This window comes from Oceanobacillus neutriphilus, assembly GCF_014645515.1.
GTDB lineage: Bacteria > Bacillota > Bacilli > Bacillales > Amphibacillaceae > Oceanobacillus > Oceanobacillus neutriphilus.
Window position 1 is genome coordinate 173,014 of sequence record NZ_BMLW01000008.1, and the last position, 107,501, is coordinate 280,514.

Sequence of the window (107,501 nt, forward strand, 5' to 3'; positions counted from 1 at the left end):
AAGCTTTTTGCTTATGAAGAAGAGGCTAAAGGAGCAGAAAAAAAATCTTCTCTTTTTGCGTCTGTATTGGATAATATATCTGAGAATGACCGAATTCTGCTTGTGATAGGTCCTGAGGGCGGGATTTCTACGGAAGAAGTGAATCATCTTAAAGAGTCCGGTTTCCAGGCAATCAGGCTCGGTAAGCGTATTTTGCGTACAGAAACAGCAGCTTTATATGCGCTGGCCAGTATTTCTTATCATGTGGAAGAATTAAGATATAAATTGTAGAGGTAAAATAGCCGGATAAAGGTTGTTTTGCCTTTTTTTAAGAATAAAAAAGCCTGTCAAAATGCTGAAATATAGCCGCTCCACTGGTTTTCTTAAAAGTTATTAAGCGAGGGATGTAAAATGAAAAGAACATTAGCTTCAATAATAATTTTAATAATCACCGCAATACTTTTTTCAGGTTGTAATGATGATGCTAAACAAAGCAGTGATAGTGAGGACAGAGCTGTGGAACAAAAGGAAAATTCTGAAGAAAACAGATCCACAAATAAAACAGGTGATGACTCTGGAAACACCTCAGAAGAAGCAGATTCTACAGAAAAGCCGTCCAAAGAAGAAGGAAGCAAAGACGATAATGCATTGGCAGGATACCCTGCTGATGAAATTGAATTCGCCCGTGTCTGGCTGCAAATTATAGGAAATCAGGATATAGAGGAATTAAACGTTTACCATACTTCTGCCGGGGAACTAGTAAATCCCTATGATGAAACTAGTGTTGATTATCCAGAAGACGTTATCAGCTTAGGAGGAGGAATTATGGCAGATGGTATCGTGACTTACAGCGGTAATGGGGATGGTACAATTAATTTGTATGATGTGCCTTCACACTGGCCAAGTGAGGAACAAATAGATATTTCAATGGAGGAATATACGGAGAATATCATTAAAAATACGGAACAGATTTATATTGAAACAGGCAACGATGAGGAAGTAATCGCATTAATTGAAAAGCTAAATATTGAGAATTAAAAGCAAGACACGCGGAATTAAATTCGCATGTAACAATCAAGGCATGGCCCGGCCTTTTATTTTGAAACGGGATCTTTAGGAACAGTTAGGAGTTGGACATTAAATTCTCCTGCTGGAAAAAGCGGTATGCTGATAGTATTTTAATTTACCGCAGCTGGTAACAGCAGGTTTTATCCAGGTCTGTAGGAAGAAGTTGCAAAGAAACTGTGGCAACTCTTCCTTTTTCCACGTTATGTCCGCTGATAAATCAAGACTAATCTCCAAATAATTATCCTTCATCATTTTCAAATTCAGAGTGCTATCAAGTTCATTATTGGCTGTGTCATCAGGTATTATTGTGATTTTCGTGCTGTTTGCATCCTGATAACACTGTACATTTTCAGTTAATTATTAGCAGTCTGGAATAGTACCCAAATCCAAATCTATCGCCAATAAGTTCTCTTTTGCCTTCTGAATCCGAATTCTTCTGGGAAATTTACTTTGTAATGAAATACTTTAAGGTGATTTTATTTTAGCTGTAAGTTCTTATTTCTCCGCCTTCCATGTTTCTAATATTGATTTTACCAGAATATTGATCTTGCTTGTGCTCCAATATGCTGGTTCTGAAGTCGAACTGTTCAAATCATTTTTATACTGTATGGTGCAGCTATATTAAAAAGTTCATATTGAGTTCATAATTATATTATATACTGTTCTATGTTATCCAAAAGAGTAACAGACTGCTTATTGATTTCAAATTCGGCTATGCTTTTGTATTTATTGTATGCTGATAGTATCCATATTGAAAAAAGGACTGAGTAACTTGGCAAAAATCTTAATCGTTGATGATGATACACATATTCGGGAATTAGTAGGGCTGCTTCTTCGTAATGAGGGATTTCAAGTTTATGAAGCATCAGATGGCATCAAAGCTTTAAAAAAATTAGAATCCGTTCAAGTCGATATGGTAATCCTTGATATTATGATGCCAAATATGGATGGATGGGAACTGTGTCAGGAACTTCGGGAATTTTACGATTTTCCTGTGCTTATGCTGACTGCCAAGAGAGAAACTTCTCAAAAGTTAAAAGGGTTTGATATGGGGACTGATGATTATCTTGTGAAGCCATTTGAGCCGCTTGAACTTGCAGCTCGTGTAAAGGCGTTGTTGAAACGGTCCCAGATTTCAACTTCACAAACCATACAGATAGGAAATCTGCATCTCAACAAAAAAACGTATGAAGTCAAATTTCAGGCTGAAGAATTTATTCTGCCATTAAAGGAATTTGAATTACTGTTTCTTATGGCAAGCTATCCAGGAAAAACATTTACACGTGAACAATTAATCGAAGAAATTTGGGGCTATGATTATGAAGGTGATGAGCGGACCGTGGATGTTCATATTAAACGGCTTCGCAGCAGATTTTCAACTAAAGATAACGATTTTGAAATAAAAACGGTGCGCGGGCTGGGCTATCGATTGGAGATGCAATCATGAATAGAACACGTTTGAAAATGCTCGCAGGTTTCTTGACTGCGATTGTATCATTAAGCCTCTGTTGGATGGCAGCTTTTTATATAACGGACTTTATTTACAGTTATCTCGATATCAGTTTCCGGCCATTTCTTACTCAGTTAATTAATTCGTTACTTGGATTCTTTATTTTTAGCGGTGTTATGTTTGTAATTGCACGCTTTTCAGTTCGGCAAAGAAATAACCATATAGAATTTTTCCAATCCATTACGGATGCTATGAAGCAGATTGCTACAGGGGATTATAATGTTAATTTAAATAAAATTTCCGGTCATGATAATCCAGGGGACCCTTTTGGAGAAATCGTTGATAACATCAACTATATGGCAAAGGAGCTAGGTGAAATGGAGCAAATGCGGCAGGAATTCGTCTCCAATGTCTCCCATGAGATCCAATCACCGCTTACATCTATCAGCGGTTTTGCGCGGGCACTGCAAAGCGATAAGCTCAATCAGGATGAACGACAGCATTACCTTTCGATTATTGAAACGGAAAGTCAGCGTTTATCCAAGATAAGCGATAATTTACTCAAATTAACCTATTTGGAATCAGAGCATCATTTGTTTGAAGTAAAACAATATCGGCTGGATAAACAGATAAGAAACAGTGTCCTGTCATGTGAGCCGCAATGGACAGCCAAAAATATAGAAATGAATCTTTCATTGGAGAAAACGGACATTGTTGCCGATAAAGAATTGCTGGATCAGGTTTGGATGAATCTGCTGAACAATGCCATTAAATTTACTCCGGATGAAGGAAACATTCATTTATCTCTGTATCATCAGCAGAATCAACTTATTTTCGAAATTACTGATACAGGAATAGGCATAACAGAAGAAGAACAGCTTCATCTGTTTGAAAGATTCTATAAAGCCGATAAAGCACGAATCCGTAATGCCGGTGGAAGCGGTCTGGGGCTGTCCATTGTAAAGAAAATTATCGATATGCATGAAGGGACAATACTTGTAAAAAGTAAACCAAAAGAAGGAACAACTTTTAAAATTTCATTTGGGGACTATCCCCATCATAATAAATGATCACAAGAACAGGAGTAACAGGTTATGAAAAATAAACAAAGTGGCATTAAGCCATTCATTTCTCTTATTTTATCTACAAACATTCCAAAACTGGCATTAACGTTTGGTCTGATTGCAAGTGTGTTTACAACAATTGCGGGGCTTGTCGTTCCGCTATTAACTAAGAATTTAGTAGATGGTTTCTCGGTATCATCTTTAAGCGTTACCCTGGTCGTCGCAATAATTGCAGCGTTTGTGCTCCAGGCAGTAATCAGTGGAGTTTCTACTTATCTGCTCACCGCCGTTGGACAGAAAATCGTAGCTAAACTGCGTGAAAATATGTGGATTAAACTGATTCGTCTGCCAGTCAGTTATTTCGATAAAACTTCCAGCGGTGAAACAGTAAGCCGGGTAGTCAATGATACCAATATTGTAAAGGATTTAATTTCAGAGCACTTTCCACAGTTTATTACAGGCATTATTTCCATTATTGGTGCAATAACGATTTTGCTGATTATGGACTGGAAAATGACGCTAATCATGATGCTCGCTGTACCGATTACAGTAGCAATTATGCTTCCTCTTGGCCGCAGGATGTCCAAAATATCTCGCGGTTTACAGGATGAAACTGCAGTGTTTACCGGAAACATTCAACAAACACTCAGTGAAAGCCGTTTAATGAAATCATCTAATGCAGAAGAAAGTGAGGAAGGAAAAGGATTATCCGGAATTGGAAACTTACTTGGTTTTGGACTTAAAGAAGCAAAGATTTTTGCGCTAATCGCTCCATTGATGCAATTTGTGGTCATGCTTGTTATCGTCATAATTATTGCTTATGGCGGTCTGCGTGTTGCAAATGGAACCATGTCAACCGGTTCACTGGTTGCTTTCTTGCTATACCTTTTCCAAATTATCATGCCAATTACGTCATTTGCTATGTTTTTCACACAATTGCAAAAAGCAAAAGGGGCGACAGAACGGATTATCGAGATATTAGATATTCCATTGGAGGAAGGTCAGAATGGACTGAGTATGGATGTTGCTGACAAACCTGTCCGCGTTAATCATGTTTCGTTTGCCTACGATGAAGATGATTCTGTTTTAGAAGACGTTTCTTTTGTAGCGCAGCCTGGTGAAATGATAGCATTCGCTGGCCCGAGCGGCGGCGGTAAAACAACAATGTTTGGTTTATTGGAACGTTTTTATGAACCGACATCTGGTGAAATAGAGATTGGTGATACCCCAATCAGGGACTTATCAATGAAATCGTGGCGCAGTCAAATTGGTTATGTATCACAAGAAAGTGCCATGATGGCAGGAACGATACGGGAAAACCTGTGTTATGGATTACAAAACTGGGAAGAGATACCTGATGAACGGCTATGGGAAGTTGCTAAAATGGCCTACGCCGATCAATTTATTAAATCTTTTCCTCATGGATTAGATACCGAAGTTGGTGAACGAGGTGTGAAACTTTCGGGTGGTCAAAGACAACGAATTGCGATTGCGCGTGCTTTCCTGCGGGATCCTAAGATTCTTATGATGGATGAGGCAACCGCAAGTCTTGACAGCCAATCAGAAAGTGTCGTTCAGCAAGCATTGACCCGTTTAATGGAAGGACGAACAACCTTTGTCATTGCACACCGTCTATCAACCATCGTTCATGCAGACAATATTATTTTCATTGAAAAAGGACGTATTACAGGAAGCGGAACACACCAGGAGTTAAGTCAATCACATGAATTGTATCGGCAATTCGCCAAGCAGCAATTGGCTTAAGTGAAAATATTCACTTTAATACTCTATTACAGAACTTGTTTGTATTTAATATAGTTCTAAATAAGTGCTGACTACAAATTATTAAGATGATTGATATAACGATAGAAAATAAAATCTTTAATTTAGAAAAAGCTAATAATAATCGGTAAAAGCCAATAGTCATTCTTTCAAAGCTGGTTTTTGGGACGGGCATTCTATCATTGGAGCTTCTCTTTTTCATAAGCTTAAGTAACTATCTTTTTAAAATCATTTTCGCTTTATAAAGAAATCACGTATAATAAATGTAAGGTATAAGCATTGCAGAAATTCTGCAATGCTCTATTTTATCCACAGAAATAAGGAGATAAAGGGAAAAGTATTCCCCTTTATCTAAACATATTTCTAAGGTTAAGAAGTGAAAATGTTTATTTTAGTATCACAAAATATCTTGATCATCGAAACCTGTCGCAATGATGGTCACTATAATTTTATCGTTTAAATTTTCATTAATGACTGAACCAAAAATCATATTTAAATCGTAATCTGAGATAGAACTAATAATATTTGCTGCTTCTTGTATTTCATATAGATTTAAATTTGTACCACTTGTGAATTTCAAAAGAACGTCTTTTGCGCCATGGATGGACGTATCAAGTAACGGGCTGGATAAAGCTCTCTGTACAGCTTCGGCTGCACGATCTTGACCTGTTGCGCTGCCAATTCCTATTAAAGCAGAACCTTTATCAGACATGATTGCTTTCACGTCAGCAAAATCAACATTGATTAAACCCGGCATTAAAATTAAATCCGTAATACCTTGGATACTTTGTCGCAGGATGTTATCCGCTTCACGGAATGTTTCAAGGATAGGTGTATTTTTATGTATAATCTTCAATAGGCGATCGTTTGGAATGACAATTAATGTATCTACTATTTTTTTCATCGCGTTGATTCCAATTAATGCTTGTGTTGAACGCTTACTCCCTTCAAACGTAAAGGGATGAGTTACAACACCAACAGTCAGTATATCAAACTTACGAGCAATTTGAGCAATAGCTGGAGCTGCCCCCGTTCCTGTACCACCACCCATCCCAGCTGTAACGATTATCATGTCTGCCCCTTTTAGTGCCGCTTGAAGCTGCTCTTTGCTTTCTTCAACTGCCTTTTCGCCTAAATTTGGATTTGCTCCTGTTCCCAGTCCTTTTGTCAATGTTGTACCGATTTGTATCTTGTTCTCCGCTTCGGATAAATTCAGCGTTTGTGTATCTGTATTAACTGCTATAAATTCTACATTTTGAACTCCATGCTCTATCATACGATTTATAGTATTATTTCCTCCGCCACCGACACCAATCACCTTTATAGTGGCTGCATTTGTATTAAAATCCATATTATAATCCCCCTCGACTATAAAAATTGCTTTGCCTTCATTTATTTAAATTTAACTAAAGAAAAAGGCATTATTAAGCATTCCTTTAAGAAATTTGCTTAACAATGCCTTTCATTGAATCTCCATGCAAAATAAGGTAGGATTCAACACCCCAAAAAGGGAGCCCTTTTTAAATCATATTAATGTAATTCAATTTGTAAATCAATATATTCAGCCTAATATTTTATTTTAGAAAAAAATTCTGATGCAAAAATTAAAAAGGGGTATGAACTGTTTCTCTTTTAACGACGGCTTGTCAATCAGTTTTGGACAATCATATCCTGGGTGTAGAAGGATATGGGAAAGCTGTAGGAGTTGCCGATGATACAGCAGCTCTTTATCATGGAGATTCATTAAAACAGTTGAATCGTATTTCAGATGAAGATATTCTCTCCAGGGGGTACCTATACTTGATTGCAAATCAGTATTTCCTATGATTCTTTCCAAATATCTTTTATCGTCTGTTTTGTTTTTAATCAATATAGCTATTATTCTACGCATAATTTACCCCCCTTCATAATTAGATACAGACTAATATAGTTAAACAATTACTTTTATGTTGTCTAAACTTTTCGATTGTTAAATTCCCAGATATGATTCCAAATTATCCATAAGCATTAGTAGTGACCTAAACCGTTATCTTTAAAGGAATATTGGTTTATATATGCCATTTGTTAAAGACAGTAATTTTTATAAATAATAATTCATTATTTATAAAAGCGTTTGCATAAAACTTAGAATCATGTTACGTTATTAAAAACAAACACCTGTTTAATAAACAAACTTTTGTTTAAATGGAGTCATAACAATATAGAAATGAGAAGGTGAAGGCATGGAGAAAGAAATCTTAAAGTATATTAGACAAAATCCATTTATTTCCCAGCAAGAATTAGCTGAAAAAGTTGGTTTATCAAGATCTGCTACAGCCGGATATATATCAAATTTAAGTAAAAAAGGAGAAATAAAGGGTAGAGCATATATTTTAAAAGAAAAAGATTCCATTACTTGTATTGGCACAATGAATTATGATAGTAAAGTTCATGCAAAAGAAGAATTGCAAATTGGAACAGCCAACCCTGTAAAAAAATCAGAGTCGTGCGGTGGAGTAGCAAGGAATATATCAGAGAACTTAGCTCGTCTAGGAGTCTCTGTATCATTAGTTTCTTGTGTTGGTAATGATAAAGAAGGAATGTGGGTAATGGAAGAGACGAAACTAAGTGGAGTGGATACAAGCTTGGTAAAAGTATTACCAGATGTTAGAACGGGCGCGTACACAGCTGTTTTAGACACGGAAGGAGATATGTATATTGCGTTAGCTGATCTTGACATTAATAACTATATTACACCTAAAATGATTGAGGAAAATTGGTCTCATATCATAGCAACGGAATCTGTTTTTATAGACACAAATATATCTAGAGAGAGTTTATCTTTTATTATTGAAAGATGCCGTAATGAAAAAATTAAATTGTATTTAGATCCAGTTTCACTGTCAGATGCAGAAAAGTTACCAAATGATTTATCAGGAATTGATACGATTTTTCCGAATTGTAAAGAAGCTGAGTTTCTATCAGGAATAACCAATATAAGAAGTGTAGAAGATTGCAAGCGAGCTGCTGAATTAATCAAGGAAAAAGGTGTTACCAATGTGATTATTACATTAGGTGGTAAAGGAGTGTTTTATTCCGTTACAGGAGAAGAACAAATGATGTCCGGCAGCAAATTAAAGGTTGTAGATACTACAGGCGCCGGTGACGCGTTTGCCGCTGGTTATATTTATGGGGTTATTCAAGGTTTTCCCCCTAAAAAAGCATGTGAATTGGGAATGAAATCTTCCCAATTAACTTTACAAACCACTAAGTCTGTTTATCCAAATTTACGAACTGAATTATTAGAAAACTAGAGGTGATCATTGTGGAACAATTATTAGAAATATCGCAAGAAGTACAAGAAAGCATACAGAATAATTTACCGGTTGTTGCATTAGAAACAACATTAATATCCTTCGGTTTGCCTTATCCGGAAAATTATCAAACTGGGCTGGAGATGGAACGTATCATCAGAGAAAGTGGTGCTATTCCTGCGACAATCGGAGTGGTTGATGGAAAAGTTAAAGTTGGGTTGTCCTGTGATGAAATTAAACGGTTTGCAACAGATTCGGCAGTGACCAAAGTAAGTGTCCGTGACATGCCTTACGCCTTATCACAAAATTTATTAGGAGCAACTACCATTGCTAGTACGATGATGATCGCTGAGAAAGTGAATATCAAAGTATTTGCAACAGGAGGATTAGGAGGGGTGCACCGTAAAGTAGAGGAGACCTGGGATATTTCCGCAGATTTAATAGAAATATCCAACCGGTCTGTCACTGTAGTCAGCTCAGGCGCTAAATCAATTTTAGATTTGCCTAAGACAATCGAATATCTTGAAACGTTAAGTGTTCCTGTAATTGGTTACCAAACGGATAAGTTTGCTTCTTTTTATTCTAGAGAAAGCGGCGTACTTGCTAATTACCGATTAGATTCTGTAAACGAGATTGCCGCATTAATGAAAACAAAATGGGAATTAGCACTTCATGGCGGTTTGCTTATTGCTAATCCTGTACCAGCTGATCAGGAGATTCCTTACGATGTAATTAATTTTTATATTGAAGAGGCGGTTCAATCGGCTCACGAAGAAGGAGTTAAAGGAAAAGATATAACACCGTATTTATTAAAAAAAATAAATGAACTTACAAAAGGAGAAAGTTTGCAAACAAATATGGCTTTAGTAAAGAGCAATGCCAAAGTTGGAGCAGAAATCGCAATCGCATATCAGCAATTAATCAATAAAGACAGCTAAATGAACAGTGATTCGGAAGAGAGTTAGTGGCATGTAGTGGTACACCTTCTTATTGTAAACATTTAAAAGGTAAAAAATTGTGTATTCGATTTTACAAATGGAGGAGAATGAATGATGAATATCTTATGGGGAATAGGCGGAATAGTAGTCGTCTTGGGACTTGCATTGCTAGTTTCGGTAAATCGAAAAGCAATCAAAATACGAACCATTAGCATCGCATTAGCATTACAGGTTTTCTTTGGATTTATTGTTTTAAAATGGGAAGCGGGAAAAAATGTACTCGAGGGGATTGCTAATGTGTTTGGGAAAATGATTGATTCGTCAGCTGCCGGTATAGACTTTTTATTTGGTGGGGTTTTCGAAGGGGAAAATATCGGATTTGTTTTTGCCTTTCAAGTATTACCAACTATTATCTTTGTTGCTTCCTTTATTTCTATTCTATATTATTTAGGCATCATGCAATTTATTGTCAAACATCTTGGTGGTGCACTCTCAAGGTTATTAAAAACAAGTAAGGCAGAATCTATTTCGGCCGCAGCAAATATATTTATGGGACATACAGAGGCCCCTTTAACAGTTAAACCATATATTAGCCGTATGACGCAATCAGAGATTTTCACCATTATGGCTGGAGGTTTAGCAACGGTTTCTGGAGCGAATTTAGCTGGCTATTACATTTTAGGGATACCATTGGAATACTTATTGGCTGCAAGCTTTATGGCTGCCCCTGCTGGTTTACTAATGGCAAAAATGATTGTTCCTGAAACTGAAATCAGTGAAACAGCCAATAAAATTAATCTTGAAATTGATGATTCAGATAAGCCGACTAATGTGATTGACGCAGCAGCAAAAGGAGCAGGCGATGGATTAAAAATAGCATTGAATGTTGGAGCAATGCTGGCAGCATTTATCTCATTGATTGCATTAGTTAATCTACTTGTGGGAGGGGTAGGGAGTCTCTTTGGTTACGATAAGCTGTCTATTGAATTAATCTTCGGATATATTTTTTCACCACTCGCATTTATTATGGGTATTCCAATGAATGAAGCATTAGTTGCTGGTTCATTACTAGGTCAGAAGGTAATTATTAATGAAATGGTTGCCTATGTAGCGTTCATTCCTGAAATGGCAAGTCTTTCAGATAAAACAAATATGATCGTTAGCTTTGCATTATGTGGATTCGCCAATATTGGTTCAACTGCAATTCTAATCGGAACAATTGGAGGTATGGCACCAAATAAACGGTCTACTGTAGCAAAATTTGCAATTCGAGCTGTAATCGCAGGAACATTAGCCAATTTATTAAGCGCTTCCATAGCTGGTATGTTTTTTTAGATTAGATAAGCTCTACTTTGCTATATATACAACAAAGTAGGGCTTTGGTTTCTTGCCTGGGCAGCTTTATTCATTAGTGTATCTGCTTATCTTATCGGTCTGTTTAACGCAGGAATGGAATTGATCTATATAATGCCGACAGAAACGTTTTAAGTGAAAAAGGATTCTATGGTATGGCATTTGTACTTAGTTTATTTTCAGCAGTAGCGGTGCAGAAAAATATTAAAGATACAGAGCAGGCCAGAGAAAGAGATTAAAAATGGAATAGGTTAACCGAATATGAAGAGCTTAATTTCTTTAATAGGATAAAGATATTAGGCTTTTTAATAGTCCTGATAGTGACATCGATTGCCAATCGGTATTTGAAAGATTTGACAGTTGGGCGAATAAATTTTAAAATTTTCTCTGTCTAATAGTATCTGCAATAAAGCTGTCAGGAGTGAGAATGATTGAAATTTGAAAGAGAAGTAACGATACAACATAACCCGACGGGATCAACCCGGTTGGGATTAGCATTGCTTCTCGGATTGCTGGCTTTTTTAGGGCCGCTTAATATTGATATGTATCTGCCCAGTTTTCCCGAGATTGCTCAAGATTTAGATACAAGTGCAACACTTGTTCAGGCGAGTTTAACAGCGTGTTTGCTGGGACTTGCGATCGGGCAATTATTTGCCGGCCCCATAAGTGATGCTCAGGGAAGAAGAAAGCCGTTACTGATTGCTACGCTCCTATTTGCTTTGGCTTCGGTTCTATGTGCTTTAGCTCCTAATATTGTGTTATTGATTGCCATGCGTTTTTTACAAGGGTTAACTGCCTCTGCAGGGGTTGTTCTTTCACGGGCAGTTGTACGGGATGTATTCAGTGGAAAGGCACTTACGAAGTTTTTTTCGTTATTGATGGTTATTAATGCGATCGCCCCAATGATTGCTCCGATGATTGGCGGTTTTATTCTATCGTTTAATTCAACCAGCTGGAAAAGTATCTTTTTCTTTTTAAGCATCGTCGGGCTGCTTATCGTTGTCATTGTAGCTATAAAGCTTAAAGAGACCTTGCCGCCGCATAAGCGTATCCCCAGTTCAGCAGGAGCTTCGGTAAAAACGATGGGAAGTTTACTGAAAGACCGCTCCTTTATCGGCTATGCCTTAGTCGTTGGTTTTATTCATGGAGGCAGCTTTGCTTACGTATCCGGGACGCCATTTATATATCAAGATATCTATGGTGTGTCTCCACAGATGTTTAGTATTTTATTTGGTATTAATGGGCTGGCGATTATTACCGGAAGCTTTGTTATTGGGCGCTTCAGCGGCATCATTCCAGAAAAAAAGCTGCTTCATACTGCTGTTGTAACTGCACTTGCAGCTACAACTTTATTACTTGCCATGACGATTATTGAAGGACCTTTAGCGCTGATCGTTATATTGATTTTTATTTATATGATTACAATGGGTATGATATTGACAAGTACTTTTACATTGGGAATGGCCAAACAGGGTCACCGGGCAGGAAGTGCGAGTGCTGTTTTAGGCATGCTTCCATTATTGCTTGGTTCCATTTTTTCACCGCTGGCGGGTATTACCGAGGCATCAGCGGTACCGATGGGAATTATTTTATTTTCAACAACGTTCATTGGATTTATCGTTTTCTTTACGCTTGTTAAAAAAGACGAGGTAAAGACATGAATGAAGACCCCGTAAGAAGTGGTCTTCTTCTGAGGAGGCTGAGGCGTTGCCCGCGGAAAGCGACTTCCCGCAGCGGACATCTCCTAGGCCAGAACACCAGTATTTTAAAGACCAAGTGATTTTCTTGGTTTTTTTAATACCTATTTACAAATATATATCACTCACCTAAGCTGATAAATATAAGAACAATTATTAACGAGGCACTTCTTCCATGATGCATGTCACAGAATCCTGACTTCAAACGTCTTGAGTATAGAAAAGAAGGAGGATTTCAAATGAAAAAGTTTGATGTTGTTATTATAGGCGGGGGAATATCAGGGTTAACTGCTGCGAATTATTTGGCTAAGGAAAGTAAGCGTGTCGCTCTACTTGAGAAATCAAATCAATTCGGAGGTCGTGCCATTACCAATCACGTCAATGGAATGTTGTTTAACATCGGTGGTCATGCACTGTTTACTGACGGAGAGGCCATGGATGCATTTAATGAGCTCGGCATCAGTATCCATGGCGGGAATGCCTTTGTTCAGGCTCACGGTATATGGAAAAATCAAGTGTACCCATTGGCGATGGGAGTTGGTTCACTTCTTAAATCTCCGCTGCTTTCATGGAATGAAAAAGTACAATTTGCACAACTAATGATTCGGATTTGGAAAATGAATGCAGGAAAAATGCCTGTCATGAGTTTAAGTGAATGGGCAGAACGAGAAATCAAGAGTCCGATGGTTAGGCACCATTTTTATACGTTGAGCCGAACGACAACCTATGCGTATGCCCCGGATTTTCAACTGATTGGTCCCGTATTAAAGCAACTTCAAAGATCTATGAGGAAGGAAGTTATTTATGTAGATGGCGGATGGGAAACGATCATCGCAGAACTAAAGAAAGCTGCAGAAAGTATGGGTGTAAAAATGTTCTACAGAAGCAGAGTGATGGAGATTGAACATAATCTCTATGTTCAAAAGGTGCATTGTTCTAACGGTGAATCGTTTGAGGCTGAAAATGTAATCATTGCTGCCCCGCCTGAAGAAGCCTGCCGCCTAATAAAAGGAGTAGAAGACACCTCTTTATTCAAATGGAAAGAGCAGGCCGTGCCTGTCACAGCAACTTGTCTGGATCTGGGCTTAAACCATTTACCGGATCCGGCTCATCAGTTTGTATTGGGGCTTGACCAGCCGATTTATTTTACTAATGAATCAAGAGCCGCAACATTAAGTAGCGGAAATGGAGTTGTTGTCCATTTGGTAAAATACCACCTTCCAGGTGATCACAGATATGATTCTCAAGCCAATAAAGAACAATTGGAACAAATGATGGATCTCCTTCAACCCGGTTGGCGAAAGGAACGGATTACGGAGCAATTTTTGCCGAGGATGACAGTTGTTCACGATTTTCCCCGTACGGATAGGAGGAGGGCGCCGGGGCCAGACGTGCCTGAAATCAAAGGTCTTTACGTAGCAGGAGATTGGGCGGGAGATGAAGAATTATTAACAGATGCATCAGTTGCGAGCGGAAAACGGGCAGCCAAGCATATTCTAAGAAACCATATTGTTGTATAAGAAAGGGGGGATTTCCGTGGAGACGGAACAATTGTACCGGACGTATAAATCGTTATTGTTTTCTTTAGCTTATCGCATGTTGGGAAATGTCATGGATGCTGAGGATATTGTTCATGAGGCTTTTCTGTTGTTGGAAAAAATAGATCATCCAGAAGAAATTCGAAATACAAAAGCCTATTTATGTAAAATCGTGACTAATCGCAGCATAGACAAATTGCGTTCTGCGGCGAAAAAACGTGAAGTGTATGTTGGCACCTGGCTTCCCGATCCACTTGTTGAGGAGTACTCAGCCGATCCCTCCAGTTTCTATATGACGAAGGAATCTGTATCCACTGCTTATCTTTTGCTGCTGCAACAATTGACGGAAGTGGAGAGAGCAGTATTCCTATTACGTGAAATGTTTCAATACGACTATGATGACATTGCTTCCATTGTCGGCAAAAGCAACGCCAATTGCCGGCAGATTTTTCATCGGGCAAAAAAGGGGATAATGCATAATCCAGATTCAATGAAGCAGGATTTCGGTCAATTAAGTGGATACGTGGAAGAATTTGCTCAAGCTGTGCAAGATGGAAATATGAGTGAAATCCTGGCGTTATTAAAAAAAGATGCCGTCTATTATTCGGATGGTGGTGGGAAAATTATTGCTGCTACCCGTCCAGTATACGGAGCTGAATACATTGCACGCTTTTTCCTGGGTGTCATAAACAAACTTCCCGAAGGCTTCTCAATCAAGTTTGCTAAGGTGAATGGGGGGCCTGGAATTGTCATCATTGTGAGTGGAAATGTTAAGTACGTCCTTTCTGTTGAAGTAAAGGACGAAAAAATCAGGTCGATTTATATGGTTGCTAATCCCGATAAATTAAGCCATTTAAAGGCGTTTTGACAAACTGAGGAGCAAAAACTGGCATTTGTATTTAGTAACATAAAATATTATCATTATAGGTAGTCAAGGTAAAATGATTAAAAGAAAAAAATCATCCAGTAAGCCGTCCTTTGTTGGATAAATGAGACGATTCTCCTGCAGGAAATTCCTATTGTTTGAGGGGTTTAATGAATTTTCTATTTTTTTCGTTCAATCATAACCAGTAATTTGAAGTTATCTCTAAATGGTAGAGGTGGTGATGGAAATGGCAGGCAAGATAAGAATGACAGATACCCGAAGTGCCCCATGCGAAGTCGATTACTGGAGGGCGAATCTTTGTATGGGGTGATTTATAAAAATCGCCTTGGTTTGACTTTCTAATACATTGGCTTTGCACCTTATTTCGTTAAAAAAAAATAAGGAGCTGGCAAAATGACGTATATTAAAGCAACCACAATTTTACCTGAAAAGCTGATATCAGAAATTCAAAAGTATGTTCAAGGAGAAACAATATATATTCCTAAACTTAAAACCTCTCATCAAAAATGGGGTACGTGTTCTGGAACAAGAAAGTGGATCGATGATCGAAATGCTGTTATTAAAAAAGCATTTCAAAACGACAGGACGATTGAGCAATTAGCCGATGAATATCATCTTTCTGTAGAAACGATTAAAAAAATTGTTTACTCAAAATGAAGAACACTAAAACACTGATCGACATCATGATCAGTGTTTTTCAATATGGCGAGTTTGCTTCTCAGTTATTATCTGCATTTTATATTTTCTATTGATAGTGTAAATTAAAAGCAAATAATAGAAGAAAGGATGAATTTCTAATGACCGTAATAAAAAATGGAACATTACAAGTTCCCGGAGCAAACATCTACTATGAGATACGTGGCTCGGGTCCGATGCTATTTTTGATCCATGGTGGGGGTGGTGATGCGGATAAATTTCAACATATTTCACTAAGTATGAGATTCCGGGAATTCTTAACTATACATTAAATATCGATAGAATAAAAACAGCGTTAGAATCTACATCGACTCAGATTCTTCCAGCTGGCGGAATTGATTCTCGGGATTTTTTTCCTTATCGCTGTGCAGTCGCCTTAACAGAGCAGTTAGGAAGGGAGGTTATTGAATTTCCTGGAGGTCATGGGGGTTACAACTCAATATTGCATAAAGAATTTGCTAACAAATTGAATAACGTTTTAGTGAATTGTTAGAGGAAATCTAAATTCTCATAATATACAAGAAAAGTTGCAGAAGATCAAAGGTAGCAAATAATTAATTTTTTACAAATTTCTTATCGATCTTGAAAGGAAAAGTAGCTTAATTCAATATAGAAATCACAATATTTTTGAGACACATTTTTTCCTGATTTGATCACGTTTAAGGCGTTTTTATTCAAAAAATTTGTTGTTGACTTTTTTTAGGGCCAGCGTATTATATAGATAATTCACTAATACATGTATAAAAAAGGTTGGTGCTTATAATGTATCAAGAGGAATCACCGTGTCATTATCGGCGTGCTCTTGAAGTCGTATCCAGTAAATGGACAGTGCTTGTATTCTATGAACTAGAGCAAGAAACATTACGTTACAGTAATCTACTCCAACGAATTGAGGGGATAACCAAGAAGATGCTGACCCAGACTTTGCGTCAGCTTGAGAGAGACGGCCTTGTCCACCGCCATGAATATGAAACTGTCCCTCCCGCTGTAGATTATTCTTTGACGTCACTGGGATTGACCTTAATTGAACCGATGAGAGTTCTGCACCGATGGACGGATGCACATTACGATTCAGTTCTCGAATCAAGAAGAAAATTCGATAGCGCACAAGAACATCAAAATAATCCGAAAAAGAACTAACATGTAGACAGCTGATCGCGAATGACATCGTAAACATCATTGCCATCATTGAAGACATCTGTCATGGCATAAAACAAGTGAATCATTCCATGGTATCTTCTCATGGTCACCCTCACACCATTTTCGATCAGCATTTGTCCGTACTTTTCCCCTTCGTCCCGTAATGGATCAAGCTCAGCTGTGATGATCAAAGCCGGAACGACATCCTTGACATCTCCATACATAGGAGAAGCGAGTGGATTTTCTTGATCATCCGGTGAATTTAAATAATGTAATGCACAGTAATCCAAAAGGGCTGTGGTAAGAAAGTACCCATCTCCATACTTTTTCTTTGAATCGTTGTCCCCCTTCCAATCCGTTAAAGGACATAACAGTACTTGATATTGAACAGCTATAGAATTCTTCGTACGCGCTTGCTGCGCTACAACCGCAGCCAGTGTCGCACCAACACTTTCCCCGGCAACTGCAATGCGTTCAGCGTCTAATCCGTATTGTTTCGCATGCGAGGACAGCCATTCTGCAGCGTAAATCGCTTCATCGACTGGCACTGGGAATTTATACTCTGGTGCAAGCCGGTAATCTACCGACACAATTACTCTTCCTGTTGAAGCAGCCATTTTGTGGCACATCGGGTCATAGTCGTTCATTCGATTAAATACAAAACCACCTCCATGAAAAAACAGGATAACAGGCAGATCAGAATCTCCTGACGGCCGATAAAGACGAACAGTTAACTCTCCGTGCGGCCCCTGTAATACAACATCCTCAACAGCAGAAATGGGAATATCTCCGGTGATGGCTGTGGCCACGGCAGCCTTACGAATTTCTTCCGGCGTCATAAGATGCATTGGCGGGAACGATGCTATCTGGTCCAAAAATTGTTTTGTTTCCTTAGGTATTGACATTGGTATTTTCCTCTCTTTTGATTTTTTTATTGCATGTTGCAATTTCACTATACACAATGTGCAATGCCTTGATAAGAGGGCACTTTAAAGTGCCCTCTTATCAAAATTTGATCCATGCTTTAGGGTAAAGGTATGACAAGTAACAAACTCAATGAAGAGAATTAGGCAAAACACAAAGAAAATGACAGAAGAGTTTAGTCATTTTCTTTTGTTACTATGCACGATTTCAAAAGCAGGTCAAATAGGATAGACAGGGAGTGTGATTGATATTATAAATCATAAAAATTTACCTCAATGGGCCAAGGATTATTTACGTTATATTCAAATTCCAGTCAGAGAACCTTCACTGCCATATTTAACTGAAGTATGTACAGCGCATTTAAAGCGAATTCCCTTTGAAAATATTAGTACGCTATTGCAATTTGATGAATATCATCAAAAAGGCAGATTAATTCAAGATGAAAAAAAGTTTGTTAGACAGTTATATCAATATCAAATGGGGGGGACATGTTATATGATTAACAGCAGTCTTCATCAATTGTTAAAGCAACTTGGCTTCCAGTGCCGTTATACTTTTTTGGGCGGTGGGCATGTTGCTCTGCTCGTTCAGCTTCCGAATGAAAATGAAGAAATGTATGTTGATCCCGGGAATGGAGCTCCTTTTTTTGAACCAGTTAAATTAGAATCGGATCCCATGAATCGTTCGCAATTTGGTGGAATTGAAGTACAACTTCGTCCAATGGATGAACCTGGAACGTATAAATATTATCGTTATGTCGATGGGAAATTACTTAATCATATGATTTGGTCTTTTGACACTCGGAAAAACTATCAATTTGATGATTTTCAGCCAGCAATCCAAAAATATTTCCAGCCCAATGGTTTTTTTACATCTGATTTACGTTGTCAAATTTGGCAACTGGAGCAAAATCGTTCACTTTCCCTAGTCAATAATATGCTAAGCATTCGATATAGCAATGGGGAGGTTGAAAAACGTGAATTAGCCGATCTTTACGATATTCGAAGTGTTGTCAATAATGAATTTGGTCTTCCCAAATTGCCTGTTGAGGATGCAATAGAAGCTTTGGAAAAACGGGGAGTAAATATTTTTAAAAACAATAACAACTAATTTCTTATCAGTTTCAAAGTCCGCTCATAATATATTTTCATTTAGAGAGCCAATCCCGTAGTATTTTGAACTTTCGAATGAGAGAAAGGCCGCTAGTATACTGGAGGCGTTGCAGTCAGAGCACCTCCTGCTATGCGAAGATGAAATCCTGCTGATGGATAAAAAAGTACAGTTGTCGTTCAATCCAGTGGATCAATATTCACTATTAATAATTATTATACAGGTGGAGTGCTCACTTGTTCCATTTGATTGGAATGGAAGATTTTGAAACCATTTGAGTCCAGGGAACAGCTGTTTTGGGCGGGAGTGAAGTATTACAAAAAGGGTATAAAGAAGTACTGGTTATTATGTAGCTATTGCAATAGTGACTGCATTAGGTTGATTTGGAAAATTAAATAAGAAGTAGGCTGTTTTACAAAATAAAAATTCAGCAATCAGGTGAGCGCGACAAATTCCGTTATAAATATAGATTTGAAATAAAGGGCGATAATTTATAATAAAGTTTGATACAATTACATTAAAAAGCTAAATTACAATATTTCCGCAATCGGTCTATATTGTTAACAATGGGAAGGCTGTAAAGAATTGGGTTTCTTTATTAAATATATCGTTGTTCAATTCCTCCGTAATGTAGTTGCCGACCATGAGATCAAGTAACAGATTATAAAGAACAGCAATCTGGACTGGACGATTGACCGTGCTCCCAGTTTAACAAATGGCACCCAGGCAGGAGGGTACAGAAGCGGGGAACCATTGAACAGCATTCCTGTATTCCAACGAGCTCACGTGCGGATCTTGCTGATTTCATGCTTATGCAACTGCATGTCACGAGTAATATAGGAAAGGCGCCGCGAGTCATAATATTGATATTGCCTTTTCTTATCGGTGATCTCTCAAATTTACCTTTTGCAATAATAGTAACTGCTGAATATGATTTACTCCAATAAGAAGAGACATATGTTAATCGGTTAATTTTAAAAATATAAGGTTAATCTGCATGAGACTGTTACTAAAAATGTGTAAAAAAGTTTGATCAAAAAGTTCACCAATTGGGCCAACTAATGGAATAAGCGGTAAAAAGATTTTGAGGTTTAGTTAAAAATTGAGCAGCTATTTAAGTAGAAAATACAGGAACGGGAGCGTGTTGCATTTGTCAGAAGTTGTTGTTTCAAAAGCAGCATTAAGAGGGACGGCTACAGGTGTTTTACTAATGACGTTTTTTGGTACGGCGTGGGCAGGAATTGGGATTGGGGGGCTTCGGGGATGGGGAAATCCTTGGTTGCCAGTTTTTGTCATAGTCATTGGTATTGTTCTGTTTGTTTGTGGGTACACGTTGATCAGGTCATCTCAAAAGCTGCCAGGTTATTCACGCAAATCAGGTATTCAGCGTTCGAAGCGAATAGGCATGTGGTTTAACATTATCTTTGGACTTGAATTTATATTGGTCGCTGCTGCTGGTGTAATCTGCGGCTCCATCAATCATTTTGAGTATTTCTTTCCTGTGATGACGCTTATTGTCGGAGCACATTTTCTTCCATTGGCTTATCTTTTCAAAGTCAATGTCTATTATATTACTGGTGCACTTTTGTGCTTTCTTTCGATCATAACAATACTCTTTGTACCCGTAAATTTAAATCTTTGGAATCATGAGATTATTGCGTGGTGGTCATTTACTGGCTTTGGGTCATCGTTAATATTATGGGGAACTAGCATCATTATTTGGCTTATTGGCAGAAAAATGCTCAGATTAGCTAAGAATACTTGATAAAGTTGTTATAAATGTTCTCCGTGTAGGTAATTACTTCAATCTGGCGCTTTAACGGAATAAAGGTTATGTTTCAATGCTAAACTGAGGGAGAGAAGGAAGTATATACACCAACCATAAAAATACATAATGGATGAATAATTAACCATAATTTAGCCCAGAGAGGATGTCGTCTCCCGATGAAAGTGATGAGTAAAAACCTGTTAATAGCAGAAACTGTAGAGCGCCAAACAATGTAACTCTGAGGGGAGAGAGAAAATGAACGTAAATTTCTGGAATAGTGCAGCTATTGCATTAGGTGATTTAGAAATGCAAATAATAAATAGTGTTTTTTACAAAATAAGAATTTTGCAATCAGGTTCGCGCGAAAAATTTTGTTATAGGTATAGCTTTGAAATAAAATTTGGCAATTTGGAATAAAGATTGATACAATTATATGGTTAAGCCAAATTATAATATTTCCGCAATCGGACAATAGTGAATAATTCATAGGTAAGCGAAGGATATGTTAAAGTTGGATTAGTTCCAGGAGATGGCGGGGCGTACTTTTTACCACTTATAGCAGGTGAAGCAAAAGCATTTGAAATGATATGGACAAGTAAATTTATTTCTTCGGAGGATGCATTAAATATAGGATTAACTAATCATATTTATTCTAAAGAAGAATTTATGGAACAGACATTGAAATTGGCAAGACAGATTGCTGAAGGACCACAAGTTGCAATTAGAATGACTAAAAGAGCCGTCCGCTATGCCGGAACGATGGAATTAGAATCAGCTTTAGATTTGATATCTTCTCACTATTCGATAATTAAAGAGACAGAAGATCATAAAGAAGGAATATCAGCATTTAAAAAGAAAAGAAAACCTATATTCCTAAAAATTAAGGAAGTATTATTAAAATTATATAGAATGATTTATTAGAATAGGCAGGGAAGAATATGAATATTATAAAAGCAATATTTCAAAATTACTGGAATCCATATGTCGCACTTGTTCTGGCCGGAATTTTCAGCGCCATTTATTTCGGTATTACTGGCACCGTTTGGGCAGTAACAGGCGAGTTCACCCGCTTAGGAGGTCACGTCCTGCAGTTCTTTGGTGTAGACATTTCAGACTGGGCATATTTTGACCTGGTACATATGCAAGGCTCTTCGTTTTCAAGATCTGATGGCTGGATTGTTTGGGGAATGTTTATCGGCGCTTTAATGATGGTGCTTTTTAGTAACAATTTTAAGATTCGTATCCCAAAGCAAAAACGGCGCCTGGTACAGGGATTAGTTGGCGGGGTCATTGCCGGATTTGGTGCACGTCTCGCGATGGGCTGTAATTTGGCAGCTTTTTTTACTGGCGTTCCTCAATTTTCCTTCCATTCGTGGATATTTATCGTTGCCACAGGGATTGGGACCTATCTAGGAGCAAAAATTACAAAAACAAAATGGTGGAAAGGCAAACCTTCTTTAACAAAAGGAAGCAAAAATCCATCTGCTGAAAAAAATAGAAAGATTCAGCCTTACGTTGGCGGGATTATCGTACTGATGTATATAGGGCTCATTTTATTTTTCTTTATAACAGGTAAATCATTGCTCGGTATTGCGGCAATTTTTGGTGCGATTTTTGGTATATTAATAGAAAGAGGGCAAATTTGTTTCACCTCTGCATTCCGTGATTTATGGCTGACAGGTAGAGGCGTGATGGCAAAAGCAATCATTATTGCCATGGCAGTAAGCTCTGTCATTACTCTGTTTGTTATTGTCTACTATGGCATGGAACCAATTACACAAATTGCTTCTATGGGTACCTTTATTGGTGGTTTACTATTTGGTCTTGGCATTGTTCTGGCAAGCAGCTGTGAAACAGGCATGATGTACAGACTAATGGAGGGCCAAATCCTCTATCTGGTTGTATTCGTAGGGAACATTATTGGAGTTACAGCACTTGCTTATGCTTGGGATCATCTTGGTGCTTATAATATACTTGTTGCGGGTGGATCCAGAATTAATTTAACTGCTGCCATCGGCCCTGTTGGAGCTATTATAGCAACTCTCTTAATGCTTCTAATTGCTTATATTATTATCGTTATATGTGAAAAAAGGTATTATAAAACATATAAATTAAAAAATAGAAAGGAAGATTATATTGGAACAGATAAAAGCGCAGGTTGATTATACATTAGATTTAAGAGGTGAATCGTGTCCATACCCAGTAATTTATTCACTTGATGCACTAAAGGATATGAACAAAGGGGAGCTTCTACAAATTATAACTGATTGTCCATCCTCTTTTAGAAATATTCCTGAAGAGGTAGTCAAGCATGGATATGAATTGGCTGCTAATCCGGTTAAAAATGGACAAGAATATTTATTTTATATTTGGTCTTAAAAAAGGAAATGTTGAAGGGGGGTTCAAAAAGCATCTGCTTAAATAATAGTTTAGTATAATAATGACAGTTTATAATTCTAAATGAAAATTGAATGGTAGCAAATTTTTATTTTAATGAAGTTGGTGATTAAGTTGGCACCACCATTCGATATTACAGATTACATCCTTAATCGTATTATTGATTAAAACTTACAGGAGAATTAAAATTTGAGTATGAGTGAAATCTTTATTTGAAAAGATTTCACTCTATCCAGTCAACTTTGGCAATTGAGAATAATATTACGTTTTTTTCATTTTTTTGCTCCCATGATTTTGGGATTAACAGTATATTAAATCTAAATCCAATAAAATGATTAGCAGTAGTAAATAAAAGATTATATAAACTTCATAGCGAAGTAGTGAGTAGGGATAACTAATGCACTACTTCACCAAATGTTGACGCAGGAACCCCGTTGGCTGTCATGGCCGCGGGGGTCTGTTCTCTGCTGTCCGGTCTGGATGACGGAGCCATGCGATATGAGTCGCGATGAGATTGATTCCCACCCAGAACAGCAGCACAACGACAGCCGCTGCACCGTCGTTCACGGTGTGGGCAAGGGCGTCAAATGGCAGCCGCTCCGCTTGTGACAGGTATGTCAAAATCACAATGCCAATGATAAACGTGATGACTGCTGCGATGAATGTCGTCCAGGGTCTAATCCCACGAGCACGTACTAGCCACAGCACCGCAATCAGAAACATGAGCAGTGGTACGATCAGCCCGCTCCAGCCAATTCTGGACTCTACTTCATCACTGGTGATCAGAAACCGGAGGACCAGGCAGCCAGGCAGGGCGGTAATGCCGCCGATCATCGCACCAGCAGGCCATGAGAATCTTCCTCGAACAACGACCATTGCGATAAGCACGCTTGTTAGACTCATTGCAGGGGCAGCCCACTGTATGTCGGGAAAATTCACTTCAGGCAGGCAATCCATCGCTGCATATTGCTCTTGCGTCCTCGCACACTTCCGCACCGCGTCGGCACCCGCATCAATGAAGGAAGCATGAGCTGACTTGAGTCTCCAGACCATCCAGACATATACGCTGAACGACAAGACACCTGCACCAGCAGCACTGTATGCGAAGACTCGCTGTGCGGCTGGTGCACGGCGCAAAGTGCTTGCCGTATCAGCCAGAATCACTGCAACCGCCGTCAAGATGACCCAGAAAATTATCAGCTCTCGAGAGGGGAAGACGACAATACCTTCCAGTTCGCCGGGATCGCCATCGAGCAGAGCTGGAAGCGATACAAGGAGCATCCCCAACGCAGAGGCAGTGAGAAGCCACACGGAAAAATACCACCCAAGAGACCTCGTCGGCTCAGTCCGGTCGCTGGTCATCACGTTGTCTTGATCATTGGTCATTGTCATTGCCTCCTATCCACAGGCCATTGTATGACTGATTAATAGTTTCTCCAGCCTTTATTTCTCCAGACAGTAAGTAACCTTGAATTATTTGTTGAACTGCATTAGGGTGCATGTTGCCTCCTCCTTTGTGGTGTACTGTCTTGATTAGAAAATGCTTATAAAGCATTCGCAAATGAAGTTAAGCTGTACATTCCTTAGTGACACACAAATAGAGTCCTTCTGTAATCCGACTGTTTCCATGTAAACCTGTAAATAATAAAAGCAATTCTTTACATTGCTATATTATTCTTTATAATAGGATTTGGAAAAATTTTTGTAATATTTTTTCTATTAATAAATTGAATTTTTTTATTCGATTATAACATAAACATAACTTGTAATTTTATAAACAGTTATCAATTAATCGTATCAATGGCTTTTGCTCTTGATATTTACTTTTTAAGACCAAATTCAGTTATGAAGATGTTCAGTAGAGGTCTTATATAAAACTTCTCTGTCTAGTGAAAGTCTTGTTTAACCATAATTTCTTTTGTTAATATAGAGACAATCCACAAAAATGAACGGAGTGTTTAAGAAGGAGAAGGTTCTATAATTTTGCTAAAGAAGAACTAGCAAAAGAAAAACATGAAAATTATGGCATGATGAGCTTGAGTGGGAGAAATGAGAGCTTGAAAATTTAAATTATCAAGAAATGAAAAATTGCTTCAAAGCAGATAATTTTAAATTATCTATACGATAAAGATGAAACTGCAATGCCACCTGAAAATATTGAATTTTTAGCTCGAGAAATACGGGTAAAGAAATAACTATGTATAGTGAGCATGGGGAATCTCTTCTTTTTAATGATGGTGCCGTGGGGGGAGCTGTTGTTTTTCCATCAGGATTAAGAAATGGCTGCTATGAAGTTTGTGGAACATACGAAAACTTGAAGCAATGGTGAGAAAAAGTTACAAAGGTTGAAATTCAACTAGTTGATGACGACGAAGAAAGATTATAATGTAATTTATAAGAACCATTCACCTTTTGATGTGAAGATAGAAAGGTTCTTTAGTATTCTATTTCTAATCTTTTGTGATAATATAAGATACGATGAAGTTTTTATAAAAATTTTAATGAAACGATGATAAATAAATGGCTGAAAAGCTGCCGAAAACCGTCAGTTTTCATACTTTCGGTTGCCCTCTAGTAAACTCACTTAGGATTGCTACAGAATTTAGTAGTGTCAAGGCATAGAAGGGTTGTGGAAATTACCTCAAAAATTCCTTCTTATTGGTTTTTTTCTTTGAATAATACCGAATAGCTGCCACATTATTTTTCAGAAACATACCTAAAAGCACTTAAGAATAAACGTCTATTTCCTAAACTATCTGGAGAAACGCCTCAAACGAAACTATTTGCAAAATCAATCGTATTTCATACTGTGAACAAATCGTACATTACTTATTCTAAGAGGAGGATTTGTATGTTTCAATTATATAATAGAATGAAAACCAATGTCATTTCAGAATTGAATACAATGACTGATAAGGCAGAAGATCCGGTCAAAATGTTAGAACAATACCCGATAGATATGGGGAAGGATATTCAAAATAATGAAGAATTATCAAAAAAAGCACTGAAAGATAGAAGATACCGGGAAAAATCGTATGAATCTTTACAGGCTTCATGGGAGCATACAGATGAAGTTGCCTGATATCGGGCCGGATCCACTGCCTCCTTCCATGTGGGCGCGGAGTGTGTCTCGGTATGAGCCACACGGCCTCGATGTGTTGGAAGCCCACGTGGTCGCGCATCGAATGAATGCGTCTAAGTGGACGAAGAGTTCGGCTCTGCAGAAAATCTGGGCGTTTCTCGTCGGATTTGTTCCTTGGCTGGCGTCGATTGGCGGGTTTGCTGCGCTGTTGGGCGATGATCGTGCAATCCGTCTTGGGCGTATGACCCCTAGGGACGCGGGAGACATTCCTTTCGCTTCTGTCTGCTACGCAATTGCAGCGCTCGGCGTGGTTGTGCTGCTTGTGGACTGGGTGCGGGAAGGGCGCAAGCGGACGCCTGGCCTACGTCTGACCATGACGATTGTCTTCGTGTTCGGCGCACTCGGGATTCCCGTGGCGTACACGCTGGCGGCTCGCGAGGGTGTGGACATGGGCCTCATGATGTTGCCGGCCTACGTGATGATGGGCCTTGCCATCTTGCTGTTCATTCTCGTCCAGATGTCGCCTCTCCCGGAGATGAAGGTGCAGGAGATTGCTCTTGAGGATCTTGACGAGAAGACTGTCAAGCGTCTGCTGATGCTACGCAGCCGGGCTATCGACACCCTCGTGCAACGAGGCCTGATTAATAGCGATGCCGTTGACATCAAGGCGCTAAAGGCGCGCCCGCTCGGTCGTTTGCACATCGAGGACGACACATGAATATCAGAAGTTTAGCCTTACCTCATTAACAGAGCCTTCTCATAGAAACAGAGGCGTATGGGCAATCGCCCTCGCCTTTGAGATAGAAGAGTGGGGGAAATCACCCCCAAATCCCTTTTTTATTGTTTCCTTTTTTAAAAGTAATACCGAATAGCCACTGAGATACCGCGTCTATCAATTAAACCCTTTTAAATTAATTCATTTAATAATTCAGTAGTTGCAACCCGATTTAGATTTGTAAGGTTTTGAAGGTCTATCCTTTTTGCAGATCCATGTTCTTTTAAATATTGTGGAATTGTATCCTCAAAATTTTTGTAGTATAACCTTTGTTTGCTTCTATTTTTTTGCTTTTCAATTATATGACTATCTAAAGCAGCAAACAGTATTTTACCACATTTGCCACAATACAATTTCTTACTAAATATATGATCATGTTTATTTTCCCGTTGAATGTGGAGATTTCCTCTGTAATTACCATCTAATATTTTTCCAACACGAATAAACTCTTCCTTGGAAATAATACTTTCATGATTATTTTCTTTAACAACCCATTCCTTTTTGTCTTTCTTCCTAGTGTCTTTTCTAAGGAACAATATATCAGAACTTTCAAAGTGGCAAGTTAAATGAACAATTGAATGAGTGTTCAAATGAGATGGCGGAATTAATAGAAGAGTCCTCTTTGAAGAATAAAGTGGAATTAATTGTTTAAATAAAAAATCATTCATCATATTTAAGATAGAAAGGTTCTTTAGTATTCTATTTCTAATCTTTTATGATAATATAAGATACGATGAAGTTATAATAAAGATTTTGATGAAAGGATGATATATAAATGGCTGAAAAATTGCCAAAAACCGTAAGTTTCCATACACTCGGTTGCAAGGTAAATCACTACGAAACTGAAGGCATTTGGAGAATGTTTAAAGAACAGGGTTATGAACGTGTAGACTTTGATCATGATGCGGATGTTTATGTTATCAATACATGCACAGTTACCAATACAGGCGATAAAAAGAGCAGGCAGACAATCCGCCGTGCAATCAGAAATAATCCTGATGCGGTAGTCTGTGTAACTGGATGTTATGCGCAAACCTCTCCTGGAGAGATTATGGAGATACCTGGTGTTGATGTCGTTGTTGGTACGCAGGAGCGTAAAAACATCTTTACTTACATTAAAGAGCATGAAAAAACAAAAGCTCCTGTAAACGGAGTATCAAACATCATGAAAAATCGTGTGTTTGAAGAAATGGATGTTCCTGTTTTTACAGACCGCACACGGGCATCGTTGAAAATTCAGGAAGGCTGCAATAACTTCTGCACATTTTGTATTATTCCCTGGTCAAGAGGTCTGCTTCGCTCCAGGGACCCTGAAAATGTGATTGGACAGGCAAATAAATTAGTAGAAGCAGGGTATAAAGAGCTTGTACTTACAGGAATACATACGGCAGGGTATGGAGAAGATTTAAAAGATTATAATTTTGCAATGCTCCTTGAAGAACTGGAGCAGGTGGAAGGCTTAGAACGCATCCGGATCAGCTCTATTGAGGCTAGTCAAATTACGGATGAGGTTATCCGCGTTCTGGACCGGAGTACAAAAATTGTCCGCCACTTACACATTCCATTACAATCTGGATCAGATACGGTATTAGCCAGAATGCGCCGTAAATATTCGACAGACTTTTACCGTCAAAAAGTGAAAAAGATACAAAAAGCACTGCCGGGATTAGCAATTACCTCGGATGTCATTGTCGGATTTCCTGGTGAAACAGATGAAGAGTTCCAAGAGACGTATGAATTCATTAAAGAAATCGGCTATGCCGAGCTTCATGTATTCCCGTTCTCCAGAAGAACTGGTACGCCGGCAGCCAGAATGGATAATCAAGTAGAAGATGAAGTGAAAGAAAAACGCGTCCATGACTTAATCTCATTATCTGATCAGCTTGCAAAAGAATATGCCTCTAAATACGAAGATGAAGTATTGGAAGTAATTCCAGAGGAGCATGCAAGTGAGCAGGAAAATAATCAGCTTATTGGCTATACAGATAATTATATGAAAGTACAATTTGAAGGTTCACCGGATTTAATTGGTAAAATTGTTAAAGTGAAAATAACAGAATCCGGCTACCCTATTAATAAAGGTGTTTTCGTACGGGTGATGGATCACGCCACACATATTGCAGAAAAAAACGCATAAAAAAAGGATGTTCAAAAAGTACAATAAAAATGACGCGGCAAATTTCTGCCTTGAACTTCTGGGACCTGTTTATCGTACTTTTTGAACACGCATAAAAAGGAGATATTAATTATGAATTTAGCTTCTTATATTGACCATACATTATTAAAACCAGACTCTACGAAGCAGCAAATCGCAAAAATTGTCGAAGAAGCAAAAGAAAATAAATTTGCATCCGTTTGTGTAAATCCGCATTGGGTTGTCTACTGTGCAAGCGAACTAAAGGATTCTCCGGTAAAAGTATGTACCGTAATTGGTTTTCCTCTGGGAGCAACAACGACACAGACAAAGGTTTTTGAAACGAAAGAGGCGATTGAAAATGGCGCAACAGAGGTAGATATGGTTATAAATATTGGAGAATTAAAAGCAGGAAATGAAGCACTGGTTAAAGCGGATATTAAAGCTGTCGCAGATGCTGCAAAGGGAAAAGCTTTAACGAAAGTAATTATTGAGACAGCTTTGTTAACAGATGAAGAAAAAGTGCTTGCCTGCAAATTAGCAAAAGAAGCCGGAGCAGACTTTGTGAAAACATCAACCGGTTTTTCCGGAGGCGGTGCAACTGTTGAAGATATCAAATTGATGCGGGAAACAGTCGGACCTGAGATGGGAGTAAAAGCATCTGGCGGGATTCGTGATTTAGAAGCAACGGAAGCAATGATTGAAGCAGGGGCAACACGTATTGGTGCTAGTGCCGGCGTGGAAATTGTTTCCGGTAAAGAAGGAACTTCAGATTATTAATAAATAACCATTGACCGTTCGGAAGGTTTATATTATACTTTAAAAAGGCATGAAAGTATGTTCATGTCAGCATTAAATATGGTTTTGTGCTTCGGAGGGAGGGAAATTAGCATGTCAAATACAACTCGCGTTCGTAAAAACGAGTCTCTTGAGGATGCTCTTCGTCGCTTTAAGCGTAGTGTATCAAAAAGTGGTACATTACAGGAATATCGTAAACGTGAACACTATGAAAAACCTAGTGTACGCCGTAAGAAGAAATCTGAGGCTGCTAGAAAACGTAAATTCTAAAGAAGGTGTAACGTATGACGCTACTTGATCGATTGAATCAAGATATGAAGCAGGCGATGAAGAACAAAGATAAAGAAACCCTTAGCGTTATTCGCATGGTAAAGGCTTCTATTCAGAATGAATCGATTAAGCTTGGAAAAGATACTCTATCTGAGGACGAAGATTTAACTATTCTTTCGAGAGAAGTTAAGCAGAGAAAAGATTCCCTCCAAGAATTTAAAAATGCTGGAAGAGAAGATTTGGTTGAAAAGACCGAAAATGAATTGGATATACTTGCACGGTATTTACCAAAACAGCTTTCAGATGAAGAATTAACATCGATCATTCAGGATACAATAAAAGAAGTTAATGCTGCCTCAATGAAAGATATGGGGAAAGTAATGGGTTCCGTGATGCCAAAGGTTAAAGGACAGGCTGACGGTACTAAAATTAAACAAATAGTCGAGCAGAAATTGCGATAAAAAAACCAGCCCACATTTGGGTTGGTTTTTTAATTTGAATTTAAAATATAGTTTACTATAGGAATCCATTTAATACATAAAAGAATTTTCTAACTTGAATATTAGATGAAGCTTTCTATTCCTTTAAAAGGTATGGTACTATCAAAGTATACCCATCCACGAAAAATGAAACCTTTTATGAATTACTTTCGTAAATATAGATAAGGTGGAGGATGAGGGGGTGATTCAAGTTGAAAAGACATTGCAGGCGGTTGGCTGTATACATATTTTTTGTGTCAGTTTTAACCATGGTATCGATTTTTACAGGGAAAGAGGCAGAAGCCGAGCAGGGTCAGGGTGAAACAGTATATATTATTCCGATTGAAAATGAAGTGGAAAGAGGACTTGAAGCTTTTATTAAACGGGCTACAGAAGAAGCTATGGAAAATGGTGCAGATCACATCATTTTTGAAATTGATACTCCTGGAGGACGTGTAGATTCTGCGGGGCAAATAGGCTCGCATATTCGAAGTCTAACTATTCCTACTACATCGTATATCGTAAACGAGGCGTTATCCGCCGGTTCTTATATTGCCTTATTCTCTGATAATATTTACTTTAATCCGCATGCAACAATGGGAGCAAGCGGCGTCATCAATCAGGATGGAACAGCAGCTGATAAAAAAGCACAATCCGCCTGGCTTGCACAGATGAGAAGTGCTGCAGAATCAAACGGCAGAGATCCTATTTATGCAGCAGCGATGGCAGATAGCAGTATTGATTTACCGGAATATGGAGCTCCTGAAGGAGAATTTTTAACTTTAGGGCCGCGTCAAGCGGTAGAAGTAGGTTATGCGGAAGGAATTGTTTCTAATCGCGCTGAACTTCTCGAAGAACTTGATCTTTCCGAAGCAACCATTGTAGAAACGGAAACGTCTATTGCAGAAGAATTGGCAAGATTTCTGACACATCCGGTGGTTATACCTATTTTGCTTTCTGTTGCCAGTATTGGGCTGATTGTTGAGCTGTATTCTCCTGGATTTGGAGTGCCGGGGAGTTTAGGGTTACTGTCATTGCTATTGTTCTTTTATGGTCATATTGTTGCCGGACTGGCTGGAATGGAGGCACTTCTACTCCTTATCATCGGTATTGGCCTGATTGTAGCAGAGTTCTTTGTCACTGGGGGTATATTAGGTGTTCTGGGAATTGCTGCAGTGGTCGGATCGTTATTCATGTCAGGGTATGATATGGTACACATGTCAATGAGTATAGGTATTGCCTTTTTAATCGCTGTGATTCTTGCTATCATTCTGTTTAGACGAATTGGTATGGATAAAGGGATTTTTCGCCATATTATTTTAAGAGACAGTACAGCAACCGAACAGGGTTATGTATCCTCAGTAAACCGCTTAGAGCTTGTCGGACTTGAAGGAAACTCATTAACACCGCTGCACCCTTCTGGATTGGTCGAATTAAATGATGAAACCATTGATGTTGTTTCTGATGGAACTTATATTGGCAAAGGGAAAAAGGTCAAAGTAATTCGAGTGGAAGGTGTTCGTGTCGTAGTCAGGGAAGTCAAGTGATCTAAAAATACCAGGAGGAGCATACATGGATAACGAGATTATCATGCTGCTTTTTATTCTTGCATTTATCGTGGCTTTAGGAATCCTGTTTAGATTTGTGCCCCTGGCGCTTTGGATTAGTGCCTTGGCGGCAGGAGTGAAAATCAATATTTTCACATTGATTGGTCTGCGTCTGCGTCGAATTGATCCCAAATATATAGTTAATCCGTTGATTAAAGCACACCTGGTAGACATTGATGTAACAATTAATCAACTGGAAAAACATTACTTGGCAGGCGGCAACATTGAAGATGTAGTTAATGGATTGATTGCTGCGGAAAGGGTTAATATTGATTTATCATTTGAACGTGCTGCTGCGATTGATTTAGAAGGCAGTAATGTACTTGAGACAGTTAAAAACTTAAGGTAATTCGCGTAGAAGGTATTCGTATCGTAGTTAGGGAAATAAAATAATTATTTATATTAGGAGGAAATTGCATGGAGGGTGAAATTTTAATGCCGCTTATCATTATTGCGGTTATCGTTATTGCTTTAGCCATTTTATTTACTTTTGTTCCAGTTGCACTATGGATTAGTGCCCTGGCAGCCGGGGTGAAAATCAGCATCTTTACATTGATTGGTATGCGTCTGCGTCGCGTTGTGCCAAATCGTGTTATTAACCCGCTTATTAAAGCACATAAAGCCGGGATTGATGTGAAAACCAACCAGCTGGAAAGTCACTATCTGGCTGGCGGTAATGTAGACAGAGTAGTAAACGCACTGATTGCTGCACAGCGGGCAAATATTGATTTATTATTTGAACGTGCAGCTGCTATCGACTTAGCAGGGCGTGACGTATTAGAAGCGGTGCAAATGAGTGTAAATCCGAAAGTAATTGAAACGCCATTTATTGCAGGTATTGCAATGGACGGTATTGAAGTAAAAGCATTGGCAAGAATCACAGTACGTGCGAATATAGATCGCCTGGTCGGTGGTGCCGGTGAAGAAACAATCATCGCCCGTGTCGGTGAAGGTGTAGTAAGTACAATCGGTAGCTCTAATGCACATACAGAAGTATTAGAAAATCCGGATATGATTTCTCAAACTGTATTAAGTAAAGGTCTTGACTCTGGAACAGCGTTTGAAATATTATCCATTGATATTGCTGATGTGGATATCGGTAAAAATATCGGAGCTATCCTGCAAACTGACCAGGCTGAAGCTGATAAGAATATTGCGCAGGCGAAAGCCGAAGAACGTCGTGCAATGGCTGTAGCCCAAGAGCAGGAAATGGTAGCCCGCGTACAAGAAATGCGCGCGAAAGTTGTGGAAGCAGAAGCAGATGTACCACTTGCATTAGCAGAAGCATTGCGTTCCGGTAAAATGGGCGTTATGGATTATATGAACTACCAAAACATTGATGCAGATACAGATATGCGTGATTCTATCGGTAAACTTTCTAAAGATAACAAGGATGACGATCAAAACAAGTAATTAAAATAGGATGTTAAAATGACAAAAAAGGAGGGGGCATATGGACTGGATATTCGATAATTTATTTCTTGTTATTATTATTATTTCCGGGTTAATCACATTTCTTGGTGATTCCAAAAGAAGACAAGAAGAACAGAAAAAGAAGCAGTCTACACCTCCACAAAATCAGACGCAGACCAGGCAAAGACAGCAGCGTTCTCCGCAAGAGATGAGGACGAGGCAGCAGACTCAAAGAAAAAGAGAGCAGCCTCGTGCAGAGCGCCAAGTCTATCGAGAAGGAGCGCGTCCGGATATATCTGCCGGGAGCATTGAAGAACAGCAGAAAAAACAAATGGAACGTTTGGCAAACCGGTATCAGACTTCTTCCCAAGATTTAGAGAACGCCGAGCAGAAGTTTAAAGATTTGATGGTGAATCGTAATGTTGAAGAAGTAAATCCGGGGAAACGTGAAATGAAAAGGCGGATTTCCGGGAATTTAGACGGAAAAGGATTAGTAAACGGAATTATTATGGCGGAGGTTCTTGGATCCCCCCGTGCTAAGCAGCCGTATAGAAGTATTGTGCAAAAAAGAAAATAAAAATCACATTTATACCCTGGATAACATATCTATATTATCCAGGGTATTTCTTTGTTTAAAGAGGATGTTCAAAAAGTACTCAAGTCATGTCGCCTTGACCTTCTTACTTCTAATTCGGCTTTTTTGAACACGCACTTAAAAGATGTTATTCAGAAGGCTTCTTTCCTTCTAAAACTGGTTCTGTTCAAAAGATATTTTACATATGTATCAATGAGGGGGGATCATCATTGAAAAAATGGCAACAAAGAATCCGTTCGCTTTTAATGGAGCAATTCTCTCTTCCATCCGATGTTGTTATGGAGATGCCGCGTATAACAATCATTGGACATTTGCATTTCTATATTGAAAATCATCAAGGTTTGGCCCTATATACAAATGAAGAGCTAAAATTAAAGGTGGCCAATGGTTTTGTATGTATTAAAGGGCACTCCTTTGTGCTTAAAATGATGCTGCCAAAGGAGATTATGCTGGAAGGAACCATTTCAGAGGTACTCTTTTTAAATCATGAAGGTGGGAAAGAAGAATGATTTCTTCAGTATTAACAGGCCTGCAAAGAGTTTCTTCATGAAAAATAAGAGCTTGTATAGAAACCATCATTGTAGGAAAAGGATATGAGACGAGCCATAGGAGGTTGAAATGAAAAAAGAAAATTCGCCAACTATACGTGCATACATTACTGTTCAGATTAGGGGAGCCAGGCCGGAATTGTTTTTACAAAAATGTGCCGTCAAGGGTATTTTTATTTGGGATGTTAAAAAAATAGAAGATGATTGCTGTCAGGCTACTATCATGTTCAAGGATTTAGGGGCCTTACGAAAAATAAGGAGAAATTCTTTATATAAAGTTTCTTTTGTTGATCGAAAAGGCTTTCCATTTTTCCTTTCGAGACTCTGTAAAAAAAGATTTCTGATTATCGGTATTTTCATTGGCTTTCTCTTTTTTTTCGTTTTATCTAATTTATTATGGTCGGTTAAAATAACTGGCGTCCCAAAAGAAATTGAAGAAAAAATAGAAACAGAGCTTGAAGCCTTTGGAATACATCCGGGTGTCTGGTTATTTTCCCTTGACACACCAACAGATATACAGCGCCAGCTTTTAAATGAAGTGCCTGAGCTGCTTTGGACAGGTGTGAATCTTCAGGGAACAACCCTGCACCTGGAGGCTGTTGAAAAAACAATCGTAGAAGAGCTGCCTCCAGGGGAGCCGAGAAATTTAGTAGCAACGAAAAAGGGAATTATTACTAACATGTATGTTTCTAAAGGACGAGCTATGGTAAGTGTGAATGATTATGTTGTTCCTGGAAAGGTTTTAGTTTCCGGTAATTTAAATACAGAAGAAGGGGAAAATAATACAGATGCTGAAGGAAGCCAGAGACAGCCTATCGCTGCAGAAGCAGAAGTAATAGCAAATACGTGGTACGAGGTTCATGTCAGTATTCCGCTCCAATATCAGGCCGAAAAGATAACAGGTGAACAGAAAAAGAAACATTATTTACGTTTTGGAGATGTTCAGCTTCCTTTCTGGGGATTCAGAGATCCGGACTTTATATATTCTCAGGAGGAACGGAGGGAACAGCCTATTCATTTTTTGAAATGGGAATTGCCTATATCGTATGTTTCTAAAGAAATAAGTGAGACGGAGAAAATAGAGGAACAAAGATCAAAAGAGGAAGCGATTGAAGCTGGAATCCAGCAGGCAAGAGCACAACTGGAAAACGAACTTGGTCCGGAAGCCGTAATATTATCAGAAAAGATTTTACATGAACATACAGAGCATGGTAAAGTTGAATTAGTCTTATATCTTTCTGTAGAAGAAAATATTGTAAAAGAAGAACTTATAACTCAAGGAGACTGATTATGCCCGAAAACTTAGTGGATATTGATTTACAATTAGAAGGTGCCAATGAAGCGCTTGCTTTATTTGGTGCTAATGATAAGCATCTTAAACAGCTGGAAGCTTTACTTGGAGTAGATATTATATCCAGAGGCGAATTAATTCGTGTTTCTGGAGATGAACAGGCTGTGCAATTGATACAAGAGATTCTCCTGACAATTTTGAGCGTTATCCGGAAAGGTCAAACCATTTCAGAGCGGGATGTTGTTTATGCAGTAGAACTCGCAAAAAAAGGTAAAATAAAACAATTTGAAACATTATTTGAAGATGAAATCACAAAAAATTATAAAGGGAAATCAATCCGTGTAAAAACACTTGGACAGAAGCAGTATATCCAGGCTATCAAGTCTAAAGATTTAGTATTTGGGATTGGCCCGGCCGGTACAGGGAAAACATATCTGGCTGTTGTTATGGCCGTTCATGCGATGAAAAATGGACTTGTGAAAAAGATCATTTTAACCAGACCGGCAGTAGAAGCAGGGGAAAGCTTAGGTTTTTTACCAGGTGATTTAAAAGAAAAGGTAGATCCCTATTTAAGACCTCTCTATGACGCCTTGCATGATGTGCTGGGTACTGAGCATACAGCGCGTTTAATTGAAAGAGAAACAATTGAAATTGCTCCATTGGCCTATATGCGCGGTAGAACATTAGATGATGCTTTTGTCATTTTAGATGAAGCTCAAAACACAACGCCGGCACAAATGAAAATGTTTTTAACCCGCTTAGGGTTTGGGTCAAAAATGATTATTACAGGAGATATGACACAGGTGGACCTTCCCAGAGGGGTAACTTCCGGACTGAGGGTTGCGGAGCGTATGCTGGCTGTAATCGACGGATTGGCCTTTGTACATCTGCAGGCTGCTGATGTAGTCCGGCATCCGCTTGTTCAAAAAATTATAAATGCTTATGAAGCTGAAAGTGAGAATGAAGGATGAGACAGGGAAACGTCTCATCCTTGTTGTACATAAGAGAGTTGTATTTCCAACATCCATATTTAGACATAATCTATTGTTAAGCAGGAATATCAGTTAAGAAATCTGTATTATCTTTTCATCCAGTCGTTTTTCCTATAATTTGCAGCTGGAATCAATCGGGTCATACAAATGAAACACCATAATCATATGAATGCAGCCGGTAAAAATGTGTAATGAGGTGAAAGTGTTGAAAAATAGATGGAGGAAAATACTCCCTTTTTTTAGAAAGAGACGAAAATCTCTCTTTGCAATTATTCCAGCTCTTATTATAGGAGCAGTTGTTTTTATAACATTATTAGATAATGTGCGTACCGATACATATGATATCCAGCGTTTTGCAGTTTCTGAGGAGACCATACGTTCACCGATCACTATTGAGAATAAGCAGGAGACGGATCAGAGGATCCGGGAAGCTGTAGATGCTGTTCCCGATCGGTATAGCATTTCCGAAGAAGTCACAGAAGAAAGATTAAATTATATTAATGAAATCTTTGAAGCGGTATTTAAAGTGAAGGAAGAGCATGATGAAGATACAGAAGATGCAATAGAAGACGTTTATCAGGAGGAGGCAGTCGAGTTAAAAGCCCTGCTTTCCGAGGAAATCAGTTCGGAAATTTCTGAAGATATATTTGTTACACTGCTGCAGCAGCCGGCTGATGCTTTGCAAGAAGCTGAATCTATATTTTCACAAGCATTGGAAGAAGTGTTAAATCAGGGGATAAGAGTAGAAAATATACAATCTGGAATAACCAATGTAGACCGTGCTATATCTTATTCGGATTTAAATGAAGATTTGCAGGGAGCTCTAATCGAATTAGCAGATTTTGCTGTTGTGGAAAATTCCTTTTTTGATTATGAAGAAACAGCCCAGGAGAAAAAGGATGCGGCAACACTTGTAGACCCTGTGATTATCCGGGCCGGAGAAACCATTGTCCGTGAAGGGCAGACCATTACAAATGAAATCTATGAACAGTTGGAATTAGTGGGGGTATTATCACAGGACGGTAATATTTACCCGATTCTTGCTTTGGGGTTTTTGGCAGCTGTGATTGCTTACTTTTTTGGCTATGAAAGCTTTCAAATTGCTAAAAATAGAAACTGGAGTATTCTTCCAATTATAGCAACAGTGCTGTTAAGTGCACTGGCAATCTTTATTATGAAGATTCAAAGTGTTTTCTTTGACCAGTCTAACGCACTGTATTTAGTCACACCAATTGCAGCTATTGCTATTTTATTAAAAATATTAATAAACGATCGTACAGCCATACGGCTGAGCATCTTGTATGCTATATTAGCTGCATTTATGTTTAATAATTATATTGCCGGGATGCTGCATGTCGAAGCTGCTATTTATTTTCTTTTCTCTCAGCTTGCGGCGATTGTATTAATGAAAAAAATAAGTGACCGTTTAGTTATTCTAAAAACAGCAATAGGTTTAATCCTTATTCATTCTGCTGTCATTATTTTATTTTTATTCCTGTCCTTTGAAAAATATACATGGTTTGATGTGTTTTTATATATTGGATTTGGTATTGCTGCTGCCTGCCTTTCTGCGGTCTTGGCAATTGGGATATTGCCGTTATTTGAGAGCTTTTTAGGAACATTAACAGATATGAAGCTGTTGCAATTATCCAATCCTAACCAGCCCTTGTTGAAGAAGCTTCTGGTGGAGGCGCCCGGAACATATCATCATTCTGTCATGGTTGCCAACATTAGTGAAACAGCATGCGAAGCGGTAGGAGCAAACGGCTTGTTGGCGCGGGTAGGTTCTTACTATCATGATATTGGTAAAACAGTCCGGCCGGGATTTTTTATCGAAAATCAGATGCCGAATAAAAATCCGCATGACCTGCTGCCGCCAAAAGAAAGTGCAGATATTATCATCCGCCATACAACTGATGGAGCAAATATGTTAAAGGCGCATAAGATGCCAAAGGAAATCATTGATATTGCGAAGCAGCATCATTCTAATTCTTTGGTTCAGTTCTTTTACGTAAAAGCGAAGGAGCTGAATCCTGAAACAGATGAATCGGATTTCAGATATCCCGGGCCAAAGCCGGAAACCAAAGAGACAGCTATTATCTGTATTTGTGATTCTGTGGAGCCGGCAGTCCGTTCGTTACAGGACCCGACGCCTGAACAGATCGATTCGATTGTTTCTGCTATTATCAGCAGTAAAATTTCAGATGGACAATTGGATAACAGTCCTTTAACATTAAGAGAGTTAAAAACCATACAACATACGATTTGTGATTCATTAAAAGGAATTTTCCATTCCAGAATTCAGTATCCGAAAGAGGAAGGTGATAAATAATGATGATTGATTTTCAAGATGAAACAGGTGCTGTGGCAGATGAGCATATTGAGCTTGTAGAGAAGCTTCTCACCATTGCCGGAAAAGCGGAGAAGGTGGCTCCTGACGCAGAAGTTTCCATCAGCTTTGTGGATAATGAACAAATTCAGGTAATCAACAGAGACTACCGTGATAAAGATAAACCTACTGATGTAATTTCATTTGCAATGCAGGAAATGGAAGAGGAAGAGCTCGAAATTGTCGGAGAGGGATTGCCGATTGTGCTCGGAGATATCATTATTTCGATAGATAAAGCAAAAGAACAGGCTGAAGAATATAATCACAGCTTTGAGAGAGAGCTGGCCTTTTTAGCATTGCATGGATTCTTGCACCTGCTTGGGTATGACCATATGAATGCGGAGGATGAGAAGAAAATGTTCCGCAGACAGGACGAAATACTAGGTGAATTTGGCATTGAAAGATAAAAAAAGAATTGTTGGATTCCGTTTTGCTTGGGCAGGGCTAAAAACGGTTGTGAAAAAGGAGTCTAATTTTCAGCTGCATCTTACGGCAACAGTAATTGTTGTTACATTAGGTTTCTTTTTCAAACTTTCTCTCATCGAATGGGCAGTTATTTTATTAACCATAGGTCTCGTACTTATCACAGAAATGATAAACAGTATCATTGAGCGGATTATGGATTTTATTCAGCCGGAATATGATGAAAGAGTAAAGGAAATAAAAGATATTGCAGCAGGCGTCGTTCTTGTCACAGCTATTATATCCGTTGTGGTCGGAATACTTATTTTCGGACCAAAAATAATGCAGCTTCTATAATTTGATAATTATTTACAAAAGGGGATCCTATCAGGAGCCTCTTTTTTTAAGAGTAAGAAATGCGGAGGATAGCCGCTCCAGAAATATATTCTTTTCTTTGAAATTCAACTTTCACACCTAAAAATAAACATACTAACCTTGCTGTTCCAGGATGTACATGGTCTCTATTAGCATGCTTGCTTTTAGTTAAATCTTCCTTTTATTTGTTCAGTTATTTCAGTATAGAATACCCCGCTAGCGAAGGCGGACCGTTTTGACTCCTGAAAGAAAAGCGGAAAGCGTCGGTTAAAAACGTAACAACTGGACCGAAGCAACTGAGATAAAGGAATCACCGTGAGTTTACGAACGGATGATGACTTTCACCCGCGGGGCATAAGCGCGACTTTAGCTCTGTCTGCGCCTGACGGCTTGCCAGTCGCTAAGTCTTCTTTATCGTAGGGCGCTGTCGGGAAGTTGTCTAGTTTTTGACGCTTGTAGCTGGACAGGGGTTAGCACCATCTGAAGATCCACTTTTGCCAAGTGATCTTCTTGGCAAAAGTTAGCTGAAGAGCGTGCCCCTAGGCAGGCTAAGGTCGCAACGTCCTGGGGCCTAAGATTACTCGCCCCATCGAAAAGAGTTGTTGCAACGCCTGCATTAGTACGTCCTGGGACTGGGACTGCGGTTACTCGTCCCACCGAAGAGCTTTTGCGATTACTCGCCCCATCGAAAAGAGTTGTACGTCGAAAGCAAAACGGTCCGCCGTAGCGGCCGCTTTACCCTTTACCTTCTATCTTTGTCAATAGATATATGGAAGAAATGATTAACCCCTGTTCCTGTAAATAGGAAGTTACTTTTTAAAGTGCGAAAGTTGAGTTTGAAAGAAAGCAAAAAAACACATCTCCACGTCAAGAACACCAGTATTCTAAAGACCAAGTGATTTTCTTGGTTAATCTTAACCTATTTACTCAAAAAACAAATTAAATTGTATGTTTGTTAAAGGTTTTGTCGATATAGTGAAACGAACTTAAAAATGTAGTATGATAAGAAGCAAGCAAACAATAGAAATTCGGAGGAACGCAGCATGACAAATAATTTTAAATCAGGATTTATTGCAATTATTGGCAGACCAAATGTGGGAAAATCAACTTTTATGAACCGGGTTATTGGTCAAAAAATAGCAATAATGAGTGATAAGGCACAAACAACAAGAAATAAAATTCAAGGTGTTCTGACAACCAAGGAATATCAAATGATTTTTATTGATACACCTGGAATTCATAAACCGAAGCACCGATTAGGCGATTTTATGGTGCAGGTAGCAGAGAATACTTTAAATGAAGTGGATAATATTTTGTTCATGATTAATGCAGATGAAGGATATGGACGCGGAGACCAATACATCATTGATCTGCTGCAAAAAGTAAAGCAGCCGGTGTATCTGGTAATTAATAAAATTGATAAAATTCATCCAGATAAACTCATGCAGCTGATTGATCAATATAAGGACCTGCATTCCTTTGAAGAAATTATTCCAATTTCTGCATTAGATGGAAATAATGTTAACCATCTGTTAGAGGTGGTTGCAGAAAAGTTGCCGGAAGGACCACAATATTATCCGGCGGATCAGGTAACAGACCATCCGGAAAGATTCATTATTTCTGAGCTTATCCGTGAAAAAGTATTGCATCATACGAAGGAAGAAATTCCACACTCGATTGCTGTTGTCATCGAAAATATAGAGAAAAATGAAAATGAAAAATTATTAGTACAAGCAACGATTGTTACAGAAAGAAGCTCTCAAAAAGGTATTTTAATTGGAAAGCAGGGGAGCATGCTGAAAAAAATTGGCCAGCAATCACGCCGTGATATTGAAGCTTTACTTGGCTCTAAGGTGTATTTAGAGCTTTGGGTGAAAGTAAAAAAAGATTGGAGAAACAAACAAAATCAATTACATGAATTTGGGTTTCGACTTGATGAGTATTAATGTATGTGACATTTTCATTGGATTTTTAAGAACATCCTCTTAAAGATGGTAATTTTTTATACTCATGAAATGTTCAAATCGAACCAACCTATAAAAGAAGCGGGAAGTTATTAACAGGGTATTTTTTTAGCAATTGCTTTAGTCTTAGCAAAAAAATAATTTGAAAGGCGGGGGTTTCTTGTGCTAGATGCAACATGGTATTTGTTTTGTCAAACAGGAAACATTGAAACCTATTTATTATTAAAAGAATTAGAGCAGCAAGGAGAATTAAACCCGGAAGTGAAACAAAAAGAACAAACCCGATCTTCTATGACTGGGAGTTTAGATTTGCCATCTGTTTAACCAGGTAGATATAACGATGATTTTTCTGTTCAAACTAAAGTAAGGCCGGGTGATTTAGAGTGCTGGAGCAGATAGATGGTATCGTATTAAAAACAAAAGATTATGGTGAAACACATAAATTAGTGACAATTTACAGTGGAAAGTTTGGGAAGTTCCAAGCTCTGGCAAAAGGGGCAAAAAAACCAAAAAGCCGAATGGCTGCTGTTACTCAGCCATTCGTTTTTGCCCGATTTTTTGTTTATCTTGGAAGTGGGTTGAGTACAATACAACAAGGGGAATTATTAAATTCACATCGCAAAATACGCGAAGATTTCGTGAAAACAGCTTATTGTTCCTATATTGCAGAGCTTACAGATAAGCTTCTGGAAAACCAAAATATAGATCCGTATGTATTCGGACAATTTCAACAAACAGTTAAGTGGATTGAAGAGAATGATCAGGCTGAAATTCCAATAATGATGTATGAATTAAAACTTTATAAAAAAGCCGGGTTTGCCCCGGTTTTAAATCAATGTATAAATTGCGGGTCAACGCAGCAGCCTTTTGCTTTTTCTGTTGTGGAGGGCGGTTTTTTATGTCCTAAATGCCGCCATTTAGATCCGGAAGCAATAGAACTTTCTCCAAAATTGGCGAGGATACTATATCTATTTTCCGAGGTAGAATTAGAACGTATCGGGACAATCCAAATGAAACCGGAAAATGTAAAATTGTTTCAGGCTATTTTAAAAGCTTACTATGACCGCTATGGAGGATATTTCATTAAATCACGAAAGTTTTTGGACCAGCTTGATTTATTTAAGTAATAATTGACAAATCAAGGACGGATAGAGTATGATTTGTACATATATCTTAAGTATAAAATGCTATAAATAGTCGTTATGATGATGAAGAAAAGTACTGAAGTATTGTCTGTAAAAAGCGAGTCTGGAATTGGTGTGAGCCGGATTTATAGAAGCTTCAGGAAGGAACTTTGGAGTAACAGCAATGAAAAGAGGCTCTTCTCTTGTAAAATGAAGAGCAAGTAGGGTGGAACCGCGGTTTTAAGCCGTCCCTATGTCTGTGGTTAAAACAGACATAGGGACGGCTTTTCTTATTGGCTTTACCGGACGCGAAATACATTGTAAATTTCTTATCCATTAAAGGAGTGGAGTAAATGAATATTCAAGAAATGATTTTAACTTTACAAAATCATTGGTCAGATCAAAATTGTATCTTAATGCAGGCATATGACACCGAAAAAGGTGCAGGAACGATGTCTCCAATGACGCTGCTGCGAAGCCTGGGACCAGAACCATGGAATGTTGCTTACGTAGAGCCTTCCAGACGGCCGGCGGATGGCAGATACGGAAAAAACCCGAACCGGCTGTATCAGCATCATCAGTTTCAGGTTATTATGAAGCCTTCTCCAGCTAATATTCAAGAACTATATCTAGAGTCTTTGAAAAAACTTGGAATTGATCCACTCAAGCACGATATCCGTTTTGTAGAGGATAATTGGGAGAACCCGACACTTGGCGCTGCCGGTCTTGGCTGGGAAGTATGGTTAGACGGTATGGAAATCACGCAGTTTACCTACTTTCAACAAATTGGCGGTTTAGAAGCCAACCCGGTTACTGTCGAATTAACATATGGGATAGAACGGCTCGCTTCCTATATTCAAGATAAAGAAAATGTATTTGATTTAGAGTGGAATAATGGTGTGACACTCCGGGATATTTTCTATCAGCCGGAATATGAGCATTCTGTTTACACATTTGAAACATCAAATACAGATATGTTATTTGATTTATTTACAAAATATGAAAAAGAAGCAAAAACAACGATGGAAAAAGGGCTTGTCTTCCCGGCATACGATTATGTTTTAAAATGCTCACATACCTTTAATCTTCTGGATGCCAAAGGGGTTATTTCTGTAACGGAAAGAACAGGCTATATTAGCCGGATCCGTAATCTGGCCCGCAGCATTTCAAAGATTTATGTACAAGAGCGTGAAAAATTAGGCTTTCCAATGTTGAAAAAGGAGGGAAACTAAAATGACACAGGATGTATTAATTGAAATTGGATTAGAGGAACTGCCGGCTCGATTTATAGATGATGCAGAAGCTCAATTTTTAGATAGAACAATCAAATGGCTGGATGAACAGCGTATTTCCTACGCGTCTGCAGTTTCTTTCTCAACACCACGCAGATTAACTGTCCTTATAGAAGAAGCAGCTGAAAGTCAGGCATCGATAGAAGAAGAGGCAAAAGGTCCTGCCTTAAAGATTGCAAAGGATGAACAGGATAATTGGACAAAAGCAGCAGAAGGATTTACCAGAGGACAGGGGAAAACAACCGATGATATTTATATTAAAGAAGTGAAGGGAACTTCTTATATTTATGTAAAAAAATATATTGAAGGAAAATCTGTGCAATCCCTGCTTCCGGAATTTAAGGATATTATTGAGTCAATTACATTCGGCAAAAATATGCGCTGGGCAAATGAAACATTGCGTTATGCAAGGCCGATCCGCTGGCTGACTGCGTTATATGGCAATGAAGTGATTCCTTTTGAAATCGCGCATGTGAAAACAAGCAATTTCACATATGGCCATCGTTTTCTCAGCGGCAAGCTTACAATAGATGAACCGAAACAATATGAGCAATTACTAAAGGATAATTATGTGATTGCTGATGCTAAAAAACGTGAGGATAAAATTGTGAAGCAGCTTGAAGCTTTACAAGAAAAAAATGAATTCCAAATTCCTGTTGATAAAGATCTCTTAAATGAAGTAAGGAATCTTGTGGAATATCCGACAGCTTTTGTCGGCAGTTTTTCTACTTCTTTCTTAGCATTACCAAATGAAGTTCTGATTACATCTATGGCCGAGCATCAGCGTTATTTTCCTGTAGAGCGTAATGGTGAACTGCTCCCTAAATTTGTCGGTGTGAGAAACGGCGATGATTACGAACTGGAAACAGTGATCCGTGGAAATGAGAAAGTTCTTCGTGCCCGCCTTGCGGATGCAGAATTCTTTTTTGAAGAAGATAAAAAGCTTTCGATTGACTTCTTCCAGGAAAAGCTCACCAGAGTTGTATTCCAGGAGAAGCTTGGCACTTACTCAGAAAAAGTTAATCGCGTTAAAACAATTGCCAAACATTTAGCAGAGGAGCTTTCTTTAAAAGAACTTAAAGAAGTTGAACGTGCAGCTGAAATCAGCAAGTTTGATCTGATGACTAATATGGTAAATGAATTTACAGAGCTGCAGGGAGTTATGGGTGAGAAATATGCTGCTTATTTTGGGGAAGCGAAAGAGGTTTCTCAAGCTATCCGCGAGCATTACCTGCCAAAGCAGTCTCATGGTGAACTTCCTGTAACGACAGTCGGTGCAGTGTTAAGCATCGCAGACAAAATAGATACAATTGCCGGCTGTATCAGTGTTGGTCTAATCCCAAGCGGTTCCCAGGATCCATATGGCTTAAGAAGACAGGCAACGGGGATTCTGCGCATTCTAAAGGATCAAAATTGGGATGTAACCATAGAATCAGTCATTGAGTATACTTTATCCGTATTAAAGGATGCCGGTCTAACAATAAACACTTCTTCTAAAGATGACTTGCTGGCATTTTTTGTTTCTCGTGCGGAGTATTTAATGCGTGAAGAAAATATTGAAGCAGATATAATCCATGCTGTCGTAGATAATCAATTAGGTATATTTCATGTTGCAGTGGAAAAAGCACATGTTTTAGCTGCGAAAAAAGCAGATGATCATTTTAAAACCTCCCAGGAAGCGCTTGTTCGTGTGCTGAACTTGGAAAACAAGGTAGAGGATACGGACCATAAGGTAAATCCTTCTCTCTTCCAAACAGAATCAGAAAAAGTATTATATGAATCTGTAGAAGCAGTGAAATCAACATATGCCGAATATTTAGAAGCCCAAAAAAGCGAGGAAGCATTGCGGCTTCTTGCTGGACTAGCAGATGATATTCACGCATTCTTTGATCATAATATGATTATGGACGATAATGAAGAAGTAAGAAAAAACCGTCTTTCTATCATCCGTGAACTTTCTGTGCTAATCTTACAATATGCAGATTTGCGAAAAATAGCCTGGAAACAGCACGCGTAAATAGAATATAACGGTCTGTTAAATAAGGAAAAATATAATAAAAAAGGTTTTCTCTCTTAAAAAAAGGATTTTAGTGAATAAAGTCGAATTATAATAACGTACCATGTTCTAAAAATATAAAGGAATCATGGTGCGTTATCCTTTATTTACACTAATTTTTATGTATTCAAGTAATCCTATTTATAGTATTCATTTGCTAATAAAGCAGCAGTATAGGTGGTGAAAAAGTGGACTTATCGAAAAGGCAACAGCAGATTATAGAAATAGTAAAAGCAGACGGTCCGATCACGGGAGAAAACATAGCGGAACGCCTTACGTTAACCCGGGCTACATTGAGGCCGGATTTAGCTATTCTGACAATGGCTGGTTTTTTAGATGCACGTCCTCGTGTAGGCTACTTTTATACGGGTAAAACAGGATCAGAATTATTAACAGAAAAAATAAAACGGTACAAGGTTCATGAATTTCAGCAGGTACCTGTTGCTGTAAATGAAAAGGTATCTGTATATGATGCCATATCAACCATGTTCTTAGAAGATGTTGGTACCCTGTTCGTTGTAGATGAAAATGCCTGTCTGGTTGGTATCCTTTCCCGGAAAGACTTATTACGTGCAAGCATGGGAAGACAGGATTTAAGCTCGATACCGGTTCCAATTATAATGACAAGAATGCCCAACATCACGGTGTGTCGAAAAAATGACCTGCTTATTGATGTAGCTCATCAGCTGATATCAAGACAAATTGATGGTGTTCCCGTTGTTAAGGATACAAAAAATGGCCTTGAGGTAATTGGCCGGATTACAAAAACAACGATGACAAAGCTGCTGGTTGAGATAACCATTGAAGATACAATTTAACTTTTAAGAAACTGGGGAGAGGATGTCAAGATGACTGAGCAGAAAATTATTTATGTGCTGTCTGATTCTGTTGGCGAAACTGCCGAGCTGGTAATCAAAGCCGGCCTAAGCCAATTTAAAAATGGGGATTATAAAATTCAGCGCGTTCCGTACGTGGAAGATAAAGAAACCATTGATGAATTCTTGCAACAGGCAAAATTAAATTCAAATCTTATCGGTTTTACACTTGTTAATCCGGAATTACGTGCTTATTTAAACAAACGCGCTAAAGAAATAGATATTGAAGCAATTGATATAATGGGCCCTATCATGGACGCGATGGAACGCGTTTTTAGCGATGAGCCGCGATTGGAAGCCGGCCTTGTCCATAAATTAGACGAAGATTATTTTAAGAAAATAGAAGCTATAGAGTTTGCTGTAAAATATGATGATGGAAGAGATACAAGAGGAATTACCCGTGCAGATATTGTATTAATCGGAGTCTCCAGAACGTCCAAAACTCCGCTCTCTCAATTCTTGGCGCATAAACGGTTTAAAGTGGCGAACGTTCCCATTGTTCCGGAAGTTGATCCGCCAGAAGAGCTTATGATGGTTGACCCAAAAAAATGTATTGGCCTGCGCATATCCTCGGAAAAGCTGAATGGAATTCGAAAAGAGCGCTTAAAAGCTCTTGGACTCGGTGATCAGGCAACCTATGCAAATGTAAGCAGGATTAAGCAGGAATTAGAATTCTTTAATGAAGTGGTTGAAAAAATAGGCTGTCCTGTCATTGATGTTTCCCATAAAGCAGTAGAGGAAACAGCTAACCAGATTATTCGTATGTGGCAAGGAAGAAATGAATAAGGTTATTTAAAAACAAAGCACCAAACGAAGTATTGTCAGGAAATAATGCGAGCGACTTGCTTGAAACACATTTTTGTTACATTAAAAAGTTGAACTTATATACTCAACTTTCGCATCTGAAAATAAACATCTATACCATACAAGGATAAGCATGTTCTTCATTATCCTGCTTGCATTTTGTCACCTTTTTATTGAAATGCAGATTGTGTATAGCGCCTTCAACCAACCACTACGCTTTCCATGGGGACGGCTTCAGCTAACTTGAAAAGAAAAACCGCTTTTCAAGTGGATCTTCAGCTCGCCCTGTCCCATAGGAGTCTTCGTGGTTGGTCTGCGCTCAGTTAGGTTTCCGCAGCGTATGAAAGGAATCATATCCAGATGGAGTTAGCTGAAGAGCATGCCCCTAGGCAGGCTAAGGTCGCAACGTCCTGGGGTTGCGATTACTCACCCCATCGAAAAGAGTTGTACGTCGAAAGCAAAACGGTCCGCCGCAGCGGTGGCCTTACATGTTACCTTCTTTCTAGATAGAGTTTAGTTTATGCTTTGTCAAGAGATAGATGGAAGGAACGACCAACACACGTCCCAGTGATAAGCAAGTTATTTTTTAAGGTGCGAAAGTTGAGTTTTAATATTTTCAAAGTCTGCCAGAAAGCAAAACTGTGCATTGCAGCAAAATATATCAGACGAAAATTGTGTGAAAAGCATTCTGTACACAGCCATAACGGAATGTTTTTCATTTTTCAATAGTTTTATAAACAAATTAATAGAAATCTATTAAAAAATATATTATAATGGTAAATCGTATGAGCAGATTTATATAAAATGCAATTTTAATCATAATTTGCTTTGAAAAAGAAGGATTCTGCGTATCCTTTGTAGAAACTATGTTAAGGCTATTTTTTTTGAGTATAAGGAAAAAATATGTCGAATAATGAATAATGAAGCAACAGCAGTTTAAAAAGGAGGATTTTGCACAATCTCTCTAAGAAAAATAAGAATAGTTGGTGGTAACAATGGCTAATCAAATACCTGAACCAATTATTGAAGAAGTGAAAAAATCCAATGATATTGTCGATATCATCGGAGAGTATATTCAATTAAAAAAACAAGGTAAAAACTATTTTGGCCTATGTCCTTTTCATGGTGAAAATACTCCGTCCTTTTCGGTTTCTCAAGAGAAACAGATTTTTCGCTGCTTTGGCTGCGAAAAAGGAGGAAATGTATTCTCCTTTTTAATGGAGATGGAAAATTTCACATTTTATGAGGCGCTGAAGCACTTAGCTGACCGCAGTGGAGTAGAATTACCGGAAACATCAGTTAAAAAGGAATCATCCTTGTCAGAGGAAACAGAGCAGATGCTCTCCGCGTATGAATGGCTGACAAAATTATACCATCACCTCATAAAGTATCAAAAAGATGGGAAGGATGGGTTAGAGTACCTAAAAAGTCGCGGGATTACAAAAGAAACATTGGAAGAATTTCAGGTTGGTTACGCTCCTAATAAACGCGATTTCACTGCAAAGTTTCTTATGCAGAAAGGATATTCCAAGCCAATGCTTTTAAAAAGCGGCATTTTAGCAGGGAATGATAATAATGAAGTAATTGACCGTTTCCGGGGCAGAATTATTTTTCCGATACGGAATGCGCTTGGGCGTACTGTCGGGTTTGGAGGCAGATCATTAACAGACGATAGCGGCCCTAAGTATTTAAATAGTTCAGAAGGGGAGCTTTTTCAAAAAAGTAAACTTTTATATAATTTTGATATGGCGAAGCGCCATATCAGAAAAGAAAATGAAGCTATTTTAATGGAAGGGTATATGGATGTTATTTCAGCTTATCAAGCCGGAATTAAGAATGTTGTGGCTACAATGGGAACTGCATTGACAGAAACGCAGGCAAAGCTTTTAAACCGCTACGTTGATACAGTGATCATTTGTTATGACGGCGATAGTGCAGGAATAGAGGCCCGCTATAAAGCATCGCTTTTACTGCGGTCAATAGGCTGTGATGTCCGGATTGCGAATCTAGATGCAAATGAGGACCCGGACAGTTATATCCAACAACATGGCGGCGAAGCTTTCAGGGAAAGAGTCATTCGGACAAGCGACAGCTATATGAGTTTCTTTATGCGTTATCAGCGCAGGCACTTTAATCTGCAGGTGGAAAGTGAACGTATTGAATATATCGAGCGTGTTCTAAAGGAACTTTCCATGATTGAGAGTGCATTGGAACGGGAATATTATATTCAGGAGCTGCACAAGGAATTTGACCTGTCTGTAGAAACCTTGATGAGTCAGCTGGCACAGTATGACAAGAGAGTTCCTGCAGCTAAGGATAATCAAGGTAATAAGAGTTATACTAATCAATATGTATCTGTAAATAAAAGAAAATTGTATCCGGCATACGTTAATGCTGAAAAAAGAATTTTATCCTACATGCTTCAGGATGCCTATATTGCTGAAAAAGTACAATATGACCTTGGAGCAGGATTTAATGTAAATGACCATAAAATTGTGGCAACGCATTTATACGCCTTTTATGAAGAAGGTAATGCACCAGATATCAGTTTATTTATGGAGAGACTGTCTGATGAACATTTGAAAAATCAAGTCATTGAATTAGCCTTGTCAAGTGATGTGGAAAACAGCACAGAAGAAGAAATTGATGATTATATACGAATGATTCATCGGGAGGCTAATCAAAGCCAGACGAAAAAAAGCTTAAAAGAGCAGCAAAAGAAAGCAGAGCGGGAAAATGACCCTTTGAAAGCTGCGCGTTTGGCAATGGAGCTGATTCAGCTGCAGAAGCAAAAAAAAGAAAATTAATTCAACAATTTGGAAGGAGGGGGACTCATGGCCGAGCAAAAACCTTCGCACATGAAAGAATCCGAACTCACATTAGAGCAAGCAAAAGAAAAATTAGTAGACATGGGTAAGAAGCGTGGTACGCTTGCTTATGAAGAGGTGGCTGATGGTTTATCTAATTTTGACATGGAACCCGAACAAATGGATGAATTTTATGAGTACCTGGAAGAACAGGGTGTCGATGTGCTAGGTGAGTCTGAGGATGACCCCGAAATGCAGAAAATCGCAAAAGAGGAAGAAATTAATCTTAATGATCTCAGTGTACCTTTAGGAATTAAGATTAACGACCCGGTCCGTATGTATTTGAAAGAAATTGGCAGAGTAGATTTACTTTCTGCAGCAGAAGAAATTGAACTTGCTTCCCGAATTGAAGAAGGAGATATTGAGGCTAAAAGAAGATTAGCTGAAGCCAACCTTCGTCTTGTTGTCAGTATCGCCAAACGGTATGTTGGACGGGGAATGCTTTTCTTAGACTTAATTCAAGAAGGAAACATGGGTCTGATTAAAGCAGTTGAAAAATTTGACTATCGTAAAGGGTTTAAATTCAGTACCTATGCGACCTGGTGGATCAGACAAGCAATTACACGCGCCATTGCCGATCAGGCCCGTACCATCCGTATTCCGGTTCATATGGTGGAAACCATTAATAAATTAATTCGTGTGCAGCGTTCCTTACTCCAGGATTTAGGACGAGAACCGACTCCGGAAGAGATTGGTGAGGAAATGGAGCTGAGTCCTGACAAAGTCCGGGATATTCTAAAAATTGCTCAAGAACCTGTTTCTTTAGAGACACCAATCGGGGAAGAAGATGATTCCCATTTAGGTGATTTTATCGAGGATCAGGAAGCTGTTTCTCCATCAGACCACGCTGCTTATGAGTTATTAAAAGAGCAGCTGGAGGACGTATTGGACACATTGACAGACAGAGAAGAAAATGTACTTCGTCTGCGTTTTGGGCTAGATGATGGAAGAACAAGAACGCTTGAAGAAGTAGGGAAAGTATTTGGTGTAACCAGAGAACGTATCAGACAGATTGAAGCGAAAGCATTACGGAAATTAAGACACCCGAGCCGAAGTAAACGATTGAAGGATTTTCTTGATTAAGCTTAAAATGTGTATTCAAAAAGTCTGTTAAATAGGACCAAGAAGTTCAAGACGGTGCCGCTTTGAGGAACGGAGCGTATGCTTTAACATACGTGAGTACCGGAAAAGCAAACCAACGCAGAAATTCGCCGTGTCATTTTTATTGGATTTTTTGAACATCCTCTTAAAATAGAACCTGGTCACCATGGGCTTTATATTTGCCAGCAGACTGGAATGTGCAAGTTAGACGTAAGTTACTTGCATATTCCAGTTACTATGTGTATTCAATTATAGAAAAGCGAAGCGGCAATTTATTGAAGAGTGATTTTTAGATAAGGATAATCCCTTTATTAGTGATAGTTATAATTTGATAAATAATTAAGCTAAAGATACAGGTGAATTTATGAATAATCAAGAAAAAAATCAATTGATTATCCAAGAGATATTAAAATGGAAAGAAAATCGTTTATTACCGGCAGAACAATGTGATTTTTTACTCGCATTATATACAAAGGGCGGGGAGATTGAAATTCCGGGTCAAAATGACATAGAAGAGCAAAATGCTTCTTTATCCGTATGGAAAAAGCTCCATTTTGTTTTTATTTTATTCATTTTAGTAAGCGTTATCTCTCTGGATTATTATTTTCATTCACTTTGGTATATTACGTCTAGCATTTTAAGTGTTACTTTGATTATTAATTATTTGTTTTATTCAAAAATCCGGACGGATGTTTCAAAGCGGTATCGCTATTTATTTATATTTATTCAATTTTTATATATCCTGCAGTTAACTGTCTTTATAGTTGAAGTTGCCGGGTTAGGAAATTATATTAATTTTGCGATTATCTTGAATGGGGCAGTCTGGATTATTTTTGGATATTTGAAAAGGCTGCCTGTATTTAGTTACGTTGGAGCTATCCTGATTATAGCGGTAATAACTTATGTCGTTTTTTTTAAATATATCGGATAAACCTTTAAAATTTTTTAGATATCGAGTAAACTAATGATAGTATTAATTTTATAATATTTGTGTTACATAAGGAGGAAGCGAAATGAAAAAGAATCCGGTTATACCATATGCTATTATTGCCGGGCTAGGGCTTATTGCAGTCATTATTATTTCAGTGATTGGTATTGATCAGAGACAAGCAATTGAAAATGAAGAAGAGAATGGTGAAGAACAGACAGAACAGGCAGAGGGAGGAGAAGAAGGCGGTGAATCTGCCAGTGCCGACGCTGGAGAAGAAGTATTCCAAACAAATTGTACCAGCTGTCACGGTCAAGATTTAGCAAGCGGTCCTGCTCCTGATTTAACAGAAATCGGCAGCAAGTATTCACAGGAAGAAATTGCTGAAATTGTTGAGAACGGAACAGACGGGGGTATGCCTTCTTTTCCACAGATTCAGGGCGATGATTTAGATGCACTTACTGAGTGGTTAAGTGAGCATCAATAATATATAATGAAAGAAATGAATGAAAGCTTTCTGATTCGTACAGAAAGCTTTTCTTATTGCAGAAATAAAGGAGAAAACGTAATGAACCAAAATGTTCCGCTTTCAAAACGTTTAAAGCTTATTGCTGATTACCTGCCGGATGGGGCTAATTTTGCAGATATTGGATCCGACCATGCGTATTTGCCTGCTTATGTCTGCCTGAGCGATAAGACAGCAAGAGCTATTGCCGGAGAGGTAAATCAGGGGCCGTTAGAAAGCGCAAAAAAAACAATTCAATTGCATCAATTAGAAGAACAAATTGATGCCCGCTCAGGAGATGGTCTGGCTGTTTTAAAAGAAGGAGAGGTTGAACAGATTGTCATTGCAGGGATGGGCGGATCATTAATTACTTCCATTTTGGAAAAGAGTCCGGCTATAGCTAAATCTGCCGGAAGGATTATTGCCCAGCCTAATGTCGATGCGAGAGTGGTCAGACAGTGGTTTAACCAAAATGATTTTATATTGATTGCAGAGGAAATAGTGGGCGAGCAAGGACATATTTATGAAATACTTGTTGCTGACCGTCATACGAATGTTTCATCACCTTATAACGATAATCCGCAGATAAAGGATAAACAGCTTTTATTAGGACCATATTTATTGGCTGAAAAGAATAATACTTTTATAAAAAAATGGTCACTGGAGGAAGCTAATCTGGAAAGAATTATTTCTCAAATGCAGCAGGCGAAGCAAGTAAATCAAGAGAAAATATCTGCATTCCAAACAGAATTACAATGGATTAAGGAGGAGCTTCATCATGAAGAAACAAACACTTAAACATGCTGATTTTTTTCAAATAATGGACGGTTGGGCACCAAAAAGTCTTGCCTATCATTGGGATAATATCGGTTTACAAGTAGGACGGTTTCATGATTCGACCTCTCATATTCTGGTTACACTGGATGTTACAGAGGAAGTAGTTGATGAGGCAGTTGAGAAGCAGGCTAATCTGATTATTGCGCATCACCCCTTATTGTTTCAGCCTTTAAAGCAAATAAATGTGGATCATCCTAAGGGAAGGGTTGTCCAAAAACTTTTGAAAAATGATATTACTGTTTTTGCGGCGCACACTAATTTAGATGTGGCAGAAGGTGGCGTAAATGATTTATTAAGTGAAGCAATTGGTTTGAAAAAGAGGGAGCCTTTGGAAATTCTGGATCAGGAGACTCTATTTAAAATAATTGTTTTTGTTCCGGATTCTCATGTGCAGGAATTACGTAGTGCGTTGAATGAAGGCGGGGCGGGTCAAATAGGTGATTACAGTCACTGTACCTTCCAAAGCCCCGGACAGGGCACATTTCGTCCATTAGAAGGGTCAAACCCATATATTGGTGAGAAGAATGAGTTAACCTATGTAGATGAGAAAAAACTGGAAGCTGTTGTGCCGAAGAGAAGTCTTTCAAAGGTTATTGATGCAATTATTTCTGCTCATCCTTATGAGGAACCCGCTTATGATATTTATCCGTTGGAAAACAAAGGACGGTCAATTGGCATTGGACGCTTCGGGACATTGGATGAATCTGTATCGATGAAAGAATTTATTCAGACCGTTAAAAAAAATTTAGATATGCCTCAAGTGCGTGTTTCTGGTAATATAGAAAAGAATGTAAAAAGAGTTGCTGTTTTAGGCGGCAGCGGCGAGAAATATGTCAGTCATGCACTCAGGAAAAAAGCAGATGTTTATATTACAGGAGATATGACATTTCATGCTGCTCAAGATGCGGAGCAAATGGGGCTGACAGTTATCGATGCCGGGCACTATATCGAGAAGATAATGAAAACAGCAACTCAAAATAAGCTGGTACAGGAATTTCCTGCATTCCAGTCGAGGGTTTATGTATCTGAAGTAAATACAGATCCATTCGTATTTTTATAAGAAAAACCAAGAAAATCACTTGGTCTTAAAAATACTGGTGTTCTAACCAAGGAGATGTCCGCTGTGGGAAGTCGCTTTCCGCGGGCAACGCCTCAGCCTCCTCGGAAGAAGACCGCTTCCTGCGGGGTCTTCACCTGTTGCTTTTCCCGCAGGAGTCGACTTCCCTTCGCTCCCATCTAAGAAGAAATAAGCTTTATTTACTTTTTTACAAAGAAATAAAGCTAATTTTAGCGACGGTTTTCGATGGGGCGAGTAATCGCAGTCACCAAACGAAAGGAAGTTCGGTTAAGTTCGCGACGTCCTGTCGCAACACCGAACTGACATACGTCCTGTATGCCCCCGCAGAAAAAAAGTGCTCTTTTTTTTTCGAGGAGGCTGAGCTCGGGGCCCACGGAAAGCGTAGTGTATTTCTGGGGCCTAAGATTACTCACCCCATGAAACCCGTTGCAGCGGCTGACTTCAGCATTTTTATATACTTTCTTATCTTTTAAAAAAGAAAGCAAAAAAATAGATTACAAGGAGGGAAACAAATGGAAAAAACATTTGAAGAATTATCCCTGGATAGCACGATGCAAAATATTATTCAAGAGCTGGAATTTAGAAAGCCGACAGAGATTCAGGAACGAGTGATTCCTTCTATTCTGGATGGCAGAAGTGTTATTGGCCAATCCAGAACAGGTTCAGGTAAATCCCATGCTTTTTTATTGCCATTGTTTCAAAAGTTGGATGAAAATCAAAAAAAAGTCCAGTTTGTTATTACTGCACCAACGAGAGAGCTGGCAACACAGCTGTATAACGAAGTAAGAAAAATCATTACTATTGCTGATAAGACGGAAAAATGGACAGCAAAGCTGCTTGTGGGCGGCACAGATAAACAAAAAGTGGTTGAAAAATTAAAAACACCGCCAATGATTGTGGTGGGAACTCCAGGAAGAATTTTAGATTTAGTAAAGGACGGAGCATTGTCTATATACAGCGCGGAAACTTTTGTTATTGATGAGGCAGACTTAATGCTTGATCTAGGCTTTATTGAGGAAGTGGATCAATTATTAGTACGCTCAAGAAAGGAAATACAGCTGCTTGTTTTCTCAGCAACTATTCCTCAACGTCTGCAGCATTTCTTCAAAAAATATTTGAGAAATCCAGAGTATATTAAAATTGAAGAGCATTTTTCTCCAGAGACAATGGAGCATCGGCTGATCCGGAAGAAGCATCGTGATGAGGCGAAGGTTATTTGGGAAATTTCGCAGACGATTCATCCTTATTTAGCGCTGATTTTTACTAATGGCAAGCAACAGGCAAATGAATTAGCCGAAGCACTTGAGGGATACGGATTATCTGCTGGTGTCATTCATGGCGGTTTAACTCCAAGAGAAAGAAAACGTGTCCTGAAAGAGATACAGCAGCTGCGTTATCAGTATGTTGTAGCGACTGATCTGGCTTCGCGGGGAATCGATATCAAGGGAGTAAGTCATGTTATTAATGCACAGCTTCCAAAAGAAGAACATTTCTATATTCATCGTGTCGGCAGAACAGCCCGTGCCGGTTTAGAGGGAACAGCAATCAGTATTTATACAGAAAATGATGCCCCTTTAATTGAAAAATTGGAACAAAAAGGACTGGAATTCTCTTATGTGGAGGTAAAGCAGGGAGAATGGACAGAGGATAAATCATGGAACGCGAGACAGCGCCGTAAAACGGAAGATACAAGTACTGACCGGGAAGCCTGGAAGCGGGTAAGAAAAACGAAGAAAGTAAAACCGGGTTACAAGAAAAAGCAGAAACAACAGCAGCAGCAAATTAAGAGACAACTGACAAAAGAGCAAAGAAGGAAAAAGCGTTAGGAGGAATAAATATGTTGAAAATAGGTTCCCATGTTTCTATGAATGGCAAGAAAATGTTGTTAGGTTCCAGCGAAGAGGCTGCTTCATATGGTGCAAATACATTTATGATCTATACAGGTGCACCGCAGAACACAAGAAGAAAGCCTATTGAAGAATTAAATATTGAATCCGGGTTGGAGCATATGGAGTCTCATGGAATATCAGATATTGTCGTGCATGCACCATACATTATTAATATTGGCAACACTGTGAAGCCCGAGACGTTTGAGTTGGGGGTTAATTTCCTGCGGAGTGAAATTGAGCGTACAGAGGCTCTGGGCGCGAAACAGATTGTTCTTCATCCGGGAGCTCATGTCGGTGAAGGTCCGGACAAAGGAATCCCTAAAATTATCGAAGGATTAAATGAAGTACTTGAGCAAAAAAATGATGTTCAAATTGCTTTAGAAACAATGGCTGGAAAAGGCTCTGAAATGGGACGGACATTCGAGGAGCTGGCTGAAATTATTAATGGCGTGACACATAATGAACACCTTTCTGTTTGTATGGATACCTGTCATATTCACGATGCAGGCTATGACGTTGTAAATGATTTTGATGGTGTATTGAATACTTTTGATAAAATTGTCGGTTTAGACCGGCTGAAAGTTGTCCATGTCAATGACAGTAAAAATGACCGCGGAGCGCATAAAGATCGTCATGAAAACATCGGTTTTGGTTATATCGGTTTTGATGCACTTCACAAAGTTGTTCATCATCCACAGCTCAGTGAACTGCCTAAAATTCTTGAAACACCATATGTAGGTACAGATAAGAAAAATAAAAAAGCACCATATAAATATGAAATAGCAATGCTGCGTGAAGGGAATTTCCAGGAGAATTTAAAAGAAGTAATTATGGAAGGTAAATAGCGTTTAAAAAGATGAGCAAATTGAAACTGCTCATCTTTTTTTGATGTCTTTAAAATAAATGCTCCAGACCGTATGATTTAATAACCTCATCCATTAACTGCTGTGCTGCCAGTGCTGTTTTTTGATCTGTGATATTCGCGAGCTCTATCATAAAGCGATCACGATCTGCCTGATCAAACGGGTCAGGAGAAGAGGCTCTTAAGTAGTTTACTATCTGATCGGCCTGTGCGGGTGTTATGGAGAAACCATATTCACTGCTGTAGTGTAAAATTTCGCCTGGGGTTAATTTACGAAGTTTATTTTTAATCATTTCTTTTATAAAAAAAGACATAATACCACTCCTTTTGTAGATGTATTATTCACCTTATGTTCATCCATCATGTAAATATATGCAAAGAACAAAATAATTATACCATTCTTTTCTTATAATGCCGTATGATACCTGTTTGAAATGGCTTAAACTCCGTAAACTAATCACATAAATCTAAAAGTGTATGCTCAAGAAATATTTTACTTAACTCTTAGAGCATCCTCTAAAAGTAAGGAGTTTATTACATGAATGATAAAGACCAGGACAAACAAGTACAAGAAGCACCAAATCATGGGCAAGGACCAGAGCATGGGCATATAAATAATGAATTAGACAGTAAACGAATGGAGGAATTTTCAGCGGAGCTTACCGATTCTGAATTGCCGGATTTTGAAGAGGAAAAGGGCTTTAACCCAGGAACCTTGTATGGTTGGGGCAGTATTATTTTGGCTATTATTTCTTTCTTTACCTGGCCGGTTATTCTGGGAGCTGCCAGTATTGTATTTGGTTTCGTAGCGCGGAGCAGAGGAACAAATACACTGGGTATCATTGGTATTATAGCTGGAATTCTTTCACTGATTTCTGCGTTTTTCTTTATTCCATTTCTTTCTTAGGCTGAATTTCAGCCTTTTTTTATTTCTCTTGAAACAGTGGAAAGTAATATATTTCATGAATTTGAATGTTACCTGGAGAAGTATTTGGATTTAAGGATTCAAAAGCTTCCAAAACAATATCGATTGCTGCGGTATACGTAGATGCAGTCTGAATTTCTTCTGTAATGCTCAATACGGTATCTCCCGGCTTTACTTTAACGGGAACTGCTTCAAACGGCGGCAATTCTGAATCAGCTTTATTTGACAAGGAGATTCCGCTGCCAGAATGGGCTAAGTCTTGAAAAATACTTACAGCAACTAATATAATAAGAGTAATCAGGGAAATTCTACGTAAAAAACCCATAAAAAAATCTCCTTTTGTGAAACTAATTATTTCATTCATACGTACATATAGTAATAGGACAATGAGAGGGTGTGAAGCATATGGACATAGTTGAATTACAATGGATTGGATTCCTGGCTTTATTTTTCGGAACCTTATTTATATTAGGAGAAATATTCGTAAATATGCGCGGAATTTTTGGCGTGTTGGGATTAGGATTTATTACGGTTTATTTTACGGTGTATACGGAAACCAATTCGGTCTTACTGATGTTTATTATCTACTTTTTAGGAATATTACTGATTATTATTGATGGAAAAGTAATTAATGATGGAACACTGGCAACAATAGGACTGGTTTTAATGATAGTTGCTGTTGCAATGCCGCAGCCAACTATTGCGAACGGTCTTTATGCGGTAATCAGTATCATTGTCGGCGCTTTTTCTTCTTTAGTATTTTTAAAGGTATTTAAACGGAGAGAGATGTGGACGAAAATTGCCTTAGTTGACCGGCTGACAAAAGAAGAGGGCTATAATTCGCTCAGTGCAGAGTACGAGGCTCTATTAGGAGAAGAAGGAGTTGCGCTGACAGACTTTAGACCTTCCGGCACAATTGAAGTAAATAAAAAACATTACAGCGCTGTTTCCGGAGGGCGCTGGATTAAAAAAGGCACACCAATTAAAATAGTTGCAGTAGATGGCACGAGTGTTCGTATAGAAGAACTGCAGGAAGATTAAATTAATAGAAATCTCTGAAAAAGGATTCGCTTCATAAAAATGGAGTTGAATCCTTTATTTATATGCAATTATTTCTAGTATTATACATATTTTCATGAATAAAACATAAACTAAGCATCCTTTTTTAATGGAATGTAAAACAAATATTAAATGTATGTAAAGTTTTCTTAATACATGTTTACAATCTCTTTAGAATCATCAATAATGAATGAGGCGCAAATTTCTACAAAAGATTACATAAGAGGTAGAAGGGATGAAGTTTACGTGGATATTGATGTTCAAAAGTTAATTATTGAATTTATTGGAGGAATCGGTATATTCCTTATGGGGATTAAAATGATGGGGGATGGCCTTCAAAAATCTGCTGGGGACCGATTACGTGATATTTTAGACCGGTTTACCAGCAATCCTTTTTTAGGCGTTCTTGCTGGTATCCTTGTAACAGTACTTATTCAAAGCAGTTCAGGAACTACTGTTTTGACAGTTGGGCTTGTAAACGCAGGATTTATGACACTCAGACAGGCTATTGGAGTTATAATGGGTGCCAATATTGGTACTACTGCGACAGCGTTTATTATTGGGATTGATATTGGAGAATATTCGTTACTTATTTTAGCAATCGGTGCCTTCACTATTTTCTTCTTTAAAAAACAAAGAATTGTAGCTGTGGGACAAGCACTATTTGGATTTGGTTCTTTATTTTTCGGGCTCGAATTAATGAGCAGTGGAATGACACCACTCCGTTCATTAGATGCCTTTCATGAACTGACGGTTACAATGAGTAATACGCCGATCCTGGGGGTTGTAATTGGTACAGTCTTTACTGTAATTGTCCAAAGCTCGACAGCAACCATCGGTATTTTGCAGGGGCTATTTGCACAAGGAGCAATCGAACTGGATGCAGCTATTCCAGTATTATTTGGTGATAATATTGGTACAACGATTACAGCAGTTATAGCTAGTATTGGAACTTCTGTTGCCGCTAAACGTGCTGCTTATACACATGTAACTTTTAACTTGATTGGTGCAATTATTTTTATAATACTGCTCTACCCATTTACAAGCTTTATCAGTTATTTAGAAACAGCATTAAATCTCAATAAGGAAATGACAATTGCTTTTGCCCATGGCAGTTATAATATAGCAAATACAATTATTCAGTTTCCGTTTATCGGTGCCCTCGCATGGCTGATTACTAAACTGGTGCCGGGAGATGATGTAGTTATTGAATACAAGCCGAAGCATTTAGATTCAATTTTCCTTCAGCAGTCTTCTTCCCTGGCACTTTCCCAGGCTAAATTAGAAGTAGTCCGTATGGGAAAGTATGCGTATCAGGGATTGGAAGAAACACATGATTATATCACTACACAAAATCCGAAGAGTTCAGAGACAGCCCTGCAAATTGAAGGGGCTCTAAATAACCTGGATCGTAAAATTACCGAGTATTTAGTGGACATCGCTTCTACCAATCTGACAGAACCTGAGAGTGTAGTGCATACCGGATTAATGAGCACTATCCGGGATATTGAACGGATCGGCGACCACTTTGAAAATGTAATTGAGTTAGTTGACTATAAAATGTCAAATAAAGTTTCGCTGACAGAGCAAGCTATTGAAGACTTGAACAAAATGTTTGATTTAACTTATATGACAGTTAAACAGGCTGTGGAATCCTTAGAAATGAATGACAAGGAAGCAGCTCTAGAAGTCATACAAAAAGAAGACCAGATTGACAAAATGGAACGTAAATTCCGTAAAAATCATATCATTCGTATGAATGAAGGGATTTGTAATGGAACAGCAGGTATCGTTTTTGTAGATGTTCTAAGTAATTTAGAAAGAATTGGTGATCACGCTGTAAATATTGCACAAAATGTTTTAGAAGAGCATTAATTATTAACTTGCATAAAAGACTCTGTCTGTTTATTTTCATCAGATAGAGTCTTTGTTAAATGGATGAATTTAATGGAATTCATGCGAAAAAACAGCTTAATTTGCCATTAACCACAAGAAATTATATAAGTTTTAAAAGTTTTTATTGAAATATGTTATATTACGTGCTATTATAATTCTTGCAGTCAACTTCTGATAAAAACTTTTGCAAGACCGCAAAAAAAGTTGTTGACATAATCTACATAACATGATAAATTATATTTTGTTGCTAATTAAAAAACATTATTCCACAGTAGCTCAGTGGTAGAGCAATCGGCTGTTAACCGATCGGTCGTAGGTTCGAATCCTACCTGTGGAGCCATGGCGGTGTAGCTCAGCTGGCGAGAGCGTACGGTTCATACCCGTGAGGTCGGGGGTTCGATCCCCTCCGCCGCTACCAAAAATCATACATACGTTACTATTACATGGCGGTCGTGGCGAAGTGGTTAACGCACCGGATTGTGGCTCCGGCATACGTGGGTTCGATCCCCACCGGTCGCCCCATTAAAAATAGTAAAAGGACCCTTAGCTCAGTTGGTTAGAGCTATCGGCTCATAACCGATCGGTCGCAGGTTCGAGTCCTGCAGGGTCCACCATTTATTCTTTCCGGAGGTATACCCAAGTCCGGCTGAAGGGATCGGTCTTGAAAACCGACAGGCGGGTCAAACCGCGCGGGGGTTCGAATCCCTCTACCTCCTCCATACATATTTAAAAAAAGAATAATGAAGAGCTTTTATATAAAGCTCCATTACATGGCTTGGTAGCTCAGTCGGTAGAGCAGAGGACTGAAAATCCTTGTGTCGGCGGTTCGATTCCGTCCCGAGCCATCCAAAAACAAGCGCATAGCTTGTTTTTTTGTGCTCTTTTTTAATCCTCTTTTTTCCTTTGTTGAAATAGTCGTCGACTGAGTTGGTGAAGAAAAATAGGTTGTATAGGAATAGTTCTTTAGGGCAAAAAAGTTGACTTAATTCAAAAATAGAAACACCTCATTTTTTAAACTGCTATTTTAAAAGGAATCAACGATACGTGTGAGTGCAAAATATTTGCAAGAAATACTTTCCTTTGATACCTTAATAAGTGAAGATCTTAAAAAAACATCATTTATTTAGAGGAGGAGTTACACATGGCAAAATTTGAATTACCGGAATTACCTTATGCATACGATGCGTTGGAACCAACTATCGATAAAGAAACAATGAATATTCATCATACGAAGCATCACAACACCTACGTTACAAAATTAAATGATGCACTGGAAGGGCATGAAGATCTGCAAAATAAATCAGTAGAAGAGCTTGTAACTGATTTGAATTCCGTACCTGAAAGCATTCGTACAGCAGTGCGCAACAATGGCGGCGGACATGCTAACCACAGCTTTTTCTGGAAGACACTGTCACCAAATGGCGGCGGGGAACCAGCAGGAGAACTGGCTGATAAAATCAACAGCAAATTCGGATCTTTAGACAAATTTAAAGAAGAATTTGCAGCTGCAGCAGCAGGGCGCTTTGGTTCTGGCTGGGCATGGCTGGTATTAAACAATGGCGAGCTTGAAATTACAAGTACACCAAACCAGGATTCACCATTAACAGAAGGTAAAACACCATTATTAGGACTGGATGTATGGGAGCATGCATACTATCTTAAATATCAAAATAAACGCCCTGAATATATTTCAGCATTCTGGAATGTAGTAAACTGGGATCAGGTAGCTAACAATTACAAAGCTGCGAAATAATAAATAAGAGGATGTTCAAAAAGCGTTTATGCTTTTATGTATAATAACTTTTTGGACATGCTTTATAATTAAAAAAAGCTTACAGAACTTTTTGTTTCTGTAAGCTTTTTTGTATAGATACGATTCCTTCGCTAAAAATAAAAGAAGAAGGAGTCGTTTTCTTATGCAATTACATCAGCAATATAGAAGATATAAAAATCAAAAGGATGAATACAGAGACTTATGGATGCTCCTGTTGATTGGAGCATTGTATGCTGCAGGAATCTTTTTATCAAATACTTTTGTAAATGTGTATTTGTGGAAGCAATCCGGAGACTTTTTTGTGATTGCTAATTATCATTTAGCGAGCTATGTATTTCAAGCATTGTCATTTATTTACGCAGGAAAATTATCAAAAAAAATAGACCGCATCATTATATTGAGAATCGGTATCCTTTTTTTATGTTTCTTTTTCTTATTTGTTCTTTGGATCGGTGAACTGGCAGCATATTATAATTTTATTCTCGGCTGCTTACTGGGAATAGGCTATGGATTTTTCTGGCTGGCATACTATCTGCTGACTTTTGAAATTACAGAGCCTGATACAAGGGATTGGTTTAATGGTATTTCAGGCACTCTGACATCATTTGCGGGCATGATCGGACCTTTACTGGCAGGATGGATGATTTCAAAAATGGCCGGTGATGTTGGTTATACGGCTATTTTTATTATTTCCTTAAGCTTATTCATTGCAGCAATTGTTGCCAGCTTTTTCATCATACGTAAGGGGAGCAGTGGGAGCTTTGCTTTAGCTGCTGTCATCAATGAAAGAAAGAGAAATAAAAATTGGAAACGTATTTTACATGCTCATTTTTTTCAAGGATTAAGGGAAGGGATTTATGGTTTTTATATTACTATTTGGATTTTCCTTGTTACAAACAGTGAGCTTGTTTTAGGGGTTTTTAATTTATTTCTTTCAGGCTTATCCATCGTCTTTTATTTTGTTGCTTTAAAATGGATTAAACCGTCTTTAAGAAAAAAAGCAATTTTATTTGGCGGTATCCTGCTGTTTGCCTCCATTTTTATTATTATTTTTGAAATGAGTCTTTTTTGGTTAATTATATACGCAGTAATTATTGGCATCGCATTTCCAATTTTAACTGTACCGTATGAATCACTTACTTATGATGTGATTGGCAGAGCCCGTATGGTAGAAGAAAGACGGGTGGAGTATATTGTTGTCCGGGAGATTTATTTAAACCTAGGAAGAATTGTTTCGATTATGGTGTTTATATTCGGGATGTTTTTATTCCCTCATGATATGATTATTCCAATATTACTGGTTATTTTTGGAGCAGGACATGCGATTATTTATTTTTGTATCCGCAATATTTTTATCGGACCAACAAAAAAACAAAAAATAGCATTAAAAGAAGATTTCACGGACGAAAAAAGTCGTTAAGTGTGATAAAATCAAACAGTAGTATTGATAACTGAAATGTTTAAAAAGATGCGCAGACATCATTCCCATTTTTTGCTTTTTAAACAAATCATAAAATCGAATGCCATGTATGGCCAAAATATATGTAAAGGGGGAGCAAAGTGGTAGACAAGAAGAAAAAGAAAAAACGGGCCCAGCTTCCTATTCGTATGAATATCCTTTTCTTTGCCATCTTCTTATTATTTTCTGCACTCATACTTCAGCTAGGTGTTGTTCAAATTTTAAACGGGGAATCTTATCAGGAAGAAATTGAGAGAACGAATTTAGACACGACAAGTGTGCCGGTACCCCGGGGAAAAATTTATGACAGGAATGGGAAAATTATAGTAGATAATGAAGCTATGTATTCCATTACATACACGCCTCCTAAAGATGTTCAGGCAAAAGACCGTCTGGAGGTAGCTGAAACCTTAGTTAAATTCATCGATATGAGTGATAAGAAAAAAATCGATCGAATAACAGATAGAGATAAAAGAGAGTATTATTTATTACTGCATCAAGAAGAAATAGAAGAACGGCTGGAAAAAATGGATACAGAGGAAATGGATACTTCCGAGGAATATGCTGCCACGCTGGAGTTAATTACAGATGAAGAAATTGCAGATTTTTCCGATGAGGAATTAGAAATTATAGCAACCAAAAAAGAGCTGGATAAAGCATATGCTTTGACGCCGCAGGTAGTTAAAAATGAAGGAGTATCAGCAGAAGAGTATGCCACGGTTGCTGAGCATCTGGATGAGCTTCCCGGGATTAATGCAACAACAGATTGGAATCGTGTGTACCCGAATGGAGATACATTATCAAGTATTTTAGGCAAGATTTCCAGTCAGGAGCAGGGGATTCCGGCCGAGGACATGAGTGCTTACCTGACGAAGGGCTACAGCAGAAATGATCGTGTCGGCAGAAGCGGTCTGGAAGAGCAATATGAAGACTTTCTGCGCGGAAGAAAAGAGCAGATTCAATATACGACACGCCAGAATGGAACAATTATCGGCTCCGAGACCGTCGTTGAAGGAGAACGGGGCAAGGATTTAGTTTTAACAACAGACTTAGAATTTCAGGAGGAAGTCGATAAAATTGTCTTAGAGGAATTAAAAGCAGCAAAAGCTAGCAGTCCTTATGACAACCGTTATTTAACAAATGCGTATGCTGTTGTGATGAATCCGAAAACAGGAGAGCTTCTTGCTGTTTCCGGTGTAAATTATGATAAGGAAAAAAACGAATTTAATAGTTCTTCCTTAATGGCTTTATCCAATGCGACAGAACCCGGTTCAAGTATTAAAGGCGCTACTGTTCTGGCAGGATATGATGCAGATGTTATTTCGCCGGGAACATCTTTCTATGATGCCCCAATAACACTGGGCGGAGGTCAACTTAAGAAATCTGTTTCGCCTTTGGGGAGTGTAGATGACCTGGATGCATTGAAACGCTCTTCCAACGTTTATATGTTCTATATCGCTTTGCGAATGGGCGGAGATTACCGTTATCCATTACCTAAAAATGCTAATTTGAATATAAATAAGGCTGAGACCTTGCAGACCTTACAAAATTATTTCAATCAATTTGGATTAGGCGCATCAACAGGAATTGATTTTCCTTATGAAAGTACAGGGGTAAGAGGGGAAACGCCTGAAAATCCTGGTAATATTCTTGACTTTGCCATTGGACAGTATGATACGTATACTACGCTGCAGCTCGCACAATACGTATCCACCATTGCCAATGACGGTTACCGTGTTCAGCCACACTTTTTAAAAGAGGCCCGTGATCCCATTGCTTCTTTAGATGAGCTTGGGCCATTGTATTATTCAAAAAATACAACGGTAATGAACCGGATTAATATGACAAATGATCAAATTAGCCGGGTGCAAGAGGGCTTCCGTCGCGTGTTTCAAGAACAGGGAGGAACAGGGTATCAATATTTTAACAAAAAATCATATAATCCAGCCGGGAAAACAGGTACAGCCCAGACTTCCGTTTATGAAAATGGGCAGAAACTGGCTGATCTCAATAACCTGACAATGGTCGGCTATGCGCCATTTGACGACCCGGAGGTTGCTTTTGCGGTTGTTGTTCCAAGTGTAGGAATAAGTAAAGGGAACGGGGTCAATGGTAAAATTGCTTCCAGGATTTTAGATGCCTACTTCGATATTAAAGAAGATCATGATGAAGAAGCAGCTGATTCTGATGATTAAAGTGAAGAAAAACAGGAGACTTCCACCTTTTTATTTAGGTGGAAGTTTTTTCTATGTACAAGGTTTATTTGCTGTAATTAGTTTTAGCTATAAGACTTCCAAAGATTTTACACAAGAAAAAAATGAGCTGCTCAATCCGGAGCTGCTCATTTTTTAATCAAATCATATTTATTCTGAATAGGTAGTAATAATATCTCCAATTTCTTCGAAAGACATTTCACTGTCCACTTCATAAGTTCCCGGTTTTACGCTGCCGCTTAAATCATTATCTTCCAGGAAGTCATTAAACTCTCTTGCATCATCAATAATCCCGGCGTCTTCTAAAGCATCACTGATGTTGGAAGGCGGCGCACCATTTTCTAATGTGATTTCAACGTCAACTACATCAGAGTCTTCCGAGGATTCTTCATCTTCATTACCTTCATCATCAGCGTCTTTATTGCCTTCTTCATCATTACTATTTTCATCATCGTTGTCTTTGTCTTTATTTTTATCAGAATCCTTATTTGAATCTGATTCATCTGCATCATTATCGGCTTCAGAGTCATCTTCTGCATTTCCATCAGAATCTTCCTCTTCAGCAGCTTCTCTATTCACGCTATATGCGATATATTCGTCCTGTGTCAATACAGCATACCCTTGATTTTCCAGAGCAGAAATCAATTCATCCGGCTCCATATCCTCCAGGCTGTCCGAAGAATGATTACCAAAAAAATATATAGCGAGAAGCAGGACACCGCTTGTCAACAAACCGACAGCAAACGCTCTAACATGTTGTTTCATGATAATACTCCTCTAATTATTATTTTTAGAATGAGACGGTTCTGCATCATCAGATATGTTTTGAGGCAATAATTCTTCTTCTAAAACAGAAACCTTCTTCTTCAACTGATATGTATCTTGCATCGTTGTAATAGATAATTGTTCAAGCTGGCTTTCCACTTCTTCCAGACGGTCGTTAATAAAGAATGATAGAATAAATAGAACAATCCCTATTACGACAACTGCCAAAATGGCATATAGCATTTTTATTTCCCTCCCTTTATGAGCACACACTTTATGTATCATTTATAGTTATACCATAAATTAAAAGAAGTGACTATGCTAAAAGCATGATAAATCATGACAGGGGACTGCTTTAACCCTGATAAAACGAGGGATGAAAAGTTTTATTATGTTTTGCTATAATCTTTCTTGATAAATAGTAGAAACTTTGATAATATAATTAAAGTCTGTACAGTTATGTAAAAAGGCAAGTTGAAAAGTTTGGAGGGATAGATATGCGCGTAAATATAACGTTAGCTTGCACGGAAACAGGAGATCGTAATTATATTTCTACAAAAAACAAACGTACAAATCCTGAGCGTATTGAGCTTATGAAATACTCACCACGTCTTAAAAAACATACCCTACACCGTGAAACAAAATAAGCAATCATGAAAACTCTTATCTGATGTTCGTTGGATAAGAGTTTTTTTGCAGGCAGAGGTGAAAATATCATATGTCAGAGAAAAAAATCTTACGGCAAAAAATGCTGAAAGAATTAAGCCTTTTGTCGAATCTTGACCGGAAAAAAGTAGAGGCAGGACAGCAGAAGCAATTATTTACAACTCCGGTATTTCAAAATGCTGCGACAATAGGCATTACCATATCTACAGAAATAGAATGGGATACTTATCCAATCATTGAAAAGGCTTGGAAAGAAGGAAAGGTTATCGCCTCACCAAAATGTATAGTGAAAACAAAAGAAATGTACTACTATGCCTGGAATCAGCAAAATCAAATTCAGAATGGCTATGCAGGAATAAAAGAGCCGATTCCGGAAAAAACAAAACAAATTCCGTCTTCAGATATCGATTTATTAATTGTTCCAGGAGTGATTTTTGACAGGTATGGTTACCGTATTGGCTATGGCGGCGGATATTATGACAGAATGCTTGCTGATTATGCAGGGGTCACCATTTCACTATGCAGTGAACGGCAATTAGTCCAGCAAATTCCCCGGGAAAACTATGATCTGTCTGTACAACAAATTATTACAGAAGAACGCATTATACATACGTCAGAACAAAATATCTAAACTCTTATGTATAAGATTTCTTCCTTCGTTGAAAATAATTGATGTAGAAGCGTCTTTAAGCACACTAATTATCAAAAGGGAGGTAAGAAAGATGATGCGTATGTTCTTTACTGCAGCGATGGTTTTATCCATTATTTTTATTTTTATGAAATGGAAGTACCGGATTTTAAACGGTTTTTTAAATTGGAAGCAGGGAAGAAAGTATTTAGTTCCAATTATAGCTAATGTTATTTTATGGAAAAAGAAAAAGGAAGCGGTTTAAATAAGTTAAATTCTTTACGAAAGACTCTGCTGATAATAAAATATTCCCTCTTTGCTGTCAACAATAAATAGAGAGTATAAATAACCTCCTTAATAGGGCGATTAATCAAAGGCCGGTCCCGGCTCCACCAATTTTTACGGACCGGGCAGCTGCCATTCTCGATAATGGGCAAATAAAAACACTCTGCTGGCGTCTATGCCGTTTTATCATAGTTGCACATAATTAGAAACATTTGGTATGCTTCAAAGAGGGGAGGGTGATTTATGGACGTACATATGCAATATAGAACGTATGAACTGGTAAGAAAATTAACAGAGCAAGGATGCCGGATTATTGCAGGTGACTATAGAACGGATGAAATCTGGATGGAACGGAAAGCCGGCAGAAAATCCGATATTATTCGTGTAAAACCGCAAACCTTTGATTGGGCTAATCAATTACGGCAGGATTCGCAGATTGCTTATCAGCAAATGCAGCGGATAAGACAAGCTATCGCAAGCGTTAATACGGAACTATATTTAATATACATAGCTGAAGAACATCCGGTTGATGAATGGGAAGAGTTGAAAAAACCGTTTGGTGAAGGAAATAAGAAGTCACCGAGAATGCACATATATTATCTTGATAGAGAAGATGAAGAAAACGAGATCAGCCTCTTGAGCCACGATTTAAATATGTCGTTGGCCGGAGAAGATAGAAGAGATTTAGATGATACGGAAAAAGAGGAAGCAGCAAATCAAATGAAAAATACGCTGTTCCGAAAAATCAAGGAAGAGCAGGAGAACCGCAAAAAAATATTTTCATTTTCCACCCCACTGTTCACATACATATTAATCGCTTTAAATATAGTTATTTTTATTCTTCAAATCACAAAAGGGGATATGGAAAATACACAGCATTTAATTGATATGGGAGCAAACTTTAACCTCCTTGTGATGGAGGGGGAATGGTGGAGATTCTTCAGCTCGATGTTTTTACATCTTAACTTTATTCATCTGATTATGAATATGCTTGCTCTGTATTATCTGGGAACTGCGATTGAACGGATATTCGGGAGAACCCGGTTCCTCTTTATCTATTTCCTTGGCGGCCTGGCAGGTTCTATTGCAAGCTTTGCCACTTCAATCAATGTATCCGTAGGCGCATCAGGTGCAATATTTGCGTTGTTTGGCGCACTTCTATTATTCGGACTTATCTATAAGCAAATATTCTTTCAAACAATGGGTATGAATATCATTCTTATTTTAGGAGTGAATCTGCTGCTTGGATTCACTGTTCCTGAAATTGATATGGGAGCACATCTTGGCGGATTAGCCGGAGGATTTTTAATTGCTGCTGCCGTTTATGTTCCAAATAAAAAAAATCAAAAGAATCAGCTGCTGGGGGTTATCGGTTTTATCATTCTCAGTATCGGATTATTCATTTATGGATGGTCTTTTAATTCATCATCTCCGGAAATGAAATTAATTGAAGCAGAAGCTCTCATAGAGGAAGAGAATTTTAGTGAGGTTATTTCCGTAACAACGGAAGCACTTGATGAAACGGGTGATTCAGATTTGATACCTTATCTTCTTTTCCACCGCTCTTACGCTTATATTCAGGAGTTGGAATTTGCAAAAGCAACAGAGGATTTGGAAGCAGCTATTCAATACGATGAAAGAATACCCGAAATGTATCATAATCTGGCAATTTTATACTCCCAGCAAGGAGCGAGTACGACGGAAATTGAAGCCATTATTGATGAAGGATTAGAACAATTTCCGGGAAACGAACAATTATCGAATATAAAAGATGAATTACAATCATATTAAGATGAAAACCAGGCTGAGGAAAACAGAAATGCGGCCTGGTTTCTGTATACCTTAAAGAATGGAATGTATAGTTTTTATCTGGTGATATAAACTATCTACATCCTACTGTATTAAGGTGATAAAAGTGACTGATAAAATGAAAAAGGTAGATACAAGCCTTAAAACAAACGTTTCTTATTTAAAGTCTTATTTAGCGGTTGATAAAAGCTTTGACTTGATTTATTTAGATTTGAACTATGCAGGTAAAGATATGGCTATGTTTATGGTTGATGGATTTGTCAAAGATGATATCATGCTTTTCATCATGCAGTCCCTGCAAAGATTGCGCCCAGATGAGCTGGATACAAATACATTACAGAAATTAATGAAAAGAGATATCCCTTTTATAGAAATAGAAGCATTGGAAGATATGGATAAATTAGTTGATTTTATTCTTTCGGGAGCAACGGTTTTATTCGTAGAAGACTTAGATAAGGCAATTGTTATTGATGCGAGAACATACCCGGCACGATCACCTGAAGAACCTGATTTAGAAAGAGTGGTCCGGGGACCGCGGGACGGGTTTGTGGAAACGCTGGTATTTAATACGGCACTGACAAGACGGCGGGTCAGGGACCGTTCCCTCCGGATGGAGTTTACGCAGGTAGGCAGGCGTTCTAAAACAGATGTTGTTATCAGTTATATAGAGGATATAGCGGATTCTAAACAAGTAGAGAAGCTGAAAAAAATGATTGACGGTATAGATACAGACGGGCTTCCTATGGCAGAAAAAACGATCGAAGAATTTTTCAGTGATCGTTATTGGAACCCGTATCCGGCAGTCCGGTATACGGAACGGCCAGATACGGTTGCTTCCCATCTTTTTGAGGGTCATATCGTCCTGATTATTGATGGATCACCAAGTGCGATGATTACACAGACAACTTTCTGGCAGCATCTGCAGCATGCAGAAGAATATCGGCAAAAGCCAAGTGTTGGAGCTTATTTACGAATTGTTCGATTTATTGCCATATTTCTCTCTCTTGTCCTCTTACCGCTTTATTATTTATTTTCTGTTCAGCCAGAGCTTTTGCCGCCTGCATATTCCTTTATAGGACCGGAGGATGCGGGGGTCATCCCGCTACTGGTCCAATTTTTAATTGCAGAACTGGGGCTGGATGTTTTAAGGATGGCATCCATTCACACACCGTCTGCACTTGGAACAGCCCTTGGTCTGGTAGCAGCAATTATGATTGGGGAAGTTTCTGTACAGGTCGGCTGGTTTTCGCATGAGGTTGTCTTATACATTGCTACCGCAGCAATCGGTTCCTATGCAACACCAAGCTATGAATTAAGTATGGCAAATCGTCTTGCCCGCTTATTTTTATTATTTTCAACCGCTTTGTTTGGCGTAAGCGGTTATGTTATTGGGGTAACTGGATGGCTGTTATTTTTAATAAAGATGAGAACATTTGAAACGCCTTATTTTTGGCCGTTAGTGCCGTTTTCAGCAAAGAGTATGCGCGATACATTTATCCGCTTCCCATTACCGGAAAGGCATCTGAGGCCTTCTATATTACGACCCAAAGATCCAGATCGTTAATTTGATCTGGATCTTATTCTCATTTCCCATTTGATTGCCCATTTGATATAATACTCTTTGGTGATAACATGCAGAATATACATGATGTACGGAAGTTGCTGATGAAGTTTGGAACTTTTATCTATACGACAGACCGCTTAGGCGACTTAGAATTAATGATGATGGAAATAAATGAATTGTATGAATGGAAATTCATCAGCAGTCAGCAATTCCAGCAGGCGGTATTGCTCATAAAAAAAGAAAGCCGAGAATATAAAAAGGGGACGAAAATAAATGAATGAATTATTAGCAGGAGTAGATATTGGGGGAACTACCGTAAAAATTGGATTCATTACTAAAGAAGGGAAAATTCAGGAGAAGTGGGAAATACCAACAGATTTAACAAACGATGGTGTAAATATTATTTCTGATATTTGGAAAAGTATTGAATCGAAATTACAGGCATTGTCATTAGATCATTCTTCCATAAAAGGAATCGGGGTCGGGGCGCCGGGATTTGTAGATGCACATGCAGGTATTATTACGGAAGCGGTCAATATCGGGTGGAAAGATATGCACTTGGCGGAAGAACTTGAAAAACTGGCTGGAGTACCTGTATATGCTGAAAACGATGCGAATATTGCTGTGTTAGGAGAAAATTGGGTTGGGGCAGGAAACCAATCCAGGAATTTAATAGCAATTACATTAGGAACAGGTGTCGGCGGCGGGATTATCGCAAACGGCTCTATTTTAAATGGTGTTAATGGCATGGCCGGAGAGATAGGTCATATTGAAGTGATGGAAAATGGCTATCCATGTAATTGCGGAAAAAAAGGCTGTTTAGAAACCATTGCTTCTGCAACAGGAATTGTCCGGCAGGCAATGGAGAAGATACACACCAACCCAGAATCATTGCTGGCAAAGTTATTTAAGGCAGAAGGACGTATTTCTGCCCAAAATGTTTTTGAATTAGCAAAGCAGGACGACCAGGCCTCCAAAGAAATTATTGAATATACAACAGACGTTTTAGGGAAAGCAATGGCAAATATGTCAATGATTATCAATCCATCCAATATTTTAATTGGCGGCGGTGTTTCTAATGCCGGAGATTATTTAATTGATGCTTTGACAAAAGCTTTCAGAAAGCATGCCCTGCCTAAAGTGAGTGAAGTTTGCACCATTAAAACTTGCCAGCTTGGTAATGATGCAGGTATTATTGGAGGAGCATATTTAGTTTATGAGAATTACAGTTAATTGATTTTTAGACTTGATTTTTTTTGAATATCTACTAAAATAGTAATTTATGAACGGGTAATTAAATAAAATGATTAAATGTGAAACCTTTTTTCTTGTTAAACCGTTATACAAGATGTACAATTTTTTAATTGCAGGTTTACATTAGTTAATAAAATGGGAAGTAGTATATTAAAAAGTAAATCAGCATTCCTGTTTTTATTATTTAGGAGAGGATATAAATGAAACGATTTAAAAAGCCGAGGATACCGCTCTATATTATTGCAGCATTTCTTCTTGGACTGAAAACCTATATTGTCTACCGATTTGTGTTTAATATTGAACTTGATAATTCCATGCAGGAATTAATTCTGTTTATTAATCCTTTTGTGTCAGCATTTTTAATTCTGGCATTGGGAGTCTGGTTTAATAAGTCTTCCAGACAAATGAAGTATATTCGGTATGCTACATTGGCGGCATCTCTGCTTATCTGGGCGAATCTTGTATTCTACCGCCAATTTACAGATTTTATAACAATCCCGCAATTATTTATGGGAAGCAATATGACAGATTTAGGATCTAGTATCCTGACTTTAATTAAGCCATGGGATCTGTTTATATTTGTAGATGCTGCGATTATCTGGTATCTAAGTAAGAAATATGAAGGAAGTCTTGCTGTCCAGTACCCTAGAAGCGGTAAGGTAGGCGCCCTAGCATTTTCATTAGTTTTGCTTGCGGGTAACTTTTTCTTAGCTGAAATGGAAAGACCGCAGCTTTTCACCCGCGGATTTGACCGTGAATATTTGGTGAAAAATATTGGTCTGTTTAACTATCATGTATATGATGTTGTTGTTCATTCTAAAAATGAATCACAGCGTGTATTTGCAGATGGAAATGAAATTCCTGAAATTCAGGAATACATTAAAGAAAATGTAGACCATGAGACCAGTGAAAAAATGAATGGTGTTGCGAAGGATAAAAATATCATTTTCCTTAACGCAGAATCATTACAGCATTTTGTAATGAACAGTGAAGTAAATGGAGAAGAGGTTACACCATTTCTGAATGAATTAGCTCAGGATGAAGATACGTATTACTTTGATAACTTTTACGAACAAACTGGTCAGGGGAATACATCTGATTCAGAGTTCTTAGTAGAAAATTCATTGTACCCGTTATCCCGTGGAGCAGTGTTCTTTACGCACGGTAATAATGAATACCATTCTTTCGATGAAATGATTAAAGAAGCCGGTTATACTTCTAACGTACTGCATGCGAACAATAAAAGCTTCTGGAACCGGGATGCAATGTATAACAGCCTGAATATTGATAACTTCTTTGGAGAAGAATCCTATGATGTAACACCGGAAGATTCTGTGGGATGGGGTCTGAAGGATAAACCGTTCTTTGAACAATCTATCCCAATATTGGAAGATTTGGATGAACCATTCTATTCAAAAATGATTTTATTAACGAATCACTTCCCATTTGAATTAGAAGAGGAAGACGCAACGATTGATAAATTTGATTCTAATTCTAATACACTGAACAGTTATATTCCAACCGTCCGCTATATGGATGAGGCTATTGAGGAATTCTTTGATGAGTTAAAAGAGTCCGGTCTGTATGAAGACTCCATTATTGTCATTATGGGTGACCATATTGGAATAAGTGCCAACCATAATAAAGCGATGGCTCAGTATTTAGATCAGGATGAAATCACACCTTATGATCAGGTACAATTACAGCGTGTGCCATTATTTATCCATATTCCTGGAGATGGAAACGGAAAAGTAATGGATGAGATTGCCGGTCAAATTGATTTGAAACCGACCATGCTGAATATGCTGGGTATTGATTCTGGTGAGGATATTTATTTTGGTAATGATTTATTCAGTGATGATAGAAAAGATTATGTAGCATTGCGTAATGGCGATTTTGTCAGTGATGATTTCGTGAAAACAGCCGGTTCCTGCTATGATCGTGAAAGTGGTGAACTAATGGATCAGGCTGTAGAAGAAGAAACAGATTCCGAGGAAGAAGCAAGTGAAGAATTAGAGAAGGTAGAAAGTGCTTGTGATACCATTCAAGAAAAAGTAGATACAGAGCTTTCTTACTCTGATTCCATCATTTACGGAGATTTATTCCGGTTTGTTGACTTTGGAGATGAAGAAGAATAAAAGAAACGGTACAGGTGATCAAAGCCTGTACCGTTTTTTTATAGCATATAAAATTATAGAATCATTGCCTTGTGGATAACTATTTATAGAACAGTAGCCGAGTCCAGCTCCGAGCGCCAAACTTTAGAGATTTCACGTCACGCCCTACGATAAAGAAGACTTAGCGAATGGCAAGCCGTCAGGTGCAGACAGAGGTAAAGTTGGGACTGGGACTGCGATTACTCGTCCCACCGAAAAGCTTTTGCGATTACTCGCCCCATCAAAACCGCCGCACTTATGCCCCGAGGGTGAAAGTCAACATCGGTTTAAAGTAAAGGAAGGCCGACTAAAAACAGGCTGAAGCCTAACGTCGGCATACCCCTAAAGGGGCATGATTCCTTTATCTCAGTTGCTTCGGTCCAGTTGTTACGTTTTTAAACAACGCTTTCCGCTTTTCTTTCAGGAGTCAAAACGGTCCACCTCCGCTAGAATGGGTCTCTATACTGTTTAATACAACTGAGCAAATAGAAATTAGACCAGTAAAGAACATATTTTTCGTGGTGCATATAAAAATGTTGTGTCACGATTACTTTCTACTCATGTAAGCTATTCCTGATATTTACTATTCATGCTGTGTCGTGTGTCATCGTTTCAATTGTCACATTAACCATTTGAAAAACTAAAATGATCTTTTCATCAAGTAAAAAGCAATGATTTCATCTAACTCCATCTGGATATGATTCCTTTCATACGCTGTGGAAGCCTAACTGAGCGCACACCAACCACGTAGACTCCTATGGGAACAGGGCGAGCTGAAGATCCACTTGAAAAGCGGTTTTCTTTTCAAGTTAGCTAAAGCCGTCCCCATGGCAGACTAAGATCTCAGGCGTCCTGGGGCCTAAGATTACTCACCCCATCGAAAAGAGTTGTTGCAACGTCTGCACTAGTACGTCCTGGGACTGGGACTGCGATTACTCGTCCCACCGAAGAGCTTTTGCGATTACTCGTCCCACCGGAAACATTTGTACGTCGGAAAGCGTAGTGGTTGGTCGGAGCGGAGCTATACACAATCTGCCTTTCAATAAAACGATGACAAAATGCAAGCATGATAATGAAGAATATGTTCATCCTGGAATAGTAAGGTATAGATGTTTATTCTCAAGCGCGAAAGTTGAGTAAGCAGCAAAAAATAACCGGATCAGTCCTGCCTATTTTTTCTTTTATAGTACCAGGATTGAATGGAGAAAGGTATTACACCAAGCCATTTATTACTATACAGTTGATTAGATGATTTCTTTTTTTGTTTCCGTTCTTTTTTTTCTTCTGTAGGTAAATTTATATATTTCATCATCTCTTCGGTTAAAAAACGAATATAGTCATTACTTTTCATGGGTTAATTTTAATGCTCCTTTTCAAGGCAGTTTTACTTATAGTTTTAACGATAAAATAAATTCTATTCTTTTGAATAAAAAAGAAGGAGAATTAGAATAAATGTAGAACTTATAGATTATGTCAGAAATAGTTGTAAGGGAGGTGAGTGAATGAATCACGTTACAAAATTATCTGACGACCTCTTTCAGTCTGCAGTCAGACAGCAAGCTTCTGATATCCACTTTTATCCATACGAACAGCAAACAGAAATCTACTTTCGCATCCACGGAAAACGTACCTTTATCCGAAATATTCTAACGAAACAATATCAGCTTTTAAGAACATTTTTTAAATTCAGTGCAAATATGGATATTGGTGAAAATAGAAAACCTCAAGCAGGAACATTGCTTTGGAGTTTTGAATCAAGGGACTATGCACTTCGTATCTCGACTCTCCCTCATTATCAGCAAGAGAGTATCGCTATCCGTCTTCTTCCTCAAAATGACACCTTACCGCTCGATCATTTATTTCTTTTTCCAAATCAAGTACAGCAAATGCGAAGGTGGATGAATCATGATTCCGGACTTATCCTGATAACTGGAGCAACAGGAAGCGGGAAATCATCTACTTTATATTCTTTATTAGAAATGGAAATGAAGGAAAAACCCTGTCAAATTATTTCTCTGGAAGACCCGATCGAAAGAAAAATAAATCAAATTTTGCAGGTGCAAATTAACGAACATGCCGGCATTTCCTATCACACAGGTCTGAAGGCTGCTTTACGTCATGATCCGGACATTATAATGGTGGGAGAAATCCGGGATAAAGAAACCGCGAAATTCGCTGTGGAGGCTGCTTTGACTGGTCATCTTGTATTAAGCACCCTGCATGCTAAAAATGCTGTCGGTACTATTTTCCGTTTAAAGGAAATGGGGATAAAAACTGCTGATTTGCATCAAATCCTGATTGGCGTCGGAGCTCTTCGACTGATTCCGATTACAAGAAAGAATAAGCAGCAACGGAGCGCTATTGGAGAATTAATGGAGGGAGTTCATCTGACAGAAGCTATCGACGGTACATTACTGGCTTTACCTGAAGCACAGCAATTTAAAAAATTACAAAGAAAGGCATTTGCTTATGGCTTTACGCAAACGATTTTCCCTCAATAATCAAAAAATAACCATCGCTGCACAGCTGCAATTTCTTCATATCTTGCAGCGTATGCTTTCAAAAGGTCTCACACTTACTCAATCATTAAATGCAATGAAATATTATGCTGAGTTAGAATATACCTCCAGTCAGATTTTAAAGGGGCTGGAAGCGGGACAGCATTTGGATGAAGCAATGGATGAGTCCGGTTTTCATCATTCGATTATTTCCTATCTCTTTGTTGTACGGGAAAAATCGAATATATCCGAACGGATTGAGCAGTGCCATCAATTATTCCAGCAGCATGTCCACTACATGCGTAAGTTTCAGCAGACAGTCCGTTATCCGCTTATTTTGCTATTTATTTTTAGCGGCTTATTATTTTTTATTTATGCACGTGTTATCCCTTCCTTCCAGCAGCTTATGTTTGGTGAGCTTCCCATGCTGCTGCAAGCCGTTATTTTTCTATCCTCCTGGCTTGGTTATTCCATTCTTGTTCTTGTTGCTGTTTTCAGCTTTGGTGTGGTTATTTGGATCTTTTCAAGAAATAAGATTTCTTTAGAAACAAAACTGTCTCTATATAGAAAGATTCCCTTGTATCGCTCTTATGTAAAGAGGCAAACATCCTTTCATTTTGCTGCCTTATACAGTTCGCTCTTGCAGACGGGAATGCCAATGAAGGAGTTATTACATTATATGTCCAGACAGACCAGGCTGCCCATTATTTCTTATTATGCGAAGCAAATGCAGTTAGAGTATTTTAGGGGGAGATCCGTTCAAGGACTCTTGAATACAATGAATTTCTTAGACAGGCATTTGACAGATATATTATCTTCTAATATGGATGCAGTAAACCTGGCAAAAGATTTAGCTATTTATGCTGAAATCTCGATTGATACAATGTATCAGCGGCTTCAAAAAAGAATTGTCTATATTCAGCCTATTTTTTTCTCGATTATCGGCGCATTTATTATATTTATCTATATCAGTCTGATGTCGCCTATGTTTGAATTAATGAATACAATGTGAAGGAGCTTTTTTATGTTGAAAAGTGAAAAGGGTTTCACTCTGATAGAAATGTTAATCGTCTTGATGGTAATCTCTATCATCATGATTTTAATTATACCGAATCTGGGGAAGAAGACAGGGGATGTCCACTCCAAAGGCTGTGACGCGTTAATCGCTGTGGTGCAGGCCCAGGTGGATGCTTATCATATTGATACTGGAAATATGCCATCCAGTCTCGAGCAGCTTGAAAGTACTGGTTATATTAATGAAGATCAGCAGACATGCTCAAATGGAAATAAGCTTTCCATTTCTAATGGTGTAGTAAATGCTTCAAACTGAGCGGGGGTTTACGCTTATCGAGACATTATTTGCATTATCCATCTTGTCTGTCATCCTTTTACTCATTCCTAAACACCAGGTAGAACAGATTAATAAACTGGAGAGCCGGCATTTTCTTGATACATTAGAAATGGATGTGCTTTATCTTCAGAATAAGAAGAGCACACAGGAAAGCGGCAAACCATATCTCTTAAGTTTTTCAACGGATAGCTATAGTATATTGTTTAACTACTCTACTGAGATCAGGCGGGAGTATCCGCCGCTGTTTTCTATGGATACACCTTTCCCGAAGGATATTGAATTCTCCGTCGGCGGTGTTATTAAGAATCCGCAATCCATTTTAATCAGCTTTGGGGAAGATCGTTATCGGATTGTATTTCCGTTTGGGAAAGGCAGATTTTATGTTGAAGAAAGATAAAGGATTCACATTATTTGAAACTTTAATAGCATCATTGCTTTTATTCTCTATGCTCACTATACTATTGCCACTGCTCACCTTACTTGCTAAAGAACAGTACAGCAATATGGAAAGATTAAAAATTACAAGTAAATTACATGATGAGCTGCAAGAAGCTCTGGTTGGAACGGTATCTTATCCGTCAGAATATACAATAACTCCTTACCGTACATCTGCAGAGTTTTCTTTTGCATTGGATGGAGAATACTTGAAAGGATGTGCAGAATGGACTAATGCAAAACAACAGACAGAGAAAAAATGTCTTTACGCAATTATGGAGTAACGCCAATGGCTTCACTGTGATTTCTATGCTAATTGCAATGACAATCTTAGTATTAACACTTCCTTTTGTATACTATGCCTTGTCTACACTTCAAATAAAGCAGACCTATACGGAATCTTTATCGGTACAGCAATTATTTTTGCAATTACGCAACGAAATCATTTCTTCTTCTTCAGCCCATATAGCTGACAATCGATTGTATATCCGATTTATTGATCCAGGTGATAATATCGAGAAAACAGCCCGCTTCAGTCAGTATAACACTTCCATCCGCAGACAAATAAACGAACAAGGCCATGAGATATATCTTCACAAAGTTTCTAATGCTATTTTTGAGGAACAATCAAATACTATTTTTTTAACAATTACCATGGAATCAGGGGAAGTTTATGAAAAGACACTATACACTTATCCATAGCCAGCAGGGATTTTTATTATTCCATGTCGTTTGGGTTATCCTTATTGTATTTCTTTGCTTACATTTTCTTCTTTATCAATATCAGACAGCAAAAATAGTAGCTGACAATCAGTTATCTGATATAGAGGTGGAAACACTTTTTCAAATGGCTTACAAAAGAGTCAGTGGAGAAATAGATGTACAGGATATTTCTTTACCATATGAAACCAGCTATCATTTTCCGCAGGGGGAAGTTAAAGTAATCTTTCAGGCAGAAACAAATAAAAAAATAAATATCATTTATAAAATAAAACAAACTGGAAATGACCATATTTATCAATTTTCCAGATACGCTTCTTAACAGTAATTGAGTGGATTTATCATTACTTTATAATAAAATTTCTAATACAGGGGCAAACTATATAAGAATCGTTTACAATCCTATCCGGCTCGTATATAATAACTATGAGAACGTTACCTATAAAGGAGGGGGAAGACATGGACCGCATGTTTCGTGTTCTTGCCTTTTGGACAGGTATTTTTACAGTTATGTTTTATGTAGGTGACATGCTGAATACTGCACTATTATTCCTTGTTCAAACGGCGTTTTTCCTTACATTGAGTTACTTAAAGCTGTCTGAACGTATGTACATGTACTTATTTGGTGCATATTGTACGGTATTTATTGTTGGATACACTTGGTATTCTGAGTTTATCCTTGTACCTGGATTTGGACATTAAAAACAGCGAAAAAAGACCTTCTGTATTTTACAGCTGGTCTTTTTTCGCTTTTCTATCTGCCTTGAATCAATTATGATTTTCTATGCTGGAAAAAAGGGATTATTCTTCTTTTCGTAGCCAACCGTCGTTGCCGGGCCATGGCCTGGAAGAATGGTTAAATCATCCGGCAAATGATATAACTTATTTCTTATCGAGTTTTCCAGGACGTTTATATCCCCGTCTACCAAATCTGTTCTGCCGATTCCCTGCTGAAATAATACATCACCGCAAACAGCAAAATTCTCTTTAGAAAAAACAAAACTGATGCTTCCAGGCGAATGGCCCGGCGTATGTAATGTATTAATAGTGAAACCGCCAACTTCCAAGGTTCCTTCCGTCAGTTCTTTATCAGCTTCTTGAGCAGTAATGGGCTCTCCCATTAATTTAGCTGACCCATTCAATCTCGGTTCTCCAAGCCAGGACCACTCTGTTTTATGAAGATATACTGGTGCATCGGTATACTTTTGGACACTGTCCAAACCGCCGATATGATCAAAATGTGCATGAGTCAGTAAGATTGCTTTTACATTCAGCTCATTTTTTTCAACAGCTTCCATTATTTTCTCCGGTTCCCCGCCGGGATCAATAATTAAAGCGTCTTTTTCTTCTTTTTTGTAAACGATATAACAATTTGCCTGGACTAAACCTACCGGCATTGCGATAATTTCCATATCCATCTCTCCATTCTTTTATAATAACTCGACAAACACTTGGAAATACTATAAAATATAAATAGTTTAACGATAATTACATAGTATTAAATACTGACTTTTTACACAAGAATAGTTACCTTGAAAAGGAGGAAAATTTCGGATGGGTCATATTGTTTTAGGAATTTTATTTTTACTAGTTGCACTATTAGCAGTCGTATCCGTAATTCGTCAGTTAAAATTTAAAAATATACTGGCGCTGTTATTCTCTGTTTTAACTGCCGTTGTCTTTGGATTCTTCTCCGTTGCAACCATTATTTCAGAAATCGTAGGCTAAAAACAAAAGGATTCTTTCTATTTTGCTGAAAATAGAAAGAATCTTTTTTAATTTTCTCTTTCGATTAAAATGGTCTGCACTTACTTTAGTCCATCATTGCTTTCGTTAAATAAAAAATCCCTCCATTAATAACTTGAAAAATAACCTTTGGCTTAAACCGCTTTTCCAGTGCCTCTAACTCTTCTAAATATTTTGGATGATCAAGTTCGTTCTCGTAAAAATGCTTTAATGTCGCTTTATCTGTTTCCAGTTGTTTTATAGACTCGGCAGCCCAGGAATTATCTTGATTTTGTACGTGCTGCAGCAGGAGATTCTGAATACGGATAAAGCCGGATTTTGGATTTATCATCGGTGACAGCGTATAGCAATAATCGGATATCGATCTTTCAAGCGCTATTTCCTCCAGAGAGTCCATCATATTTAAAGCCATATGGCCATGAAGCAGCTGCAGGCCGACAGAAAACACCTCGTCCCTATGCCGGGCTCCCTGATAGCTGATTTTTATATTAATCACAAGCCAGGGATACAGCGGTGTGTTTTCTGATGCTTGAACCTTTTCGAATAATCTGGTATAGCGCTCCTTTTCTATCAGTTTATTCATAATTTGATGAAGTCTGGGACTGCCGAAGTGAATCCATTCTCCGGGCTCATTTGATTTTTCTTTGTCTGTAATCAGACGAAGCTTCTGAGGTTCTCCTTCCCGTCCCATTTTTTTAATATAATGCCAGTAGAAGGGGCGGTTCATTATTTCCCTGTCCATTTCTTCGTTCAGCTGGATGTGGATTTGCCCGTCATTCTTAGAAAGTATTGTACACTGCTTTGTTTCAAAGTAGTTGATGAGAAAATCTGATAAATCAATTTGCTGTTCCATCTTTATATTGCTCCTCATTATTCTGAATTTCAAAGTTTGCCTGCTCAATCACGGAGGTCAGGTTATCAAGCTTAATACGTACCTCTCCGGCCGAAGTGGATTCCTGGTAGATGGATTCTATTTCCTTCTCCATACTATCTACTTTTAACTCTGCTAAAATGGCATCTAAATTACCGATAACATTCTCAAACAAATGAATTTTTTCGTAAAGCATGGACAGAACATGCTCTTCAATGGTCTGCTTTGTAACAATATTATAAATATGCACATCTGACTCCTGGCCGAAACGGTGAATACGGCCAATCCGCTGCTCCAGCCGCATTGGATTCCAAGGTAAATCATAGTTAATCAAATGATGGCAAAATTGCAGGTTAATTCCTTCACCACCAGCTTCCGTAGCGATAAGTACTTGTGCATGATCTTTAAATAATTGCTTCATCCAATCCTTCTTTCCTCTTTTAAAGCCTCCACGGAAGGGAACAGATGAGATGCCATGCTGCTGCAGATACCATTGCAGATAATATTGAGTAGCACGATATTCTGTAAAAACAATAACTTTTTCCCCGTTCAGCAATTTGATCTGTTCAACCAATTTCTCCGCTTTCGGATGCTGGTCCAGCTGTTCAATATTTTCTATCACATCTTGAATAGCCGTATTATTTTCATCAGCACCCAATTTTACCAAGGAAGTAAAACAAGCTTCTCTCGAGGAACAGAATTCACGTAAATAGGTGATTTTAGCGAATGCAGCCATTCCAAAGGATAGCTCCATTAACTGCTGATAAACCTTCTCATAGTTTTCTGGAAGGGAAGTCCAAATGGTTTGTATTTTTCTTTTTGAATTGTTTAAGCTTGTTTCTTTTCTTGTATTACGGACCATCACCTGCTGAACAAGTTTCTTCAGATAAGGATCCTGCTCCATTTTTTTGCGGTCTTTTCCGTATTTCTCCGTGAAGGTTTTATAATTTCCTAAATGTCCCGGCTTTAAGAGACTGACAAGGTTAAATAATTCTAATAGTTTATTCTGAACAGGAGTAGCAGTTAATAAAAGACAATACTTCTTCTTTAATTCATGTACAAATTGATAGTTTTTCGTCTGTTCATTTTTTAATTTATGCGCTTCATCTACCAGAATAAAATCATAGTCCAGGTTCAAGATAGCTTCCCGATGCGGGGAACGTTTTGCTGAATCGATAGAGGATATGATAATTGGATTGTCCTCCCAGCTGTAATTTTTCCGGTAGGCAATGGCCGGAATTAGAAATTTATCATTTAATTCTTTTTCCCATTGATTAACGAGAGAAGCAGGAACAAGAATTAATGCTTTTTTTACTAAACCTCTCACCATATACTCTTTCAAAATCAGACCTGCTTCAATGGTTTTTCCAAGTCCTACTTCATCTGCTAAAATAGCACGCCCATGCATGGATTCCAGCACCTGCTCAGCTGTTTGCAGCTGGTGATCCAATATATCCAGATGAGGTAAATATTCCAATGCCTGCAACCCTTTAAATGAGGGCCTCTTTGTTACGTTTACAGCCTGATAAGCCATACGGAAAAGCTCCCAATTTGTTAAATCGTTTTCATCACGAAAAGCTGATTCCAAGTCGTTTATAAATTGATTATCTTGCCGAATTTGAATAGAATCCATATATTTGATTCACTCCCTTTCAATAAAATATGGTTTTTTCAATTACTTTTTCAAAGAGATATGATATACTTTTGTCAAATAGATTTTCCTGCTAACATATACATAGTATAACCAACATCAATATATTAAATCAGCGGATGAACACAAGGGGAGAGCTTACAGTTTATGTAACGCCGAAGGAGCAAGTTAAGAGCGAATCTCTCAGGCAAAAAGACTCTTGTAGGACGCAACTCTGGAGAGCGTTTATAAGTAACAGGGAGAGATGTTTTTTTCTCTAAAAGCTTATTAACCACCCACGAAGCAAGTATTCACATTTTACCAGTCTGTAAAAGCATGCTGTTATTCTGTTCCAATAAGTATGGATGAGGAATGTAAGCTGATGCTTGGGGTCTGATTCATTTATTGCAAAAATGAATTTTATGTTAACTGTGGATATGCAACTTTCTGGTATGAGGACAGAGACTTCTTTTAGGAGGAGTCTCTATTTTTATGCAAAAAATGTATTTATTCGTTTCATCAGCACCTTAACCAACCTTAAAAAAGGAGAGAATTAAATGAGTGAATTAAAGCGTACTCCAATCTTCCCGGCTTATGAAAAAGTTGCCAAGACGATTGATTTCGGCGGATGGGATCTCCCGGTTCAATTTTCAAGTATAAAAGAAGAGCATGAAGCTGTCCGGACAAAAGCCGGCCTGTTTGATGTATCCCATATGGGGGAAATTTTAGTAAGCGGCCCGGAAAGTACTCACTTTTTACAGACTGCGCTATCAAACGATATTACAAAGCTTGTCCCAAACAAAGCGCAATATACGATTATGTGCTATGAGGATGGCGGGACAGTAGATGATTTAATTGTATATATGCTTGCAGAAAATGAATACCTGCTTGTTGTAAATGCCGCAAATACAGAAAAAGATTTTGAATGGTTACTGAAACAAAATAATTCCAACTCTAAGGTTACTTTGGAAAATATTTCGGAAAATTATGCACAATTAGCTTTGCAGGGACCAAAAGCAGAGCAGATTTTACAGAAGGTTGTAAAAGAACCACTGAATGACATATCTTTCTTCCGATTTAAAAAAGGTGTTGTCATTGAAGGGATAACCGGAGAAGCTTTAATCTCCAGAACAGGCTATACCGGTGAGGATGGCTTTGAAATATATCTTGATTCGCAAAACGGCAAAGCTTTGTGGAGTCTCCTCCTTGAAAAAGGAAAAGAGGAAGGAATCGAGCCTATCGGATTAGGGGCACGGGACACGCTGCGCTTTGAAGCAGGCCTTGCATTATATGGTCAGGAATTAGCACCTGATATTTCGCCGTTGGAAGCGGGATTAGGATTTGCTGTTAAACTAAACAAAGAAGCAGAATTTACTGGTAAAGAAGCTCTGAAAAAACAAGCGGATACTGGATTGAAGAGAAAGCTTGCAGGGATTGAAATGGTTGATAAAGGTATTCCGCGGCATGGCTATGCTGTATATCATGGTGACACGGAAATTGGTTTTATTACTTCAGGTACACAGTCACCGACTTTGAATAAAAATCTTGGACAGGCATTGATTCAATCTGAATTTGCAGAGATTGGAACAGAGCTGGAGGTTCAGGTGAGGAAGCGCCGCTTAAAAGCAAAGGTTGTTAAAACACCATTTTACCGCAGATAATCGTTTACCGGTGTAATAATTAAGGGGGAAAAAAGATGGAGTTCCGTTACTTACCGATGACAAGTGAAGATAAACAAGAAATGATGAAAGCAATAGGGATAAAGGATACAGATGAGCTGTTTGCTGATATTCCTGCGGGCGTCCGTTTACAAAAAGAGCTGGATTTAAAGCAGCCTATGAATGAATATGCGTTAACGAAAGAACTGACAGCGATGGCAAACAAAAATATCTCCACCAAGGAAGTTGTCTCATTTCTTGGAGCTGGTGTGTACGATCATTATATTCCGTCCATTGTCGATCATGTTATTTCTAAACCTGAATTCTACACAGCATATACACCATACCAGCCGGAGATCTCTCAGGGCGAATTGCAGGCTATCTTTGAGTTTCAGACAATGATTTCTGAGCTGACAGGTTTACCAGTTGCGAATTCCTCTATGTATGATGGAGGAACGGCTTTAGCAGAGGCTGTAAATTTAAGCGCAGCCCAGACGAAGAAAAAGAAGGTATTGGTTTCAGATGCTGTGCATCCCGAATATCAGCAGGTTATTCAAACATATGCCAAAGGACAGGAAATTGAAATTATCCCGATAAGATTAAATAACGGAAAAACAGATCTCACTCATTTAGAGGAACAGCTTCATGATGATATAGCAGGTGTTGTTGTTCAATATCCCAACTTTTTTGGACAGATCGAGCAGATGGATGCTATTCAGAAGCTGCTGGAAAATCAAAAGAAAACGATGCTGATTGTATCCAGCAATCCACTGGCTTTAGGGTACCTGACTCCTCCTGGAGAATTTGGAGCAGATATTGTAACTGGTGATACGCAAGTGTTTGGAATTCCGGCGCAATTCGGCGGACCACATTGTGGATACTTTGCGACAACAAAGAAATTAATGCGGAAAGTTCCCGGACGTTTAGTCGGACAGACACAGGATGAAAATGGTGTAAGAGGCTATGTGCTGACTCTGCAGGCACGTGAGCAGCATATCCGCCGAGATAAAGCAACATCCAATATATGCTCCAATCAAGCACTGAATGCTTTAGCGAGTTCTGTTGCAATGAGTTCTATCGGGAAGCACGGAATACGGAAAATGGCTGAAATGAACATGCAGAAGGCCCGTTATGCGAAAAAGAAATTTGCGGAAAACGGTATAACTGTTGTTTACGAAGGTTCTTTCTTCAATGAATTTGTGATTCAACTGAATCAGGATATTACAAAATTGAATGCTGCTTTGCTTGAAAAAGGCATCCTTGGCGGATTCGATTTAGGGAAGATTAACCCGGCATATCAAGGCCAGATGCTCGTTGCTGTGACAGAAATTCGTACAAAACAAGAAATTGATCAACTTGTGAAAGAATTGGGGGATATGCATGTCTGATAAAAATTTTCCATTATTATTTGAACGAAGTAAAGAAGGTAGAACGAGCTACAGCTTGCCGGAGTTAGAAGTCGAATCCTTTGATCTGGAAGCAGAGTTAGGAGACGTTTATATTCGTAAAGAGCCGCCAAAGCTTCCGGAGGTTAGTGAATTAGATATTATTCGCCATTATACCGGACTTGCATCCCGTAATTACGGTGTAGATTCCGGCTTCTATCCGCTTGGTTCGTGTACGATGAAGTATAATCCAAAAATCAATGAAGATATTGCCCGCCTGGAAGGGTTCAGTCATATTCATCCATATCAGGGCCCGGGCACCGTACAGGGTGCTTTAGAAATGCTTTACGATTTACAGGAATCTTTAAAAGAAATTACTGGCATGCATGAGGTTTCTCTGCAGTCAGCTGCCGGCGCACAGGGAGAATGGACAGCATTAATGATGATCCGGGCGTTTCATGAAGCAAATGGAGATCATCACCGGACAAAAGTAATTGTGCCGGACTCAGCCCATGGAACAAACCCGGCATCTGCAGCAGTAGCAGGGTTTGAAGCTGTGACAGTTAAATCGAATGAACAGGGTCTCGTGGATCTGGAGGATTTACGGCGTGTCGTCGGAGAAGATACAGCTGCATTAATGCTTACTAATCCTAATACATTAGGTTTATTTGAAAAAAATATCTTAGAGATGGCGTCTATTGTTCACGAAGCTGGCGGAAAGCTCTATTACGATGGTGCCAATTTAAATGCGATTATGGGCTATGTAAGGCCTGGAGATATGGGATTTGATGCGGTGCATTTAAATCTTCATAAAACATTTACAGGTCCGCACGGAGGCGGAGGACCGGGTTCAGGCCCGGTTGGAGTCAGTGAAGAGCTGGCTGCTTATCTGCCAAAACCACTGATTATTAAAGACAATGACACTTTCAGCTTCGATGATGACAGACCAGAATCTATCGGGCGTGTCAAACCGTTCTACGGAAATTTCGGTATTAATTTACGTGCGTATACGTATATCCGGACGATGGGTGCAGAAGGGCTGAAGAAAGTCAGTGAATATGCTGTGTTAAATGCGAACTATATGATGCGCAGACTGGAAAAAGCATTTCAAATGCCTTATCCGCAGCATTGCAAGCATGAATTTGTACTATCAGGAAGCATTCAGAAAAAACTGGGTGTACGCACATTAGATATGGCAAAAAGGCTGTTGGATTTTGATTTTCATCCGCCAACTATTTATTTCCCATTAAATGTGGAAGAGGGAATGATGATTGAACCGACAGAAACGGAGTCTAAAGAAACGCTGGATTCCTTTATTGATACCATGATCCATATTGCAAAAGAAGTAGAAGAAAATCCGGAGATTGTTCAAGAAGCTCCACACAATACAATTGTAAAACGGATGGATGAAGCTACAGCTGCCCGTAAACCGGTGCTGCGATATGAAGAAGAATAAAGCTGGAGAGCTGCTGTCTGCTGAAAAAGTAAATATGCAATAATAAAAGCTGATTCAGATTTGTTCTGAATCAGCTTTTAACGTTATATATGCAATTGGAGTGCGCTTGAATCCGTGCTTGATGGCTTTTTATAAATATAGTCTGCTGCTCGCAAACAATTTTATCATTTTTGGGGCAGTGAAAAAGATTATTTTTTCGTTTTAATCTTTCCAGTCCATTTTTTAAATCCGCCCTTCAGCTGATAAATTTCCTTAAATCCTTTTTTATGCAGCAGCTGCGCAGCTCTGGCGGAACGGCTGCTATTTTGACAATACAGGTATACAGGCTTGTCCTTGCGCATTTCAACAAGTCTCTGTTTCATCTGTGTTACTGGAATATTACGAGCTCCCAGGATATGGCCTCTTTCGAACTCCTGCGGCTCACGAACATCAATTAACTGTGCTTTGCGATAACCTTCCCGAAATTGGTCTTCTGTCAGTACGTTTAGATAAGTGCGTTGTCTATAAAAGCGAAAAATAGAAACCGCAAGCAGAACAACTAAAGCAATAAGTAAAAATGTCATTTTGTTTCCCCCGTCTATCTTTATATTCTACATATTCATTATATGGGCAGCCCTTTTATTTTTCAAAGTTTTTATTTGTGAAACATTCATTTATTATAAAAAAATAGTCATTTTTTATGTTACAACCTCAACTTTCGCACATTAAAAAGTAACTTCCTATCCATAGGAACAGCTAGGTTTATATGTTTATTCTTAGGTGCGAAAGTTGAGTTACAACTGTTAATTTCGATGAAGGAGAGGTTTTCCCATCCATTTTAAGGGAATAAAAAAATAACAGTCTTTTAATAAAGAGTCCTTGCAATTCTGATAATTAACTGTATATTGTGTCTGAATCATGAAATTAATACTATATATTGTGTTTTGGGCAGTGAGTGTGCTAAAATAATAATTAATCAATCGTAAGTTGACAAGGAGCGATAACATTGACTATTCATTTGGAATCATTAAGACAGATTAATATAGAGGCGCTTAATGAAGATATTAAAAAATTCGAAGCAGTACACCCAATTACAGAAGAAATGTACATTACCCATCAGGGAGTGTCCAGATTGGTAATGCTGGATCGATATGCTTTTAAAGATACGAAGAAGAAAACATTAAAAAAAGGTGATTTTGTCGTTTTGACGGTAAAAGCAGATCCTAAATTCCCTGCACGGGGTCTCGGGTTTATTATAGATATTAATTGGAAAGAAAACAAGGCGGAAGTAGCTGTCGAATCAGATTATATTGGCGTATTAGATAAGGAAGAAGAGAGAGAAAGCGGTATTATTACGCGTTCTCTTGATGTTATCGAAAAACCTTTGGAAATTTATTATGAACAAATTGCCAAAAGAAATGCGACTGGACTTTCAGCGGTCGAGGAAACAGACGAAAGAAAGGCTGCATCCTATGAAGCATTCTACAAGCAATTAGCTTCCCTGAACTTTATTCCTGCAGGCCGTGTGTTATATGGAGCGGGTGCCGAGACGGATGTAACATACTTTAATTGCTATGTTATGCCTTTTGTAAAGGATTCCCGTGAAGGAATTTCGGATCATCGGAAACAGGTAATGGAGATTATGTCACGTGGCGGCGGTGTCGGTACAAATGGCTCCACATTAAGACCGCGGAACACATTGGCAAGAGGAGTTAATGGAAAATCTTCAGGCAGTGTTTCCTGGCTGGACGATATAGCTAAATTGACAAATCTGGTGGAACAAGGCGGCTCCAGACGTGGTGCGCAAATGATTATGCTCGTTGATTCCCATCCGGATATTATTGAATTTATTATTTCTAAAATGCAAAATCCGCGTATTTTACGTTATTTAATAGAAAATACAGATGATGAACAGATTAAGCAGCTGGCAAGAGAAAAATTAAAATTTACCCCGCTGACTGAAACCGAATTTGATTTATATCAAGGGATTGTCAACTATAAAGCAATACCCGGACAGGGAGGATTTACGGATGCAGCAATGAAAAAAGCCAATGACCAGCTGCGTGATGGGGGAACTTATTCTGTCCATAATCCTGACTTCCTGACAGGTGCGAATATTTCTGTTTGTATTACCAAAGAATTTATGGAGGCAGTGGAAGAGGACAGCTATTATACGCTGCGTTTCCCAGATGTAGAGAACTACACAGCAGAAGAAATGAAAGCTTACAATGAACAGTGGCACGAGGTTGGAGATGTCCGTAAATGGGAAGAAATGGGCTACGGCGTTCGAGTGTACCGCAAAGTGAAAGCAAAAGAACTGTGGAACCTGATTAATATTTGTGCAACGTACTCAGCAGAGCCGGGTATTTTCTTTATTGATAATGCGAATGATATGACAAATGCCAAAGCGTACGGCCAGCAGGTTGTCGCAACCAATCCTTGCGGTGAACAGCCGCTTGCACCATTCTCTGTCTGTAATTTAGCTGCTGTCAACTTAGCGGAAATGGCAGATAAGAGAACAAAAACGGTGAATGTAGAAAAATTAAAGGATACGGTTGAGACTGGGGTTCGAATGCAGGACAATGTAATTGATGCAACACCATATTTTCTGGCCGAAAATAAAAAACAGGCATTAGGGGAGAGGCGTGTTGGTTTAGGGGTTATGGGACTGCATGACCTATTAATTTATTGTGAGACTGCCTATGGTTCAGAAGAAGGAAATAAGCTTGCTGACCAAGTATTTGAAATTATTGCAACAACAGCTTACCGGACTTCCATAGAACTGGCAAAAGAAAAAGGAAGCTTCCCGTTTTTAGTTGGAGAAACAGAGGAAGAAACAAGAGCATTACGTGAACGTTTTATCCAAACAGGTTATATGCAAAAAATGCCGGAAGATATTCAGGAGGGCATACTGGCACACGGTATCCGTAACTCGCATCTGTTGACTGTAGCTCCAACTGGAAGTACAGGTACAATGGTCGGAGTAAGTACGGGCCTGGAGCCGTACTTCTCCTTCTCTTACTTTAGAAGCGGCAGATTAGGGAAGTTTATTGAAGTAAAAGCGGATATTGTAGAGGAATATTTACAAGACCATCCCGAAGCAGCGGACAAGCCTTTACCAGATTGGTTTGTAACTGCAATGGACCTGAGTCCTGAAGCACATGCTGATGCACAATGTGTGATACAGCGCTGGGTGGACAGCTCTATATCCAAAACGGTAAATGCGCCGAAAGGATATACCGTTGATCAGGTAGAGAGCGTTTATCGACGTCTTTATAATGGCGGTGCCAAAGGCGGTACAGTCTATGTTGACGGAAGCAGAGATTCTCAAGTATTGACGTTAAAAGCAGAGGATAATCAAGTAGGGGAGCAAACAGAATTATTCCCGGATGAAGAAAAGGATAAGAAAATCGTTCTTATGGATACCATTCAGGAATTAGATAAAACAAATGTAACTATTGGTTCCGAAGTTGGCGATACCTGCCCGGTCTGCCGGGAGGGAAGCGTCGAGGACATCGGCGGCTGTAATACCTGTACCAGCTGCGGCGCACAATTGAAATGTGGATTGTAAAATAAGAAGGAGAGCAGTTCAGAGATTGAACTGCTCTCCTTTTGATATATGTGTTAATATTGGCCGAGCAATCCCTTTTTCATAGCCATGCGTTCACAGTAATTAAAAAATAGCAGACCGGCGATAAAATAAACAAAAGCATTTATAAATAAAATAGTTAATGGAAGCCAGCCGATATCTATTAATGTCTGTCCGCCAATCATAATATCTCTGACTAAATCAACACCAATAACAAATGGCAGGAAATACATAAATGGAGATGCAGCAAGCGGAATAAAAGTCAGCCCTGCCAACAGAAATTGCAGAATCTGCAGGAATGCCTGGATCTGTTTATAAACAATTGCCAGTCCGCCGACCATTAATCCGACACCATACATCCCGAAAACAGTTAAAACAAAGATAGGAAAAATAGATAAAATATCAATATTAAGCCATTGGCCCGCAGTCAGCATCGTAATAATTAACAAAACAAATATGATGATTCCGTAAATAATGGTACTGGCAATCAATCTTGTGCTTAAAATACGCCAGATACCCATCGGTGACATAGATAATTGTTCAAGCGTTCCGCGTATAGCTTCATTGACAATTTCAAAACCGAACATTTGAATGACACTAAGCGCCAAAAACCAGAAAATATAATTAACAATAACAAATTGAATATTAACATCCTGTGTCGACGGGTCTCCAAAAAAGTGAATGACCCCGAATAATCCTAAAAAGATAAAGTAAAACGTTAAGACAAGAGCGATGGTATTTGGCAGATAACGTTTCATCTCCAGGTATTCCTTCCACAGGTTAGCAAGAAATAAATTAATCCATTGCATATTGGTGGTCTCCTTGTATAATTTTTAGAAATACTTCATCAAATCGAATCGCTTTCCTGTCAATCGAATCAATAGGAGTGCGATTTAATTGCAATACCTGAAAAATCTGATAAATGTCCTCGCTTTTTTCCAGCTGTACAGTAAGGTAGCTGTATGCTTGATCCTCCACATACTCATTTGTCGGAAAGCGTGTTGAAATTGCCTTTTGCTGGTCAAGAGAGAGTGGTTCTGTTAAGGTCAGACGGTAGGAGCGGACTTCAAATAATTTTATCAGCTCATCGACCCGCTGATCGATAACAACTGTTCCCTGATTAATAATTACGGTACGATCACAAATATCCTGGATAACATCCATATCATGAGAGCTGATGATAATTGTACGCTGATAATTACTAACAATCGATTTCAGGATCTCTCTGACCTCGAGCCCTGTTTGCACATCCAGACACAGAGTCGGTTCGTCTAAAAGCATTACTTCCGTATTAGCAAGCATCGCTACAGCAATGGCTAATTTTTGCTGCATACCACGTGAAAGCCTGTTTACCAGTTCATTTTCTTTGTCCTTTAACCGGAACATTTGAAGTAATTTATCAATCTCCTCTTTAACTTCCTTTCTTGATCTGCCTCTGTTTCCGGCAAAATACTCCAGATTTTCTCTGACCGTAAGCCGCCAGTATAAATTACGATTTCCTTCCAGAACGGCACTGATATACTGTAAAGATTCTAAGCGGCTATCCGTATTCGGTATCCCTTTGATTTTTATTTCACTGCTGTCCGGGTACAGCAAACCGCAGATTAATTTAATAGTGGTCGTCTTGCCCGCTCCATTCGGTCCTAATAATCCAAGTATCTCTCCTTTATAAACATTAAAATCAACATCATTTACAGCTTGAATAACTTCTCTTGATTTTCTTTTACGGTAGGTTTTAGTTAAATTACTAATCTCAATAATTTTCTCCACTGTATTCCTCCTCCTTATGACATAATCTTAGCAATTGTCAAAAATACCAACAACAATCTGACGAAGGAAATCTGCTCCGCCTTAAGATGTAGATAGTGTTTCGATATTATATTCCAAACTGTATAATAGAAAAGAGAAGGGACGCATACTAAGAAAAGGATAATAACTTGAGTTTTATGGGAAAATCAGCTATGATTAAGTTAGAAAAAAAGTTTCCTTTGATAAAAAAAATTAACTTTCTTATTAAAGGTGCTATAATTATTTGCATAAATGCTGCAGTTTTAACAGGCCGTCAAACGCAGTCCTGTACCCGTGTCTCAACGAAGATATTCACTTAAGAACTTGCATTGCATAGTATATAGGATTCTAAGAAAGCAGAATATGCTTTGAAGACTTCCTTATAAAGAAAGGAGCTTTTTATGCCTACACCAAGTATGGAAGACTATATTGAAATTATTTATAATTTAATTGAAGCAAAAGGATATGCCAGAGTTTCATCTATTGCAGAAGCATTGGATGTGCACCCTTCCTCTGTTACAAAAATGGTACAAAAATTGGACAAGGACAAATACTTAGACTATGAAAAGTACCGGGGATTTGTGTTAACGGCAAAGGGAAAGAAAATCGGGGAACGGCTTGTTTTCAGGCATGAACTGTTAGAAGAGTTTCTGGAATTAATCGGAGTGGATGAAGAGCGGATATATAATGATGTTGAGGGGATTGAACATCATCTAAGCTGGAACTCCATTGACAGGATAGCAGACGTTGTCGCTTATTTTAAAGAAGATGAGAAGCGGCGCAATGATCTGCAGAAAATAAGTGAAACGAATAAAGCATAGCCAGTTGTTCTTAGGAGTAACTGGTTTTTTTGTGCTTGAAAACTGCTAATGATCTCCATCTCTGAAGTGCAAAAAAGCATAATAAACAAGCCAGTAAACGTATAAATCAATAAGCACTATAAGGGATGGAGCGATATCATGAAAATTGATGCTGTATTTTCTGGCGGGGGAGTGAAAGGGTTTGCATATGTTGGTGTGTTAGAATCCTGGGAAGAGAAAAATCTGCAGGTAGAACGAGCTGCCGGGACTTCTGCAGGCGCGATTATAGCAGGATTTCTGGCTGCAGGGTATCACTATAAGGATATTAAAGAATTAATGAACACATTAGATGTTGAGAAATTAGCTGATCCACCATGGTTATCAAGGGTACTGCCGGTGACAAAGTGGTTATTTCTCTATTATCAATTAGGATTATACAAAGGAGAGAAACTGGAAGCGTGGCTGAGAGAAGCATTAGCCAGGCAGAATGTATATCAATTCGGTGATTTAAAACCAGGTGTGCTAAAAGTGGTTGTCAGTGATTTATCTCTGGGGAAATTGGTAGTTATCCCGGATGATTTAGAAAGAGTTTACGGGCTGCAGGCAGATACTTTTTCGGTTGCGGCTGCTATCCGCATGAGTGCAGGATTTCCTTATTTTTTTATGCCAAAAAAAATCCAAGGTAAAAATAATGAAATAAGCGTTATCGTAGATGGTGGTTTACTAAGCAATTTTCCATTATGGATTTTTTCTGAAGATGAGAAAAAGAAAGCCCGTCCGGTAATCGGCGTGAAATTAACAGAACCATCAACATCCATGGAACCACGGAAAATTCGAAATGCCCTTAATATGTTTCCACGTCTTTTTGCAACAATGAAGCAGGCGCATGATAACCGTTATATATCGAAATCACAGGCAAATCATATTATTTTTGTGCCTACTCCTGAAGTAAGCTCCATGAATTTTGATATTACAGAGGAAAGCAGAGAAAAACTGCGGCAAATAGGGAAAGAATCCAGTGAAAACTTTTTACGCACCTGGAGCGGTTAAGTTTTTTCGGAGAGTGGGAGAATTAAATGAACAGTTTGCAGATAAAAACGCATTCAAATTCGAATGCGTTTTGCTGGTAAGGATACCTGAAGTGTTTCATACTTACGTAGGCGGAAATACAGATACACATAAAGGAGCTTAACCTCTAAGCTCCTTTAAAGTTTGTAATTTATAAGTCTGTTTAAGAAGAAACACGGTTCTTTTTCTTCGATTTATTTCCTTCAATAACCCGCAAATGACTGGCTCTCTTAGGACTTCTTTTCTTTTGGCCCGGCTTTTGACTGTTGGCAGTTGTCACGGATTTTTGATGACCATACTTTGATTTGGATTGTTTTACAGCCTGTTTGTATTTTTTCATATTATTCTGCTGCCGTCCGGAAGGCTGCTGCCTGCGTATGAGAAAGAAATAAACCAATCCAAAAATAGCTGCCCCTATTCCAATCGAAATCAATAGCCTTGATAAAAATGCAGCTGTATTTCCAAATAACTGTGAAATTAAACCAAATGCCGCAAAAGCAATTATCAAGTAGACAAAAATAGATACTACTTTATTTCTCAATTGAAATCCTCCTTTCTCACACATTGTATTCTACTTATATTTTACCATATCTTACTAGAGTATGCCTGTTAAGGACCTTCTACAAAATTCGCCGATGTCCTTAGAGCAATATAGAAATTACTACAACACGCGAAAATTTACTTACCTGTTAATTATTTATTCCCTTTTTCATAAAAAATATTCCCGCAGTTTTTTTGAAAGGATTATTCAATCATACTCATTTTATTATTTGGTCATACTAGATAATGGAGGTGTTTGATAATGAGACGTATGTCAAAGAAACAGGAAATAAAGGACAATGAGGAATCTGTATTAAAAAAATCGATGTACACAGGCTTTATAGGAGGAGTCCTTTTTAGTTTACTTGGAAGTGCCATGTATTATTTCAATTTTCTGGAGGTTACTCCGAAATTCTATCTGCTGACCTCATGGGTGTCGGCAGCATGGACAGATACATGGCTTGGTATCTTATTTACAACGATTCTGGCAGGGGTTGTCTCCTTACTTACTGCTTACCTTTATTATCTGATTCTCAAAAAAATAAAATATATGTGGGCGGGAATGATTTACGGCTTTATTTTATGGGTGGTTCTGTTCATTTTATTTCATCCGATATTTAGCGGTATTCCTGCTGTAATGGAGTGGTCAATGAATACATGGATCACAACAATTTGTTTATTTATTTTGTATGGAACATTTATCGGTTATTCCATTTCTTATGACTATATGGATTCTAAGCAGACAAAAGATATCATTGAAAAAAGCTAGAATTTTCCTATCAGAGGTTATTCAAAGTAGTATATATATGATAAAATTACTTATGAAACTTGAGATTTTGGAGAGGATGAAGTTTTTTGACAAAAATTGATCGCTTACGTGAAAAATTAGAAGAGAATAAAGTAGACGCAATAATCATTGACAGTCCTTATAACAGACGCTATATTACTAATTTTACCGGCACAGCAGGGACGGCATTAGTTACAGGGGATAAAGCTATATTTATTACGGATTTTCGTTACACAGAACAAGCTGCTGAACAGGCGGAAGCATTTGAAATTGTGGAACATAAACAAGGTATGGTTCAAGAAATTTCCGATCAAATGGACAAGCTGGGTGTAAAGAAACTGGCCTTTGAGAAAAATTATACGACTTATAGCCAATTTGAAACGTATCAAAGTCAATTTTCTCAAGAATTAGTTCCGGTTGAAGGAATTATTGAAGCATTACGCATGATTAAAACAGCTGATGAATTAGCGATTATGAAAAAAGCTGCAAAAATTGCAGATGACGCATTTGCACATATTCAATCGTTTATCCAGCCTGGTGTGCCGGAAATTGATATATCGAATGAACTGGAATTTTTTATGCGCAGACAGGGAGCGACCTCCTCAAGCTTTGATACAATTGTTGCGTCAGGCTTGCGTTCAGCTCTGCCTCACGGTGTGGCATCAACAAAAAAAATCCAGGAAGGCGAGCTTGTGACGCTGGATTATGGTGCATTATATGATGGATATTGCTCTGATATTACAAGAACGGTAGCTGTTGGAGAAATTTCTGTAGAGTTACGCGAAATTTATGATATAGTATTAGAGGCGAACCTTCGTGGAGTAAAAGGAACTAAACCAGGTATGACTGGGAAAGAGGCAGATGCTTTAACCCGGGATTATATTACGGAAAAAGGATTTGGCGAACGTTTCGGTCATTCAACAGGTCACGCTTTAGGAATGGAAGTACATGAGGGCCCTGGATTATCAACCCGGTCTGAAGCGGTTTTAAAAACAGGGATGGTAGTTACGGTAGAACCGGGAATTTACGTTCCAGGATTAGGCGGCTGTCGTATCGAGGATGATATCGTTATTACTGATAGCGGTAATGAGCGGCTGACATTTGCTCCAAAAGAATTTATACAGCTATAAGGTATAGGAGGAAAAAATATGATTTCAGTAAATGATTTTAAAACAGGTTTAACCATTGAAGTAGACAATGATATTTGGCAGGTTCTTGAATTCCAGCATGTGAAACCTGGTAAGGGTGCTGCTTTTGTCCGTTCTAAGCTTCGTAATCTGCGTAGCGGAAATATTCAGGAAAAAACATTCCGCGGTGGTGAAAAAGTAGAAAAAGCACATATTGAGAATAATAAAATGCAGTATTTATATGCTTCCGGTGATTCTCATGCGTTTATGGATACAGCTACTTATGAACAAATTGAAATTCCTGAGAGCCAAATTAAAGATCAATTGAAATTTATTAAAGAAAATATGGAAGTCTCCGTTGTTACCTATCAGGGTGAAATTATCGGCGTCGATCTGCCAAACAACGTTGAACTTCAAGTAACAGAAACAGAACCTGGAATTAAAGGTGATACAGCAAGCGGCGGTTCAAAACCGGCTACATTAGAAACGGGACATACTGTACAAGTTCCTTTCTTTATTAATGAAGGTGATGTTCTCGTTATTAACACAGCTGATGGAAAATATGTTTCCAGAGCATAATTTAATAGAACAAGCAGTTTGCTTAAAGCAGGCTGCTTTTTTTTGCGGAAAAATAGAAACAGCAGTTGTAACCTCCGAATTATTATCCTTCAGCATTTCTCCGTAATTGTGGTATTTACAAAGAATATCATTTGCTTCCATTCCCGGGGGCATATTTTCATTTTAAAATCATATATCTGTAAGTAAAACAAGCTGATTATGTATTTTCAAAAAGCGGGGTTTTATGATGTATGAAATTTTACGGCTTTTTCCACCAAATATTCAAGCAGCAATAGAAGACTTGGCAGGTAATCAATGGCAGCAGCTTCAAGAAATCCGGGTACGCATCCATCAAAAAATAGAGTTTATTTTCGATTCGTCTATTCGCTGGCTGGACAAGCCATTACCGACCAAGAAAGAGGCTGTATATATTTTAAATCAGCTGAGTGAATATTCATTATATCGAATGGAAGAGGAGCTGCGTAATGGGTTTATTACGATAGAGGGCGGGCATCGTGTCGGTATTGCAGGAGGAATTATAACTGCAGATCAAAAAGTAAAAGCAATTCAGCCTGTCTCTTTTTTTAATATTCGTATTGCCAAGCAAAAAAAAGGATGTGCAGATGCTTTGATGCCTTACATCTATGACGGTGCATACCATCATACAATGATTCTTGGTGCACCACAATCTGGAAAAACGACGATAATACGCGATATCTGCAGACAGATAGCCAGTGGCTCTCCTTCGAACCGCTCAAAAAAAGTAACGATTATTGATGAGCGTTCGGAAATAGCTGCATCCATCCGTGGTGTTCCACAACACGATATCGGAATGCGGACAGACGTTTTAGATGCTTGTCCGAAAGCAGAAGGAATGATGATGGCTATTCGCACTTTGTCTCCCGATATCCTGGTAGTTGATGAAATAGGCGCAGAAAAGGATGTTGAAGCGATTATAGAAGCATCACAGGCAGGGGTGAAGGTTATTTGCACGATACATGCGAATGATATAGCTGATTTATTCCGCCGTCCAACCATGAAAAAAATACTGCAGGAATCTATTTTTGAGCGATTTTTACTTCTGGGGCAAGGAAAAAAGATTGGCAGACTTATTCATGCTTTTGACAGGGATGGTAAGCAAATCAGCACCAGACAAAGAGGTGGTGGCATTGAAATGGATTGGCGTACTGCTTTTAATTAGTATGTCTACAGCTCTTGGATGGGAATGGGGAAGAGCGTTAAAACAACGTCCAAAGCATATTCAATTATTTTTACAGTCGCTTCAGATCTTGGAGGCGGAAATGGTATACAGCCAGGTTCCATTACAGGAAGCATTTCAAATTATTGCGAAGAAATTACCAAACCCAATAGCTCCATTTTATCAAGAGCTGGCGGATGCGTTAGAAAATAAAGAAAAGGATTTTGATGAGATATGGGAAGAATGTGTCCAAAAATTAATCGGCCAATCCTCGCTGCAAAAAAGCGAGCTGGAGATATTGATTCAGTTTGGCAGAACACTTGGCCAGCATGATATTGAGCAGCAGCAAAAGCATTTAAAATTAACGAATCTCTATTTGGAAGAGCAATGGAAAAATGCCACAGAACGTTTTAATACTTACGGGAGGCTTTCCAATGTATTAGGCCTTTTATGCGGTATCTTTCTGGCACTTTTGTTTATCTGAAAAGATGTTAGGAAAAAACAAGAAAATCACTTGGACTTTAAAATACTGGTGTTCTTGCCAAGGAGATGTCCGCTGTGGGAAGTCGCTTTCCGCGGGCAACGCCTCAGCCTCCTCGGAAGAAGACCGTTTCCTGCGGGGTCCTCACCTGTTGCTTTTCCCGCAGGAGTCGACTTTCCTCCGCTCCCATCTAAGAAGAAATATGTTTTATTTGCTTTCTTCTTACAAAGAATTTAAACAAATTCTAGCGTCTCTTTTTGATGGGGCGAGTAATCGCAAAAGCTCTTCGGTGGGACGAGTAATCGCAGTCCCAGTTCCAGTGGAAAGACCCCTTAGGAAAAAAGTGTACTTCTTTTTTTCGAGGAAATGAGCTTGGGGCTTACGGAAAGCTAGTGTATTTCTAGGGCCTAAGATTACTCACCCCATGAAATCCGTTGGAGCGGCTATTCTTCAGCATTTTTATATACTTTCTTATTCTTTCAAAAAGTTCTATTTACCGGACTTTTTGAACACGCACTTTAAAGAAAATTTGTGGCATGAAGGAAGGGGCAAGGACATGTTTGTGGATGCATTAATTCTATTTCAGATTGCCGGTATAGGCATTATTGTTGCGCTTATCCATACGATTTTAAAACAAATGGGGAAAGAAGAAATTGCACAATTTGCCACATTAATTGGTTTTATACTCGTTCTGCTCATTGTGGTCAATGGGCTGTCAGACTTATTTCAGCAGATCAGGTCAGTATTTCTATTTTAAGGAGATTGGACATGGATATTCTCCAAATTACGATTCTGGGCGTTTTAGCAAGTTTATTATATATCCTTCTGAAAGAAGTACATGGTCCCATTGCTTTTTTAATTATTCTTATCACAGGTATCGTTATTTTTTTCTCCATTATCCAGCAAATTCAGTTAATATTTGAAACAATCCGGAAGCTGGGAGATCAGGCAAACATTGAAGGACTTTACCTGACAACGATTTTAAAAATTATCGGTATTTCCTATATAGCAGAAATTGGGGCACATTTGACAAAGGATGCCGGTCTTAATTCTGTATCAAAATATATTGAATTAGCAGGAAAAATATTTATTTTATTACTTGCCGTTCCGATTATAACTGCCGTCATTGAAGCGATTATCGGTTTTATCCCTAATGTTTGACCGGCGAAAGAAAATGAAGCCAGGAAAGGGAGTATCCAGATTGTGTATAAGACCTGCCACATTACTCCGGACGATATGTATGCTATTGATTACTTTTATAGTTATCCAATGCATTCCAATTGTTGCTGCAGCAGAGGATAATCCGGTTGAAGATCCCATTACCGAAGAGGAGGAGGAAACGCTTCAAAATACATTATTAGATGAGATTTCATTAGATGAAATTCAATCCTATTGGGACGAGCTGATAACAGAATATGGTGATAACTTGCCTGATTTACAAAAAATCAGCATTTATGAATGGATAAAAAATGGGGATAGCATATCGATACAGGATATCCTGCTATATTTTCTGCGTTATCTGCTGCACGAACTGATTGTTAACGGTAAACTCCTGGGTACGCTTTTAATGCTGACATTATTTGCGGTTGTTCTGCAGTCTATTCAGTCAGCATTTGAACAGACAACGGTCAGCAAGGTTGCTTATTTTGTTGTATTTTTAGTTTTATTATTTATTGTTCTGAACAGCTTTTATCTGGCGACCTCCTATACGAAAGAAGCCATTGATACCATGCAAAGCTTTATGATTGCGCTCCTCCCTCTGGTGCTGGGGATGATGGCAAGCTTTGGCAGCGTGATTTCTGTCTCTTTTTTTCATCCGGTGATTATTTTTTTTATTCACTTTAGCGGTGTATTTATCTCAACCTTTGTTTTACCACTGTTATTTCTCTCAGCAATGCTTGTTATTATCAGCAGTTTGAATAGCAACTTTAAAGTTACTCATTTGGCAAACCTTTTTAGAAATGTTGCTGTTGGCAGTCTGGGAATTTTTTTAACCATCTTCCTGGGAGTTATATCTGTTCAGGGTACTGCAACAGCAATTCAGGACGGGGTAGCAATAAAGACGGCCAAATTTGTTACAGGAAATTTTATACCGGTATTAGGACGAACCTTTACAGATGCTGCTGATACGATTCTCAGTGCATCGCTTATATTAAAAAATGCTGTCGGCATGATCGGCCTTTTTATTATTTTATTTATTGTGGCTTTTCCAGCTTTGAAAGTGGGTGTGATCGCAATTATTTATAAATTGGCAGCTGCCATATTGCAGCCGATCGGCGGCGGCCCCATTGTCCAATGTCTGAATACAGTAAGCACCTATATTTTATTTATCTTAGCCTGTTTATTGGCTGTGTCACTTATGTTCCTGCTTGGTATTGTCGTTATTGTTGCAGCAAGTAACTTAACTGTTCTACTACGATAGAGGTGATGAGAATCGAAATATTTACAGATTGGGTCACACAAATTATTTTATTTATTATTCTGGCCTCCGTGATTGATTTGCTTATACCGGCTAATCATTTACAAAAATATGTCCGGCTGGCTATTAGTTTAATATTAATTTTGATTCTGCTTCAGCCTGTTTTTTATTTGTTTAATACGGACATAAATGCAGCTATATCAAGCTCTATGAACCGGATTGAGAGTCAGTTTAATAATCAGCCATCGATAGAAAATCAAATAGATTTTGAAAAAAATGAAATAGAAAATGGACAAGATGCATATATTTTAAAACAAATGGCTATTGAATTGGAAAAAATAGCGGAGGAATCGTTAAAAGAGGAATTTGCCGTAGAGATTGTATCTATTGATTTCCAATTTTCTGTAATGGATTCCTTAACTTATGAGGATCTGACAGAGGTCATTGTCTATATAACAGAATCAGAACCAGGGGAAGGAGCGATGAATACGGTTGAGGATGTTGTTATTGAATGGGACCACAAGGAGGAAGAGCATGCAGAAGAATCGTTTCAGGAGATCGAGAACAGCTTAAGAGAGCTTTGGGAAATTGAAGATAAAGAAATAACGGTCTATTGGGAAGGAGAGGGATTTTGAAAAATAAACTAACTTCTTTTTTAAAACAGGCCAACAGTAATGAGGAGGCTTCCGGCAAAGAACAAAAACAGCCATCTAAAAAAATCGGGTTTATTGTTATTTTAGGCTTAGTGGGAATTCTGATTATGGTAATCAGTAACCTGTTCAAGCCGGAACAAGAGACGCAGCCGGTTCCTTACGACGATACGCAGATAGAGATTTCTGAAGAAGCGGCAACCCAGTCAATGAATGGTGAAGTAAAAGAATTGGAAAATGAGTTGGGTGAGCAGTTGGCTGGTATGCTGAATCAGATGGATGGTATTTCAGAAACAGAAGTAATGATAAATTTAGAGGCAACCAGTGAACAGGTTTATGAAAAAAATCGGACTACAGGTCAACAGACGACAGATGAAACGGATCGAAATGGCGGCTCCAGAGTAGTACAGGATCAGACAGATGATCATCAGGTTGTGCTCTACCGGCAGGGAGATCAGGAAACCCCTTTACTTGTACAAACAAAGCAGCCAGAAGTGCGGGGCGTATTTATTATTGGACAAGGGATGGAAAGTCAATCTATGAAAAGTCAAGTCATTGAAGCAGTGTCAAGAGTGTTAGATGTCCCTTCACATAAAATTTCAGTAATGGCTAAAAATTAAGGAGGTAGAATGTATGTTAAAAAAACAAACGGTATGGTTACTGACAATGTTAAGCTTGATGGTTGTTTTAAGTGTGTATTACATTTTTTCTTCAAATGGGAATGATTTAGCTTTTGTAAATGATGGACAAGAAACGGCCACGGAAGATGCAGTACCGGCAACACAATCGGAAGAGGATATCGATGTGGAGAATATAGAAAATGTAGATAGTGATGAATTATTTACAACCATCCGAATGGAAATCCAGGATGAGCGCAGCCGGAAAAAAAGCCAGTTAACTGATGTAGTGGCTTCAGCAAATGCTTCACCGACAGAAAAGGATGAAGCACTGCAGGAAATTGACAGCTTAGAGGAACTATCGAGTAAAGAAAGCATTATTCAGCAACAGCTCCTGGCTGCAACAGAATACGAAGATATTCTTGTCCGCTCCGATGGAGAGAAAGTACATGTACATGTGAAAGCAGAAGAATTATCTAATACAGAAGCAGCGAATATCATGCAGATGGTCCGCGATGAATTTGGAAAAGACATTGTAACAGAAGTTAATTTCCAGCCAACAGCCAAATAAAATCTGGAGCCGGCAGCCCCCTGAGCTGCTGGCTTTTCTTATTTTTAACTCAACTTTCGTACCTGAGAATAAGTATCTATACCTTCCTAGTCCAGGATGAACATGTTCTTTATTATCCTGCTTGCATTTTGTTAAATCATCCTTCTATTGAAATGGAGATTGTGTATAGCGCCTTCAACCAACCACTACGCTTTCCGACGTACAAATGTTTCCGATGGGGCGAGTAATCGCAGTCCCAGTCCCAGGACGTACTAGTGCAGACGTTGCAACAACTCTTTTCGATGGGGTGAGTAATCTCAGGCCCCAGGAGTCACGGGTTTAGCCTGCGCTCAGTTAGGTTTCTACAGCGCATGGCAGAAATGATATCCTGATGGAGTTGGATGAAATAATCGCTTTTTGCTTGGTAAAAAGATCATTTAAGTGTTTCAAATGGTTGATTTGGCAATTGAAGTGAAGGTACAGCCATGGATAGTAAATATCAGGAATAACTTTTATACACAGAAAATAATCGTGACAGGACATTTTATATGGACCATGAAAAATATGTTCTTTACCGGTCTAATTTCTATTTGCTCCGTTGTATTAAACAGTATAGAATCCCTTTCTAGCGGAGGCGGACCGTTTTGACTCCTGAGGGATTAAGCACCATCTGAAGATCCACTTTTGCCAAGTGCTCTTCTTGGCAAAAGTTAGCTGAAGAGCGTGCCCCTA

At 38.5% G+C, this 107,501-nt stretch carries 105 protein-coding genes, 6 tRNA genes, 5 pseudogenes and 1 riboswitch (1 of these 117 running past the window's edge); of the genes and pseudogenes, 99 read left to right on the top strand and 17 right to left on the bottom strand.

Going from position 1 to position 107,501, the window contains the following annotated elements; translation table 11 throughout:
- From IEX29_RS14440 to IEX29_RS14460, 5 genes are all read left to right on the top strand, one after another.
- Positions 1-270: the 3' portion of a 16S rRNA (uracil(1498)-N(3))-methyltransferase gene (locus tag IEX29_RS14440; protein ID WP_188735081.1), read on the top strand. Its footprint begins 498 nt before the window's first position; the window shows 270 of its 768 coding nt (coding positions 499-768); its start codon lies beyond the left edge, outside the window; it ends in the stop codon at positions 268-270.
- 120 nt (positions 271-390) lie between these two features.
- Positions 391-1,017: a YdeJ family lipoprotein gene (locus IEX29_RS14445; protein ID WP_188735082.1), complete on the top strand. Its 627-nt coding sequence runs from the start codon at positions 391-393 to the stop codon at positions 1,015-1,017.
- Positions 1,018-1,780: 763 nt separating this feature from the next.
- Complete coding sequence (locus IEX29_RS14450) at positions 1,781-2,494, top strand: response regulator (RefSeq protein ID WP_188735083.1); 714 nt, start codon at positions 1,781-1,783, stop codon at positions 2,492-2,494.
- Entirely contained in the window at positions 2,491-3,567 is a 1,077-nt protein-coding gene (locus IEX29_RS14455) for a sensor histidine kinase (RefSeq protein ID WP_188735084.1), read from the top strand. The genes IEX29_RS14450 and IEX29_RS14455 overlap by 4 nt, the downstream gene beginning before the upstream one ends.
- Before the next feature lie 24 nt (positions 3,568-3,591).
- Entirely contained in the window at positions 3,592-5,325 is a 1,734-nt protein-coding gene (locus IEX29_RS14460; protein WP_188735085.1) for an ABC transporter ATP-binding protein, read from the top strand.
- Between the two features lie 424 nt (positions 5,326-5,749).
- Here IEX29_RS14460 and ftsZ read toward each other — a convergent pair.
- Positions 5,750-6,694: pseudogene (gene ftsZ / locus IEX29_RS14465) on the bottom strand (cell division protein FtsZ); the annotation flags it as partial.
- 305 nt (positions 6,695-6,999) lie between these two features.
- Between ftsZ and IEX29_RS26750 the strand changes: the two are divergent.
- From IEX29_RS26750 to IEX29_RS14515, 11 genes and pseudogenes are all read left to right on the top strand, one after another.
- On the top strand, positions 7,000-7,170 hold the full coding sequence (locus IEX29_RS26750; protein ID WP_229720229.1) for a hypothetical protein: 171 nt from the start codon (positions 7,000-7,002) through the stop codon (positions 7,168-7,170).
- A 395-nt stretch (positions 7,171-7,565) separates the two neighbouring features.
- Positions 7,566-8,636 carry a carbohydrate kinase gene (locus IEX29_RS14475; protein WP_188735088.1) on the top strand — a complete coding sequence of 357 codons (1,071 nt, stop codon included), beginning with the start codon at positions 7,566-7,568 and terminating at the stop codon, positions 8,634-8,636.
- Positions 8,637-8,647: 11 nt separating this feature from the next.
- Positions 8,648-9,574, top strand: a complete 927-nt coding sequence (locus IEX29_RS14480; RefSeq protein ID WP_188735089.1) for a pseudouridine-5'-phosphate glycosidase — start codon at positions 8,648-8,650, stop codon at positions 9,572-9,574.
- A gap of 114 nt (positions 9,575-9,688) precedes the next feature.
- A complete protein-coding gene (locus IEX29_RS14485) occupies positions 9,689-10,909 on the top strand; it encodes a NupC/NupG family nucleoside CNT transporter (protein WP_188735174.1) in 1,221 nt (406 codons plus the stop codon).
- A gap of 116 nt (positions 10,910-11,025) precedes the next feature.
- Positions 11,026-11,166, top strand: a pseudogene (locus IEX29_RS14490) (YiaA/YiaB family inner membrane protein); the annotation flags it as partial.
- Between the two features lie 216 nt (positions 11,167-11,382).
- Positions 11,383-12,588: a Bcr/CflA family efflux MFS transporter gene (locus IEX29_RS14495; protein ID WP_188735176.1), complete on the top strand. Its 1,206-nt coding sequence runs from the start codon at positions 11,383-11,385 to the stop codon at positions 12,586-12,588.
- Between the two features lie 275 nt (positions 12,589-12,863).
- Positions 12,864-14,144, top strand: a complete 1,281-nt coding sequence (locus tag IEX29_RS14500) for a phytoene desaturase family protein (protein WP_188735090.1) — start codon at positions 12,864-12,866, stop codon at positions 14,142-14,144.
- 16 nt (positions 14,145-14,160) lie between these two features.
- Positions 14,161-15,030 (top strand): RNA polymerase sigma-70 factor, encoded by an 870-nt coding sequence (locus IEX29_RS14505; protein ID WP_188735091.1) that lies wholly within the window; start codon positions 14,161-14,163, stop codon positions 15,028-15,030.
- Between the two features lie 411 nt (positions 15,031-15,441).
- Positions 15,442-15,705: a CD3324 family protein gene (locus tag IEX29_RS14510; protein ID WP_188735092.1), complete on the top strand. Its 264-nt coding sequence runs from the start codon at positions 15,442-15,444 to the stop codon at positions 15,703-15,705.
- 140 nt (positions 15,706-15,845) lie between these two features.
- Positions 15,846-16,237, top strand: a pseudogene (locus IEX29_RS26755) (alpha/beta fold hydrolase).
- A 269-nt stretch (positions 16,238-16,506) separates the two neighbouring features.
- Entirely contained in the window at positions 16,507-16,884 is a 378-nt protein-coding gene (locus IEX29_RS14515; RefSeq protein WP_188735093.1) for a winged helix-turn-helix transcriptional regulator, read from the top strand.
- Here IEX29_RS14515 and IEX29_RS14520 read toward each other — a convergent pair.
- Positions 16,881-17,789 carry an alpha/beta hydrolase gene (locus IEX29_RS14520; RefSeq protein ID WP_188735094.1) on the bottom strand — a complete coding sequence of 303 codons (909 nt, stop codon included), beginning with the start codon at positions 17,787-17,789 and terminating at the stop codon, positions 16,881-16,883. The two genes, IEX29_RS14515 and IEX29_RS14520, sit on opposite strands and share 4 nt — an antisense overlap.
- Positions 17,790-18,048: 259 nt before the next feature.
- On the opposite strand from IEX29_RS14520, the gene IEX29_RS14525 reads away from it, so the two are divergent.
- From IEX29_RS14525 to yedF, 5 genes and pseudogenes are all read left to right on the top strand, one after another.
- A complete protein-coding gene (locus tag IEX29_RS14525; protein WP_188735095.1) occupies positions 18,049-18,918 on the top strand; it encodes an arylamine N-acetyltransferase in 870 nt (289 codons plus the stop codon).
- A gap of 1,141 nt (positions 18,919-20,059) precedes the next feature.
- Positions 20,060-20,683, top strand: a complete 624-nt coding sequence (locus IEX29_RS14530; RefSeq protein ID WP_229720230.1) for a hypothetical protein — start codon at positions 20,060-20,062, stop codon at positions 20,681-20,683.
- Positions 20,684-21,202: 519 nt separating this feature from the next.
- Positions 21,203-21,607 (top strand): annotated as a pseudogene (locus IEX29_RS14535) (enoyl-CoA hydratase/isomerase family protein); the annotation flags it as partial.
- Between the two features lie 17 nt (positions 21,608-21,624).
- Positions 21,625-22,848, top strand: a complete 1,224-nt coding sequence (gene yedE / locus IEX29_RS14540) for a selenium metabolism membrane protein YedE/FdhT (protein ID WP_188735096.1) — start codon at positions 21,625-21,627, stop codon at positions 22,846-22,848.
- Positions 22,823-23,065, top strand: a complete 243-nt coding sequence (yedF, locus tag IEX29_RS14545) for a sulfurtransferase-like selenium metabolism protein YedF (protein WP_373290680.1) — start codon at positions 22,823-22,825, stop codon at positions 23,063-23,065. Before yedE ends, yedF begins: the two co-directional genes overlap by 26 nt.
- A 459-nt stretch (positions 23,066-23,524) precedes the next feature.
- Here the strand turns inward: yedF and IEX29_RS14550 are convergent, their stop codons facing one another.
- On the bottom strand, positions 23,525-24,469 hold the full coding sequence (locus IEX29_RS14550; RefSeq protein ID WP_188735097.1) for a hypothetical protein: 945 nt from the start codon (positions 24,467-24,469) through the stop codon (positions 23,525-23,527).
- The gene (locus tag IEX29_RS27040; protein ID WP_268239060.1) at positions 24,459-24,584 is read right to left on the bottom strand and encodes a hypothetical protein; all 126 of its coding nucleotides are present in this window, start codon (positions 24,582-24,584) and stop codon (positions 24,459-24,461) included. The genes IEX29_RS14550 and IEX29_RS27040 overlap by 11 nt, the downstream gene beginning before the upstream one ends.
- Positions 24,585-25,934: 1,350 nt before the next feature.
- Between IEX29_RS27040 and IEX29_RS14555 the strand changes: the two genes are divergently transcribed.
- Entirely contained in the window at positions 25,935-26,165 is a 231-nt protein-coding gene (locus IEX29_RS14555; RefSeq protein WP_188735098.1) for a PspA/IM30 family protein, read from the top strand.
- Positions 26,152-26,883: a hypothetical protein gene (locus IEX29_RS14560; protein ID WP_188735099.1), complete on the top strand. Its 732-nt coding sequence runs from the start codon at positions 26,152-26,154 to the stop codon at positions 26,881-26,883. Before IEX29_RS14555 ends, IEX29_RS14560 begins: the two co-directional genes overlap by 14 nt.
- A gap of 188 nt (positions 26,884-27,071) precedes the next feature.
- Here the strand turns inward: IEX29_RS14560 and IEX29_RS14565 are convergent, their stop codons facing one another.
- On the bottom strand, positions 27,072-27,611 hold the full coding sequence (locus tag IEX29_RS14565; RefSeq protein WP_188735100.1) for a recombinase family protein: 540 nt from the start codon (positions 27,609-27,611) through the stop codon (positions 27,072-27,074).
- 104 nt (positions 27,612-27,715) lie between these two features.
- Here IEX29_RS14565 and mtaB point away from each other — a divergent pair, with 104 nt between their 5' ends.
- The 29 genes and pseudogenes from mtaB to IEX29_RS14710 all read left to right on the top strand — a co-directional run bounded on the left by mtaB (position 27,716) and on the right by IEX29_RS14710 (position 58,398).
- Positions 27,716-29,077, top strand: a complete 1,362-nt coding sequence (gene mtaB, locus IEX29_RS14570) for a tRNA (N(6)-L-threonylcarbamoyladenosine(37)-C(2))-methylthiotransferase MtaB (RefSeq protein ID WP_188735101.1) — start codon at positions 27,716-27,718, stop codon at positions 29,075-29,077.
- A 111-nt stretch (positions 29,078-29,188) separates the two neighbouring features.
- Entirely contained in the window at positions 29,189-29,854 is a 666-nt protein-coding gene (gene deoC, locus IEX29_RS14575; protein WP_188735102.1) for a deoxyribose-phosphate aldolase, read from the top strand.
- A gap of 111 nt (positions 29,855-29,965) precedes the next feature.
- On the top strand, positions 29,966-30,142 hold the full coding sequence (gene rpsU / locus IEX29_RS14580) for a 30S ribosomal protein S21 (RefSeq protein WP_019377991.1): 177 nt from the start codon (positions 29,966-29,968) through the stop codon (positions 30,140-30,142).
- Positions 30,143-30,156: 14 nt separating this feature from the next.
- On the top strand, positions 30,157-30,603 hold the full coding sequence (locus tag IEX29_RS14585; RefSeq protein WP_188735103.1) for a GatB/YqeY domain-containing protein: 447 nt from the start codon (positions 30,157-30,159) through the stop codon (positions 30,601-30,603).
- Positions 30,604-30,890: 287 nt separating this feature from the next.
- Positions 30,891-32,168, top strand: coding sequence for an NfeD family protein (locus tag IEX29_RS14590; RefSeq protein WP_188735179.1), 1,278 nt, complete (start codon positions 30,891-30,893; stop codon positions 32,166-32,168).
- A gap of 25 nt (positions 32,169-32,193) precedes the next feature.
- Positions 32,194-32,565 (top strand): annotated as a pseudogene (locus tag IEX29_RS14595) (flotillin-like FloA family protein); the annotation flags it as partial.
- Between the two features lie 80 nt (positions 32,566-32,645).
- On the top strand, positions 32,646-33,641 hold the full coding sequence (gene floA / locus IEX29_RS14600; protein ID WP_188735105.1) for a flotillin-like protein FloA: 996 nt from the start codon (positions 32,646-32,648) through the stop codon (positions 33,639-33,641).
- A 40-nt stretch (positions 33,642-33,681) separates the two neighbouring features.
- A complete protein-coding gene (locus tag IEX29_RS14605; RefSeq protein WP_188735106.1) occupies positions 33,682-34,218 on the top strand; it encodes a YqfB family membrane protein in 537 nt (178 codons plus the stop codon).
- A gap of 227 nt (positions 34,219-34,445) precedes the next feature.
- Positions 34,446-34,745 carry a sporulation protein YqfC gene (yqfC, locus tag IEX29_RS14610; RefSeq protein WP_188735107.1) on the top strand — a complete coding sequence of 100 codons (300 nt, stop codon included), beginning with the start codon at positions 34,446-34,448 and terminating at the stop codon, positions 34,743-34,745.
- Positions 34,746-34,854: 109 nt separating this feature from the next.
- Positions 34,855-36,072 carry a sporulation protein YqfD gene (yqfD, locus tag IEX29_RS14615; RefSeq protein ID WP_188735108.1) on the top strand — a complete coding sequence of 406 codons (1,218 nt, stop codon included), beginning with the start codon at positions 34,855-34,857 and terminating at the stop codon, positions 36,070-36,072.
- A 2-nt stretch (positions 36,073-36,074) separates the two neighbouring features.
- Positions 36,075-37,046, top strand: a complete 972-nt coding sequence (locus IEX29_RS14620) for a PhoH family protein (protein WP_188735109.1) — start codon at positions 36,075-36,077, stop codon at positions 37,044-37,046.
- A 226-nt stretch (positions 37,047-37,272) separates the two neighbouring features.
- The gene (locus tag IEX29_RS14625; protein ID WP_229720231.1) at positions 37,273-39,399 is read left to right on the top strand and encodes an HD family phosphohydrolase; all 2,127 of its coding nucleotides are present in this window, start codon (positions 37,273-37,275) and stop codon (positions 39,397-39,399) included.
- Positions 39,399-39,863, top strand: coding sequence for an rRNA maturation RNase YbeY (ybeY, locus tag IEX29_RS14630; RefSeq protein WP_188735111.1), 465 nt, complete (start codon positions 39,399-39,401; stop codon positions 39,861-39,863). Before IEX29_RS14625 ends, ybeY begins: the two co-directional genes overlap by 1 nt.
- Positions 39,853-40,215 (top strand): diacylglycerol kinase family protein, encoded by a 363-nt coding sequence (locus IEX29_RS14635; RefSeq protein WP_188735112.1) that lies wholly within the window; start codon positions 39,853-39,855, stop codon positions 40,213-40,215. The genes ybeY and IEX29_RS14635 overlap by 11 nt, the downstream gene beginning before the upstream one ends.
- A 1,061-nt stretch (positions 40,216-41,276) precedes the next feature.
- Positions 41,277-42,179: a GTPase Era gene (gene era / locus IEX29_RS14640; RefSeq protein WP_188735113.1), complete on the top strand. Its 903-nt coding sequence runs from the start codon at positions 41,277-41,279 to the stop codon at positions 42,177-42,179.
- A 180-nt stretch (positions 42,180-42,359) separates the two neighbouring features.
- Positions 42,360-42,521, top strand: a complete 162-nt coding sequence (locus tag IEX29_RS14645) for a YqzL family protein (protein ID WP_147209436.1) — start codon at positions 42,360-42,362, stop codon at positions 42,519-42,521.
- 59 nt (positions 42,522-42,580) lie between these two features.
- On the top strand, positions 42,581-43,324 hold the full coding sequence (gene recO / locus IEX29_RS14650; RefSeq protein WP_188735114.1) for a DNA repair protein RecO: 744 nt from the start codon (positions 42,581-42,583) through the stop codon (positions 43,322-43,324).
- 350 nt (positions 43,325-43,674) lie between these two features.
- On the top strand, positions 43,675-44,553 hold the full coding sequence (glyQ, locus tag IEX29_RS14655) for a glycine--tRNA ligase subunit alpha (protein WP_188735115.1): 879 nt from the start codon (positions 43,675-43,677) through the stop codon (positions 44,551-44,553).
- 1 nt (position 44,554) lies between these two features.
- Positions 44,555-46,630, top strand: coding sequence for a glycine--tRNA ligase subunit beta (gene glyS, locus IEX29_RS14660; RefSeq protein ID WP_188735116.1), 2,076 nt, complete (start codon positions 44,555-44,557; stop codon positions 46,628-46,630).
- A gap of 227 nt (positions 46,631-46,857) precedes the next feature.
- Positions 46,858-47,487: a transcriptional regulator CcpN gene (gene ccpN, locus IEX29_RS14665; RefSeq protein ID WP_188735117.1), complete on the top strand. Its 630-nt coding sequence runs from the start codon at positions 46,858-46,860 to the stop codon at positions 47,485-47,487.
- A gap of 30 nt (positions 47,488-47,517) precedes the next feature.
- A complete protein-coding gene (locus IEX29_RS14670) occupies positions 47,518-48,330 on the top strand; it encodes a pyruvate, water dikinase regulatory protein (RefSeq protein ID WP_188735118.1) in 813 nt (270 codons plus the stop codon).
- Positions 48,331-49,343: 1,013 nt separating this feature from the next.
- On the top strand, positions 49,344-51,155 hold the full coding sequence (gene dnaG / locus IEX29_RS14675) for a DNA primase (RefSeq protein ID WP_188735119.1): 1,812 nt from the start codon (positions 49,344-49,346) through the stop codon (positions 51,153-51,155).
- A 27-nt stretch (positions 51,156-51,182) separates the two neighbouring features.
- On the top strand, positions 51,183-52,298 hold the full coding sequence (gene rpoD, locus IEX29_RS14680; protein ID WP_077601300.1) for an RNA polymerase sigma factor RpoD: 1,116 nt from the start codon (positions 51,183-51,185) through the stop codon (positions 52,296-52,298).
- A gap of 382 nt (positions 52,299-52,680) precedes the next feature.
- Positions 52,681-53,247, top strand: coding sequence for a hypothetical protein (locus IEX29_RS14685; RefSeq protein ID WP_188735120.1), 567 nt, complete (start codon positions 52,681-52,683; stop codon positions 53,245-53,247).
- Between the two features lie 82 nt (positions 53,248-53,329).
- The gene (locus IEX29_RS14690) at positions 53,330-53,731 is read left to right on the top strand and encodes a c-type cytochrome (RefSeq protein ID WP_077601302.1); all 402 of its coding nucleotides are present in this window, start codon (positions 53,330-53,332) and stop codon (positions 53,729-53,731) included.
- Positions 53,732-53,812: 81 nt separating this feature from the next.
- Positions 53,813-54,547 carry a tRNA (adenine(22)-N(1))-methyltransferase gene (locus IEX29_RS14695; RefSeq protein WP_188735121.1) on the top strand — a complete coding sequence of 245 codons (735 nt, stop codon included), beginning with the start codon at positions 53,813-53,815 and terminating at the stop codon, positions 54,545-54,547.
- Complete coding sequence (locus tag IEX29_RS14700) at positions 54,528-55,646, top strand: Nif3-like dinuclear metal center hexameric protein (RefSeq protein WP_188735122.1); 1,119 nt, start codon at positions 54,528-54,530, stop codon at positions 55,644-55,646. Before IEX29_RS14695 ends, IEX29_RS14700 begins: the two co-directional genes overlap by 20 nt.
- Positions 55,647-56,176: 530 nt before the next feature.
- Positions 56,177-57,490: a DEAD/DEAH box helicase gene (locus IEX29_RS14705; protein ID WP_188735123.1), complete on the top strand. Its 1,314-nt coding sequence runs from the start codon at positions 56,177-56,179 to the stop codon at positions 57,488-57,490.
- Positions 57,491-57,501: 11 nt separating this feature from the next.
- The gene (locus IEX29_RS14710) at positions 57,502-58,398 is read left to right on the top strand and encodes a deoxyribonuclease IV (RefSeq protein WP_188735124.1); all 897 of its coding nucleotides are present in this window, start codon (positions 57,502-57,504) and stop codon (positions 58,396-58,398) included.
- A 49-nt stretch (positions 58,399-58,447) separates the two neighbouring features.
- Here IEX29_RS14710 and IEX29_RS14715 read toward each other — a convergent pair whose 3' ends face one another.
- Entirely contained in the window at positions 58,448-58,729 is a 282-nt protein-coding gene (locus tag IEX29_RS14715) for a DUF2624 domain-containing protein (RefSeq protein WP_188735125.1), read from the bottom strand.
- A 224-nt stretch (positions 58,730-58,953) separates the two neighbouring features.
- Between IEX29_RS14715 and IEX29_RS14720 the strand changes: the two genes are divergently transcribed.
- On the top strand, positions 58,954-59,322 hold the full coding sequence (locus tag IEX29_RS14720; protein ID WP_188735126.1) for a hypothetical protein: 369 nt from the start codon (positions 58,954-58,956) through the stop codon (positions 59,320-59,322).
- 19 nt (positions 59,323-59,341) lie between these two features.
- On the opposite strand, the gene yqfZ is transcribed toward IEX29_RS14720, so the two are convergent.
- Positions 59,342-59,665 carry a protein YqfZ gene (yqfZ, locus tag IEX29_RS14725; protein WP_188735127.1) on the bottom strand — a complete coding sequence of 108 codons (324 nt, stop codon included), beginning with the start codon at positions 59,663-59,665 and terminating at the stop codon, positions 59,342-59,344.
- Positions 59,666-59,745: 80 nt separating this feature from the next.
- Between yqfZ and IEX29_RS14730 the strand changes: the two genes are divergently transcribed.
- The 11 genes from IEX29_RS14730 (at position 59,746) to IEX29_RS14780 (ending at position 67,723) form a co-directional block, all read left to right on the top strand.
- On the top strand, positions 59,746-60,381 hold the full coding sequence (locus IEX29_RS14730) for an NfeD family protein (RefSeq protein WP_188735128.1): 636 nt from the start codon (positions 59,746-59,748) through the stop codon (positions 60,379-60,381).
- 264 nt (positions 60,382-60,645) lie between these two features.
- Positions 60,646-62,274 carry a Na/Pi cotransporter family protein gene (locus IEX29_RS14735; RefSeq protein ID WP_188735129.1) on the top strand — a complete coding sequence of 543 codons (1,629 nt, stop codon included), beginning with the start codon at positions 60,646-60,648 and terminating at the stop codon, positions 62,272-62,274.
- Positions 62,275-62,560: 286 nt separating this feature from the next.
- Positions 62,561-62,635, top strand: a tRNA-Asn gene (locus IEX29_RS14740).
- Between the two features lies 1 nt (position 62,636).
- A tRNA-Met gene (locus IEX29_RS14745) sits at positions 62,637-62,713 on the top strand.
- Positions 62,714-62,741: 28 nt separating this feature from the next.
- Positions 62,742-62,817, top strand: a tRNA-His gene (locus IEX29_RS14750).
- A 15-nt stretch (positions 62,818-62,832) separates the two neighbouring features.
- A tRNA-Ile gene (locus tag IEX29_RS14755) sits at positions 62,833-62,909 on the top strand.
- Positions 62,910-62,921: 12 nt separating this feature from the next.
- Positions 62,922-63,014: transfer RNA gene (locus IEX29_RS14760), tRNA-Ser, on the top strand.
- Between the two features lie 53 nt (positions 63,015-63,067).
- Positions 63,068-63,140 (top strand) — tRNA-Phe (locus IEX29_RS14765).
- Positions 63,141-63,436: 296 nt separating this feature from the next.
- Positions 63,437-64,048, top strand: coding sequence for a superoxide dismutase SodA (gene sodA, locus IEX29_RS14770; RefSeq protein WP_188735130.1), 612 nt, complete (start codon positions 63,437-63,439; stop codon positions 64,046-64,048).
- 163 nt (positions 64,049-64,211) lie between these two features.
- Positions 64,212-65,489 carry an MFS transporter gene (locus IEX29_RS14775; RefSeq protein ID WP_188735131.1) on the top strand — a complete coding sequence of 426 codons (1,278 nt, stop codon included), beginning with the start codon at positions 64,212-64,214 and terminating at the stop codon, positions 65,487-65,489.
- Between the two features lie 140 nt (positions 65,490-65,629).
- Positions 65,630-67,723, top strand: a complete 2,094-nt coding sequence (locus tag IEX29_RS14780) for a peptidoglycan D,D-transpeptidase FtsI family protein (protein ID WP_308423645.1) — start codon at positions 65,630-65,632, stop codon at positions 67,721-67,723.
- 168 nt (positions 67,724-67,891) lie between these two features.
- Here the strand turns inward: IEX29_RS14780 and IEX29_RS26760 are convergent, their stop codons facing one another.
- Positions 67,892-68,506, bottom strand: a complete 615-nt coding sequence (locus IEX29_RS26760; protein ID WP_229720232.1) for an endolytic transglycosylase MltG — start codon at positions 68,504-68,506, stop codon at positions 67,892-67,894.
- Between the two features lie 12 nt (positions 68,507-68,518).
- Complete coding sequence (locus tag IEX29_RS14790; RefSeq protein ID WP_188735132.1) at positions 68,519-68,749, bottom strand: hypothetical protein; 231 nt, start codon at positions 68,747-68,749, stop codon at positions 68,519-68,521.
- Between the two features lie 254 nt (positions 68,750-69,003).
- Here IEX29_RS14790 and rpmG point away from each other — a divergent pair, with 254 nt between their 5' ends.
- The 8 genes from rpmG (at position 69,004) to IEX29_RS14830 (ending at position 76,850) form a co-directional block, all read left to right on the top strand.
- Entirely contained in the window at positions 69,004-69,153 is a 150-nt protein-coding gene (rpmG, locus tag IEX29_RS14795; protein WP_017797039.1) for a 50S ribosomal protein L33, read from the top strand.
- A gap of 71 nt (positions 69,154-69,224) precedes the next feature.
- Positions 69,225-69,803, top strand: coding sequence for a 5-formyltetrahydrofolate cyclo-ligase (locus tag IEX29_RS14800; RefSeq protein WP_188735133.1), 579 nt, complete (start codon positions 69,225-69,227; stop codon positions 69,801-69,803).
- 91 nt (positions 69,804-69,894) lie between these two features.
- Entirely contained in the window at positions 69,895-70,065 is a 171-nt protein-coding gene (yqgO, locus tag IEX29_RS14805) for a protein YqgO (RefSeq protein ID WP_188735134.1), read from the top strand.
- Positions 70,066-70,328: 263 nt separating this feature from the next.
- On the top strand, positions 70,329-71,876 hold the full coding sequence (locus tag IEX29_RS14810) for a rhomboid family protein (protein WP_188735135.1): 1,548 nt from the start codon (positions 70,329-70,331) through the stop codon (positions 71,874-71,876).
- Between the two features lie 136 nt (positions 71,877-72,012).
- On the top strand, positions 72,013-73,458 hold the full coding sequence (locus tag IEX29_RS14815) for a spore germination protein (RefSeq protein WP_188735182.1): 1,446 nt from the start codon (positions 72,013-72,015) through the stop codon (positions 73,456-73,458).
- Between the two features lie 68 nt (positions 73,459-73,526).
- Complete coding sequence (locus IEX29_RS14820; protein ID WP_147210368.1) at positions 73,527-73,739, top strand: YqgQ family protein; 213 nt, start codon at positions 73,527-73,529, stop codon at positions 73,737-73,739.
- Positions 73,732-74,691: an ROK family glucokinase gene (locus IEX29_RS14825; protein WP_188735136.1), complete on the top strand. Its 960-nt coding sequence runs from the start codon at positions 73,732-73,734 to the stop codon at positions 74,689-74,691. The genes IEX29_RS14820 and IEX29_RS14825 overlap by 8 nt, the downstream gene beginning before the upstream one ends.
- A gap of 221 nt (positions 74,692-74,912) precedes the next feature.
- The gene (locus IEX29_RS14830) at positions 74,913-76,850 is read left to right on the top strand and encodes an LTA synthase family protein (protein WP_188735137.1); all 1,938 of its coding nucleotides are present in this window, start codon (positions 74,913-74,915) and stop codon (positions 76,848-76,850) included.
- A 1,177-nt stretch (positions 76,851-78,027) separates the two neighbouring features.
- Here the strand turns inward: IEX29_RS14830 and IEX29_RS14835 are convergent.
- Entirely contained in the window at positions 78,028-78,219 is a 192-nt protein-coding gene (locus tag IEX29_RS14835; RefSeq protein ID WP_077601320.1) for a YqzE family protein, read from the bottom strand.
- 151 nt (positions 78,220-78,370) lie between these two features.
- Here IEX29_RS14835 and comGA point away from each other — a divergent pair, with 151 nt between their 5' ends.
- The 8 genes from comGA to IEX29_RS14875 all read left to right on the top strand — a co-directional run bounded on the left by comGA (position 78,371) and on the right by IEX29_RS14875 (position 82,574).
- Positions 78,371-79,369: a competence type IV pilus ATPase ComGA gene (gene comGA, locus IEX29_RS14840; RefSeq protein ID WP_188735138.1), complete on the top strand. Its 999-nt coding sequence runs from the start codon at positions 78,371-78,373 to the stop codon at positions 79,367-79,369.
- A complete protein-coding gene (locus tag IEX29_RS14845) occupies positions 79,338-80,378 on the top strand; it encodes a type II secretion system F family protein (RefSeq protein WP_188735139.1) in 1,041 nt (346 codons plus the stop codon). The genes comGA and IEX29_RS14845 overlap by 32 nt, the downstream gene beginning before the upstream one ends.
- A gap of 12 nt (positions 80,379-80,390) precedes the next feature.
- Entirely contained in the window at positions 80,391-80,696 is a 306-nt protein-coding gene (gene comGC / locus IEX29_RS14850; RefSeq protein WP_188735140.1) for a competence type IV pilus major pilin ComGC, read from the top strand.
- Complete coding sequence (gene comGD, locus IEX29_RS14855) at positions 80,683-81,114, top strand: competence type IV pilus minor pilin ComGD (RefSeq protein WP_188735141.1); 432 nt, start codon at positions 80,683-80,685, stop codon at positions 81,112-81,114. Before comGC ends, comGD begins: the two co-directional genes overlap by 14 nt.
- On the top strand, positions 81,098-81,436 hold the full coding sequence (locus IEX29_RS14860) for a hypothetical protein (RefSeq protein ID WP_188735142.1): 339 nt from the start codon (positions 81,098-81,100) through the stop codon (positions 81,434-81,436). Before comGD ends, IEX29_RS14860 begins: the two co-directional genes overlap by 17 nt.
- Positions 81,387-81,854: a competence type IV pilus minor pilin ComGF gene (gene comGF / locus IEX29_RS14865; protein ID WP_188735143.1), complete on the top strand. Its 468-nt coding sequence runs from the start codon at positions 81,387-81,389 to the stop codon at positions 81,852-81,854. Before IEX29_RS14860 ends, comGF begins: the two co-directional genes overlap by 50 nt.
- A complete protein-coding gene (locus IEX29_RS14870) occupies positions 81,826-82,194 on the top strand; it encodes a hypothetical protein (RefSeq protein WP_188735144.1) in 369 nt (122 codons plus the stop codon). The genes comGF and IEX29_RS14870 overlap by 29 nt, the downstream gene beginning before the upstream one ends.
- Before the next feature lie 137 nt (positions 82,195-82,331).
- On the top strand, positions 82,332-82,574 hold the full coding sequence (locus tag IEX29_RS14875) for a DUF2626 domain-containing protein (RefSeq protein ID WP_040985302.1): 243 nt from the start codon (positions 82,332-82,334) through the stop codon (positions 82,572-82,574).
- Between the two features lie 80 nt (positions 82,575-82,654).
- Here the strand turns inward: IEX29_RS14875 and IEX29_RS14880 are convergent, their stop codons facing one another.
- Positions 82,655-83,284, bottom strand: a complete 630-nt coding sequence (locus tag IEX29_RS14880; protein ID WP_188735145.1) for an MBL fold metallo-hydrolase — start codon at positions 83,282-83,284, stop codon at positions 82,655-82,657.
- Positions 83,285-83,426: 142 nt separating this feature from the next.
- Here IEX29_RS14880 and IEX29_RS14885 point away from each other — a divergent pair, with 142 nt between their 5' ends.
- Positions 83,427-83,600 carry a DUF2759 family protein gene (locus tag IEX29_RS14885; RefSeq protein ID WP_188735146.1) on the top strand — a complete coding sequence of 58 codons (174 nt, stop codon included), beginning with the start codon at positions 83,427-83,429 and terminating at the stop codon, positions 83,598-83,600.
- Positions 83,601-83,685: 85 nt separating this feature from the next.
- Here the strand turns inward: IEX29_RS14885 and IEX29_RS14890 are convergent, their stop codons facing one another.
- Positions 83,686-84,471, bottom strand: coding sequence for a YqhG family protein (locus IEX29_RS14890; RefSeq protein ID WP_188735147.1), 786 nt, complete (start codon positions 84,469-84,471; stop codon positions 83,686-83,688).
- A complete protein-coding gene (locus IEX29_RS14895; protein ID WP_188735148.1) occupies positions 84,455-86,122 on the bottom strand; it encodes a DEAD/DEAH box helicase in 1,668 nt (555 codons plus the stop codon). Before IEX29_RS14895 ends, IEX29_RS14890 begins: the two co-directional genes overlap by 17 nt.
- Before the next feature lie 137 nt (positions 86,123-86,259).
- Positions 86,260-86,349, top strand: a riboswitch (glycine riboswitch).
- 327 nt (positions 86,350-86,676) lie between these two features.
- Between IEX29_RS14895 and gcvT the strand changes: the two genes are divergently transcribed.
- Genes gcvT through gcvPB form a run of 3 tightly spaced genes read left to right on the top strand, consistent with a single transcriptional unit; the run spans position 86,677 to position 90,618 of the window.
- Positions 86,677-87,780 carry a glycine cleavage system aminomethyltransferase GcvT gene (gene gcvT, locus IEX29_RS14900; RefSeq protein WP_188735149.1) on the top strand — a complete coding sequence of 368 codons (1,104 nt, stop codon included), beginning with the start codon at positions 86,677-86,679 and terminating at the stop codon, positions 87,778-87,780.
- A gap of 35 nt (positions 87,781-87,815) precedes the next feature.
- Positions 87,816-89,165 (top strand): aminomethyl-transferring glycine dehydrogenase subunit GcvPA, encoded by a 1,350-nt coding sequence (gcvPA, locus tag IEX29_RS14905; protein WP_188735150.1) that lies wholly within the window; start codon positions 87,816-87,818, stop codon positions 89,163-89,165.
- Entirely contained in the window at positions 89,158-90,618 is a 1,461-nt protein-coding gene (gcvPB, locus tag IEX29_RS14910; protein WP_188735151.1) for an aminomethyl-transferring glycine dehydrogenase subunit GcvPB, read from the top strand. Before gcvPA ends, gcvPB begins: the two co-directional genes overlap by 8 nt.
- A gap of 188 nt (positions 90,619-90,806) precedes the next feature.
- Here gcvPB and IEX29_RS14915 read toward each other — a convergent pair whose 3' ends face one another.
- Complete coding sequence (locus tag IEX29_RS14915; protein WP_188735152.1) at positions 90,807-91,181, bottom strand: rhodanese-like domain-containing protein; 375 nt, start codon at positions 91,179-91,181, stop codon at positions 90,807-90,809.
- A gap of 422 nt (positions 91,182-91,603) precedes the next feature.
- On the opposite strand from IEX29_RS14915, the gene IEX29_RS14920 reads away from it, so the two are divergent.
- On the top strand, positions 91,604-94,168 hold the full coding sequence (locus IEX29_RS14920; RefSeq protein WP_188735153.1) for a vitamin B12-dependent ribonucleotide reductase: 2,565 nt from the start codon (positions 91,604-91,606) through the stop codon (positions 94,166-94,168).
- A 53-nt stretch (positions 94,169-94,221) separates the two neighbouring features.
- Here the strand turns inward: IEX29_RS14920 and IEX29_RS14925 are convergent, their stop codons facing one another.
- Both IEX29_RS14925 and IEX29_RS14930 read right to left on the bottom strand, forming a co-directional pair.
- Positions 94,222-94,995 carry an ABC transporter permease gene (locus IEX29_RS14925; RefSeq protein WP_188735154.1) on the bottom strand — a complete coding sequence of 258 codons (774 nt, stop codon included), beginning with the start codon at positions 94,993-94,995 and terminating at the stop codon, positions 94,222-94,224.
- Positions 94,982-95,956: an ABC transporter ATP-binding protein gene (locus IEX29_RS14930; RefSeq protein WP_188735155.1), complete on the bottom strand. Its 975-nt coding sequence runs from the start codon at positions 95,954-95,956 to the stop codon at positions 94,982-94,984. The genes IEX29_RS14925 and IEX29_RS14930 overlap by 14 nt, the downstream gene beginning before the upstream one ends.
- A gap of 419 nt (positions 95,957-96,375) precedes the next feature.
- On the opposite strand from IEX29_RS14930, the gene mntR reads away from it, so the two are divergent.
- Together mntR and IEX29_RS14940 are read left to right on the top strand one after the other, a co-directional pair.
- Positions 96,376-96,795 (top strand): transcriptional regulator MntR, encoded by a 420-nt coding sequence (mntR, locus tag IEX29_RS14935; protein WP_188735156.1) that lies wholly within the window; start codon positions 96,376-96,378, stop codon positions 96,793-96,795.
- Between the two features lie 138 nt (positions 96,796-96,933).
- Positions 96,934-97,824, top strand: a complete 891-nt coding sequence (locus tag IEX29_RS14940; RefSeq protein WP_188735157.1) for a patatin-like phospholipase family protein — start codon at positions 96,934-96,936, stop codon at positions 97,822-97,824.
- A 181-nt stretch (positions 97,825-98,005) separates the two neighbouring features.
- Here the strand turns inward: IEX29_RS14940 and IEX29_RS14945 are convergent, their stop codons facing one another.
- Positions 98,006-98,383 (bottom strand): SA1362 family protein, encoded by a 378-nt coding sequence (locus IEX29_RS14945; protein ID WP_077601340.1) that lies wholly within the window; start codon positions 98,381-98,383, stop codon positions 98,006-98,008.
- A gap of 261 nt (positions 98,384-98,644) precedes the next feature.
- Between IEX29_RS14945 and IEX29_RS14950 the strand changes: the two genes are divergently transcribed.
- The 12 genes from IEX29_RS14950 to IEX29_RS26765 all read left to right on the top strand — a co-directional run bounded on the left by IEX29_RS14950 (position 98,645) and on the right by IEX29_RS26765 (position 107,417).
- Positions 98,645-99,151, top strand: coding sequence for a YqhR family membrane protein (locus IEX29_RS14950; protein WP_229720233.1), 507 nt, complete (start codon positions 98,645-98,647; stop codon positions 99,149-99,151).
- A gap of 86 nt (positions 99,152-99,237) precedes the next feature.
- Entirely contained in the window at positions 99,238-100,299 is a 1,062-nt protein-coding gene (locus tag IEX29_RS14955) for a M24 family metallopeptidase (RefSeq protein ID WP_188735158.1), read from the top strand.
- Between the two features lie 18 nt (positions 100,300-100,317).
- Positions 100,318-100,875: an elongation factor P gene (gene efp, locus IEX29_RS14960; RefSeq protein WP_188735159.1), complete on the top strand. Its 558-nt coding sequence runs from the start codon at positions 100,318-100,320 to the stop codon at positions 100,873-100,875.
- Between the two features lie 223 nt (positions 100,876-101,098).
- Positions 101,099-102,055: a stage III sporulation protein AA gene (gene spoIIIAA / locus IEX29_RS14965; RefSeq protein WP_229720234.1), complete on the top strand. Its 957-nt coding sequence runs from the start codon at positions 101,099-101,101 to the stop codon at positions 102,053-102,055.
- The gene (spoIIIAB, locus tag IEX29_RS14970; protein ID WP_229720240.1) at positions 102,018-102,536 is read left to right on the top strand and encodes a stage III sporulation protein SpoIIIAB; all 519 of its coding nucleotides are present in this window, start codon (positions 102,018-102,020) and stop codon (positions 102,534-102,536) included. Before spoIIIAA ends, spoIIIAB begins: the two co-directional genes overlap by 38 nt.
- Positions 102,537-103,089: 553 nt before the next feature.
- A complete protein-coding gene (gene spoIIIAC / locus IEX29_RS14975; protein WP_042534715.1) occupies positions 103,090-103,290 on the top strand; it encodes a stage III sporulation protein AC in 201 nt (66 codons plus the stop codon).
- Between the two features lie 11 nt (positions 103,291-103,301).
- On the top strand, positions 103,302-103,694 hold the full coding sequence (gene spoIIIAD, locus IEX29_RS14980; RefSeq protein ID WP_188735161.1) for a stage III sporulation protein AD: 393 nt from the start codon (positions 103,302-103,304) through the stop codon (positions 103,692-103,694).
- A gap of 46 nt (positions 103,695-103,740) precedes the next feature.
- A complete protein-coding gene (gene spoIIIAE / locus IEX29_RS14985; protein WP_373290682.1) occupies positions 103,741-104,955 on the top strand; it encodes a stage III sporulation protein AE in 1,215 nt (404 codons plus the stop codon).
- A gap of 5 nt (positions 104,956-104,960) precedes the next feature.
- Entirely contained in the window at positions 104,961-105,587 is a 627-nt protein-coding gene (gene spoIIIAF, locus IEX29_RS14990) for a stage III sporulation protein AF (RefSeq protein WP_229720241.1), read from the top strand.
- On the top strand, positions 105,584-106,222 hold the full coding sequence (gene spoIIIAG / locus IEX29_RS14995; RefSeq protein ID WP_077601348.1) for a stage III sporulation protein AG: 639 nt from the start codon (positions 105,584-105,586) through the stop codon (positions 106,220-106,222). Before spoIIIAF ends, spoIIIAG begins: the two co-directional genes overlap by 4 nt.
- A 13-nt stretch (positions 106,223-106,235) precedes the next feature.
- Complete coding sequence (locus IEX29_RS15000) at positions 106,236-106,790, top strand: SpoIIIAH-like family protein (protein ID WP_188735162.1); 555 nt, start codon at positions 106,236-106,238, stop codon at positions 106,788-106,790.
- Positions 106,791-107,210: 420 nt separating this feature from the next.
- Positions 107,211-107,417, top strand: a complete 207-nt coding sequence (locus tag IEX29_RS26765; protein ID WP_229720236.1) for a hypothetical protein — start codon at positions 107,211-107,213, stop codon at positions 107,415-107,417.
- Positions 107,418-107,501 lie beyond the last annotated feature (84 nt).

Coding starts and splice junctions, on each gene's coding strand:
- comGA (WP_188735138.1), top strand. CDS start 78,371: ATGAATCACGTTACAAAATTATCTGACGACCTCTTTCAGTCTGCAGTC.
- era (WP_188735113.1), top strand. CDS start 41,277: ATGACAAATAATTTTAAATCAGGATTTATTGCAATTATTGGCAGACCA.
- yqfZ (WP_188735127.1), bottom strand. CDS start 59,665: ATGGGTTTTTTACGTAGAATTTCCCTGATTACTCTTATTATATTAGTT.
- IEX29_RS14520 (WP_188735094.1), bottom strand. CDS start 17,789: ATGTCAATACCTAAGGAAACAAAACAATTTTTGGACCAGATAGCATCG.
- IEX29_RS14510 (WP_188735092.1), top strand. CDS start 15,442: ATGACGTATATTAAAGCAACCACAATTTTACCTGAAAAGCTGATATCA.
- IEX29_RS14895 (WP_188735148.1), bottom strand. CDS start 86,122: ATGGATTCTATTCAAATTCGGCAAGATAATCAATTTATAAACGACTTG.
- IEX29_RS26760 (WP_229720232.1), bottom strand. CDS start 68,506: ATGAAACAACATGTTAGAGCGTTTGCTGTCGGTTTGTTGACAAGCGGT.
- IEX29_RS14800 (WP_188735133.1), top strand. CDS start 69,225: ATGTCAGAGAAAAAAATCTTACGGCAAAAAATGCTGAAAGAATTAAGC.
- IEX29_RS14950 (WP_229720233.1), top strand. CDS start 98,645: ATGAGACGTATGTCAAAGAAACAGGAAATAAAGGACAATGAGGAATCT.
- gcvPA (WP_188735150.1), top strand. CDS start 87,816: ATGGAGTTCCGTTACTTACCGATGACAAGTGAAGATAAACAAGAAATG.
- IEX29_RS14450 (WP_188735083.1), top strand. CDS start 1,781: ATGCTGATAGTATCCATATTGAAAAAAGGACTGAGTAACTTGGCAAAA.
- spoIIIAA (WP_229720234.1), top strand. CDS start 101,099: ATGATGTATGAAATTTTACGGCTTTTTCCACCAAATATTCAAGCAGCA.
- sodA (WP_188735130.1), top strand. CDS start 63,437: ATGGCAAAATTTGAATTACCGGAATTACCTTATGCATACGATGCGTTG.
- IEX29_RS14455 (WP_188735084.1), top strand. CDS start 2,491: ATGAATAGAACACGTTTGAAAATGCTCGCAGGTTTCTTGACTGCGATT.
- IEX29_RS14880 (WP_188735145.1), bottom strand. CDS start 83,284: ATGGAAATTATCGCAATGCCGGTAGGTTTAGTCCAGGCAAATTGTTAT.
- deoC (WP_188735102.1), top strand. CDS start 29,189: ATGAATTTAGCTTCTTATATTGACCATACATTATTAAAACCAGACTCT.
- IEX29_RS14720 (WP_188735126.1), top strand. CDS start 58,954: ATGAATGATAAAGACCAGGACAAACAAGTACAAGAAGCACCAAATCAT.
- IEX29_RS14555 (WP_188735098.1), top strand. CDS start 25,935: ATGTTTCAATTATATAATAGAATGAAAACCAATGTCATTTCAGAATTG.
- floA (WP_188735105.1), top strand. CDS start 32,646: ATGGAGGGTGAAATTTTAATGCCGCTTATCATTATTGCGGTTATCGTT.
- IEX29_RS14590 (WP_188735179.1), top strand. CDS start 30,891: ATGGTATCGATTTTTACAGGGAAAGAGGCAGAAGCCGAGCAGGGTCAG.
- IEX29_RS14860 (WP_188735142.1), top strand. CDS start 81,098: ATGTTGAAGAAAGATAAAGGATTCACATTATTTGAAACTTTAATAGCA.
- IEX29_RS14870 (WP_188735144.1), top strand. CDS start 81,826: ATGAAAAGACACTATACACTTATCCATAGCCAGCAGGGATTTTTATTA.
- ybeY (WP_188735111.1), top strand. CDS start 39,399: ATGATGATTGATTTTCAAGATGAAACAGGTGCTGTGGCAGATGAGCAT.
- gcvPB (WP_188735151.1), top strand. CDS start 89,158: ATGTCTGATAAAAATTTTCCATTATTATTTGAACGAAGTAAAGAAGGT.
- spoIIIAC (WP_042534715.1), top strand. CDS start 103,090: ATGTTTGTGGATGCATTAATTCTATTTCAGATTGCCGGTATAGGCATT.
- comGC (WP_188735140.1), top strand. CDS start 80,391: ATGTTGAAAAGTGAAAAGGGTTTCACTCTGATAGAAATGTTAATCGTC.
- IEX29_RS14810 (WP_188735135.1), top strand. CDS start 70,329: ATGGACGTACATATGCAATATAGAACGTATGAACTGGTAAGAAAATTA.
- IEX29_RS14605 (WP_188735106.1), top strand. CDS start 33,682: ATGGACTGGATATTCGATAATTTATTTCTTGTTATTATTATTATTTCC.
- IEX29_RS14790 (WP_188735132.1), bottom strand. CDS start 68,749: ATGCTATATGCCATTTTGGCAGTTGTCGTAATAGGGATTGTTCTATTT.
- comGD (WP_188735141.1), top strand. CDS start 80,683: ATGCTTCAAACTGAGCGGGGGTTTACGCTTATCGAGACATTATTTGCA.
- IEX29_RS14815 (WP_188735182.1), top strand. CDS start 72,013: ATGAAAAAGGTAGATACAAGCCTTAAAACAAACGTTTCTTATTTAAAG.
- glyQ (WP_188735115.1), top strand. CDS start 43,675: ATGAATATTCAAGAAATGATTTTAACTTTACAAAATCATTGGTCAGAT.
- IEX29_RS14460 (WP_188735085.1), top strand. CDS start 3,592: ATGAAAAATAAACAAAGTGGCATTAAGCCATTCATTTCTCTTATTTTA.
- rpsU (WP_019377991.1), top strand. CDS start 29,966: ATGTCAAATACAACTCGCGTTCGTAAAAACGAGTCTCTTGAGGATGCT.
- IEX29_RS15000 (WP_188735162.1), top strand. CDS start 106,236: ATGTTAAAAAAACAAACGGTATGGTTACTGACAATGTTAAGCTTGATG.
- yedE (WP_188735096.1), top strand. CDS start 21,625: ATGAATATTATAAAAGCAATATTTCAAAATTACTGGAATCCATATGTC.
- IEX29_RS14700 (WP_188735122.1), top strand. CDS start 54,528: ATGAAGAAACAAACACTTAAACATGCTGATTTTTTTCAAATAATGGAC.
- IEX29_RS14445 (WP_188735082.1), top strand. CDS start 391: ATGAAAAGAACATTAGCTTCAATAATAATTTTAATAATCACCGCAATA.
- IEX29_RS14890 (WP_188735147.1), bottom strand. CDS start 84,471: ATGGAACAGCAAATTGATTTATCAGATTTTCTCATCAACTACTTTGAA.
- gcvT (WP_188735149.1), top strand. CDS start 86,677: ATGAGTGAATTAAAGCGTACTCCAATCTTCCCGGCTTATGAAAAAGTT.
- IEX29_RS14825 (WP_188735136.1), top strand. CDS start 73,732: ATGAATGAATTATTAGCAGGAGTAGATATTGGGGGAACTACCGTAAAA.
- IEX29_RS14695 (WP_188735121.1), top strand. CDS start 53,813: ATGAACCAAAATGTTCCGCTTTCAAAACGTTTAAAGCTTATTGCTGAT.
- comGF (WP_188735143.1), top strand. CDS start 81,387: ATGCAAAACAACAGACAGAGAAAAAATGTCTTTACGCAATTATGGAGT.
- IEX29_RS14820 (WP_147210368.1), top strand. CDS start 73,527: ATGCAGAATATACATGATGTACGGAAGTTGCTGATGAAGTTTGGAACT.
- IEX29_RS14565 (WP_188735100.1), bottom strand. CDS start 27,611: ATGATGAATGATTTTTTATTTAAACAATTAATTCCACTTTATTCTTCA.
- spoIIIAF (WP_229720241.1), top strand. CDS start 104,961: ATGAGAATCGAAATATTTACAGATTGGGTCACACAAATTATTTTATTT.
- IEX29_RS14500 (WP_188735090.1), top strand. CDS start 12,864: ATGAAAAAGTTTGATGTTGTTATTATAGGCGGGGGAATATCAGGGTTA.
- yqfD (WP_188735108.1), top strand. CDS start 34,855: ATGAAAAAAGAAAATTCGCCAACTATACGTGCATACATTACTGTTCAG.
- IEX29_RS14730 (WP_188735128.1), top strand. CDS start 59,746: ATGGACATAGTTGAATTACAATGGATTGGATTCCTGGCTTTATTTTTC.
- IEX29_RS14620 (WP_188735109.1), top strand. CDS start 36,075: ATGCCCGAAAACTTAGTGGATATTGATTTACAATTAGAAGGTGCCAAT.
- IEX29_RS14830 (WP_188735137.1), top strand. CDS start 74,913: ATGAAACGATTTAAAAAGCCGAGGATACCGCTCTATATTATTGCAGCA.
- dnaG (WP_188735119.1), top strand. CDS start 49,344: ATGGCTAATCAAATACCTGAACCAATTATTGAAGAAGTGAAAAAATCC.
- IEX29_RS14885 (WP_188735146.1), top strand. CDS start 83,427: ATGGGTCATATTGTTTTAGGAATTTTATTTTTACTAGTTGCACTATTA.
- glyS (WP_188735116.1), top strand. CDS start 44,555: ATGACACAGGATGTATTAATTGAAATTGGATTAGAGGAACTGCCGGCT.
- IEX29_RS14705 (WP_188735123.1), top strand. CDS start 56,177: ATGGAAAAAACATTTGAAGAATTATCCCTGGATAGCACGATGCAAAAT.
- IEX29_RS14940 (WP_188735157.1), top strand. CDS start 96,934: ATGAAAATTGATGCTGTATTTTCTGGCGGGGGAGTGAAAGGGTTTGCA.
- yqgO (WP_188735134.1), top strand. CDS start 69,895: ATGATGCGTATGTTCTTTACTGCAGCGATGGTTTTATCCATTATTTTT.
- IEX29_RS14685 (WP_188735120.1), top strand. CDS start 52,681: ATGAATAATCAAGAAAAAAATCAATTGATTATCCAAGAGATATTAAAA.
- IEX29_RS14710 (WP_188735124.1), top strand. CDS start 57,502: ATGTTGAAAATAGGTTCCCATGTTTCTATGAATGGCAAGAAAATGTTG.
- IEX29_RS14550 (WP_188735097.1), bottom strand. CDS start 24,469: ATGACCAATGATCAAGACAACGTGATGACCAGCGACCGGACTGAGCCG.
- mntR (WP_188735156.1), top strand. CDS start 96,376: ATGCCTACACCAAGTATGGAAGACTATATTGAAATTATTTATAATTTA.
- IEX29_RS14875 (WP_040985302.1), top strand. CDS start 82,332: ATGGACCGCATGTTTCGTGTTCTTGCCTTTTGGACAGGTATTTTTACA.
- IEX29_RS14670 (WP_188735118.1), top strand. CDS start 47,518: ATGACTGAGCAGAAAATTATTTATGTGCTGTCTGATTCTGTTGGCGAA.
- rpmG (WP_017797039.1), top strand. CDS start 69,004: ATGCGCGTAAATATAACGTTAGCTTGCACGGAAACAGGAGATCGTAAT.
- spoIIIAD (WP_188735161.1), top strand. CDS start 103,302: ATGGATATTCTCCAAATTACGATTCTGGGCGTTTTAGCAAGTTTATTA.
- IEX29_RS14835 (WP_077601320.1), bottom strand. CDS start 78,219: ATGAAAAGTAATGACTATATTCGTTTTTTAACCGAAGAGATGATGAAA.
- IEX29_RS14845 (WP_188735139.1), top strand. CDS start 79,338: ATGGCTTTACGCAAACGATTTTCCCTCAATAATCAAAAAATAACCATC.
- rpoD (WP_077601300.1), top strand. CDS start 51,183: ATGGCCGAGCAAAAACCTTCGCACATGAAAGAATCCGAACTCACATTA.
- IEX29_RS14515 (WP_188735093.1), top strand. CDS start 16,507: ATGTATCAAGAGGAATCACCGTGTCATTATCGGCGTGCTCTTGAAGTC.
- IEX29_RS14925 (WP_188735154.1), bottom strand. CDS start 94,995: ATGCAATGGATTAATTTATTTCTTGCTAACCTGTGGAAGGAATACCTG.
- mtaB (WP_188735101.1), top strand. CDS start 27,716: ATGGCTGAAAAATTGCCAAAAACCGTAAGTTTCCATACACTCGGTTGC.
- efp (WP_188735159.1), top strand. CDS start 100,318: ATGATTTCAGTAAATGATTTTAAAACAGGTTTAACCATTGAAGTAGAC.
- IEX29_RS14775 (WP_188735131.1), top strand. CDS start 64,212: ATGCAATTACATCAGCAATATAGAAGATATAAAAATCAAAAGGATGAA.
- IEX29_RS14485 (WP_188735174.1), top strand. CDS start 9,689: ATGAATATCTTATGGGGAATAGGCGGAATAGTAGTCGTCTTGGGACTT.
- IEX29_RS14475 (WP_188735088.1), top strand. CDS start 7,566: ATGGAGAAAGAAATCTTAAAGTATATTAGACAAAATCCATTTATTTCC.
- IEX29_RS14915 (WP_188735152.1), bottom strand. CDS start 91,181: ATGACATTTTTACTTATTGCTTTAGTTGTTCTGCTTGCGGTTTCTATT.
- IEX29_RS14690 (WP_077601302.1), top strand. CDS start 53,330: ATGAAAAAGAATCCGGTTATACCATATGCTATTATTGCCGGGCTAGGG.
- IEX29_RS14715 (WP_188735125.1), bottom strand. CDS start 58,729: ATGTCTTTTTTTATAAAAGAAATGATTAAAAATAAACTTCGTAAATTA.
- IEX29_RS14560 (WP_188735099.1), top strand. CDS start 26,152: ATGAAGTTGCCTGATATCGGGCCGGATCCACTGCCTCCTTCCATGTGG.
- IEX29_RS14585 (WP_188735103.1), top strand. CDS start 30,157: ATGACGCTACTTGATCGATTGAATCAAGATATGAAGCAGGCGATGAAG.
- IEX29_RS27040 (WP_268239060.1), bottom strand. CDS start 24,584: ATGCACCCTAATGCAGTTCAACAAATAATTCAAGGTTACTTACTGTCT.